Origin of the sequence: Bradyrhizobium sp. 26S5 (assembly GCF_036923295.1) — a bacterium.
Taxonomy (GTDB): domain Bacteria; phylum Pseudomonadota; class Alphaproteobacteria; order Rhizobiales; family Xanthobacteraceae; genus Bradyrhizobium; species Bradyrhizobium septentrionale.
The window spans coordinates 2,684,692-2,800,034 of sequence record NZ_CP145948.1; the positions used below are offsets into that span (position 1 = coordinate 2,684,692).

At 63.6% G+C, this 115,343-nt stretch carries 89 protein-coding genes and 5 pseudogenes (2 of these 94 only partly in view); 48 read left to right on the plus strand and 46 right to left on the minus strand.

From position 1 onward, the window contains the following. From V5279_RS12600 to serA, 6 genes are all read left to right on the plus strand, one after another. Window positions 1-1,034 carry the 3' portion of an aldehyde dehydrogenase family protein gene (locus V5279_RS12600; RefSeq protein ID WP_338697732.1) on the plus strand. The gene continues 352 nt to the left of window position 1, outside the view, so 1,034 of the gene's 1,386 nt are visible here — the last part of the coding sequence; its start codon lies off the left edge, out of view; it ends in the stop codon at window positions 1,032-1,034. A gap of 9 nt (window positions 1,035-1,043) precedes the next feature. Then, a complete protein-coding gene (locus V5279_RS12605; protein WP_338697734.1) occupies window positions 1,044-2,216 on the plus strand; it encodes an iron-containing alcohol dehydrogenase in 1,173 nt (390 codons plus the stop codon). Window positions 2,217-2,219: 3 nt separating this feature from the next. Further along, window positions 2,220-3,050 (plus strand): type 1 glutamine amidotransferase, encoded by an 831-nt coding sequence (locus V5279_RS12610; protein WP_338697735.1) that lies wholly within the window; start codon window positions 2,220-2,222, stop codon window positions 3,048-3,050. Further along, window positions 3,047-4,273 (plus strand): Zn-dependent hydrolase, encoded by a 1,227-nt coding sequence (locus V5279_RS12615; RefSeq protein WP_338697737.1) that lies wholly within the window; start codon window positions 3,047-3,049, stop codon window positions 4,271-4,273. The genes V5279_RS12610 and V5279_RS12615 overlap by 4 nt, the downstream gene beginning before the upstream one ends. 166 nt (window positions 4,274-4,439) lie before the next feature. Beyond that, a complete protein-coding gene (locus tag V5279_RS12620; protein WP_338697739.1) occupies window positions 4,440-4,739 on the plus strand; it encodes a hypothetical protein in 300 nt (99 codons plus the stop codon). A 325-nt stretch (window positions 4,740-5,064) separates the two neighbouring features. Next, window positions 5,065-6,315, plus strand: coding sequence for a phosphoglycerate dehydrogenase (gene serA, locus V5279_RS12625; RefSeq protein ID WP_338697741.1), 1,251 nt, complete (start codon window positions 5,065-5,067; stop codon window positions 6,313-6,315). 206 nt (window positions 6,316-6,521) lie between these two features. Here the strand turns inward: serA and V5279_RS12630 are convergent, their stop codons facing one another. The 4 genes from V5279_RS12630 to V5279_RS12645 all read right to left on the minus strand — a co-directional run bounded on the left by V5279_RS12630 (window position 6,522) and on the right by V5279_RS12645 (window position 11,099). Next, window positions 6,522-6,854 carry a hypothetical protein gene (locus V5279_RS12630; protein ID WP_338697743.1) on the minus strand — a complete coding sequence of 111 codons (333 nt, stop codon included), beginning with the start codon at window positions 6,852-6,854 and terminating at the stop codon, window positions 6,522-6,524. A gap of 171 nt (window positions 6,855-7,025) precedes the next feature. After that, window positions 7,026-7,331 (minus strand): hypothetical protein, encoded by a 306-nt coding sequence (locus tag V5279_RS12635; protein WP_338697745.1) that lies wholly within the window; start codon window positions 7,329-7,331, stop codon window positions 7,026-7,028. 213 nt (window positions 7,332-7,544) lie between these two features. Further along, window positions 7,545-9,701 (minus strand): TonB-dependent siderophore receptor, encoded by a 2,157-nt coding sequence (locus tag V5279_RS12640; RefSeq protein WP_338697747.1) that lies wholly within the window; start codon window positions 9,699-9,701, stop codon window positions 7,545-7,547. 447 nt (window positions 9,702-10,148) lie between these two features. Further along, entirely contained in the window at window positions 10,149-11,099 is a 951-nt protein-coding gene (locus V5279_RS12645; protein WP_338697749.1) for a hypothetical protein, read from the minus strand. A gap of 321 nt (window positions 11,100-11,420) precedes the next feature. On the opposite strand from V5279_RS12645, the gene V5279_RS12650 reads away from it, so the two are divergent. Beyond that, window positions 11,421-12,062 carry a hypothetical protein gene (locus tag V5279_RS12650; RefSeq protein WP_338697751.1) on the plus strand — a complete coding sequence of 214 codons (642 nt, stop codon included), beginning with the start codon at window positions 11,421-11,423 and terminating at the stop codon, window positions 12,060-12,062. 171 nt (window positions 12,063-12,233) lie between these two features. Next, window positions 12,234-17,357, plus strand: coding sequence for a choice-of-anchor tandem repeat GloVer-containing protein (locus V5279_RS12655; RefSeq protein WP_338697753.1), 5,124 nt, complete (start codon window positions 12,234-12,236; stop codon window positions 17,355-17,357). Between the two features lie 331 nt (window positions 17,358-17,688). On the opposite strand, the gene V5279_RS12660 is transcribed toward V5279_RS12655, so the two are convergent. Then, a complete protein-coding gene (locus V5279_RS12660) occupies window positions 17,689-18,453 on the minus strand; it encodes a response regulator (RefSeq protein WP_166307148.1) in 765 nt (254 codons plus the stop codon). Between the two features lie 29 nt (window positions 18,454-18,482). On the opposite strand from V5279_RS12660, the gene V5279_RS12665 reads away from it, so the two are divergent. The 16 genes and pseudogenes from V5279_RS12665 (at window position 18,483) to V5279_RS12740 (ending at window position 42,837) form a co-directional block, all read left to right on the plus strand. Next, window positions 18,483-19,466, plus strand: a complete 984-nt coding sequence (locus V5279_RS12665; protein WP_224741500.1) for a cytochrome-c peroxidase — start codon at window positions 18,483-18,485, stop codon at window positions 19,464-19,466. Further along, window positions 19,463-21,934 carry a two-component system VirA-like sensor kinase gene (locus V5279_RS12670; protein WP_338697756.1) on the plus strand — a complete coding sequence of 824 codons (2,472 nt, stop codon included), beginning with the start codon at window positions 19,463-19,465 and terminating at the stop codon, window positions 21,932-21,934. The genes V5279_RS12665 and V5279_RS12670 overlap by 4 nt, the downstream gene beginning before the upstream one ends. Window positions 21,935-22,124: 190 nt before the next feature. Next, the gene (locus tag V5279_RS12675; RefSeq protein ID WP_338697758.1) at window positions 22,125-24,956 is read left to right on the plus strand and encodes a calcium-binding protein; all 2,832 of its coding nucleotides are present in this window, start codon (window positions 22,125-22,127) and stop codon (window positions 24,954-24,956) included. A 25-nt stretch (window positions 24,957-24,981) separates the two neighbouring features. Further along, window positions 24,982-27,120 carry a type I secretion system permease/ATPase gene (locus V5279_RS12680; RefSeq protein ID WP_338697760.1) on the plus strand — a complete coding sequence of 713 codons (2,139 nt, stop codon included), beginning with the start codon at window positions 24,982-24,984 and terminating at the stop codon, window positions 27,118-27,120. After that, window positions 27,107-28,561 (plus strand): HlyD family type I secretion periplasmic adaptor subunit, encoded by a 1,455-nt coding sequence (locus V5279_RS12685; protein WP_338697762.1) that lies wholly within the window; start codon window positions 27,107-27,109, stop codon window positions 28,559-28,561. The genes V5279_RS12680 and V5279_RS12685 overlap by 14 nt, the downstream gene beginning before the upstream one ends. Before the next feature lie 75 nt (window positions 28,562-28,636). Continuing rightward, window positions 28,637-29,161: a DUF3455 domain-containing protein gene (locus V5279_RS12690; protein WP_029078295.1), complete on the plus strand. Its 525-nt coding sequence runs from the start codon at window positions 28,637-28,639 to the stop codon at window positions 29,159-29,161. Window positions 29,162-29,767: 606 nt separating this feature from the next. Next, the gene (locus tag V5279_RS12695) at window positions 29,768-32,872 is read left to right on the plus strand and encodes a helicase-related protein (RefSeq protein WP_338701140.1); all 3,105 of its coding nucleotides are present in this window, start codon (window positions 29,768-29,770) and stop codon (window positions 32,870-32,872) included. A 695-nt stretch (window positions 32,873-33,567) separates the two neighbouring features. Next, a complete protein-coding gene (locus tag V5279_RS12700) occupies window positions 33,568-35,139 on the plus strand; it encodes a porin (RefSeq protein WP_338697768.1) in 1,572 nt (523 codons plus the stop codon). Window positions 35,140-35,559: 420 nt separating this feature from the next. Next, entirely contained in the window at window positions 35,560-37,059 is a 1,500-nt protein-coding gene (istA, locus tag V5279_RS12705; RefSeq protein WP_166309211.1) for an IS21 family transposase, read from the plus strand. Further along, window positions 37,059-37,172: pseudogene (locus tag V5279_RS12710) on the plus strand (IS21-like element helper ATPase IstB); the annotation flags it as partial. The gene istA (V5279_RS12705) and the pseudogene V5279_RS12710, both read left to right, overlap by 1 nt. Window positions 37,173-37,364: 192 nt before the next feature. After that, on the plus strand, window positions 37,365-38,897 hold the full coding sequence (gene istA, locus V5279_RS12715; protein ID WP_422389058.1) for an IS21 family transposase: 1,533 nt from the start codon (window positions 37,365-37,367) through the stop codon (window positions 38,895-38,897). Further along, complete coding sequence (istB, locus tag V5279_RS12720; RefSeq protein ID WP_176535476.1) at window positions 38,894-39,736, plus strand: IS21-like element helper ATPase IstB; 843 nt, start codon at window positions 38,894-38,896, stop codon at window positions 39,734-39,736. Before istA (V5279_RS12715) ends, istB (V5279_RS12720) begins: the two co-directional genes overlap by 4 nt. 122 nt (window positions 39,737-39,858) lie before the next feature. Next, a pseudogene (locus V5279_RS12725) lies at window positions 39,859-40,998 on the plus strand (IS21 family transposase); the annotation flags it as partial. Then, window positions 40,995-41,837 carry an IS21-like element helper ATPase IstB gene (gene istB, locus V5279_RS12730; RefSeq protein ID WP_176535476.1) on the plus strand — a complete coding sequence of 281 codons (843 nt, stop codon included), beginning with the start codon at window positions 40,995-40,997 and terminating at the stop codon, window positions 41,835-41,837. The pseudogene V5279_RS12725 and the gene istB (V5279_RS12730), both read left to right, overlap by 4 nt. 122 nt (window positions 41,838-41,959) lie before the next feature. Further along, window positions 41,960-42,715: pseudogene (gene istB, locus V5279_RS12735) on the plus strand (IS21-like element helper ATPase IstB); the annotation flags it as partial. 17 nt (window positions 42,716-42,732) lie between these two features. Further along, a complete protein-coding gene (locus tag V5279_RS12740) occupies window positions 42,733-42,837 on the plus strand; it encodes a helix-turn-helix domain-containing protein (protein ID WP_414645919.1) in 105 nt (34 codons plus the stop codon). A 580-nt stretch (window positions 42,838-43,417) separates the two neighbouring features. Here the strand turns inward: V5279_RS12740 and V5279_RS12745 are convergent. The 3 genes from V5279_RS12745 to V5279_RS12755 all read right to left on the minus strand — a co-directional run bounded on the left by V5279_RS12745 (window position 43,418) and on the right by V5279_RS12755 (window position 46,627). Beyond that, window positions 43,418-43,852 (minus strand): hypothetical protein, encoded by a 435-nt coding sequence (locus V5279_RS12745; protein ID WP_338697770.1) that lies wholly within the window; start codon window positions 43,850-43,852, stop codon window positions 43,418-43,420. A 90-nt stretch (window positions 43,853-43,942) separates the two neighbouring features. Further along, window positions 43,943-45,294, minus strand: a protein-coding gene (locus V5279_RS12750) for an IS3 family transposase (protein WP_338692284.1) whose coding sequence is annotated in 2 segments (ribosomal slippage) — window positions 43,943-44,958 and window positions 44,958-45,294 — 1,353 coding nt in all. Because the reading frame shifts where the segments join, the coding sequence is not laid out codon by codon here. A gap of 52 nt (window positions 45,295-45,346) precedes the next feature. Then, window positions 45,347-46,627: a hypothetical protein gene (locus V5279_RS12755; RefSeq protein WP_338697772.1), complete on the minus strand. Its 1,281-nt coding sequence runs from the start codon at window positions 46,625-46,627 to the stop codon at window positions 45,347-45,349. Between the two features lie 251 nt (window positions 46,628-46,878). Between V5279_RS12755 and V5279_RS12760 the strand changes: the two genes are divergently transcribed. After that, window positions 46,879-48,450, plus strand: coding sequence for a porin (locus tag V5279_RS12760; RefSeq protein ID WP_338697774.1), 1,572 nt, complete (start codon window positions 46,879-46,881; stop codon window positions 48,448-48,450). 702 nt (window positions 48,451-49,152) lie between these two features. Here V5279_RS12760 and V5279_RS12765 read toward each other — a convergent pair. Then, entirely contained in the window at window positions 49,153-50,223 is a 1,071-nt protein-coding gene (locus V5279_RS12765; protein WP_414645920.1) for a SphA family protein, read from the minus strand. 517 nt (window positions 50,224-50,740) lie between these two features. Between V5279_RS12765 and V5279_RS12770 the strand changes: the two genes are divergently transcribed. Together V5279_RS12770 and V5279_RS12775 are read left to right on the plus strand one after the other, a co-directional pair. After that, complete coding sequence (locus V5279_RS12770; RefSeq protein ID WP_414645921.1) at window positions 50,741-51,664, plus strand: formylglycine-generating enzyme family protein; 924 nt, start codon at window positions 50,741-50,743, stop codon at window positions 51,662-51,664. Beyond that, entirely contained in the window at window positions 51,661-53,376 is a 1,716-nt protein-coding gene (locus tag V5279_RS12775; RefSeq protein WP_414645922.1) for an arylsulfatase, read from the plus strand. The genes V5279_RS12770 and V5279_RS12775 overlap by 4 nt, the downstream gene beginning before the upstream one ends. A gap of 154 nt (window positions 53,377-53,530) precedes the next feature. Here the strand turns inward: V5279_RS12775 and V5279_RS12780 are convergent, their stop codons facing one another. The 4 genes from V5279_RS12780 to V5279_RS12795 all read right to left on the minus strand — a co-directional run bounded on the left by V5279_RS12780 (window position 53,531) and on the right by V5279_RS12795 (window position 57,184). Further along, a complete protein-coding gene (locus V5279_RS12780) occupies window positions 53,531-54,565 on the minus strand; it encodes an LLM class flavin-dependent oxidoreductase (protein WP_338697778.1) in 1,035 nt (344 codons plus the stop codon). Between the two features lie 217 nt (window positions 54,566-54,782). Beyond that, window positions 54,783-55,706: a glutathione S-transferase family protein gene (locus tag V5279_RS12785; RefSeq protein WP_338697780.1), complete on the minus strand. Its 924-nt coding sequence runs from the start codon at window positions 55,704-55,706 to the stop codon at window positions 54,783-54,785. A 112-nt stretch (window positions 55,707-55,818) separates the two neighbouring features. Further along, window positions 55,819-56,577 carry an SDR family NAD(P)-dependent oxidoreductase gene (locus V5279_RS12790; protein WP_338697782.1) on the minus strand — a complete coding sequence of 253 codons (759 nt, stop codon included), beginning with the start codon at window positions 56,575-56,577 and terminating at the stop codon, window positions 55,819-55,821. Between the two features lie 37 nt (window positions 56,578-56,614). After that, the gene (locus tag V5279_RS12795) at window positions 56,615-57,184 is read right to left on the minus strand and encodes a TetR/AcrR family transcriptional regulator (RefSeq protein ID WP_166298021.1); all 570 of its coding nucleotides are present in this window, start codon (window positions 57,182-57,184) and stop codon (window positions 56,615-56,617) included. A gap of 102 nt (window positions 57,185-57,286) precedes the next feature. Between V5279_RS12795 and V5279_RS12800 the strand changes: the two genes are divergently transcribed. Both V5279_RS12800 and V5279_RS12805 read left to right on the plus strand, forming a co-directional pair. Further along, window positions 57,287-58,075 (plus strand): crotonase/enoyl-CoA hydratase family protein, encoded by a 789-nt coding sequence (locus V5279_RS12800; protein ID WP_338697785.1) that lies wholly within the window; start codon window positions 57,287-57,289, stop codon window positions 58,073-58,075. A gap of 213 nt (window positions 58,076-58,288) precedes the next feature. Continuing rightward, on the plus strand, window positions 58,289-59,140 hold the full coding sequence (locus V5279_RS12805) for a division plane positioning ATPase MipZ (RefSeq protein ID WP_035976103.1): 852 nt from the start codon (window positions 58,289-58,291) through the stop codon (window positions 59,138-59,140). A 14-nt stretch (window positions 59,141-59,154) separates the two neighbouring features. On the opposite strand, the gene V5279_RS12810 is transcribed toward V5279_RS12805, so the two are convergent. The 4 genes from V5279_RS12810 to V5279_RS12825 form a co-directional block, all read right to left on the minus strand. Next, window positions 59,155-60,666 carry a hypothetical protein gene (locus V5279_RS12810; RefSeq protein ID WP_338697789.1) on the minus strand — a complete coding sequence of 504 codons (1,512 nt, stop codon included), beginning with the start codon at window positions 60,664-60,666 and terminating at the stop codon, window positions 59,155-59,157. 58 nt (window positions 60,667-60,724) lie between these two features. Continuing rightward, window positions 60,725-61,585 (minus strand): sugar phosphate isomerase/epimerase, encoded by an 861-nt coding sequence (locus tag V5279_RS12815; RefSeq protein ID WP_338697791.1) that lies wholly within the window; start codon window positions 61,583-61,585, stop codon window positions 60,725-60,727. Beyond that, complete coding sequence (locus V5279_RS12820) at window positions 61,524-62,933, minus strand: MFS transporter (protein WP_338697793.1); 1,410 nt, start codon at window positions 62,931-62,933, stop codon at window positions 61,524-61,526. Before V5279_RS12820 ends, V5279_RS12815 begins: the two co-directional genes overlap by 62 nt. Before the next feature lie 120 nt (window positions 62,934-63,053). Then, on the minus strand, window positions 63,054-63,926 hold the full coding sequence (locus V5279_RS12825) for a phytanoyl-CoA dioxygenase family protein (protein ID WP_338697795.1): 873 nt from the start codon (window positions 63,924-63,926) through the stop codon (window positions 63,054-63,056). A 109-nt stretch (window positions 63,927-64,035) separates the two neighbouring features. On the opposite strand from V5279_RS12825, the gene V5279_RS12830 reads away from it, so the two are divergent. Continuing rightward, entirely contained in the window at window positions 64,036-65,034 is a 999-nt protein-coding gene (locus tag V5279_RS12830) for a LacI family DNA-binding transcriptional regulator (protein ID WP_338697798.1), read from the plus strand. A 157-nt stretch (window positions 65,035-65,191) separates the two neighbouring features. On the opposite strand, the pseudogene V5279_RS12835 reads toward V5279_RS12830, so the two are convergent. Beyond that, window positions 65,192-66,430, minus strand: a pseudogene (locus V5279_RS12835) (SulP family inorganic anion transporter); the annotation flags it as partial. Window positions 66,431-66,490: 60 nt separating this feature from the next. After that, a complete protein-coding gene (locus tag V5279_RS12840) occupies window positions 66,491-67,390 on the minus strand; it encodes a CHAD domain-containing protein (RefSeq protein WP_338697800.1) in 900 nt (299 codons plus the stop codon). Between the two features lie 267 nt (window positions 67,391-67,657). Here V5279_RS12840 and V5279_RS12845 point away from each other — a divergent pair, with 267 nt between their 5' ends. The 3 genes from V5279_RS12845 (at window position 67,658) to V5279_RS12855 (ending at window position 69,938) form a co-directional block, all read left to right on the plus strand. Then, entirely contained in the window at window positions 67,658-68,092 is a 435-nt protein-coding gene (locus V5279_RS12845) for a MarR family transcriptional regulator (protein ID WP_338697802.1), read from the plus strand. Between the two features lie 77 nt (window positions 68,093-68,169). Further along, window positions 68,170-68,937 (plus strand): enoyl-CoA hydratase-related protein, encoded by a 768-nt coding sequence (locus V5279_RS12850; RefSeq protein ID WP_338697805.1) that lies wholly within the window; start codon window positions 68,170-68,172, stop codon window positions 68,935-68,937. A 110-nt stretch (window positions 68,938-69,047) separates the two neighbouring features. After that, window positions 69,048-69,938, plus strand: a complete 891-nt coding sequence (locus V5279_RS12855; protein WP_338697807.1) for an aldose 1-epimerase family protein — start codon at window positions 69,048-69,050, stop codon at window positions 69,936-69,938. Window positions 69,939-69,959: 21 nt separating this feature from the next. On the opposite strand, the gene V5279_RS12860 is transcribed toward V5279_RS12855, so the two are convergent. The 3 genes from V5279_RS12860 to V5279_RS12870 form a co-directional block, all read right to left on the minus strand. Then, window positions 69,960-70,160: a hypothetical protein gene (locus tag V5279_RS12860; RefSeq protein WP_338697809.1), complete on the minus strand. Its 201-nt coding sequence runs from the start codon at window positions 70,158-70,160 to the stop codon at window positions 69,960-69,962. 83 nt (window positions 70,161-70,243) lie between these two features. Continuing rightward, window positions 70,244-71,260, minus strand: a complete 1,017-nt coding sequence (trpS, locus tag V5279_RS12865; protein ID WP_338697811.1) for a tryptophan--tRNA ligase — start codon at window positions 71,258-71,260, stop codon at window positions 70,244-70,246. Window positions 71,261-71,702: 442 nt separating this feature from the next. Beyond that, window positions 71,703-72,437 carry a 3-oxoacyl-ACP reductase family protein gene (locus V5279_RS12870; protein WP_338697814.1) on the minus strand — a complete coding sequence of 245 codons (735 nt, stop codon included), beginning with the start codon at window positions 72,435-72,437 and terminating at the stop codon, window positions 71,703-71,705. Between the two features lie 199 nt (window positions 72,438-72,636). Here V5279_RS12870 and V5279_RS12875 point away from each other — a divergent pair, with 199 nt between their 5' ends. Beyond that, complete coding sequence (locus tag V5279_RS12875) at window positions 72,637-73,053, plus strand: DUF3830 family protein (RefSeq protein ID WP_338697817.1); 417 nt, start codon at window positions 72,637-72,639, stop codon at window positions 73,051-73,053. Between the two features lies 1 nt (window position 73,054). After that, window positions 73,055-73,993 (plus strand): allantoinase PuuE, encoded by a 939-nt coding sequence (gene puuE, locus V5279_RS12880; protein WP_338697818.1) that lies wholly within the window; start codon window positions 73,055-73,057, stop codon window positions 73,991-73,993. A gap of 226 nt (window positions 73,994-74,219) precedes the next feature. Here the strand turns inward: puuE and V5279_RS12885 are convergent, their stop codons facing one another. From V5279_RS12885 to V5279_RS12905, 5 genes are read right to left on the minus strand one after another with little or no spacing between them, the layout of a single operon-like run. Next, window positions 74,220-75,752: an ABC transporter ATP-binding protein gene (locus V5279_RS12885; RefSeq protein ID WP_338697819.1), complete on the minus strand. Its 1,533-nt coding sequence runs from the start codon at window positions 75,750-75,752 to the stop codon at window positions 74,220-74,222. Beyond that, window positions 75,749-76,432 (minus strand): isochorismatase family cysteine hydrolase, encoded by a 684-nt coding sequence (locus V5279_RS12890; RefSeq protein WP_338697820.1) that lies wholly within the window; start codon window positions 76,430-76,432, stop codon window positions 75,749-75,751. Before V5279_RS12890 ends, V5279_RS12885 begins: the two co-directional genes overlap by 4 nt. A gap of 19 nt (window positions 76,433-76,451) precedes the next feature. Then, window positions 76,452-77,378: an ABC transporter permease gene (locus V5279_RS12895; RefSeq protein ID WP_338697821.1), complete on the minus strand. Its 927-nt coding sequence runs from the start codon at window positions 77,376-77,378 to the stop codon at window positions 76,452-76,454. A gap of 1 nt (window position 77,379) precedes the next feature. Then, window positions 77,380-78,492, minus strand: a complete 1,113-nt coding sequence (locus V5279_RS12900) for an ABC transporter permease (protein WP_338697822.1) — start codon at window positions 78,490-78,492, stop codon at window positions 77,380-77,382. Beyond that, entirely contained in the window at window positions 78,489-79,598 is a 1,110-nt protein-coding gene (locus tag V5279_RS12905; protein ID WP_166298006.1) for a BMP family ABC transporter substrate-binding protein, read from the minus strand. The genes V5279_RS12900 and V5279_RS12905 overlap by 4 nt, the downstream gene beginning before the upstream one ends. A gap of 372 nt (window positions 79,599-79,970) precedes the next feature. Here V5279_RS12905 and V5279_RS12910 point away from each other — a divergent pair, with 372 nt between their 5' ends. The 4 genes from V5279_RS12910 to V5279_RS12925 all read left to right on the plus strand — a co-directional run bounded on the left by V5279_RS12910 (window position 79,971) and on the right by V5279_RS12925 (window position 83,969). Beyond that, on the plus strand, window positions 79,971-81,242 hold the full coding sequence (locus tag V5279_RS12910; protein WP_338697823.1) for an allantoate amidohydrolase: 1,272 nt from the start codon (window positions 79,971-79,973) through the stop codon (window positions 81,240-81,242). 186 nt (window positions 81,243-81,428) lie between these two features. Next, on the plus strand, window positions 81,429-82,667 hold the full coding sequence (locus V5279_RS12915; protein WP_338697824.1) for an ATP-binding protein: 1,239 nt from the start codon (window positions 81,429-81,431) through the stop codon (window positions 82,665-82,667). Between the two features lie 148 nt (window positions 82,668-82,815). Next, window positions 82,816-83,037 (plus strand): hypothetical protein, encoded by a 222-nt coding sequence (locus V5279_RS12920; protein WP_029078260.1) that lies wholly within the window; start codon window positions 82,816-82,818, stop codon window positions 83,035-83,037. Between the two features lie 308 nt (window positions 83,038-83,345). Next, window positions 83,346-83,969: a hypothetical protein gene (locus tag V5279_RS12925; protein ID WP_338697828.1), complete on the plus strand. Its 624-nt coding sequence runs from the start codon at window positions 83,346-83,348 to the stop codon at window positions 83,967-83,969. A gap of 107 nt (window positions 83,970-84,076) precedes the next feature. Here the strand turns inward: V5279_RS12925 and V5279_RS12930 are convergent, their stop codons facing one another. Then, window positions 84,077-85,009: a LysR family transcriptional regulator gene (locus tag V5279_RS12930; RefSeq protein ID WP_338697830.1), complete on the minus strand. Its 933-nt coding sequence runs from the start codon at window positions 85,007-85,009 to the stop codon at window positions 84,077-84,079. An 86-nt stretch (window positions 85,010-85,095) separates the two neighbouring features. On the opposite strand from V5279_RS12930, the gene V5279_RS12935 reads away from it, so the two are divergent. Beyond that, the gene (locus tag V5279_RS12935; protein ID WP_166298001.1) at window positions 85,096-86,166 is read left to right on the plus strand and encodes a putative sulfate exporter family transporter; all 1,071 of its coding nucleotides are present in this window, start codon (window positions 85,096-85,098) and stop codon (window positions 86,164-86,166) included. Between the two features lie 74 nt (window positions 86,167-86,240). Here the strand turns inward: V5279_RS12935 and V5279_RS12940 are convergent, their stop codons facing one another. Continuing rightward, complete coding sequence (locus V5279_RS12940; RefSeq protein WP_338697832.1) at window positions 86,241-87,254, minus strand: formamidase; 1,014 nt, start codon at window positions 87,252-87,254, stop codon at window positions 86,241-86,243. A gap of 222 nt (window positions 87,255-87,476) precedes the next feature. On the opposite strand from V5279_RS12940, the gene V5279_RS12945 reads away from it, so the two are divergent. Further along, a complete protein-coding gene (locus tag V5279_RS12945; protein WP_166297999.1) occupies window positions 87,477-88,154 on the plus strand; it encodes a cysteine hydrolase family protein in 678 nt (225 codons plus the stop codon). Between the two features lie 110 nt (window positions 88,155-88,264). Here the strand turns inward: V5279_RS12945 and V5279_RS12950 are convergent, their stop codons facing one another. From V5279_RS12950 to V5279_RS12965, 4 genes are all read right to left on the minus strand, one after another. Then, window positions 88,265-88,792, minus strand: a complete 528-nt coding sequence (locus V5279_RS12950) for a hypothetical protein (protein WP_338697836.1) — start codon at window positions 88,790-88,792, stop codon at window positions 88,265-88,267. Window positions 88,793-88,902: 110 nt separating this feature from the next. After that, window positions 88,903-89,397, minus strand: a complete 495-nt coding sequence (locus V5279_RS12955) for a DUF302 domain-containing protein (protein ID WP_166297997.1) — start codon at window positions 89,395-89,397, stop codon at window positions 88,903-88,905. Between the two features lie 60 nt (window positions 89,398-89,457). Then, a complete protein-coding gene (locus V5279_RS12960) occupies window positions 89,458-90,333 on the minus strand; it encodes an alpha/beta hydrolase (RefSeq protein ID WP_338697839.1) in 876 nt (291 codons plus the stop codon). Between the two features lie 191 nt (window positions 90,334-90,524). Next, window positions 90,525-91,295, minus strand: a complete 771-nt coding sequence (locus tag V5279_RS12965) for an alpha/beta hydrolase (RefSeq protein ID WP_338697841.1) — start codon at window positions 91,293-91,295, stop codon at window positions 90,525-90,527. 215 nt (window positions 91,296-91,510) lie between these two features. On the opposite strand from V5279_RS12965, the pseudogene V5279_RS12970 reads away from it, so the two are divergent. Further along, window positions 91,511-92,472: pseudogene (locus V5279_RS12970) on the plus strand (cupin domain-containing protein). Window positions 92,473-92,690: 218 nt separating this feature from the next. Here V5279_RS12970 and V5279_RS12975 read toward each other — a convergent pair. The 6 genes from V5279_RS12975 to V5279_RS13000 all read right to left on the minus strand — a co-directional run bounded on the left by V5279_RS12975 (window position 92,691) and on the right by V5279_RS13000 (window position 100,561). After that, window positions 92,691-94,649: a serine hydrolase gene (locus V5279_RS12975; protein WP_338697843.1), complete on the minus strand. Its 1,959-nt coding sequence runs from the start codon at window positions 94,647-94,649 to the stop codon at window positions 92,691-92,693. Between the two features lie 104 nt (window positions 94,650-94,753). Next, window positions 94,754-95,911 carry an AraC family transcriptional regulator gene (locus V5279_RS12980; RefSeq protein ID WP_338697845.1) on the minus strand — a complete coding sequence of 386 codons (1,158 nt, stop codon included), beginning with the start codon at window positions 95,909-95,911 and terminating at the stop codon, window positions 94,754-94,756. 519 nt (window positions 95,912-96,430) lie between these two features. Further along, window positions 96,431-97,255 carry a carbohydrate ABC transporter permease gene (locus tag V5279_RS12985; protein ID WP_166297991.1) on the minus strand — a complete coding sequence of 275 codons (825 nt, stop codon included), beginning with the start codon at window positions 97,253-97,255 and terminating at the stop codon, window positions 96,431-96,433. Continuing rightward, entirely contained in the window at window positions 97,252-98,103 is an 852-nt protein-coding gene (locus V5279_RS12990; RefSeq protein WP_224741504.1) for a carbohydrate ABC transporter permease, read from the minus strand. The genes V5279_RS12985 and V5279_RS12990 overlap by 4 nt, the downstream gene beginning before the upstream one ends. 164 nt (window positions 98,104-98,267) lie before the next feature. Next, the gene (locus V5279_RS12995) at window positions 98,268-99,590 is read right to left on the minus strand and encodes a sugar ABC transporter substrate-binding protein (protein ID WP_338697849.1); all 1,323 of its coding nucleotides are present in this window, start codon (window positions 99,588-99,590) and stop codon (window positions 98,268-98,270) included. Between the two features lie 116 nt (window positions 99,591-99,706). Next, entirely contained in the window at window positions 99,707-100,561 is an 855-nt protein-coding gene (locus V5279_RS13000; protein ID WP_338697851.1) for a VOC family protein, read from the minus strand. A gap of 135 nt (window positions 100,562-100,696) precedes the next feature. Between V5279_RS13000 and V5279_RS13005 the strand changes: the two genes are divergently transcribed. The 3 genes from V5279_RS13005 (at window position 100,697) to V5279_RS13015 (ending at window position 104,835) form a co-directional block, all read left to right on the plus strand. Next, entirely contained in the window at window positions 100,697-102,064 is a 1,368-nt protein-coding gene (locus V5279_RS13005; protein WP_338701147.1) for an FAD-dependent oxidoreductase, read from the plus strand. A 222-nt stretch (window positions 102,065-102,286) separates the two neighbouring features. Continuing rightward, window positions 102,287-103,474 carry a 6-phosphofructokinase gene (locus V5279_RS13010; protein WP_338697853.1) on the plus strand — a complete coding sequence of 396 codons (1,188 nt, stop codon included), beginning with the start codon at window positions 102,287-102,289 and terminating at the stop codon, window positions 103,472-103,474. 215 nt (window positions 103,475-103,689) lie between these two features. Continuing rightward, window positions 103,690-104,835, plus strand: a complete 1,146-nt coding sequence (locus tag V5279_RS13015; protein ID WP_338697855.1) for a fructose-1,6-bisphosphatase — start codon at window positions 103,690-103,692, stop codon at window positions 104,833-104,835. Window positions 104,836-104,851: 16 nt separating this feature from the next. Here V5279_RS13015 and V5279_RS13020 read toward each other — a convergent pair whose 3' ends face one another. From V5279_RS13020 to V5279_RS13035, 4 genes are all read right to left on the minus strand, one after another. Further along, a complete protein-coding gene (locus V5279_RS13020) occupies window positions 104,852-106,477 on the minus strand; it encodes an ABC transporter ATP-binding protein (protein ID WP_338697857.1) in 1,626 nt (541 codons plus the stop codon). Beyond that, window positions 106,474-107,304 (minus strand): ABC transporter permease, encoded by an 831-nt coding sequence (locus V5279_RS13025; RefSeq protein WP_338697859.1) that lies wholly within the window; start codon window positions 107,302-107,304, stop codon window positions 106,474-106,476. The genes V5279_RS13020 and V5279_RS13025 overlap by 4 nt, the downstream gene beginning before the upstream one ends. 2 nt (window positions 107,305-107,306) lie before the next feature. Further along, on the minus strand, window positions 107,307-108,284 hold the full coding sequence (locus tag V5279_RS13030; RefSeq protein WP_166203220.1) for an ABC transporter permease: 978 nt from the start codon (window positions 108,282-108,284) through the stop codon (window positions 107,307-107,309). 246 nt (window positions 108,285-108,530) lie between these two features. Beyond that, window positions 108,531-110,144, minus strand: a complete 1,614-nt coding sequence (locus V5279_RS13035; RefSeq protein ID WP_338697863.1) for an ABC transporter substrate-binding protein — start codon at window positions 110,142-110,144, stop codon at window positions 108,531-108,533. 432 nt (window positions 110,145-110,576) lie between these two features. Between V5279_RS13035 and V5279_RS13040 the strand changes: the two genes are divergently transcribed. Next, complete coding sequence (locus V5279_RS13040; protein ID WP_021077434.1) at window positions 110,577-110,876, plus strand: HU family DNA-binding protein; 300 nt, start codon at window positions 110,577-110,579, stop codon at window positions 110,874-110,876. A 163-nt stretch (window positions 110,877-111,039) separates the two neighbouring features. Here V5279_RS13040 and V5279_RS13045 read toward each other — a convergent pair whose 3' ends face one another. The 3 genes from V5279_RS13045 to V5279_RS13055 all read right to left on the minus strand — a co-directional run bounded on the left by V5279_RS13045 (window position 111,040) and on the right by V5279_RS13055 (window position 113,334). Beyond that, window positions 111,040-111,819 carry an SDR family oxidoreductase gene (locus tag V5279_RS13045; protein WP_166297982.1) on the minus strand — a complete coding sequence of 260 codons (780 nt, stop codon included), beginning with the start codon at window positions 111,817-111,819 and terminating at the stop codon, window positions 111,040-111,042. 312 nt (window positions 111,820-112,131) lie between these two features. Continuing rightward, window positions 112,132-113,118 carry an ABC transporter substrate-binding protein gene (locus tag V5279_RS13050; RefSeq protein WP_338697877.1) on the minus strand — a complete coding sequence of 329 codons (987 nt, stop codon included), beginning with the start codon at window positions 113,116-113,118 and terminating at the stop codon, window positions 112,132-112,134. Window positions 113,119-113,136: 18 nt separating this feature from the next. Next, window positions 113,137-113,334, minus strand: coding sequence for a hypothetical protein (locus V5279_RS13055; RefSeq protein ID WP_338697879.1), 198 nt, complete (start codon window positions 113,332-113,334; stop codon window positions 113,137-113,139). A 260-nt stretch (window positions 113,335-113,594) separates the two neighbouring features. On the opposite strand from V5279_RS13055, the gene V5279_RS13060 reads away from it, so the two are divergent. Together V5279_RS13060 and V5279_RS13065 are read left to right on the plus strand one after the other, a co-directional pair. Beyond that, window positions 113,595-114,689 (plus strand): ABC transporter substrate-binding protein, encoded by a 1,095-nt coding sequence (locus V5279_RS13060; RefSeq protein ID WP_338697881.1) that lies wholly within the window; start codon window positions 113,595-113,597, stop codon window positions 114,687-114,689. Beyond that, window positions 114,667-115,343, plus strand: partial view of an ABC transporter permease gene (locus tag V5279_RS13065; protein WP_338697883.1) — the 5' portion only. It continues 340 nt past the right edge of the window; 677 of the gene's 1,017 nt are visible here — the first part of the coding sequence; its start codon is at window positions 114,667-114,669; its stop codon lies off the right edge, out of view. Before V5279_RS13060 ends, V5279_RS13065 begins: the two co-directional genes overlap by 23 nt.

A 115,343-nucleotide genomic window follows, 5' to 3' on the forward strand; every position in this document is an offset into this window, starting at 1 on the left:
AGCGCGTCCCCGCGGGCATCGTACTGGTGATCGCGCCCTGGAACTATCCCTATCTCACGGCGGCCAACACCATCGTGCCGGCGCTGCTGGCCGGCAACGCCGTGATCCTGAAGCATGCCGCGCAGACCCTGCTGGTCGGCGAGCGTTTCCAGGCGGCACTGGACCGGGTCGGCCTGCCCAAGGGATTGTTCAGGACGCTCACGCTCGACCATGCCGCGACCGGCGAGCTGATTTCATCGCGCTCGGTCGACCATGTGAACTTCACCGGCTCGGTCGCCGGCGGCCTGGCGGTCGAGCGGGCGGCGGCCGGGACATTCATAAGCCTTGGGCTGGAGCTCGGCGGCAAGGATCCGGCCTATGTGCGGCCGGACGCCGATTTCGATTTCGCGGTCGAGCAGCTCGTGGACGGCGCCTTCTACAATTCCGGCCAGTGCTGCTGCGGCATCGAGCGGATTTATGTGCATGAGCAGATCTATGACTCCTTTGTGGACGCCTTTGCGGGCCTGACCGCGCGCTACCAGCTCGGCAACCCGCTGTCGCAGGACACGACGCTCGGCCCCATGGCGGCGGCGCGCTTTGCCGATACCGTTCGCGCCCATATCGGCGAGGCCGTGGCAAAGGGCGCGCGGCCTCTGATCGATCCGGCCCGGTTCCCGGCGGACAAGATCGGTACGGCCTATCTGATGCCTCAGGTTCTGATCGGCGTCGATCACTCGATGCGGGTGATGATGGAGGAGAGCTTCGGGCCCGCGGTCGGCCTCATGAAGGTCTCCTCCGATCAGGAGGCGGTTGGCCTGATGAACGACAGCTCCTATGGTCTGACCGCATCGGTCTGGACCGAGGACGCCGCCGCAGCCGAACGCATCGGCGACGGCATCGCGACAGGCACCGTGTTCATGAACCGCTGCGATTATGTCGATCCGGCCCTGGCGTGGACCGGCGTCAAGGACACCGGACGTGGTGCCGGCATGTCGCGCCTCTGCTTCGAGGCGCTGACCCGCCCCAAATCATTCCACCTTCGCATCGAGCATTGAGAGCAGCACATGGATGTTCAGATCACCGGCGCCTGGAATTTCCCGACGCGCGTCGTCACCGGCGCGGGCCGCATTGCCGAGCTTCCGGAGGCGTGCCGGACCAACGGCCTCACCAGGCCGTTGCTGGTCACGGACCACGGGCTCGCCAAGACCGATCTCATCGTCGGCATTGTCAACCGCGTGCGCGAGGCGGGCATTCCGCTCGCCGTGTTTTCCGACGTGAAGGCCAATCCGACCGAAACGAACCTGAGGGCCGGCGTCGATGCCTTCAAGGCCGGCGGCCATGACGGCGTGATCGCGGTGGGCGGAGGTTCGGCGCTGGACGTCGGCAAATGCGTGGCGTTCATGGTGGCGCAGTCGCGGCCGGTCTGGGACTTCGAGGACATCGGCGACTGGTGGACGCGCGCCAACACCAAGGGCATCGCGCCGATCATTGCGGTGCCGACGACGGCAGGCACGGGGTCCGAGGTCGGCCGCGCCGGTGTGATCACCCGTGAAGATACTCATGAGAAGAAGATCATCTTCCATCCCATGATGATGCCGAGGATCGCAATCGAGGATCCCGAGCTCGCGGTCGGTCTCTCGCCGTTTCTCACCATGGCAACCGGCATGGATGCGCTCTCGCACTGCTTCGAGGCCTACTGCGTCAAGGCGTTTCACCCGCTCGCCGACGGCGTCGCGCTTGAGGGGATGAAGATCGTCGATACCTATCTGCCGCGCGCGGTCGAGAACGGTCGCGACCTCGAAGCTCGCGCCTACATGTTCGCCGCGGCCTCGATGGGAGCCACCGCGTTCCAGAAGGGGTTGGGAGCGATCCACTCCGTATCCCATCCGGTCGGCGCCCGATACGATACGCATCACGGGCTGACCAATGGTGTGGTCTTCCCTTACGTCCTTGTCTGCAACAAGGCTGCGATCGCCGACAAGATTCCGCACATTGCCCGCGCGCTCAACCTGCCGGGCCATGACTTCGACGCCGTGCTGTCCTGGCTGCTGGCCTTCCGCAAGAAGCTCGGCGTGCCGCATACGCTCGCCGAGCTCGGCGTGAAGGAGGTCGATGCCGGAACGATCGCGGCCGATGCCGTCAAGGATCCGACGGCGGGTGCCAATCCGCGGCTGTTGACCGAGATGGAGTTCAAGCAGCTGACGCTGGCCGCCATTCGAGGCGATCTTGGAAGCTGAACCGTGCTGAGCCTGCTCGTCCTCGAGGGCAACGCGGTGGCCGACCGGCGACGGATCGCCGAGACGGCGGGCGCGATGCCCGCGGAGAGCTATGCGGCGGTCCTGCGGTCGCTTGCACCTCGCGCCGCCGTTGATATCGCGACGCCGGCCGATGCGAGCCTCACTCTGCCGCAACCGCTGGACGCTTACGACGGCATCGCGATCACGGGATCGGCCCTGAATATCCACCAGCGGAAGGTCGAGGCGCTGCGGCAGATCGACCTCGTGCGCGAGATCTTCGTCCGCGGCCTGCCAATGTTCGGCTCGTGCTGGGGCCTGCAGCTCGCGACGGTCGCGGCGGGTGGCGAGGTCGGTCCCAACTCGGCGGGTCGCGAGGTCGGATTCGCGCGCAGGATCACGCTGACGCCTGAAGGCCGCGCTCATCCCATGCACGTTGGCCGTGCGGCGATGTTCGACGCGCCGGCCATCCACAGCGATACTGTCACCCGCCTTCCGCAGTCCGCAACCGTCACCGCTTGGAACGCCATGTGCGAGGTTCAGGCGGCGGAGATCCGTTTCGGTCTTGGGCTATTCTGGGGCGTGCAATATCATCCCGAATATCGCCTGCACGATGTCGCGACCGTCATCCGGCGCTACGGACAGATCCTGGTTGACGAGGGCTTCTTTGCCGATCTGGACGCGCTCGCGCGATATGCGGCCGACCTCTCGGCGCTCGACGCGGATGAGCGGCGTGGCGATCTCGCCTGGAAATTTGCACTTCACCGCGACATCCTGAGCCATGATTGTCGGCAGACCGAGCTGAGAAACTGGATCGCATCGCTGGAGCAGACATGACCGCATTGCATGACCTCATCGCGCGCTTTGCCAGGATCGGCGCGACCGACGACGGCGGCGTGTGCCGGCTGGCCGGAACGGCACTCGACAAGGAGGCGAGGGACCTCTTCCTGCGCGAGATCGTCGATCGCGGTCTTGTTCCCAGGATCGATGCGATCGGCAACTTGTTTGGCGTCGCGATGCTGGCGCCTGCGTCCGCCGATGTCGTCATGACCGGCTCGCACCTCGATTCCCAGCCGACAGGAGGACGATACGACGGGGCCTTCGGCGTCCTTGCCGGGATCCTCGCGGTCGAGGCAGTCAGGGAGCGTTGCCTTGCCAATCCCGGCGCCGCGCGACGCAACCTCGCCGTCATAAACTGGACCAATGAGGAGGGTGCCCGTTTCCAGCCCAGCCTGACGGGCAGCTCCGTCTTCGCCGGCGCCCTGAGCTTGAAGGATGCATACGCGTGCAGCGACGGAGAGGGCGTCACCCTGGGCGAGGCGCTGTCAGCGATTGGCTATTGCGGTACGACGCCGCTCGAACACAATCCGGTGCGCTATGTCGAGCTGCACGTGGAGCAGGGCGATCGCCTGGAGCAGGCGGCCGCCGACATTGCCGCGGTGTCCGGCGCGTGGATGACGCGCAAGATATCGGTGATGTTCGAAGGCGACTACTCGCACACCGGACCGATGCCGATGGCGCTCCGCCGCGACGCCCTTCGCGCAGCGGCCCGGGCGATCGAGGCGCTCTACCAGGAGGTCGCGAGCGAGAATGCGGGCGCCCATGCCTCCGCGGCGCGCATCAGCGTTTACCCCAACTCGCCGAATGTCGTGGCAGGCCGTGTTCGGGTCTGGTTCGAGATCCGGCATGAAGACGAAGCCGTGGTCTCGGCGATCAGCGACCGCTTTCTGAAGCGTATAGAGCGCGAGTCGGGCGAGATTGGCATCGGCCTCTCGATCGCTGCCGACGAGAAGCGAGCGGGGACCCTGCTCGACCCGGCCGGAGTGGCCCTGGTTCTTTCTGCCGCCGCCGATCTCGGTTTCAAGGCCATTACGTTCAAGACCATCACCGGCCACGACGCGCTGGCGATCCAGAAATGTGTCCCGTCCTCGCTGATCTTCGTCCCGAGCCAGGGCGGGCTCAGCCACAACCCGCGTGAGTTCACGGCGCCCGCGGCGCTCGACAAAGGCTACGCCGTGCTCACCGAGGTGTTGTGGGGCATGGTCACCGCGAAGGAGTGAGGCGTTTCGGGTGCGGTGCCTCATGGACGATGAAGGAGCACCACCCCGACAAGTGATCGATTTGCTGGTGGGCCCGACAGGACTCGAACCTGCAACCAGACCGTTATGAGCGGCTGACCTCGCATAAAATAGAGCGCGTCGCTTCGACTGAAGCTGCGACCTTCGCTTGTCGCAGGCCTATGACATCGTCAATACGGCCTTCTATGACGGCTTCGACCAGCAGCTCGCGCTTTCGATTAACGGGAAGAAGCCAAACCTTGACGATGTGATCAAGGAAACCCGCCGGTACGACGTGGCGCCGACTACGCCTGTCGATGTGCCCGCAAAGGGACGGACCGTGACCAAACACTGCGCTTGCACGGTGATTGGTGGAGCTTTTTCATTTGGAAACGGCTGCCAAGCTACTGATATCATTAGAGGCCGTTTTCGGCATTTTTTCCAAATGCACATTGAAATCATTGGATAATCAAACAGGTTTTGATTCCGCCATTCGGAGGTTCGATCCCTCCCGCCCAAGCCATATTCAGGCCATTGATTTTATTACTAAAATGTAAGCGGCCAGCTTGGCTGGCGGCCCGTTTGGAAATCGGCTCCGACCGCCTTGTTCCAGGCTCCGTCATTTGTTGGGTATTTTGATACCGTCCGGTTTCGCGTCCCGCAGATGGTGCCTGCGTTTCTGATGTGGACGATCACGTTGTGCTATTCACCCTGCCACCGGCGATGCAGTGATCGAAGTTGTGCATGGTAGCTCTTCCAGAGCGAGCCCGGAATGACGAAGGCGAATCTCGACGATGTTGTCTCTCCCTAAAACCAAGATACGCGTCCTGCTGCTGGAGGGCGTGAACGACTCGGCAGCACGCATGTTCGAAGGCAATGGCTATACCGAGCTGCAACGTCTGCCGAAGGCGCTGGGTGCTGGCGAGCTCAAGCAGGCACTTTCCGGCGTCCATATGTTGGGGATCCGCTCGCGGACACAGTTGACCGCGGAGATCCTTGAGGCTGCCGACCGGCTGATGGTGATTGGCTGCTTTTCGGTCGGTACCAACCAGGTCGATCTTGATGCCGCGCGACGCTTTGGGATTCCGGTATTCAACGCTCCATACTCCAACACCCGCAGCGTGGCTGAGCTGACCATCGCTGAGATCGTGATGCTGTTGCGCCGGATATTTCCACGGTCGATCTCCGCTCATTCTGGCGGCTGGGACAAGTCCGCCGAGGGTAGCCGCGAGGTGCGCGGCAAGACGCTGGGCATCGTTGGCTATGGCAACATCGGTTCGCAGTTATCGAATCTCGCGGAAGCCATGGGCATGCGCGTCATCTATTTCGATCACACCGACAGATTGCGTCACGGCAATACCGAGCCGGTCGAGACACTGGACGATCTGCTCGCGGCCAGCGACGTCGTTTCACTGCATGTGCCGGAGACGCCGGCCACCGCCAACATGATTGGCGCGGCCCAGCTTGGGCTGATGAAGCCGGGGGCCTATCTGATCAACAACTCGCGCGGCACCGTGGTCGATCTCGATGCGCTGGCAGGCGCCCTGCGTGAGGACAGGCTGGCAGGTGCTGCGGTCGACGTGTTTCCGGTCGAACCGGCGTCGAACAACGACCGCTTCGTCTCGCCATTGCAAGGCTTGTCCAACGTGATCCTCACGCCGCATGTCGGCGGTTCGACGGAGGAGGCGCAAGATCGTATTGGCGGGGAGGTTGCTCGCAAGCTGATTGATTATTCCGATGTCGGCTCGACCTTCGGCGCGGTCAATTTTCCGCAGGTGCAGTTGCCGGCGCGGCCGACCGGTACGCGCTTCATCCATGTCCACCGCAACGTTCCCGGCGTGATGCGTCAGGTCAACGACGCAGTGTCTCGGCACGGAATCAACATCCTGGCGCAATACCTGCAGACCGACCCGGAAGTCGGCTACGTCGTGCTCGAGACCGACGTTGTCGGCGGCGAAGGCGAGGAGCTGTTGGCCGAGCTGAAGGCTATTCACGGCACGATCCGCGTGCGGGTGCTGTACGACCAGAACCGGCCGCAGGGGTGATGAGATGGCGGTGCGTGGCGAAATGTTGTCCTGTTGGCGGTAAGTCGAAAGGGCTTCCATCCGCCTTTGGACGGGTTCGTGATTCGAAATTCGGATTTAGGAGCCAGGTGCGTGCACGAGCTTGACGTTGTGAACGGCACCCGATGCGACCAAGATGCCAGGAGGTGGTGCGTCGTTTGCCGCACCACCGGTCGTCTCAGGGTGAATTACTTGCGTTCAACGAAAATGCCCTGACAATCCGACTCGCTGGCATTTTCAGCGGTGTGCGAGGCTGTAATGGGTCCCGCAAAGGCCGTTCCGGCCTTGGTCTTGTTCTCGCGAACTGTGCCGTCCGGATTGTGAAGCCGCAGGACGCAATCGCTAAGCGCGTAGACCACGAAGGGGACGGGGTGGGAGTGTGGCTTGTCAGTGGTGCCCTTCTTCCAGGTGCCGGCGATCACGCGGAAGTTCTGATCCTCGAAGATGACTTTGTAGGTCGTCGGGTCTGCCTGGTAAGAGGGCGGGGACTCCTGTGCGGCGGCCGAAGCGATCCAGACCATTGCTGCACCCAAACCAAGCACTGTGCGTCGAATCATAACCAAATTCCTTCTTGAGGGGATCGAGAAAAGAAAACTGCACACCAGGCACAGACGAGGGCTCCTGCGCCTGACGATGGGTGAGTTGCGACACGCGAAGTAAAACGACGACGCTTGGTCTCGAACCGAGCGTTGCTAGAGAATGCCTTGAGCGGCCGCGTTATCACGGTCGACTTGCTTCTGGCGGATGATCGCCAGCTGTCTGCTGCACGCGGCGAAGGCGGCATTGTCCGAGCGCATTCCGAACATCTCACAGGATTGGCGTTCCTCATCGGCAATAGCGCGCTCACGCTGTTCCTGGGCGGCTATCCGCATGGCAGGGCCGGAGATGAAAACTGCGTACAGGCCGCAGGCTGCCAGTACGGCAAGGAGCAGCGGATATCCGAGAGCAGGGAGCGGCAAGCGTTCGGAATCGGGAGTATTGGTTTTGGCTTCGGCCATAAAAATCTCTCTTGAGCGATCAAAATGCCTTGGGGGATGCCGTTCGCGAGCAGGCAGCCTCCAGTGAGGGAGTAGGATTACCCTCGGAGAGCGACGAGCGTTCGGAAAACTTTGCGCGGATCTCGTCTCGCGCGAGACGCAGGTGGAATCAATCGGATCCGTCGCCAGCCGCCGTGGTTGACGCCGACATCAGGCTTTACGCGGACGATCCGCTCAATATCTCAGCTTCCCGAAAGCCAGCACGGTGCGTCCGTCGGCCGGCATGACGTATCCGGAGCCGCTCGCGTACGGCACGAAGTAGCGGTGATCGGCGAGATTTTTCCCGGTCACGCCCAGGCTCCAGTGATCCGTCTCGTAAGCGACCTTGCCGTCGAACGTGACATATCCCGGCGTGAAATAGAGGTTGTCGAGCGCGACCGCCTGCGCGGAAGCCGCGTAAAGGCCGGCACCGACCGCAACATTCCGCAGCCATCCATCCTGGAACTTGTAGTTCACCCAGAGCCGGCCGGAGTCGCGCGGGACGCGCTCGAGCACGGTGCCGGGCGCGAATAGCTGATCCTGAACCACAATGGTGTTCACATGCGCGTAGCTTGCAAGGATCGAAAGACCTGCGGACGGCTGCCAGGTCAGGTCCGCATCGAACCCCTCTGCGCGCTGTTCGCCGACCTGCGTGGCGAGGAAAAGGCTTCCCGGCAGCAGGTTCGTGACATTGCGCCGCGTGTTGGTGAACCATGCGATGGTGCCGGCAAAGCCGGACGGCAGCGCGAGCTTCAATCCGGCTTCGGTCTGTTCGGCCTCCTCGGGCTTGGGTGCGCCGGCGGCATTGAAGAATGGCACGCCGCGGTAGCCCTGCGAGTAGTCCGCGAAAGCCGATACGCCTTTGACGAGATCGACCACCGCGCCGAACCGCGGCAGCGGCTTCCACGCATCGGTAATGAAATCGCTGCCCGCCACCGCATCGGTGCCGTGGATATAGACATTGGCGAGACGCACGCCCGCGAGCAGGTGCAGCCGCTCAAAGATGTCCGACTGCCACTGCGTCGTCAGCCCGCTGTTGACGTAGAGGTTGTTCGAGTTGAACGCGCTCACGGTCGGCGGCGTGTATGCCGGAAACACCGGGTTGGCGAAGTCGACGAGGCCGGCGAAGCCGACATCGTCGCGGATCTTGTCGGCGACACGATCGCTGTCCGCCCCGAACAGAACCGTGTTCCTGGTCGGTCCGATCGCGAATTTGGCAACCAGGTTGGCGTTCGACGCGATCTCGCGCGTATCGACCGGCAAGTGGAAGCTGAGAAACGGAAACGTCGAACCGAACAGCGGGGTGTCAGTGCCGAGGAAATGCCCGAACTGCTCGAGCCGCATCTCGCTGACGCGGGCCGTGGTATTCGCCGACCAGACCGCATTGAACTCGTGATCGATGCGCGCCGTCACGCCGTTGTAGGTCGTCCAGCTGCGGCCGAGATCGGACCGGTCGGGAAACAGCGTCGGCGGAATCGTGAACAGCGACCGGTCGACCGTGCCGGCGCCGGGCAGCCCGGTGTAGTTCTGGAACGAGCGCGACGAGAAGCTGCCCTGGATGGTGAGGCGTGTGCCGTCATTGTCGTTGAAGAGGAGCGTCGGATTGAGCGCGTAGCGGCGGTGCTCGATCACATCGACGAAGTCGCCGGATGTCTCGACATCGCCGGTCATGCGGAACAGCGCCGTGCCCCCGCTCGCAATCGGCTGGTTCACGTCGAACCAGGTGTCCCACAGCCGGTAACCGCCCGCCGTGACGCCGATCTCGGCGAAACGATTCTCGGTCGGCAGCTTCGAGACCGTGTTGATGATGCCGCCGACCGGACCGATGCCGCCCTGGTAAAGGATGCCAGCGGGGCCGTTCAGCACCTCGATCCGCTCGGTGTTGACGAGCGAGGTGTTGTCGCCGCCGTCATAATAGTTCGGCAGGCCGTCGACATAGCGGTCGGCCGGAAAGCCGCGCACCTTGTAGGCATAGCCGATGAAGGTGTTGGCCGACATCGGCGTCACGGCCGAGATGTTGCGCAGCGCATCCATTAGCCCGAGCGGTTGCTGGTCATCGAGCACGGCGCGCGGTACGACGGCAACCGCCTGCGGAATGCGCTCGATCGGTGTCTCGGTCCTGGTCGCCGAGACCGACGTGAGGGCGCGATAGCCGCTCACCGGCCCGGCGGTGGTCTGCGTCACGGGCGGCCCGCCGTTCAGCACGACGCCGTCGGGCAGCGCCGGCGCGTTGGTGCGTCTCGTCGTGGGCGTGGCAGGTGTGACCGCAACCGCCGGCTTGGCGGGCCTCGGTTTGGGCTTGGGCTTGGGATTGGGATTGGCGATGCGCTTGCGGCTGGAGTAGACCGTCACGGGCGGCAGCCGCGCTGCCGGCTCAAGGCTGCCGGATGAACGTGTTGTGTGATCGGCAGGCACATCTTGCGCCCGGATCGCACCGAACTGCCCGACCGCAATGACGGCCGCGAGCGCCGCGCGTCGCGCCAAACGACGAGAAAAGCGCGCGTCACGCCGATCCGGGACGGCCTGACAAGCGCCCGAACTCAAGCCTTTCCCCATCAGGCTGCCCCAGCCATCTTCCGATCCAGTCAAGGATCGGCCCCCTTACGGGAACCTATGGGATCAAGGCGAACAGCGCAAATCCAAGTCGCTGATCTCCCGTAGTCTCACGGTGACGCGGCCGTTCTGACCGCGATCCTCACCGCACCGACCTTTGTGCGGTAGGTGGTCGCCGAAGCCCAACTCGGTGATCGATCTGATCGCCGCGCGCCGGCAGTGAGGGGCAAACTTAGCGTTTTGGCCCTAGGACGAATAACTGGCAGCCTCCGTACGATCAGACGGGGCAGTCGGGCCGCCATCCGTGGCGCCCTTCGTCCACTGGCGCATCGCGACGAGGTTGACCGCGTCGTGTAGATACATCCCTACAGTCAGGCCGCGATCGTAGCTGGCCCAAAAGCGCGGCAGGATCAATATGCTGTGGCCACCGTGCCCGGTGATCTTGACCAGTCCCGCCGATTCCGCACTGGCCATCAGGTTGCGGACATGGGTCCGGGAGACGCCGAAACGATCGGCGGCGTCGATGTAGGGTACCGCAGCGGCCGGATCGGCGGCATCCATTGCAGCCTTCAGCACCGCATTCTGGATCAGTGGTCCCGCGGCGTGCGTGAAAAACAGCAGGGTGTCCGGCAGCGTCATCATCAGGCGAGCAGCCACGGGATTGAATGGAAAGCCCGTGCCGCAGTGCAGGACGTGAAATGCGCGATTGCGCGACAGCACCGGGCTGTAATCATGATCGGGGTAAAGCGCCGCAAGCGGGATGAAGTGCGTTGCGAGCCATTCGGTGTGATGCGTGCGCAGCTTGTTCGTCGACGCAAGCAGCCGGAGACGCCCGTCGCCGGGAGCTCGATGCTGCTCGATAAATCCAACCTCGCGCAATCGCGCGACGAGATGATCCACTTGCCGGCCACTCGCATAGCCGAACATGGCGAGCTGCCGTTTCAGGGCGGCCACAGTGAACCAGGTCTCGCGTCTCGACGGATCCTGCGCTGCCTCGAGTACCGCAACGCAGTGAAAGACGAGGAATCGGCCCGCCTCAAGCAACAAACGAACCAGAAACGGATCGCCTTCGTACAGATGGACGAAGCTCTCGAGATAGGCGCGACGCGCTTCCGGCAGGCGGGGATGGTTCAATATCTCGTCGAATGTCAGCCGCAACGGGCCACCGACAAGGCGCTCAAGTTCGTCCTGCTCCACGGCTGCCCCTCAGCTTAACCCTTAGGAGCCTATTAGCCGGCTGCGATCCGCGCAATGTTTTCCGCCAGCCACGCCGCGATTGCACCTAGCGTGTCGTGATGGTCCGTTTCGGGCCTGGGCGGGTGAGATATACGGGCAATTTTTTCGCAGTGGCGCCACGCCAATCTGTGCCGTGCCCCCGGTTGATGGGGCAGCAATGGATCAGGCTCGGCCCTCAAACCTTGATCGCGCTAACAGCCCCGGCGAGGCCGCCGGCCGCTTCCGCTCGCTCATTTGAACGACAACGCATTGCCGCGCCGCATCAACGAATTGGAGCACGAAATGAGTTATTTCACCAACTTCACGGCGAACCCCGGATCGAACGTAAGCAACGGCACATTCCAGGACTTCGAGAACGACGTCACCGGCAACAACAGCTGGGTCCAAGTCCTGAGTTCAATGAATTACACGACGGCCACCGGATTTCTATCTGGTCCGGCAAGCGTGACCTCCTTTGACGCTCACCTGTCAACGCAGACCGGCTCCGACTATCTGACGATCATCAGCGGCTACTCCGCCACCTGGGACGGAGTCCAGGAGACCGTCACCACCTCCGGCAGCAATGTCTATGTCAACAATGTTTTGGTCGGCAGCTTTAGCTTTTCCGGCCAGGACCTGAATTTCAGCTTCACCTCCGCAAACTCGAACCCCGACATCCTCGGGGTCCTGTTGCAGTCCGTGGCCTATGCGGACACTTCGACAAATCGTCCGGCCTTCAACGAGCAGGTCTCGTTCACGTTCGGCACCTCGAACGGCACCGTGAGTGCGCCCACCGCCAACATCGCCGTCGGCAATGTTCCGGACGTTGTGATTCCCGCGCAAATCACATTCACCGCGCCGGCCGGCAACACGCTGACCGGATACGCCAACGTCCCGACCACCGTTATGCCAGGGGCGTACGTCCAGAGCCTCAATGGCTCGTAGACATCGAATGCCCCCGGCATCACCCACCCGTACTCCTACCAGGACGTGACGGCTGTCGACATTTCGATCGTAAATCCCCAAACGGGCGATCAACTGCCGATCAATCCTGCGCTCATCAGCAGCCCGACGAACGCTATCCAATTTGACAGTGCTCATGGGCGATATTCGATCTTGAGTGGAGCGGCCACTGCCCAGATCGGAAGCCAGGGCACCACCATCAACGCGCATCGGGCAGATGAGACCGTGTTAAGTACCGATTGGGTCACCGACATTCTGGATACGATCCAATACGAAAATACGTCGGGCTCTGCGCCGTCCTCGGTTCAGATTTCTGTTTCATTCACGACGGCGCCGGAGTCGGGCGATAATTACGGCGCGATCACGCCTCCGACGCAGTATTTCACGATCAACCTGACGCCGCTGCCCTCGGTCCAGGCGGGGACCGTGAGCGTCACCTCCGGTGGTTCCGTCGCGGGCACGGCCGGCACCGCCGGCAGCGGCGCGCTCGCAGGCGACAGCGACGCCAATGGTTACGATCTGAGCGTTTCCGCCGTCAGCGGTGGTTCGCTCGGTAGCGCGGTGCACGGCACCTATGGCGATCTTACGCTCAACGCCGACGGCTCGTTCGCCTATGTGTCGGGCGCCAATGCGACCGAGCTTGGCAACCTCGCCGGTGCCACAGGCCAGGTCACCGACAACTTCACCTTCACGGTGAGCGATGGCCACGGCGGCAGCGTGGCCGCAACCCTTTCCGTCAACGTCGACGACAGCAAGCCTGATGTCACCGGCATCGGATTCGTATTCCCAAGCACGCAGCTTGGCGCCGGCGAGAGCGGCACCATCGTGCTCGCCGTGAGCAATGTCGGCGCGATCGACACTACCAAGGGTATCCCGACCCTCACGCTCAATGATGGTGGGACCGCCACCTTCGATGCCGCCAAGTCGAGCTCGAGCGAGCTCGTGTTCGACTATACGGTCTCCGCAGGCGACACCGACGTGGGCTCGCTCGCCGTGTCGAGCGTCAACCTCAACGGCGCGGTCGCCAATGCGTCGGGCGTTGTCGCCACGAGCGCGGTGTCGATTGCCGGCCTCACCCAGCATGGTCCGCAGATCGGCAGCGGCGGCGGAGCGCCGGCGGACATGAGCACGCTCGTCACGTTCACCGGCGGCGCCAGCTCGCTGCCGCAGACAACGCTCGTCATCGACGCGGCCGGCAACCTGTATGGGGAGACGACGGGACCGCAAGGCAGCACCGGGACGATCTTCGAGATCGCGAAGACCGGCGGCCTCTACTCGGGCACGCCCGGCCCGATCAACACGGGTCTCATGGTGGTGGATCCGAACGATCACCTTGTCGGTAATGCTACCCAGACCTTGGGGGTTGTTCCCCAGTCAGCCCTGCTCATCGACGCGGCTGGAAGCGTGTTATTTTCGAACACGGTGCGCGCCGGCCTCTTCACCCCATCCCAGCAGGATGCAAGCGTTCAGACGGCCGGCGCGAACTTCGTCGCCCCGGACGTGTTGGCCGCCAAGGTCGGGCAATGGGCCCCGCAAATCGCCCTCGTCACCGGCAACGAGATGTTCGTCGAAGACGAGCTCACCGGTCGTCTGGACGTGTTCAAGGGCGTCAACGCCTCGGCTTTCGAGCAGGTGAACCTCGGCAATATAACCGACGTCATCCTGCCCGTCACCGGCGTGAAGGGCGCCATGGCGGTGGACGGCGCCGGGAATGTCTTCGGCACGACGGCTAATGGTGCGGGCTCGATATTCGAGCTGCCTAACAACGGCGGCACGATCGGTGCGCCCATCACGCTTGCGACCTTCAATGGGCTCAACGGCGCCGATCCGGAAGCCGGCCTCATCGCGGACAGTGCCGGCGACCTGTTCGGCACGACGTTCTCGGGCGGTGCGTTCAACAACGGCACCGTGTTCGAGCTTGTCAAGAGCGGCAGCTCCTACACGCTGGCGAGCTTTAACGGCACGAATGGCGCCAATCCGCTCGGCGCCCTCATCGAAGACGGCGCCGGCAACCTGTTCGGCACCACCGAGGCCGGCGGCGCCAACGGCGACGGCACGGTGTTCGAAATCGCCAATACGAGCACGGGTTACGCCTCAACGCCGACGACGCTCGTTAGTTTCAACGGCGCCAATGGCGCCATGCCGGAGACCGGCCTCACTTTCGATGCCGCCGGAAACCTGTTCGGCACCACAACGCTGGGCGGTGCGAACAACGCCGGTACCGTGTTCGAGCTGAGCAATGTCGGCTTCGACGCCACGATTGCGCCCTGGGTGACGACCGAGCACGCGGCGGTGACTTCAGGCAGAAGCGTGTCCGGCACCGCCGGCTCGTCGGGCACCGGCGCGGTTGCCGGCGACGTCGATTACGACGGCCTCGTCCACAGCGTCTCGGCCATTGCCGGCGGCACGCTCGGCACCGTGGTGCACGGCACCTATGGCGACCTCACGCTCAACGCCGACGGCTCGTTCAACTATGTCGACGCGGCCAACGCAACCGAGCTCGCCGCAATCCGGGCAGCGACCGGACCCTTGACCGACACCTTCGCCTATATGGTCACCGACGGGCACGGCCACTCCGGGGGCGCGACACTCGACATCAGCCTGGATCGGAATGAGCTGAACCTCGGACCGCAGCTGACCGGCGCGGTCACGACGCCGTCGAGCGGCGCGTTCAATGCCGGCAAGACCATCACGATCCTGCTGGAGATGAACGAGGCCGTCACGGTGACCGGAACCGACGTGACGCTCACGCTCAGCAACGGCGGTACCGCGACGCTCGACGCCGCGAGCACGGCATCGCTGCAGCATCTCGGCGTGGTGGCCTTCGACTACAAGGTGGCCTCGACCGACCAGGATGCGGCCGGACTTTCGATCGCCTCCATCAATCTGAACACGACGACGATCAGCGACAGCTCGGGCTTTCCGGGCGTCTTCCCGGCCACGCTGTCGAACTTCTCGAACGTCGACATCGAGACCACAGCGCCGACGATTGCGCTGACCGATCCGACCCAACCCGTCCAGGGGACGAGCGCTGCGGGCGCCGCGGTGACGTTTTCCGCGACCACGACGGATTTCCTCGACGGCACCAGCGATCCCGTGGTGTTCACGGAAGGCCAGAACGTCGTCCATTCGGGCGACACATTCAGTTTTGGCAACCACACCATCACGGCGAGCGCCACCGACACGGCCGGCAACACGACCTCGGAAACCTTCACCGTCACCGTGCAAGGCTCCACGCCACCGGTGCTGACGCCCGTCGCCAATCAGACCGACGAGGCCACCAGCGCAGCCGGGGCGACGGCAATATTCTCTGCGATCGCGACCGATCTGGTCGACGGCACCGATCCGGTGGTGTTCAAGGAGGGCAGCACGGTCGTCCACTCGGGTGACACCTTCGCGCTCGGGGCCCACACCATCACCGCCAGCGCAACGGATACGGCTGGCAACAGCTCCTCCGAGACTTTTACCGTCACCGTGCGTGACACCACGCCGCCGATGCTGACGCCGGTCGCCAATCAGACCGACGAGGCCACCGGCGCAGCCGGGGCGGCGGCAGTATTCTCCGCGACGGCGACCGATCTGGTCGACGGCACCGATCCGGTCGTGTTCAAGGAGGGCAGCACGGTCGTCCACTCGGGCGGCACCTTCGCAATCGGAACGCACACCATTACCGCCAGCGCCACCGATGCTGCCGGCAACAGCTCCTCCGAGACTTTTACCGTCACCGTGCGCGACACCACGGCGCCGGTGCTGACGCCGGTCGCCAATCAAACCGACGAGGCCACCGGCGCAGCCGGCGCTGTGGCAACATTCTCCGCGACCGCGACCGATCTGGTCGACGGCCCCGACACGGTGGTGTTCAAGGAGGGCAGCACGGTTGTCCATTCGGGCGGTACCTTCGCAATCGGAACGCACACCATCACCGCCAGCTCCACGGATGCAGCCGGCAACAGCTCCTCCGAGACTTTCACCGTCACCGTGCGTGACACCACGGCGCCTGACACGTCGATTGTGACCGGACCATCCTCGCTCTCCAACAGCAATCAGGCCGCCTTCACGGTGAAGGGGACCGACGCCGTCGGTGTGACCGGCTTCGCGTACAAGATCGACAACGGCAGCTGGGCATCCACGGCGTCGAGCTCAATAGCGTTGACCGGCCTGTCCGATGGCAGTCACGTCTTCCAGGTCGCGGCGTTTGATGCCGCCGGCAATTTGGACGCGACGCCTGCGAGCTTCAACTGGACAGTCGATACCAAGGCGCCCACGGTGAGCGAGCACCTGCTGACCGACACCGGTACCTCGTCGACGGACAAGATCACGTCCAACGACGCGCTGACGGGATCGGGCGATCCGAATGCGGTCGTGCATTTCACGGTTGATGGCGTCGCAATCGGCGCGACGGCCACGGCCAGCGGGACCGGTGCCTGGTCGTTTACTCCGACAGGTCTTTTGGATGGCGTCCACACCATCGTTGCCAGCGAAACGGATCTGGCCGGCAACACCGGAAGCAGTTCGCTGACCTTCACGCTGGATACGAAGGCGCCGCAATCCGAGGTCACCAGCATCGCTCAAAACGGCAATGCAGCGAAGGCGACGGTGACATTCGGCGGGCTCTCCGAAGCCGGCAGTACCATCCTCAAGATCGTCGAGAACCAGATCGGCGGCGGCGTCGTCGGCACCGACGGCAACGGTAGTTCGACGGTCCTTGCGACCGCATCTGCAAGCGGCGGCTGGAGCGTCACGACGGGTACCGGATTTTCCTATTCATCCAGCAATGACTATAAAATCGACGTCACGGCGAAAGACGTCGCGGGCAATGTTTCCACCATCAGCACGTTCATCGGCACCGCCAAGGCGGACACTCTCGTCGGGACGTCCGGCAACGATTTCCTGTACGGCGGCGCGAAGGGAGATGTTCTGACGGGCGGAGCCGGCAGCGATACGTTTGTTTACAAGGCCATTACAGATTCCCAACCTGGCATGGGCAACTTCGACACCATCAAGGATTTTACGCATGGGTCCGACCACTTCGATTTCTCGGGCATCGCTGGCCTGAACAGCAACAATCACAGCGTTGCGATCAACATCCTGACCGGCAATGCGCCCGCCAGCATTGCTGCGCATACGATCGATGTGGTGATCAACGGCGGCAATGCAGTCCTGTATGCGAACGCAAGCGGCTTCAGCGAATCGATCAGCACTGGACATGAAGACATGCAGATCAATCTGACGAGCGTGACCTCAATGAGCGCGTCGGACTTCCTTCTTCATTTCTGAACGCGGCGAAACCGATCTGGACCTGATTGAGTCCGATCATAGCAGAGCGGGCCTTCCGCAAACCCGCGATAGCCCAGCACGTTGAATCTTGCGTGCATTGGACTGGTGTTGGTTTGTCTCTTCGATCCGTTGTCGTGGTTGAAGAGTGCCGCGACGCACGATTTCCCGTTCGAGGCGCCGCTCGACGTGCCAAGTTATGTCTAACTGCTCGCCTCCGGGTAACCAGTGCACGTCCTCGGAGGCCTGCCCCATTTTGGCAGGAGCCCCCAACTGTGGCGGAAGTGGAGATGTTCCGCGAGTGAAGCTCCCGCGGTGGCCGCCAATTGCCTCGTCAAACCCGCTCTACCGGAACGGCGAATACATATCCGACACCGCGCTCGGTCTGGATCACGCGTGGCGCGCTTGGATCGCGCTCAAGCTTGCGCCGCAGGCGGAGAATCTGCACATCAATGCTGCGGTCGAAGACATCTTCGTGAACGCGGGTCGCCTGCAATAGGTGCTCGCGGCTAAGCGGACGTTGTGGCGCTTCGAGAAAGGCCAGCAGCATCGCGTACTCGCCCTTTGTCAATGCGACCGGGGCACCGGCCGGGTCGGTAAGCTGCCGGATCCTGCGGTCGAGCTGCCAGCCGGAAAATCGAAATCGGCCACGCTCTGGATCGCGCGCCGGCGTGGCCCTACCGGCATCGAACCGGCGCAAGATCGCGCGAACACGCGCGAGCAATTCGCGCAGGTTGAATGGCTTCGTCAGATAATCGTCGGCGCCAAGCTCGAGACCGACCACTCGATCGATGTCGTCGCGGCGGTGACCCGTGATGATGATCACGGGCACTTCGGAGTTCAAGCGGATCTCCCGAAGAAGATCCAGTCCGTCTTCTAATCCAAGCCGGAGATCAAGGATCACCAGATTGACCTCGGCACTGCCAAGCCGACCGACCATTTCCTGCCGATTGCTTGCTGCCAGGGTCCGGATGTTGTTCTCCGCGAAATAGTTTAGGATCATGCGCTGCAAGGCAGGATCATCTTCCACGACGAGGACGCACACTTGGCGATCAACGCTTCCGCGAGGACCCGGGTCATTCAGTGATGAGCCGCTCATTGCATCCAGTTCCTTCAACGGCACCGCCGGTGGCGACAGCGGCCGCGTACGGCTGCGGTTTCGCGTGTCTGCTGCTCGCGCTCGTTTGTCTCAGCGCGTTCTCGCCGGCAGACGCTCAATCGCCGGGCTTCGAGGCGCGCGCCGACCGCGAGCCTATCACGCCAATTCCCGCGCCGCGTGCCCAAGACCCACAGCGTGTCCTGCTCGGAGAACGATTGTTCGGCGACCGACGTCTGTCTCACGATAATACACACAGTTGTTCGTCGTGCCACGATATAGCAACCAATGGCGCCAGCGCCAGGATCCACGATACGCGTGAGGGCCAACCGATCGCCCTCAATACGCCGACGGTCTTCAATGCGAGTCTGAACTTCCGCCTGAATTGGGAAGGCAATTTCCGCTCGTTGGAAGACGGAATCGAGGGCAGTCTTCGCAATCCAGCGATTATGGCGTCGAGCGTTGACGAAGCCCTCGGCAAACTGCGTGCTGACCCCGAAATCGTGGGGCAGTTTCGTGATGCCTATGGAAGGGAGCCTGATGTCGCCGCCATGCTGGATGCGATCGCGACATACGAGCGGACGTTAGTTACGCCAGATAGCCGCTTCGACCGATGGCTTGCCGGGGAAACCAACGCCATGACGCCGGACGAGTTGTCGGGTTACCAGGTTTTCAGATCGCTCGGCTGCATCGCCTGCCATCAGGGTGTCAACGTGGGCGGCAATCTGTTTCAACGGCACGGCATCTTCCATCCATTGGGCTCGCCGGAGCCGGCATTGGTTCGCGTGCCCAGCTTGCGAAATGTGGCGACAACGGCGCCATACTTTCATGATGGCAGCGCGGCCACATTGCCGGACGCGGTCAAAGCGATGGGTGTCGCCCAACTCGACCGCGTCTTAACCGATCAGCAAACAGCCGCCATCGTCGCCTTCCTTAACACGCTGACCGGGACATATCGAGGTCAAGCCGTAAGGCCGGCCACCGCCACACCACGCACTGGCTCGCCGATGCCATGAGGAATCTGCCGTTTGTTCTCGGGGTTTCATTTCTGCTCGCGCTGCTGACCTGGCTGTTGTTGCGCGGCATAGATACCAACGCGTCCGCCTATGCGGTGACGCTCCAGACGCTCGACGAATATGCGCTTGCCGAGGCCTCGCTTCACCGCGACGTGCTTCAGGCGCGAGCTGGCCTGCTTCGTGACTACGATGCATTTGCTGTTGATGCGCGAGCGATGGCCGATGCGGTCAGTCGGCTCCGATCTCACGCACGGGCCGAAGGTCTCGATCCGAAGCCAATTGACCAGCTGGCAGCGGCGGTTGTCGAGCAGGAAGAGCTGCTGGAGCGTTTCAAGACCAGCAACGCCTTGCTGCAGAATTCACTCTCCTACGTAGGCCTGCTCAGCACGAGCCCGGCGTTCCTTGCCAACGACGTGCAACTCGCGCCGGCAACGGGCGCATTGGCGGCTGCGATCCTCTATTTGTCGCGAGACACCTCATCCGGCGCGATGCGAGCGCTCCAGGAAAAGATCGACCAGTTTGCTCAGCAAACGCCCACCACGGGACCGGACGCGGAACCGGCGCGCGCGATGCTGGCGCATGCACGGCTGCTCTATGAACAGCTCCCTGCGGTCGATGAAACGCTGAAGGCCTTCATCGCCGCGGCCAGCACGCATGCCCTGGAGGAGGTCCGCGAACTGTTTTCCCGCCATCGGTCCGTGGTCGAAGCCGGGGAGCAGCGCTATCGGCTGCTGCTCTACGTTGTCTCCCTGTTGTTGCTCGTCTTGCTCGTCATTCTCGGCCTTCGGCTACGAGCTCGGGCGGTGGCGTTGCGTCGGCGGGCAGCATTCGAACACGTCATTGCCGAGAATTCGACGCGTCTGATCAATTGCTCGCCGGCCGAGACCGGAATGCGATTGAAGCAGGTGCTGGGCGAATTCAGTCGGATCATCGACGCGGATCGCGCGTATGTGGTGTTGGACGAGCGGCCGATCCGGGTCCACGCATGGTCGAAGGACGGAGTGACGTTTCCGCCGGGTTGGCCTCGACGGGCGTTGGCGGTAGCCGAGCAGCTTGGCGCAGGGGACGGCGTCACCATTGCCGACGCGAGCGCATTGCCGCCCGGCGCTATCAGGGATGCATTGGCGGGTACTGGCGTGCGCGCGTGGGCCTGTTTGCCGCTGGTTCGGCCGGGTCGGGTCCAGGGCATCATGGGTTTTGACCGCTTCCGCCCGATACGGAACAAGATCTCTCCTATCCCGCTCGCGAGGCTTGCCAGTGACGCCGTGGCTAATGCGCTCGAGCGCGAATTTCTGGAACGCGAGAGGACCAAGCTTGCCATGCGGCTGGAGCGGGCACGTCGCATGCAGATGATAGGATCGCTGGCCAGCGGGATCGCGCATAACTTCAACAATATCATCGGCGCCATCCTTGGTTATTCGGAGATGGCGGAGCCGCAAATCGCCCGCGGTTCCAAACCGGCACAGCACATCGACGAGATACGCCGGGCCGCCGAGCGCGGTCGCGACCTCGTCGACAATATCCTCACCTTCGGCCGGCGGACCGACGGGCGTGCTCGTCCGGTTCAGGTGCGCACTTTGCTCAACGAGGCGGCCTCGTTGTTGCGTGCCTCGTTGCCGTCGGATGTAGAGCTTCTCTTCGAAGACGTTCCGGCCGACGTCGCCGTGTCAGGCGAACCGGCGCAGCTTCAGCAGGTCATCCTCAATCTCTGCACCAACGCTGCGCAAGCAACGAACGATGGCGGTTGTGTCCGCGTGGCCGTGAAACAGGAACAGATGGCCGCTTTCGTGGAGATGAGCGAGGGTGGGCTCTCCCCGGGTCGCTACGTATGCCTTTCCGTCAGCGACAACGGGAGCGGAATCGATGAACGCGTGGCGCGGCGGATGTTCGAGCCGTTCTTCACGACGCGCGTGGCAGGAACTGGCCTTGGTCTCGCAACGGTTCGCGAGATCGTCCGCGATCATGATGGAGCGATCAACGTTCAGAGCGAACCTGGCTGTGGAAGCCGGTTCGAAGTGTGGCTGCCTGCTGTGGCGGCGGACTCCATCGCGGCCGACGGATTGTCGGCGCTTCCGCTTGGACGCGGCGAGACGGTGCTGATCGTCGAAAGCGAGCGAGAACGCTTGCTGCGCGATGAAGAGAAGCTGGCGGCGCTGGGATACGAGCCGGTCGGGTTTGAGGTCGCGGCGGATGCCCTCGCTGCATGCCGTTCCGACTCTGCGCGATTCGATATCATCCTGGTCGGTCACGCCTCGCGGCCCCCGGGCGGGGTGGAATTGGCGCGAGCCCTGCACGAGGTGTCGCCGTTGCAGCCTGTGTTGCTTGCCGTCGCGACCGCCGCCGATGTCAGCGTCGATTTGCTGACGGACGCCGGTATCTCTGAAGTGCTGCACTGGCCACTGGATAACGCAGAACTTGCTGCGGCATTGGACCGCTGCCTGCGAACGCCGGCCAGGTTACAGCCGTAACACGATTACCCTTGCCTGAAATACTTCCGTAGCGCAGGGCCGCCATTTCTGGTGGCCCGCAGCCGTGCATGCGCGCGTCAAGATGACGGAGGTGACAACGGCGACCAGATCGAGCGTTAGCACCAACGAAACCACCACCCCAGGAATGAGCGTTCGCGCTGATTCATCAATCCTCGAAAGGACCGCTTCAATGGCAATCACAGCCAGTTTTTCGGCAGGCTCCGGCGTGCTGACGGTGTTCGACGACGCCCTCGACAACTCCATCGTCGCCAGCCGCGATGCGGCCGGCAACATTCTCATCAACGGCGGCGCGGTGACCATCCTCGGCGGCCGACCGACGGTTGCCAACACCGCGACGATTCAGGTGTTCGGTCAGGCCGGAAACGACACGATCTCGGTCGACGAAGCCAACGGTGCGATGCCGGCGGTGCAACTGTTTGGCGGCGCGGGTAATGACATCCTGATCGGGGGCTCGGGCACTGATCTGCTGTTCGGCGGCGCCGGCAACGATGTCCTGCAAGGCAAGGGTGGGGACGATCTCCTGTTTGGCGGAGACGGTAGCGACACCCTGACCGGTGGCACCGGCAGCGACCAGATGTTCGGCGGGGCCGGCAACGACCGCATGATCTGGAATCCGGGCGAGGGCACCGACCTGATGGAAGGCGGCGACGGCATCGATACCGCCGAGGTCAATGGCGGCAACGGCGCCGAAGTCTTTTCGATCACGGCCAACGGCACCCGCGTGCGCTTCGATCGGATTAACCCAGCGCCGTTCTCGCTTGATATCGGAACCACAGAGAACTTCGTGCTTAACATGAACGGCGGTGACGACGTTTTCACCGCCGGAAACGGCCTTGCCAACCTGATCCATCTCACCATCGACGGCGGCGATGGCAACGACACCATTACCGGCGGTGACGGCAGCGACACGCTGATCGGCGGAGCCGGTAACGACGTCATCATCGGCGGCCGCGGCAACGACAGCCTGCTCGGCGGCACCGGCGACGACACCTTCGTCTGGAATCCGGGCGACGGCAGCGACACCGTCGAAGGCCAGGACGGCACCGATACGCTCGTCTTCAACGGCGCCAACGTCAACGAGAACATCGATATCACCGCCAACCACGGCCGGGTGAAGTTCAGCCGCGACATCGCCAGTATCACGATGGATCTCAACGGCATCGAGCAGATCGATTTCAACGCGCTCGGCGGCGCCGACAACATCAATGTCGGCGACCTCACCGGAACCGGCGTCACCCAGGTCGCGATTGATCTCGAGTCGACACCTGGCAGTGGTGTCGGCGACGGCGCGGCCGATACCGTGACCGTCAACGGCACCAACGGCAGCGACAACATTCAGGTGGCGGGAGCGGGAGGCTCGGTCACGGTCGCCGGCCTGCCCGCAACGGTTACCCTTGCCGGATCAGAGGGGGCCAACGACCAGCTCATCGTCGAGGGCGGTGCTGGCAACGACGTCATCACCGCTGCCGGCCTTGCGGCCGGTGTCATCGGCCTCATCATCGATGGCGGTGCCGGCAACGACACCATCACCGGAAGCCAGGGCAACGACACGCTGATCGGCGGCGACGGCAACGACACCGTGATCGGTGGTCGCGGCAATGATGTCGCGTCGCTTGGCAATGGCAACGACACCTTCGTCTGGAATCCGGGCGACGGCAGCGACACGGTCGATGGCGGGGCAGGCACCGATACGCTGGTGTTCAACGGCGCCAATGTCGGCGAGAACATCGACATCTCGGCCAATGGCTCGCGGGTGAGGCTGTTCCGCGATGTCGGCAACGTGACCATGGATCTTGGCGGCATCGAGCACATCCAGCTCGCTACGCTCGGCGGCGCCGACACGGTCACAGTCAATGACCTCTCCGGAACCGACGCCAAGCAGATCGCAATCGACCTGTCGGCGACGCCGGGCAGCGGTCAGGGCGACGGCGTGGCGGACACCGTGAACGTCAATGGCACCGCCGGCGACGACCGCATCAGCGTCGTCGGCACGGGCTCGTCGGACGTCGTCAACGGATTGGCGGCACAAGTGATGGTCAGTGGTATGGACGCCGGGCTCGATCGGCTTGTCGTCAATGGCGGCGATGGCAACGACACCATCACCGGCAGCGCGGGCAACGACACCGTCATTGGCGGGCGCGGCAATGACGTGGCGAAAATGGGTGCCGGCGACGACACCTTCGTCTGGAACCCGGGCGATGGCAGCGACACCGTGGACGGAGGAGCCGGCAACGACACCCTGCTGTTCAACGGCGCCAACGTCAGCGAGAGCATGGATATCACGGCCAGTGGCAGCCATGCGATCTTCAGCCGCGACGTCGGCGTCGTCACCATGGATCTCGATCACATCGAGACCATCGATGTCAACGCGCTGGGTGGTACGGACACCATCACGGTGGGCGACCTGTCCAAGACCGACGTGAAGCATGTTGCGATCGACTTGTCCGCGCCTCTCGGTAGCGGACAGGGCGACGGTCAGGTCGACACGGTCGTGATCAACGCCACCAATGGCGACGACGCGATCTCGATCAACGACAACAACGGCGTGATCACGGTGTCGGGTCTGGCGACCGACGTCACGATCACCGGCTTCGAGGCCAACGATCGCATCGTGATCAACGGCCTCGGTGGCGATGACGTCATCAACGCGTTCGGACTCGGAGGGGCGATGCAGTTCATCGCCAATGGCGGCGACGGCAACGACATCCTGATCGGCAGCCGCGGCAGCGACACTCTGAGCGGTGGCGCAGGGGATGACACCCTGATTGGCAATGGCGGGACCGATGTTCTCGACGGTGGCACCGGCAACAACCTCCAATTCCAGGCGGTGATGAATCCCGGCAGTGCCATGAGTAACGCTTCGTCTGTGGCGAGCGCTGCCCTGCTGGGCCAGTTCATGGCCTCAAGCCTGGTCTCGACGGGGGCCGCACTCGGCGGCATGCCGCTTGCCGATCCTGCGCCTGACCAGCAGCCGCTGCTGACGCAGCCGCACGCGGCCTGACGCAACATCACCCTGGAGAGCATCCATGAGCAACGAAACCAACAGCACGGGACCGGTCGATCAAGGTCTCGAAGCCCTTGTGACGCTGCTGCATCTCCAGGGGGTTGCGGCCGATGCCGGACAGATCGCGCATCGGCTGGGCACGGAGAAGATCGGCACACCGGAGATGCTCCGGTGTGCCAAAGACCTCGGGCTCAAGGCGCGTGCCTGCCGGACCGACTGGTCCCGGCTCGGCAGCACGCCCTTGCCCGCCATCGCGGCCCTGCGCAACGGCGGATTCCTGGTGGTCGCCAAGGCCGCCGAAGGCAAGGTTCTGGTGCAAGCGCCGGCGTCCCGGCCCGCACTGATGACGCAGGACGAACTGGTGTCGGTCTGGGACGGTCAGCTGATCCTGATGACCCGTCGCGCCGGTCTGTCGGATATCACCCGTCGCTTCGGCATCGCCTGGTTTCTGGGCGCGATTCACAAATATCGTCATCTGCTCGGTGAGGTGCTGGTCGGATCGTTTTTCCTGCAACTGTTCGGCCTGGTTTCGCCGCTGTTCTTCCAGGTGGTGATCGACAAGGTGCTGGTGCACCGGTCGCTAGCCACCCTCGACGTCCTGGTTCTCGGACTGGTGTCGATTTCGCTGTTCGAGACCGTGCTGGGGATCCTGCGCACCTATCTGTTTTCCCACACCACCAACCGGATCGACGTCGAACTCGGCGCACGCCTGTTTCACCATTTGCTGGCTTTGCCGATGGCCTATTTCCAGGCGCGTCGTGTCGGGGATTCGGTGGCACGGGTGCGCGAACTGGAGAACATCCGCAATTTTCTCACCAGCTCGGCGTTGACCCTGCTGATCGACCTGTTCTTCACGTTCGTCTTCCTGGGCGTGATGTACTTCTATTCGCCGCTGCTGACGTGGATCGTGATCGGCTCGTTCCCCTTCTATATCGCGATATCGGCCGGGGCGACGCCGCTGTTCCGGCGGCGGCTCGACGAGAAATTCCGGCGTGGTGCCGAGAACCAGGCTTTTCTGGTCGAGAGCGTCAGCGGCATCGAAACACTCAAGGCGATGGCGGTCGAGCCGCAGATGCAGCGCCGCTGGGAAGAGCAACTGGCCGGCTACGTGGCGGCAAGCTTCCGGGTCCTCAGTCTCGGCAACAGCGCGAGCCAGACGGTACAGCTGGTCAGCAAGATCGTCACGGCCAGCATCCTGTATTGCGGTGCCAAGCTCGTCATCGGCGGCGATCTCTCGGTCGGCGAACTCGTCGCCTTCAACATCCTGGCCGGCAGGGTGAGTGCACCGGTGCTGCGCCTGGCGCAGATCTGGCAGGATTTCCACCAGGCACGGTTGTCGATCGCGCGGCTCGGCGACATCCTCAACACCACCGCCGAGCAGACCTATTCGGCCGGGCGGGCGCGGCTGCCGTCGATCCGCGGCGACATCAAATTCGAGCACGTCTCGTTTCGCTACCGCGTTGACGGACAGGAAGTGCTGCACGATGTCTCGTTCGAGGTGCCGGCCGGCCAGACCGTCGGCATCGTCGGACCCTCGGGCTCGGGCAAGAGCACGTTCGCCAAGCTGGTGCAGCGGCTCTATGTCCCGGAGCGTGGGCGGGTGCTGGTGGACGGCATGGACCTTGCCATGGCCGATCCAGCGTGGCTGCGCCGCCAGATCGGCATCGTGCTGCAGGAGAACGTGCTGTTCAACCGTTCGGTGCGCGACAATATCGCGCTTGCCGATCCGGCGATGCCGATGGAACGCATCGTTGCGGCGGCGCGGCTCGCCGGGGCGCACGACTTCATCCTCGAACTGGCCGAGGGCTACGACACCGTGGTCGGCGAACGCGGCTCGACGCTTTCGGGCGGTCAGCGGCAGCGCATCGCCATCGCGCGGGCGCTGGTGGGCGATCCGCGCATCCTGATCTTCGACGAGGCGACCAGCGCGCTGGACTACGAGAGCGAGCGCATCGTTCAGCAGAACATGAAGGACATCGCCAAGGGGCGGACGGTGCTGGTGATCGCACACCGGCTCTCGACCGTCCGCGCGGCGGACCGCATCGTCACGCTCGATCGCGGTCGCCTGGTCGAGGACGGCAGCCACGACACGCTGATCAAGACCGGCGGCCGCTACGCGTCGCTGCACCGGTTGCAAGGAGGATTCCATGAAGTCGTCTGAAGCGGCGGTTGCCGCCGGATCCGCGCCACGCGTGATCCCGTTCCGCCCTGCACAACGCAAAAGCAGCGAGGAGCTGGCGTTTCTGCCGGCGGCGCTCGAGATCGTAGAGACGCCACCGTCGCCGGTGGGGCGCGCGACCGCGGCCAGCATCGCCCTGATGTTTTGCGCGGCCTTGCTCTGGGCCTGGTGGGGCACCATCGACATCGTGGCTTCGGCGACCGGAAAAATCCTGCCGGGCGACGGCACCAAGGTGGTGCAGCCGTTCGAGACCGGCGTCGTGCGGTCGATCAGGGTACAGGACGGGCAGGCGGTCAAGGCCGGCGACGTGCTGATCGAACTCGACCCGACCGTGAACGCGGCGGAGCGCGATCATTTGCGCAATGATCTGCTGGCCGAGCGGCTCAACATCGCGCGCGTGCGCGCGGCGCTCGCCGGCAGCGACGATCCCGCTGCCGACTTCACGCCGCCCACCGGGGCCGACCCGGAACTGGTTGCGACCCAGCGTCAGTTGTTGCTCAACCAGGTGACCGAGCATCGCGCCAAGATCGCGGCACTCCTGCGCCAGCAGGCGCAGAAGGAGGCCGAGCAAGCCACCGCATCGGCGACAATCCACAAGCTCGAGACGATCATTCCGGTGATCCAGTCGCGCGTCGACATTCGTAAGACGCTGGTCGAGAAGGAACTGGGCTCGAAGCTCGGCTATTTCGAGGTGCTCCAGCTGCTGGTCGAGCAACAGGAGGAGTTCAACGTGCAGAACAGCCATCTGCATGAGACCGAGGCGGCGATCGCAGCGATCCGCGAGACCCGCGGGCAGGCGGTGGCGGAGTATCGGCATACGCTCTCCGACGAACTGGCCAAGTCCGAGCAGAAGGCGAACGGGCTCGCGCAGGACCTGATCAAGGCCGAGCAGAGGACCAGGCTTCAGCAGCTGACGGCTCCCGTCGACGGCGTGGTGCAGCAGCTCGCGATCCACACCGTCGGCGGCGTGGTCACGCCGGCGCAGTCGCTGCTGGTGGTCGTGCCGAGCGACAGCCGGCTGGAAATCGAAGCCATGGTGTCGAATCACGACATCGGCTTTGTCCATGCCGGGCAGCAGGCCGAGATCAAGATCGATACCTTCAATTTTACCCGCTACGGGCTCCTGCATGGTCAGGTGCTTTCGGTCTCGCAGGATGCTGTCGTCCGCGATCGCCAGCACGATCGCGCCAACGATCGCGCTCTGGTGACGCAGAGCGAAACCAGCGAGCCGAAGGGACAGGAACTGAACTACAGCGCGCGCATTTCACTCGATCGCACCGAAATGCAGATCGACGACAGGGTCGTTAATCTGTCGCCCGGCATGGCGGTGACCGTGGAGATCAAGACGGGATCGCGAACGGTCCTCAGCTATCTGCTTTCGCCGCTGCTGCGCTATCGCCAGGAAGTTTTGCGCGAGCGCTAGGCCGGCGAGCACTACGGCTTCGCCGCCGTCAGCCGACCCGTTACGATCAAACTGCAACCAAACCGGGAATAACCGATGAAGATTCCGACTGCTTTCCTTCGCGCCGTTTCGTTTGCCGCCCTCTGGCTCGTCAGCAGGGCGGCCGCGCAAGAGCCGTTGGCGATTGCGGTGCGCGACAGGACCGTCATCACCACCCTCCATGCCGAGGGCGCGCAGGTCTACGAATGCAAGCCCGACGCCGGGAAATCCCAATCGCGAGTTCGCGCGCTGACTTGGCAATTGCGCGAGCCGATTGCGACGCTCATGCTGGACGGAAAGTCGATTGGACGGCATTACGGCGGACCGAGTTGGGAGCTCACGGACGGTAGCGCCGTGAAGGGCAAGGTCGTCGCCAGCGCGCCCGGCGCAACCTCGAACGACATTCCGTCGCTCGAGCTCGAAGTGGTCGACCAGCGCGGCAACGGTGTGCTGTCGGCCGCGACCGTTGTCCAGCGCATCAACACCGAGGGCGGGGTCGCGCGGGGATCGTGCGAGAGAGCCGGGGATTACCGCAGCGCGCCCTATTCCGCGGACTACGTGTTCCTGCGCAAGAGCGGCTGATGGTACCGGTCCCACGGTACCTCATGGCGCAAAGCTGTCGTCCTTTGACGCACCTTAGTACCTTTGGATAGGTGATCGCCTGCGCGCGTCGACGTGAATATCGAAACCATCAAGGACAGTCTTACCTGAAATCAAGGTGACCTTGCGAAAGGCGCCGGCCATTATTTCATTTGAGTTGGCATTTCCTGCCATTTCTTTTTGAGAACTAAGCTATCGAAGTTATGAGAGCGCATTTTGGTGCTTTTTTCCAAACGCGCCTTGATTTCGTTGCATATTCCAACTGATTTTGATTCCGCTATTCGGAGGTTCGATCCCTCCCGCCCCGGCCAGCAAGCGAATCATTGATTTAACAAAGAAATTGAGACACCTCCCAGACTGGGGCGTCACCGGCATTTCGAGCGATTTGCCCCGCTATCTGGAAATCTGTGCCGGTTTCGTTTCCATGCCGGTAGGCGACAAGCGCCGAGTCGGCCCCCGACGTACTGACGAAATAGCGATGGATCCGACGTGGCGAAACCCAAGAAAGCCCGTGCCGCTGCTGGCGCGAAGAAGAAGAAAAGCAAGGGATTGGCGCGTTCCGGGATCTCGTCTTCCTCGCCTCTCGGCATGTTGGCCCTCCATCTCCTCGAGCAATGGAAGAAGTCCCGCCGTGACGGCATCGTTTTCCTTTCGGAAAGCGAGAACAGGGCCGAGCGGTTGGGCAGCGTGCTCCATTCGATCGACCCTTCGCTCGAGGTGCTCGTATTCCCGAGGCTGAATACCTTGCCATTTGACGGGCTGGAACCGTCTCCGGAGATCGCCGGCAGACGGAGTTCGGTGTTGAGGCGTCTCGCCAGGAGCAAGAAGCCGGTCTTCCTGGTGTCGACGGCGGAGGCGATCATGGAACGGCTGCCGTTACCCGCCAGCTGGGGCCGCCTCAGCATCAGCCTGAAGGTGGGGGCGAGCTATTCCGAGCCGGATCTCAAGGATCGTCTGGAAGCGTTGGGGTACGATCTCGACGAAGAGGCGGATTATCCCGGAAGCGTGCTGTTCCACGGAATGACGTTCGAAGTGTTTCCCGCCGGCGCCCTTGGGCCGTTCAGAATTGAGCATTCCGGTGGAGTGATCCGCAGAATCGCTGGCGTCGATCCGGTCGAACATGACGTCGTCTTCGACACGCAAGAACTGCTTATCGATCCGATGTCCGAACGGATCGCGTTGAGAGGCAAGCGGGCGCAGCGCGCGGCGCTGCCGGATTATTGCCCTCGCGCTCGCTGGATCGCGGACGCAGGAGTTTTGGGCCACGCCGACAGCTGGCTGAGTACGATCAAGGAGGCCGCCGGCCGCAGAGAGGCGGAGCGCGAGTACTTTGGGCCCGGTGACTGGAAGCGGCTGACCAAGCGCATGAGTGCGCTGCCTCGAAAGGCGGCGTTCACCCCCACGCCCGATTTCTCGACGGTCGCGTCGTTGCGCAAAACTCTCCGCGCATTCGTCGCCGACACGCAGCGCGCCGGATCGCGGCTGCTTTTTGTCGCGGCGGTGGAGGACGATTTGCGCGCGATGGAGCGAATGAGCGGGATCAAGACGGAGCGCTTCGCCGACTGGAACGAGGCCGCGAAGGGACGCGGTGGCGAAGCCGCATTGCTGGCTGACTTCGATACCGGCTTCATCGGCTCTGGCCGCAAGCCGCTCATCGTCGTGACGGCGACCGACGTGCTCGGCAGCAGGGCCCATCATCCGCAACCCATGGCAAGGGCCTGGAGTGCGGCTTTCGATCATCCTGATGTGCCGGAGCGAGGCGCGGTCGTCGTTCATCTGCACCGGGGGCTCGCCATGCTCGATGGCTTGCAGACCCTCGACATGGGGAAGGGGTCATCGCGCGAGATGGTCAGGCTGGCATTTGCGGGAGATGACGCCGTCCTCGTTCCGCCGGCCGATCTCGCCCTGATCTGGCCTTATGCGGCGGAGCGCGGCAAGCTGACATTGGACCGGGCCGATGGAAGTACCTGGTGGGCGCGGCGTACCGAGGCGGAGAAAGACATTCAGATTGCCGGCAGGGAGCTTGCCAAACATATCGCCCAACGGCGTCGCCGGCGTGCTCCCAGGCTGGTCGCTCCCGGTCCCGCATACGAGCGGTTTGTCGCGCGCTTTCCATATTTCACGACGGTCGACCAGGCGAAGGCAATTCGCGACGTGCTGGATGATCTCGCATCTGGTCACCCTATGGATCGGGTGGTCTGCGGCGACGTCGGGTTCGGAAAGACGGAGGTTGCGCTGCGCGCGGCGGCGAGCGTTGCGCTGTCGGGCAGACAAGTTGCTGTCGTTGTGCCGACGACCGTTCTGGCAAGGCAGCACGTCGCAACCTTCCGCAAACGGTTCGCCCCGCTCGGCATCGAAGTGGGAAGCTTGTCGCGCGCGACGTCGGCTCCGGAAACGAGGGAGACCAAGGAGGGCCTGCGAAGCGGTAAAATGAAGGTCGTGGTCGGCACACAGGCGATCGCATCCAGGGACGTGAAATTCGCCAAGCTCAGTCTGGTCATTGTCGACGAAGAGCAGCACTTCGGGGCGGCGGAGAAGGTAAAGCTCTCGGGCCTGGCGAAGGGCGTCCATACGCTCTGGATGAGTGCCACGCCGATCCCGCGCACGCTTGCGGCGGGTCTCGCGGGCTTCAGGGATCTCAGCGTGATCGCATCCCCGCCTGTGCATCGGCTGCCGATCGTGACCAAGATCGCGCCACTTTCGGACGCTGCCATTGCCGCTGCATTGCTGCGCGAGCAGCGCCGTCACGGGCAAAGCTTTTTGATCTGTCCGCGTATCCAGGATCTGGAGCCGCTATTGGCGCGCGTGCAGGCGGTCGCCCCGGAGCTCCGCATCGTTTGCCTGCACGGCAAGCTGCCCGCCGACGAGATTGACGACCGAATGATGAGTTTCGTCGAAGGCGAGGCGGACGTTCTCCTGGCGACCAATATCGTCGAAAGCGGTCTCGACATTCCGCGGGCGAATACCATCGTGGTCTGCTGGCCGGAAAAGTTCGGTCTGGCACAGCTCCATCAGCTCCGAGGACGGGTCGGGCGTGGCGGGACGCGCGCCTTCGCCTCCATGCTGACTGAATCCAGTTCGGAGCAATCCGGCAAGCGCTTGGCTGTTCTCGAGGAGTTCAGCAAACCGGGTGCCGGCTTCGCCATCAGCGAGCGCGATCTGGACCTCAGAGGTGCAGGCGATCTGCTCTCCGAGCGGCAATCCGGCCACGTGCAGGTTTTCGGCCCCGTGCTTTATAGCCACCTGCTGAAACAGGCCTCGGAGAAGACGAACGACCGGGCCGCCGATCTGTGGGTGCCCGACCTCAACCTTCCGCTCGCGGATCTGCTGCCCAAGAGCTACGTGCAATCGGAAACGATGCGCCTTGAAATCTATGGCCGCGCCGCCAGGTGCCGGAGCGAGGACGATCTGGAAGATCTGGAGGAAGAGACCTCGCGCCGCTTCGGCGGACTGCCATCGGCCGGCCGGGATTTCTTCGCGGCGGCGCGCCTCAGGATCGATTGCAAGCGGCGAGGTATCGTGAGGCTCGACGTCGGGCCGGAGGCTGTCGCGGCGACGTTCTTACCCGGCAGGCTGCCGAAATCCAGAGCGCGATCGCTCCAGCGCGACGGCGATCGCGTATTCTACTCAGACAAGACACACGAGCCGCCTTTCGAGCGGATCGAGCATCTGCTGGATATTCTGGACGAGTGAGTGCGATGTTACTTCAGTGCGTCTTGCCAGTGCATCGCGCAGTGGAGATTTTTCGCCGCGCGCCGGTTGCGGAGAACAAACCAATCGTCGCTTGCGCTGACGTCTCGCTGACATGGAAAACCGCTAGTGCGCATCTGTGGCGATCCGCCGGCTATTGTCGGCCTATCCCGCCGACCCGGATACCGCCTGTCCGAGCGAGAATCGGCGGTATCCAGACCCCGGCTATGTTGTTCAGATACCGTTGGTTTTAGGCGTGAGGGGCGGTCCGACCCGGGAATCAGCCCTCGCTGAAACGGGGCCCGCTTCCCACCATCTTCGTAGGATTACGCGTTTTGCACACCGTTCCGCCCCGTGTTGCCCAAAGTTACGGCGGCTAACGGTATTATAAATATTCGTCTTATATTTCAGAGGCTTGCGGAGGCATCGCAGTTCAAATGCCCGTGATATTTGTGCAACATTTGCCCGAAAACAGCCGCAACTCGCCCCAAACCGAGCGGTCTTTTGTTGCGTGATCGGGGGCCTTCTGTCTCATATGGAACTGCGACGGAGGGGGGCATCCCGAGGTCGTCCCGTTTTAGGTGGTTCGCTTAAGTCCACCATCGCAATGAGGATGCGTTGATCTTCAACGTTTTTTCGCGGGCAGCTCAATCGACTTTGTACGCCGTTTTGTACGAGGTCTCAACTTGGAGGTTAACATGAAGATGGTTAAGAGCCTTGTCCTCGGCTCGGCGGCGGCTCTGCTCGCTGTTGGAGGGGCACAGGCAGCTGACCTTCCCGTTAAGGCCAAAGCGGTCGAGTACGTGAAGATTTGCTCCCTGTATGGTCCGGGTTTCTACTACATCCCGGGCACCGATACTTGCATCAAGCTGGGCGGCTATCTGCGCGCAGACGTCATCATCAACTCGAACTCGGACTACACCGGCAACACCTCGGGGGCCGGTGGTGCTGCCAACCGCTTCACCAACGGCTACACCTGGCGTTCGCGTGAAGACCTGAACATCGATACGCGCACCGCGACCGAGTACGGCGTGGTCCGCACCTTCTTCGATGCGACCTTCTCGTGGACCTCGGACACCTACGCCGGGCAGGGTAACGGCTCGACCGTTTACTCGCCGATCGGCACGGTTTCGGCTCCGAACAACGCCAACTCCGGTGCTGTCGCTGCTGGTACGGTCGGCGTCTACTACGCCTTCATCCAGTTCGCCGGCTTCACCATGGGTAAGGCGGTCTCGCAGTTCTCGGCTCCGTGGGCCAACTATCCGGGCAATAACTACGACGGTCTCGTCGGCGGCGGCGGTACGATCACTGGTGTGAACCAGTTCACCTACACCGCGCAGTTCGGCAACGGCGTGTCGCTGTCTCTGTCGGCTCAGGATCAGTCGGCTTACTATCAGGCTGGTGTGTTCAATCTCGGCGCTCCGGTCACGATTGCACCTCCCGGCGCGCTTGGTATCGTCGGCGTCAGCGACTACGCTGGCACGATTGCTCCGGACCTCGTCGCGATGCTGCGCGTCGACCAGGCTTGGGGTCTGTTCCAGGCGTCGTTCGCGGCGCATGACAACCACGTGGCCTACTATGGCGGCAGCGAGTTGACCGGTCATCCGGACGACAAGTGGGGTTGGGCTGGTCAGTTGGCCTTGTCGATCAAGAACATCCCGACCGGACCTGGCGACACCATCAACTTGCAGGGTGTCTACACCAACGGTGCGACCCGCTACAACATCCAGGACCTCGCCGGTTCGGCTGGTGCGAACACCATCTACGGTGGCACCGGTATCCCGGGCGCCTATCAGAGCATCGGCTTCGGCTTTGCTCCGGACAGTGTGTTCGTGACCGGTGGCTCGCAGCAGCTGATCACGACCTACGGCTTCCGGGGTGCCTATGTGCACAACTGGAACCCGAACTGGAACACCAGCATCTACGGCGCTTGGGCCCAGGTTAACTACAACGGCACGTCCAAGAGCTACATCTGCGGTGCCGGCGGAACCGGCTTCGGTGGTACCTTCGCCCCGCTGCTTGGTGGTGCTGCGAACCTGACTTCCTGCAACCCCGACTACAGCATCGCGCAGATCGGCACGCAGACCCAGTGGACCCCGGTGAAGAACCTGACCTTCTCGGCAGACTACGTCTACACACACCTGGATCAGAGCTTCGCCGGCACGATCAACTTCCCCGGCTCGGCAGCGATCGGCAAGCCGGCTGCTGTGTACGAGCTGAAGGACCAGAACACCCACCAGCTGATGTTCCGCGCTCAGCGCAACTGGTAATACCGGTTGATCTGATTGCAAGCTAACAGAGCCCCCGGTGGAAACGCCGGGGGTTTTGCTTTGGAAGCCGCCAACATTGGCTTGGTCCATACCGGCGCGGGCGCGCCCGGAACGAGGCGACCGGCACAGAGCGTTCGCGTTGAAAAATAAGCACAAATCAGCGTAGCTGCGTGCCGGTTGTACTATCTTCCGTGACCACCACCAATGGCCCGGCTTGGATGAGCGGCCGGTTTAGCCGAAAAGGTCACCCTGCTTCATCTCGTCAAGACGGATGACCCCAAGCAGCTGCCACGTCTGCGGCCTTTTTGCTGTGTTTCGGCATGGAATAAGGACCCCGTTTCGGGGTGATCGGCATCCAATCGGGACCCCGGGATAAGGGTCCACAGTGGCTTCCATCGAGTCATGGAAGCCGAGGTTGGGATGCTGGTGGTGGAGACGATTGGTAAGATCCGTCGCGCCTACTTTGTTGATGGTCGTCCGATCAAGGCGATCTGCCGAGAACTTGGCGTATCGCGGAAGGTGGTTCGCAAGGTCATTCGTTCTCAAGCGACGGAGTTCCGGTACGAGCGCGAGACGCAGCCGCTCCCGAAGATGGGTGCCTGGAGTGCCGAGCTTGATCGGTTGCTGGCAGGGAATGAGAGCAAGGCGGCGCGGGAACGGCTGACGCTGATCCGGCTATTCGAGGAACTCCGCGGCCTGGGTTATGCCGGCGGCTATGATGCGGTTCGTCGATACGCCCGACGGTGGACCAAGGAACGCGGCACCTCGACAGCGTCGGCTTATGTGCCGCTGAGCTTTGCACCAGGCGAAGCCTACCAGTTCGACTGGAGCCACGAGGTGGTCCTGCTGAGCGGCACCACGGTGATGGTGAAGGCTGCTCATGTTCGGCTCTGTCACAGTCGCATGCTGTTCGTGCGGGCCTATCCGCGGGAGACGCAGGAGATGGTGTTCGACGCCCACGACCGGGCATTCGCCCTGTTCAAAGGCACCTGCACCCGCGGCATCTACGACAACATGAAGACCGCGGTGGAGACGATCTTTGTCGGTAAAGGCCGTCTCTACAATCGCCGCTTCCTGCAGATGTGCAGCCACTATCTGGTCGATCCGGTCGCCTGTACGCCAGCGTCGGGCTGGGAGAAGGGGCAGGTCGAGAACCAGGTCGGGCTGGTCCGGGAGCGCTTCTTCACGCCGCGGCTGCGGTTCAAAAACCTCGACGAGTTAAACGCCTGGCTGCTCGACAAGTGCATCGCCTACGCCAAGGCTCATCGCCATCCGGAGCTGGTCGATCAGACGATCTGGGACGTGTTCGAAGCCGAACGCCCCAAACTCGTTCCCTATGCCGGCCGCTTCGACGGCTTCCATGCGGTGACAGCATCGGTCTCGAAGACCTGCCTGGTGCGCTTCGACAACAACAAGTACTCGGTCGCAGCCAGTGCAGTCGGACGACCGGTCGAGGTTCAAGCCTATGCCGATCGCATCGTGATCCGTCAGGATGGACGTATCGTTGCCGAGCACCCGCGATCCTTTGGCCGCGGCGATACCGTCTACGACCCCTGGCATTATGTGCCGGTGCTCGCCCGCAAACCCGGCGCCTTGCGCAACGGTGCTCCCTTCAAAGACTGGGTGCTGCCGGCCGCGATCGAGCGGATCCGGCGCAAGCTGGCCAGCACCGACGATGGCAATCGGCAGATGGTCGACATCCTCACCGCGGTGCTGACTGACGGTCTGTCCGCGGTGGAAGCGGCTTGTGCCGAAGCGCTCAGTCACAGCGTCCATTCCGCCGATGTCGTTCTCAATATCCTGGCCCGTCAACGTGAACCCGCCCCACCGGCCAACATCATGACGCCGGCCGCACTGACGCTCCGTCATGCACCGATCGCCGATTGTGCCCGCTACGACAACCTCCGGAGGACCATCTGATGGAACGAACCCAAATCTTCGACCTCATGGGCGAACTTAAGCTCTACGGCATGAAGGCTGCCTTCGACGAGATCATGGCAACTGCCGTCAAGCGCCAGCACGAGCCTCAACGTGCGCGGCGGCGATCAGGGTGAGACTCCAGCGACAATCAAGGTGAGACTGCGCCGATGGGGACGGACCGAAGGGAGGGCGCAGCCCGACCGGAGGACCGTCCCCATCGGCGTCGCGCGTTTTTGGACCCGTCTGGCGGCCGGGTGCGGCTGGTGCAAGCTGTTGGTTCGTCTCGACAAGAGGGAATCGATGCCTTGCCTGGCCTCCACATCACCGACCACCAGATGAGGCTGTACATGACGTACCGACTGACACTGTCCCCCGAGGCCGCCGCGGCCAAGGCGGGGTTCTCGAAGGCAAGCGCGTATCGAATCGAGGGCGATTGTCGCCCGCCATCGCAGAAGAAGACGCCGAGGGGCCGGCGCCGGTCCGATCCGCTCGGGCAGTATTGGGACGCCGAGATCGTTCCGATCCTGAAGGCTGCGCCCGGCATCCGCGTGATCGGCGTGCTGGACGAGCTGCGCCGACGGCATCATGACTTGAACCCGAACATCCGCCGCACGCTGGAGCGGCGCATCAACGCCTGGCGGGCGCTCAACGGCCCCGAACAGGACGTGATCTTCCGCCAGCAGCACGAGCCCGGCCGCCTGGGTCTGTCCGACTTCACCGACGTGAGCGCGCTCGGTATTACCATCGCGGGTGAGCCGCTCGATCACCGGCTCTATCACTTCCGGTTGGCGTTCTCCGGCTTCGAGCATGTCCATGTCGTGCTCGGCGGCGAAAGCTTCGTCGCCCTGGCGGAGGGCTTGCAGAACGCGCTGTGGGCGCTTGGCGGCGTGCCGCGGGAGCATCGCAGCGACAGCCTGTCGGCAGCATTCCGCAATCTGGCCGCCGACGCACGGGGGGATCTGACGCAGCGCTACGCCGGGCTGATGGGCCACTATGGCATGGCGCCAACGCGCAACAATGCGGGCATCGCACATGAGAACGGCTCGATCGAGAGCGCGCACGGCCATCTCAAGCGGGCACTGGAAGATGCGCTGTTGCTGCGGGGGACGCGCGAGTTCGCCAGTCTCGATGCGTACCGGGCTTTTGTCGACGAGATTGTCGGCCGGCGCAACGCCAACCTCGCCAAGCCGATCGCGCTCGAGAAGGAGGCCTTGGCGCCGCTGCCAAAAGGCCGCACGACCGACTTCGAGGAGAAAGTGATCCCGGTGACGTCGTCAGGCGGCTTCATCCTGCGGCGCGTATTCTACACCGTGCCTTCAAGATTGATCGGCCATCGCCTGCGTGTGCGCATCTTCGACGACCGGCTCGAATGCTTCCTTGGCGTCACGCCGGTCGTGACGCTGCGGCGCGGTCGGCCTGTGTCCGAGAGCCAGGGCGGTCATGTTGTGGATTACCGGCACGTCATCCATGCCCTGCGGCGCAAGCCGATGGCGCTCCTCAATCTCGTTTATCGCGACCAACTCTTCCCGCGTGCAGCTTACAAACGTCTGTTCGAGACCTTGCGGGAGCATGGTGATGACCGGCGCGCCTGCAAGGTGACGGTCGAGCTTCTGGCGCTGGCTCACGAGCGCGCCTGCGAAGCAGAACTCGCCGAGGTGATCGCGATGGATCTGGACGCCGGACAGTTACCCGATCTTGCCGCGCTGCGCGACCGCTTCCGACCCGAGGCGGCCTCGATCCCGCGTGTCGCCGTCAAGCTGGCGCCGCTCGACGTCTACGATGAACTCGCCTCCGTCAGCGTCATGTCGGGCCGCTCGAACCTGGGAGAGGCAGCATGACCGGTATCGCTACCTCCGTCGATGCTGCCCGTGTCGAGCTGCTTCTCAATGAGCTCCGCCTGCCGGGCGTCAAGGCGATCTGGCCGAAGCTCGCCGCACAGTCGGACAAGGAAGGGTGGCCTGCCGCCCGCTTCCTCGCCGCCCTTGCCGAGCACGAGGCGGCCGATCGCACCCGCCGTCGGATCGAGCGACACATGGTGGAAGCGCGTTTGCCCGCCGGCAAGACGCTCGCCACCTTCGACTTCGAAAGCGTGCCGATGCTATCAAAGGCACAGGCGATGGCGCTCGCCGCTGGCGACGCCTGGTTGAAGGCCGGCGCCAATTTGCTCTTGTTCGGTCCACCGGGCGGCGGCAAGACCCATCTCGGCACGGCGATCGGCCTGGCTCTCGTCGAGAACGGTTGGCGCGTTCTCTTCGCGCGCACCACTGATCTGGTGCAACGGCTGCAGGTCGCGCGGCGCGAGCTGGCGCTGGAGTCCGCGATCGCCAAACTCGATCGCTATGACCTCCTGATCCTCGACGACATCACATATGTGAGCAAGGATCAGGCGGAAACCAGTGTGCTGTTCGAGTTGATCGCCGCCCGCTACGAACGACGCTCGCTGCTGATCACGGCCAATCAGCCATTTGGCGAATGGGGGCGTATCTTCCCGGACCAGGCAATGACGTTGGCTGCCATCGATCGTTTGGTCCACCACGCCACGATCCTCGAGATGAACGTCGAAAGTTACCGTCGAAAAGTTGCCCTCGATCGCAAGCGCGGTCCAGGCCGGCCACCTGTTCACACGACCCCCAACGAACTCGACAAGACTGTGATTGACGCTGGCAGCGCCGCTTGATTGTCGCGCAGCGTCAATCAACGCTTGCCAAGTAGGCGGCCAGCGTCAATTATCTCCTGACTCGGCCGCCTCGTCTCATCTTGATTGACGCGCCGCTCTCATCCTGATTGTCGCGCTATAGCCTGGGTCTGTCCGACTTCACCGACGTGAGCGCGCTCGGTATTACCATCGCGGGTGAGCCGCTCGATCACCGGCTCTATCACTTCCGGTTGGCGTTCTCCGGCTTCGAGCATGTCCATGTCGTGCTCGGCGGCGAAAGCTTCGTCGCCCTGGCGGAGGGCTTGCAGAACGCGCTGTGGGCGCTTGGCGGCGTGCCGCGGGAGCATCGCAGCGACAGCCTGTCGGCAGCATTCCGCAATCTGGCCGCCGACGCACGGGGGGATCTGACGCAGCGCTACGCCGGGCTGATGGGCCACTATGGCATGGCGCCAACGCGCAACAATGCGGGCATCGCACATGAGAACGGCTCGATCGAGAGCGCGCACGGCCATCTCAAGCGGGCACTGGAAGATGCGCTGTTGCTGCGGGGGACGCGCGAGTTCGCCAGTCTCGATGCGTACCGGGCTTTTGTCGACGAGATTGTCGGCCGGCGCAACGCCAACCTCGCCAAGCCGATCGCGCTCGAGAAGGAGGCCTTGGCGCCGCTGCCAAAAGGCCGCACGACCGACTTCGAGGAGAAAGTGATCCCGGTGACGTCGTCAGGCGGCTTCATCCTGCGGCGCGTATTCTACACCGTGCCTTCAAGATTGATCGGCCATCGCCTGCGTGTGCGCATCTTCGACGACCGGCTCGAATGCTTCCTTGGCGTCACGCCGGTCGTGACGCTGCGGCGCGGTCGGCCTGTGTCCGAGAGCCAGGGCGGTCATGTTGTGGATTACCGGCACGTCATCCATGCCCTGCGGCGCAAGCCGATGGCGCTCCTCAATCTCGTTTATCGCGACCAACTCTTCCCGCGTGCAGCTTACAAACGTCTGTTCGAGACCTTGCGGGAGCATGGTGATGACCGGCGCGCCTGCAAGGTGACGGTCGAGCTTCTGGCGCTGGCTCACGAGCGCGCCTGCGAAGCAGAACTCGCCGAGGTGATCGCGATGGATCTGGACGCCGGACAGTTACCCGATCTTGCCGCGCTGCGCGACCGCTTCCGACCCGAGGCGGCCTCGATCCCGCGTGTCGCCGTCAAGCTGGCGCCGCTCGACGTCTACGATGAACTCGCCTCCGTCAGCGTCATGTCGGGCCGCTCGAACCTGGGAGAGGCAGCATGACCGGTATCGCTACCTCCGTCGATGCTGCCCGTGTCGAGCTGCTTCTCAATGAGCTCCGCCTGCCGGGCGTCAAGGCGATCTGGCCGAAGCTCGCCGCACAGTCGGACAAGGAAGGGTGGCCTGCCGCCCGCTTCCTCGCCGCCCTTGCCGAGCACGAGGCGGCCGATCGCACCCGCCGTCGGATCGAGCGACACATGGTGGAAGCGCGTTTGCCCGCCGGCAAGACGCTCGCCACCTTCGACTTCGAAAGCGTGCCGATGCTATCAAAGGCACAGGCGATGGCGCTCGCCGCTGGCGACGCCTGGTTGAAGGCCGGCGCCAATTTGCTCTTGTTCGGTCCACCGGGCGGCGGCAAGACCCATCTCGGCACGGCGATCGGCCTGGCTCTCGTCGAGAACGGTTGGCGCGTTCTCTTCGCGCGCACCACTGATCTGGTGCAACGGCTGCAGGTCGCGCGGCGCGAGCTGGCGCTGGAGTCCGCGATCGCCAAACTCGATCGCTATGACCTCCTGATCCTCGACGACATCACATATGTGAGCAAGGATCAGGCGGAAACCAGTGTGCTGTTCGAGTTGATCGCCGCCCGCTACGAACGACGCTCGCTGCTGATCACGGCCAATCAGCCATTTGGCGAATGGGGGCGTATCTTCCCGGACCAGGCAATGACGTTGGCTGCCATCGATCGTTTGGTCCACCACGCCACGATCCTCGAGATGAACGTCGAAAGTTACCGTCGAAAAGTTGCCCTCGATCGCAAGCGCGGTCCAGGCCGGCCACCTGTTCACACGACCCCCAACGAACTCGACAAGACTGTGATTGACGCTGGCAGCGCCGCTTGATTGTCGCGCAGCGTCAATCAACGCTTGCCAAGTAGGCGGCCAGCGTCAATTATCTCCTGACTCGGCCGCCTCGTCTCATCTTGATTGACGCGCCGCTCTCATCCTGATTGTCGCGCTATACTCAACGCATTGTCGGCGACCTGCTCAACGCCGAGATCAACGAGAAGCAAGCCAGGTCGATCAAATACCAGCTCACCATTGCCAAGCTGCCGCTCGCCAAGGACATCGCCGACTTCCAGTTCGACGGCACGCCGATCAATCAGACTCTCGTCAATGATCTCGCTGGCGGCGGCTTCATCGCCCAACAACGCAACGTCGTGCTGGTTGGCGGCACCGGTACAGGCAAAACCCACTTGGCCATTGCCATCGCCAGAAGTTGCATCCGCGATGGCGCCAGAGGACGCTTCTACAACGTAGTCGACCTCGTCAACCGGCTCGAGACCGAGACCCGCAACGGTCGGCAGGGACGGCTCGCCGAGCATCTGACCCGCATGGACTTCATCGTTCTCGACGAGCTGGGCTATCTGCCGTTCGCGCAATCCGGCGGTCAGCTCCTGTTCCATCTCATCAGCCGGCTCTACGAGCGCACCTCCATCATTGTCACCACCAATCTTGCGTTCGGCGAATGGCCCAGTGTGTTCGGTGATGCCAAAATGACCACCGCGCTACTCGACCGATTGACCCATCACTGCGACATCGTCGAGACCGGCAACGACAGCTGGCGATTCAAAAGCCGCGACGATGTTCAAACAACCCGCGCTCGCGCCGTCTCCGCAACCCCGACCAGCTCCGACGACCCGAGCGCTACCAGCAGAGCACGCCGATCAAAGGGGTCCCTTTTGGATGCCGATAGGGGGTCCCAGTCGAACGCCGATTGACAGTGGATGTTGCGAAGGTGAAGGAGATGCACGCGGAAGGCAAAGGACCGTCAGCCATCGCGAAGGAGCTTGGTATAGGCCGTGCGTCGGTCTATCGCGCTCTGGAAGGCAAAGAGGGCTGAGCCCATGCGGAAGATCATCGGCTCCCCCAGCTAATCCGCAGCTAAGGGACTCCGGCTTCCGGTGGGGCCTCTTGGCCATCGTTGCCGGGGACCCGCCTTCGCAAAGCTCGGGCTAAAGTCCTCGGCCTCTGCTCGGCACAAGCGGGCGGTGTGCTTCGCCAGAAGTACCGTGGGGCCCAAAATGCCGGGCTTCAATATGAACACGACGCCCAAAAGGGGCACTATGGCGCCGATGCCCCAGGAGACTCAGCGGAGTCCTCTGGTGGGCGCTACAGCGAGCCGCCGGTCTCCCCGGGCATAGCGTCAAAGGCGCCCACGGCCTTCCTAGAGTCCCACAGGGGCATTGCAGGATGCCCCTGGTCCGCTCAAAGTTAGAACATCGGCCGTGTGCAGATATATGCGAAGCGGCCCTATTTTAATCCAACCTATTGTTCGGCCCGGGGGACGGATAACAGTCAAATTCGTTCTCCGTTATGGTACGGGTACAACTGCTCCTCCTTCCCTCCCTTTCCCTCCCTCCTCCTCTATCTCTCTCTCTGGTAGACTAGGGGGTATAGGCTCTAGTGGTACGGTAAGGGCATCACGGCACGAACCGGCGGCTTCCCTGCCTGCTGTTGATTTTGAGGCTAGGGCTGACGGGGATATGGCCCGCGCGGAAATACCCACTGAAAGCTCCCATCAACGCCATCGCCCCTCGGCGCTCGTGTTGTTCAGGCACAATCAGGCTGTCATGCACCGCTAAACTAGGGATGTCATCCCGCATCAACCCTTGGATCGCAGCGACGATAACGCGGCTCTCATCAAACATAAGATCAGCCCAAGTGCGCACACGGCCATCCTTTAGCGGCTGGCCCCATTGGCCGAGAAGCGGCTGGCGCTTGATTATCAGCTCGCCCAGCCGGCCCGCATGGTACTTCTTGCGGTCTAGAGGATGGCCGTGCTTTTCCTTGTAATCCTTCAGAATGACCGAAGGCCACTTGCGCAGCGGTTCTGTGCTCCCGAAGGTCGCGGCCACCCAGAGCTTAACGACCTGTCCGTCGTCAGATAATTTGAGACTAATCAGGCTTTTCGAGAAGGGAGGCTCTGGCTCATCTGTTGTTGGAGTTTAAGCGGCCTGCAGTTGGTGCTGCAAGCGGCGGTTTGCGATGGTCTCACGCTTGATGCGCTGTCGTTCGGTTAGGATGGTCTCGGCTCTGCCGAAGTAGACGTCAGCCGGGGTCAGGTTTTTGATGCTCTCATGATAGCGGACGTGGTTGTAATGCTCGACGAAGGCGCCGATCCGCCGTTCGAGGTGGTGAGGTAGATAATAGTTCTCGAGCAGAATGCGGTTCTTCAGGGTCTGATGCCAGCGCTCGATCTTTCCCTGGGTTTGGGGATGATACGGAGCGCCGCGCACGTGCTGCATGCCCTTGTATTCGAGCCACCTGGCCAGATCGTCCGCGACGTAACTCGAACCATTGTCGCTGAGAAGCCTCGGCCGGTGCGCGACGGTGATGTGGTCAAGGCCGGAGGCCGCGAGTGCCTGGTCGAGTGTGGCCGTGACGTCGGAGGCACACATCGTGGGACCAAGCCTCCAGGCGACGATGTAACGCGAGAAGTCATCGAGCACGGTCGACAGGTAGTACCAGCCCCAGCCGGTGATCTTGAGGTAGGTAAAGTCGGTCTGCCAGAGCTGGTTGATGGCGGTGGTCTTGTCCTTGAACTCGTTCGCCGCCTTGATCACCACATAGGCGGGGCTGGTGATGAGGTCATGCGCCTTCAGCAGCCGATAGACCGATGCCTCGGAGACAAAATACTTCCGTTCGTCGGTGAACCGCACGGCCAGCTCGCGCGGCGACAGCTCGGGCAGCTCCAGCGCCAGGTCGATGATCTGGCCCCGCACATCGTCGGGGATGCGATTCCATATCCGGTCAGGTCGAGACCGGTGGTCAGCCAGCGCCTCGACGCCGCCATCACGATAGCGATCATACCATCTATAAAACGTGGCGCGTGGGATCCCGAGCTTGTCCAGCGTGCGCTTGGCCGGCAGGTGCGACTGCTCGACCAACTGGATGATCTCGGCCTTCTCGGACGCAGGATATCTCATGCCTCGTCCTCCCCATCCCCGTTCATGCTTTTTTTGAGTAGGCGGTTCTCAAGGGTGAGGTCGGCCACGACTTCCTTCAATGCGGCCGTCTCACGACGGAGATCCGTCACCTCGCCGGAGGTCGCCGCACGCGCCGTATCGCCCGCCAGGCGGCGCTTACCGGCTTCGAGGAACTCCTTCGACCAGCCGTAATACATTGAGGCGGCAATGCCCTCACGCCGGCAGAGCTCGGAGATGTTCTCCTCGCCCCGCAGTCCTTCCAGCACGATGCGGATCTTCTCTTCCGCCGAATACTGCCGGCGGGTCTGGCGCCGAATGTCCCTTAGTACCTGTTCTGCCGGCGCTTTGCCCGGTCCGGATTTCTGCTTCATCTTCGCTCCTGGTGGCTACGATGAACCAGAAATCCTCCCTCCGCAAAATCCTTCAATTTGTCTCACACGGCCTGACGGCAAACAGTGCGATCAAGTGCTCATGGAGGGGAACGGTTCGCGCCTTTCTCGTTTTGATTTTGCCAGCAGATGGCGTGAGACGGGCGAAATAAAAGTCGCCCCGCTGCTGAATATCCGCCGCTCGCAACTGCGTAATTTCACCTGCACGCGCGCCGGTGTATGCACAAATCCACGGAACCCAACGGCAAGTGCGCTCGTGCCATGACTTAGAATCGTCGAGAAGGAGGGCGGCTCTCAGAATGGTCTTTGCTTCATCCTGTGTAAAAGCCTTCGTCTCCCGCTCCAAGTTCTTTCGCGGCACGCTGATGTGCACCTCAGCGAACGGGTTCTGCGTGACCAGTCTCTCTCTCAAGCCCCACGCGAACACCGTCTTCAAAGCAGTGCGCCATACGCTCGCCACGGTGTGTGCCGTGCGCTCCTCGCTGATCAATCCGTTCATCCAATTCTTTGCGTCGAGAAAACTGATTGCGACAGCATCGGGAAAACGCCGATCTGCGGCATTGAATACGGCCGACCACCGGTCAACGGTGCTCGACGCTGGCTGAACAGCCTTGATCCACAAGTCGAAGAGTGCCCGCGCCGATAGCCGCGATGCGCAGAGCTTTGCCTCCTCATACGCTGGGAACACAGCGGTGTGCTCATCCGGCGCGTAGTGACCACGGGCCAGGGCCTCCAATCGGTTGAAGGCTGGCAACAGGTTGTCGCTCACCGCATCTACGAATAGATTGGTGGCGTCAGGGCTAAGCGTAATGCCCTGCTCAATCAGGAATGTTGCTGTCTGCGATTCGGTGGCGATTGCCGGTCGCACAGCTGCGCGCACCTCGGGATCAGCCTTCCAATCCCACTCTGGATGATCGCCCGGATGCTCTTCGTACGTGTCCGGTGCATGCAAGCGGATCACGTCCCACACCAGTATATCCCCCAAAGCCTTCCAGTGTCCCGGGGTACGAATGTCCTTCTCGTGTCGAGCGATGAACCACGCATACCATCTGCCCGCCAATGCGTAGGCGTTCTGTCGAGTGAGCGGCTGAGGGGTAGCCCGCTTTGCAGCTCTAAGCTGACCGATCCGCGTTTCAATGTCGGCCAGCCATTCGCCAAACCGCGCTTTGGCTTCGTGTTCAGACACAGATGGCCCGAGGTAGAACTTTTCTTCCCAAGCCATTCCATAGCGGGCAGCGTAGTCGGATCGGATGTCCTTGGGGAGGACCTTGCGAGCAACGTACGCTCCTCTGGTCGCCCGGTTTAGCTTCGTCATTCGCAACGCCATTTTGTACGATGCCTTGTACCTATCGACATCCAAATAGCGATGGCAATCAGTAAGTTACTGATCTTCAAGAACTCAGCGCCCCGGTTCCTCGGATCGCTTAAGTCCCTCGCGTTCATGCGGGTGTGTCCGAAGGCGCGAAGCGACTGAGCGGGGATTTAAGGGACAAAGGGAACCAACCTAGGGTGTTTACCCGGCGGATCCGGAACCTTCCCTGAGATAGAGCAACTTGGAGGTTTAACATGAAGATGGTTAAGAGCCTTATCCTCGGCTCGGCGGCGGCTCTCGTCGCGGTCGGCGGAGCTCAGGCGGCCGATCTTCCCGTCAAGGCCAAAGCGGTCGAGTACGTGAAGATTTGCTCCCTGTATGGTCCCGGTTTCTATTACATCCCGGGCACCGACACTTGTATCAAGCTGGGCGGCTACCTGCGCGCAGACGTCGTCATCAACACGAACTCGGATCACACCGGCAACACCTCGGGTGCCGCTGGCGCACAGAACCGCTTCACCAACGGTTACACTTGGCGTTCGCGCGAAGACCTGAACATCGATACGCGCACCGCGACCGAATACGGCGTGGTCCGCACCTTCTTCGATGCGACGTTCTCGTGGACCTCGGACACCTACGCCGGTCAGGGCAACGGCGCGACCGTTTACTCGCCGATCGGCGCGGTTTCGGCTCCGAACAACGCCAACTCCGGTGCTGTCGCTGCTGGTACGGTCGGCGTCTACTACGCCTTCATCCAGTTCGCCGGCTTCACCATCGGTAAGGCGGTCTCGCAGTTCTCGGCTCCGTGGGCCAACTATCCGGGCAACAACTTCGACGGTCTCGTCGGCGGCGGCGGTACGATCACTGGTGTGAACCAGTTCACCTACACCGCGCAGTTCGGCAACGGCGTGTCGCTGTCCCTGTCGGCTCAGGATCAGTCGGCTTACTATCAGGCTGGCGTGGTCAACCTCGGTGCTCCCGTGACCTTCGGCGTTCCCGGCAACACCAACGTGTTCGGCATCAGCGACTACGCTGGAACGATCGCTCCGGACCTCGTCGCGATGCTGCGCGTCGACCAGGCTTGGGGTCTGTTCCAGGCGTCGTTCGCCGCGCATGACAACCACGTGGCCTACTACGGCGGCACTGAGTTGACCGGTCATCCTGACGACAAGTGGGGCTGGGCGGGTCAGTTGGCCTTGTCGATCAAGAACATCCCGACCGGACCTGGCGACACCATCAACTTGCAGGGCGTCTACACCAACGGTGCGACCCGCTATAACATCCAGGACCTCGCCGGTTCGGCTGGTGGCAACACCATCTTCGGCGGCACCAACATCCCCGGTGCATACCAGAGCATCGGCTTCGGCATCGCTCCGGACAGCATCTTCGTCACTGGTGGTTCGCAACAGCTGATCACGACCTACGGCTTCCGCGGTGCCTACGTGCACAACTGGAACCCGAACTGGAACACCAGCATCTACGGTGCCTGGGCCCAGGTTAACTACAACAGCACTTCCAAGGGCTACATCTGCGGCCCGGCCGGCAATGGTGTTGGTGGTTCGCTCAGCAACTTCTTTGGTGCTGGTTCCAACCTGACGTCCTGCAACCCCGATTACAGCATTGCGCAGATCGGCACGCAGACCCAGTGGACCCCGGTCAAGAACCTGACCTTCTCGGCCGACTTCACCTACACCCGTCTGGACCAGAGCTTTGCTGGTACGGTCGCTTTCCCCGGCAGCCCGACGATCGGCAAGCCGGGTGCGATCTACGAGCTGAAGGACCAGAACACCTACACCATGCTGCTCCGCGCTCAGCGCAACTGGTAAATACCGGTTGATCTGACTGCGATCTAACAGAGCCCCCGGCGCCAAAACGCCGGGGGTTTTGCTTTATTCGCCGATGCGGCAGCTCTCATAGACAGCCATTTTTTTTGTACGATGTCGATGTCTCGGTTCGGGCTCAGCGTTGTCATCCATGGGCAACGTGCAGGCGATTGGCCCTCAAGCGATCCCTCTCCGTTGGAGTACGACTGGTTGGAGCCTGTGGCGGTGCTATGGACCCTGTCGCGCGCCGACGTGCAAGCCGCGGTCGACAATCTCGGCATTGAGCTTTCTCACCACTACGGCAACTACCCGTCGTCCCTTGATGGTTCTGTCTGCCCGACCTCTCTCACCACCAAGAGACGCGCGTGGATGGCGCAGCGATACCCAAGGAGTCAGGGGTGGCCGAGGGACTCCATACGGAGGTCCGCAAAGCGGCCATCGCAGCGCTCGACGGAGACAACACAACGAATGCCTACACCGGTGACATAGGCGCACCGACGACCTACTGGGGCCTGTACTCATACACTCGGGATGTCCGCTTTCGACGGGTAAGGCGGACATTCGGCCGCGCCCCCGGAATGCCGCCTTGTGACCCAACTCGGAGATGTCCGCACGCCTGCGGAGTGTCTATTGGCTGATTGCGTTGCTGCCGCCGCGCCAGATTGATCCTTCAGCACGGCGCCGGTGGCAGCGTCACCGGCGCTGCTACTTTGTGAATCTGGGCCTTGTGGATGTCGGCGGCGTTGGCGCCGCGGGCTGAAGATTGAACGTCAGCCAGACGTTCCAGCCTGCCGGCCGATTTTCATTGGCGAATTCGCCGTAGCCCTTCAGGTTCAGATATCCCTGCATGTCGCCGACCGGGAAAATGTAGCCGACCTGCGGGCCGACGCCGACCACGCGCGACCGAAAGCAGCCGACGCGATCGCCGGAGCCGCTGTCGCATCCGAGCCCCTGATAGACGTAACCGACGAGGCCGACCTGCCACTGCTTGGTCAGGAATTGCGACGCGCCCCAGTCGAGGTGCATGTCGACGCCGCTTTGATAGTCAGTGGAGGGATTGACGAAGTTGTAGGTGAATCCCAGCACCGTCGAAAATTCATGCCCGGTCTTTGGATCGAAATAGGTGTAGCCGCCGCCCGCGTCGATTGCCCAGTGCCCAATCCCCATATTCGCCAGGCGGGTCGACTGGTAGGCGCCAGCCGGGAGGTCGGCGGTAACGTACGTCATGTAATTGTTTACGCCGGCATTCCAGCGCAGCGCGAACTGCGGGATCAGGTCGCCGAATGCAATGAGCGAGCTGTCGATGCTGTCAAACCGGGAGAAGGGGGACGTGGCGCCGCCCGGTCCCGTCAATGTCCCCACAAGCGATCCAGCGAGCGAGGTGGAGTTGGATCCGTAGGCCGCCAACAGGGTGGCAGAGGCCTGACCGCCAAGCACCGGTGTCGCAAAAGTATAAGTCCCGGCCAGAAAACCAACATTCACATTCGCATTGACGGTCGCGTTCACGTTGGCCGTCAGGTTGGCGGGAAAGCGACCAATCGTGATTTCGCGCGACCGCGCCACGTCGCCGCCGGCGGAAACAGAGGTGTGATAATAAATCGAGGTCATCGACCAGCCCGGCGCCTGCTGCGGAACAGCCGCGAGGCTGCCAAAAAATCCGGGTACCCAAAAGCTGATGCCATTTTCATCGGCGCGAGCCGCTTGGGTGGAAAGCACCAGCAGAGCGGCAAGCGCCCCAACACTGAAATGCCACTGCGAAAAAAATCTGCGTCCCAAACCAGGTCCAAGGTACCGCATCGCCGATCCCCCCGACTCTCGCGATCCCGCCATTACTCCGGCGGGGTAGAAACTCTCGGAAATAATAAGCTGACGCCGCCGTTGGTCCATGCGAAATCGGCATACTTGCGTTCAGCCGGCCTTTTATTGAAAGGCTGTGTCCATGACGCTACAGCCTTGGCAGTTTTTGCATAGTCGTCAGGGGCTCTCGATAATGAAGAGGCGACCAGGCTCGATTGATCCAGATCAATATGAGGATGCGTTGCTGGAAGCATCTTATCTTGTCTAGTTCGTAGACGCTGTGTAGTCGGCCTCGCACTTCAGATACTCGATCGTCTTTTGACTGACCAAGGCGTGAAACCGTCCCCCGAAGCAATCGGCGAGCTAGAAAGCTGCCGAGAGATTCTTGCTCGGGGCGGCGTTCGTAACTTTGAAACTCGTTCAGTGCGAGTAGCCTATGCACGACGTTGGCGTTGCGGCAGGCGTACCTTTGTCGGATGGGCCCAGCCAGAGGGGCATGATCTGGATTCCGGGCGGCACGTTCCGCATGGGCTCCGACAGGCACTATGCCGAAGAGGCGCCGGTCCATCGCGTCTCGGTGAGCGGCTTCTGGATGGACCGGACGCCGGTCACCAATCGCGATTTTCGCAAGTTCGTCAACGCAACAGGCTACGTGACATTCGCGGAGACGCGGCCTGACGAAAAGGATTATCCAGGCGCACTGCCGCACATGCTCAAGGCAGGCTCGCTGGTTTTCATGCCACCAAAGTGTCCGGTCGATTTGAGCGGCTGGTCGCAATGGTGGAGTTTCAAATTTGGCGCCAACTGGCGCCGGCCATACGGCCCCCGCAGTTCGATCAGCGGCCTCGACGATCATCCCGTGGTCCACATTGCCTATCGCGATACTGAGGCCTACGCGGCGTGGGCTGGAAAGGACTTGCCGACCGAAGCCGAATGGGAGTTTGCCGCGCGTGGCGGACTCGACGGCGCGGAATTCGCTTGGGGTGACGAGCAACTTCCCGGCGGCAGGCACATGGCGAATACCTGGCAGGGCAATTTCCCGCACCAGAATCTGGTGGCTGATGGCTTCGAACGCACCTCGCCCGTCACCGTATTCCCGGTCAATGGCTACGGCCTTCATGACATGATCGGCAATGTCTGGGAATGGACGGCCGATTGGTATTCACAGAAGCACGACGCAGACGCCCCGAAAGCCTGCTGCATCCCGCAAAATCCCCGCGGCGGGTCCGAGGGCGCGAGCTACGACTCTCGTCAGCCGAACCTCAGGATTCCACGCAAGGTGCTTAAAGGCGGCTCGCATCTTTGCGCCCCCAGCTACTGCCGCCGCTATCGTCCGGCCGCGCGTCATGCCGAGCCGATCGACACCTCAACAAGCCATGTCGGCTTCAGGTGCATCACCAGGAAGAGGATCAGGTCATGAGTAACGATACGATTCCGGAAAAGCCTGAGATGAGTACGGGACCCACCAGTGCAGGATTGAAACGCCGCGATCTCTTGTTGAGCGGTAGTTCGCTCGTCGCCGCTTCAGCACTCTCTGCCGTTGGTGCGACAAGCTTCGCGCAAGCGCAGCAACCAACGCCGGCCCCGGTGCCCGCACCGGCCGGACAGCGGCCCAATATCGTCGTCATCATGGGGGACGATATCGGCATCTGGAATATCGGTGCTTACCATCGTGGCATGATGGCAGGCCGGACGCCGAACCTCGACAAGATCGCCGCAGAAGGCATGCTGTTTACCGATTATTACGCCGAGGCGAGCTGCACCGCAGGCCGCGCCAACTTCATCACCGGCGAGCTACCGATCCGCACCGGCATGACAACGGTCGGTCAGGCCGGCGCCCCCACAGGCTTGCCGGCGGAGGCCGTGACCGTTGCCACCGCGCTAAAAGGCATGGGCTATGCCACCGGCCAATTCGGCAAGAACCACCTCGGCGACAAGAACGAGTTTCTGCCGACAGTGCACGGCTTCGACGAGTTCTTCGGCTACCTGTATCACCTCGACGCGATGGAAGATCCGGCCCACCCCGCTTATCCGCAGGAGCTGTTGAACAAAGTCGGTCCGCGCAACATGATCCATTCGTGGGCGACCAATGTGGATGATGCCACCGTGGATCCGCGCTGGGGCAAGGTCGGCAAGCAGAGGATTGAGGACGCCGGAACGCTCTATCCCAAGCGGATGGAAACCGTGGACGATGAAATCCGAGACCTGGCCTTGAGTTTCATTGAAAAGGCCAAGGCCGAGAACAAGCCGTTCTTCTTGTGGCTCAATCCAACCCGTATGCACATCGTCACGCATTTGTCGCCGAAGTACCAGGCGATGCGCAACTCCAAGAACGGCTGGTCGATTCATGAAGCCGGCATGGCGCAGCTCGACGACGATGTCGGCATAGTGATGCAAAAGCTCAAGGACATGGGCGTGGATGACAACACCATTGTCATCTTCACAACCGATAACGGCACCGAGGTCTTCACTTGGCCGGATGGCGGACAGACGCCTTTCGCGCAGAGCAAAGGTACTGTCATGGAAGGCGGCTTCCGCGCGCCGGCGATGATCCGCTGGCCGGGCAAGGTGCCGGCCGGCAAGGTCGAGAACGGCATCATCTCGGGGCTGGACTGGTTCCCGACCTTGCTGGCCGCTGCCGGCAACCCGAACATTGTCGAGGAACTGAAGAAGGGCAAGCAAATCGGGGACCGCACCTATAAGTGCTATCTCGACGGTTATAATCAGATGGACATGATCACCGGCAAGGGGCCGTCGAACCGACACGAAATCTGGTACTTCGGCGAGAGCGAGCTGGGGGCCGTGCGCATCGACGACTACAAGTATCGCTTCATCGACCAGCCCGGGGGGTGGCTGGGCGAAAAGAGCAAGGTTGACGTGCCCTACCTGACCAACCTTCGCCTGGACCCGTTCGAGCGAACGGGTTGGCCCGATAGCGGGACCAAATACGGCGCGCAACAATACTTCGACTGGTTCAAGTATGAATTCTGGCGCTTCGTCTTCGTCCAGCAGCAGGTCGAGCAACTGGCCATGACCGCGGTCGAGTTTCCGCCGATGCAGAAGGGCGCGAGCTTCAACCTCGATGCCGTGAAGGCGAAAATCGAGGCTGCCAGGACGGCGATCGCAAAATAGCATGTATTCACGATCAGCATGGTGGGGGCGGCCTCGAGGCCGCCCCGCTCTGCGCTCAGCGCAACTGGTAATACCGCTTGATCTGACTGCGATCTAACAGAGCCCCCGGCGCCAAAACGCCGGGGGTTTTGCTTTTCGGGCTAGCGATCGTGCGTCACGCCGCGAGCAGGTCGCGCACCATCGGCACCACCTTGCTGCCGTAGAGCTCGATGCTCTTCATCAGCTTCTCGTGCGGCAGCAGGCCGGCCGAGTATTTCAGCTGGAAGCGCGCAGCGCCGAGCGCCTTCACGGTCGCCGCGATCTTGCGGGCCACGGTTTCGGGGGCGCCGACATAGAGCGAGCCTTGCTCGGCTTCAGCCACGAACTCGTCGCGGCCCATTGGCGGCCAGCCGCGCTCCTTGCCGATCCGGTCGCGCATCACCTTGTAGTCCGGCCACAGCTCTTCCCTGGCCTGCGCGTCCGTCTCGGCGATGTAGCCCGGCGAATGGACGCCGATCGGCTGCGGCGCCCGGCCGAACTGCTGGTAGGCGCGCTGATGCAGGTCGACATAGGGTGCAAAGCGCCTGGGATCGCCGCCGATGATGGCGAGCATCAGCGGCAGGTCGTAATGCGCCGCGCGCACCACCGATTCGGGGCTGCCGCCGACGCCGATCCAGGTCTTCAGCCGGCCGTGCTCGACCGGCGGATAGACCGACTGGTTGCCGAGCGGTGGCCGCAGCTTGCCCTGCCAGGTCACCGGCTCCTGCTTCAAGAGCTCGGTGAACAGGTCGAGCTTTTCCTCGAACAGCTCGTTGTATTGCTTGAGGTCGAAGCCGAACAGCGGGAACCATTCGGTGAAGGAGCCGCGGCCGAGGATCACCTCGGCGCGGCCGTTCGAGAGCGCGTCGACGGTGGCGAAGCGCTGGAACACGCGGATCGGATCGTCCGAGCTCAGCACGGTCACCGCGGAGCCGAGGCGGATGTTCTGCGTGCGCGCGGCGATCGCCGCCAGCACGGTCTCGGGGGTGGAGATCGCAAAGTCGGCCCGGTGGTGCTCGCCGAGCCCGATGAAATCGATCCCGAGTTGATCGGCCAGCACCGCCTCGTCGACGACGTTGCGGATCACCTGGGCATGCGGCAGCGGTGCCCCGGCGGCGTCCTTGGTGACGTCGCCGAATGTATCGAGCCCGAATTCGAGGGAGGTGGTCATCAGTCAGTCCGGTTGTCGGCGCGGCGGAGCATCCGCCGCGGGCCACCCATCGCACGCAGGTTGGGAACGTTGCGGATGCGTCCGCAAACCCGCGCTGTGGAGCCTTCGGTTGGAGATACTCCGCACCTAATGCCTGTCCACGGCCCGACAAGGGTCACGCTGCGAAACGCAGCGTTTCCGCGCGCGGCCGTGCACTCGGCGGCTTCGCCAGCGGCGATCAGCCCGGGACAACCAGGAAGCCGGCCCGCGGGAAATGCACCACGACCTCGCCGACGCGTTCGTCGGACCGGCGGATCGCGATGTGCTGCGCCGACAGCGAAACGATCTCGCCGCGCACCGGGATTTTGCCGTAGTCATCCGGCGTCACGTCGACGACGTCGCCGGGCCTGCGACCGTTCGGATCCGCAGGGTCGCCGAAAACGGGCGACTCCGGCCGCGCCTTCGCCGCGATCTCGAGCGCATCGCCCGACGACATCTCTGTGCGCGTGCCGTGGCCGATGGCGCGGATGCGCGCCTCCCAGGCCGCAGCGCGCTGCAAGGGCTTCATGATCTCGTCCATCGTGGCGACACTCTGCCGCGCGTACCACACGTTCATGTAGGCGCTGACGTCAGCGAGGCTGAACTCGCCGAATAGCCACGGTCGGCCGTCACCGAGTTGCGCCTCGATCCAGTCGACATTGGCGCGGAACTGGTCGCGCATCTGCGGCAGCGCCGCGGTCATGGCGGCAACGTCGAACTTGGCGCCGCGCAGCTTCTCGCGATCCTCGATGAAATCCCGCGGCACCTTGTCGCCGATGAAGCCGAACACGAGGTTCACCGTGTTCTGGAAGAACGGCCGGTCGGTCCACATGCCGAGCGCCCATGGCATCCCGGTATTGCCTGCGGGAAACAGCGTCGGCGTTGGATAGCGCCGCTCCAGCTCGCGGATGATGATTTGGGTGTCGCAGTAGATGTCCGCACCGATCTGCATCGTCGGAGTGCGGCGATAGCCACCGGTCATCGGCATCAGATCCGGCCTCGGCATGATCCGGGAAATCCGCACCGAGTTCCAGGCAAGCTTCTTGAATCCGAAGATGACGCGAATCTTCTCGGAGAACGGCGATTGATCGAAATGATGCAGGATTGGCGTGGGTTGCGACATGGCCTCCTCCTGGGATATGGGTGCGATCTCCCCGGACCTTGTCGTATAGCCTGACAAGATTTCGGCGGATCGCAACCGATTTCCCTTGGAGAACGACGGTGGCGCTGGGCCGTCAGAACGACTCCGCCCACGGCCGCAGGTCGAGCTCCAGTGTCCAGGCGCTGCGATGCTGGTGGTGCAGCACCCAATAGGCCTCCGCGATGGCCGCGATGTTGAGCAGCCCATCCGGGCCGCGATCGTCCTTCAACTGCGGACGCATGCTCAGCAGCCGATCGCCCTCGATGCCGCCGTCGACCACGACATGGCCGACATGGATGCCCTGCGGCCCGAATTCGCGCGCCACGCTCTGCGCCATCGCGCGCAGCGCGGCCTTCGCCGAAGCGAACGGCGCGTAATTGGCCTTGCCGCGCAGCGAGCCGCTGGCGCCGGTGAAGACCAGCGTGCCGCCGCCGCGCGCCAGCAAAGCTGGGATCGCGGCCTGCGCCAGTTGGAAACCGCCGAGCGCATGTTCGCGCCAGTGCTCCTCGAAGCGCTGTTCGCTGACCTTGAGGAACGGTGCCGGCCGGTTCGAGCCGGCATTGTGCACGGCCATCGCAAGCGGCGCGAGCTTCCCGGCAGCCTCGACGAAGCGGGCCACATCCGCGGCAATCGAAGCATCGCCCACGACATGGGCGACCCTGGCGCCATCAGCTGCGAGTTCGGCGGCGGTCGCGGCGAGCTTCTCGGCATTGCGGCCGGCGATCGCGACGGGATAGCCGCCGGCGGCAAAGCGCCGCGCGATCGCGGCGCCGAGGCCGTGCGATGCGCCGACGCCGGCAATCAGCACGCTTCCCTGCACGGCGGTCGGCTCGAGCGCGGTTCGGTCGTTCATGGCTCTCTCCATCATGCTGCCCGCGGTGCGGGCGAAATCATTCGTCCGAGGCCATCGCGACGATGCGGTCGCGCACCGTGCGCAGGATGGCGTCGGACCGCTTTTGATCGGTGAGGACGCGCGAGACCGCGAGCGCACCGACCATTGCGCTCACCGCCACGATTGCGCGGGCATCGTCATCATCGCCGAACGCATCAGCGACCTTGGCGATGAAGGCTTCGATGTGCGGTTCCATCACCGCGCGGCATTGCTCGTCGGCGCGGCCGACATCCGAGATCAACGCGCCGATCGCGCAACCCGTCTCGCGGGAGTCGCGATGGGTGCGGCTGAGATAGCTTCGTGCCAGTGAATTGACGCTGACCGGCTTGTCGGGATCGCGCGACGCGCGCGCCGTCGCTTCGCCTGCATTCAGCGCCTGTTCCAGCGCCGCGGCGATCAGGTCCGACCGCGAGGCGAAGTGCCCGTAGAAGCCGCCATGGGTCAATTTCACCTGCTGCATCAGGCTGCCGATGCTGAGCGCGTCGAGCCCCGCGTCGCGGATCTGCGTCGCCGCCTCGTTCAGAATGCGCTCGCGGCTCCTGGCCTTGTCGGCCTGGGAATGGCCCATCTCGCAGCCCCCGTTTGACTCTCTTTCTGGATTATGGCCATCATACATCTGAATGACAAGTATCATCCAGAATTTTATCAGTCACAAAGCAGGGAGGAGCAGATGTCCGGCAGCGCGAGCGAAGGGCGGGTCCGTCACGAGCGGCATGACCGCATCCTGAAGATCATCATCGACAATCCCGCGAAGAAGAACGCCTTCAGCCCGGAGATGATGACTGAGCTGTCCGACTCGCTGACGCTGCTCGACAATGACGACGGCCTCTGGGTCGGCGTGCTCTGCGCCGCCGGCGGCAGTTTCACCGCGGGCCTCGACATGCCGAAATTCTTCGGTCCGAGCGCATCGCGCAAGCCGTTGCCGGAAGGCAATGTCGATCCGTTCGGCTTGTCGAAGCGGTGCCGGAAGCCGATCGTCACGGCGGTGCAGGGCATCGTGTTCACCGTCGGCATCGAGATGATGCTTGCCGGCGATATCGTCGTCGCCGCGGACGACAGCCGTTTCTGCCAGATGGAGGCGAAGCGCGGCATCGCGCCGCTGGCGGGCGCGCATTTCCGCTACATCAGCCGCGCCGGGTGGGGCGATGCGATGTATCATTTGCTGCTGTGCGACGAGTTCTCCGCTGCCGAGGCTCATCGGATCGGCCTCGTGCAGGAAGTCGTGCCGGCCGGTCAGCAGATCGAACGTGCGATGGAACTGGCAGCGATCATCGCGCGCAACGCGCCGCTCGGAATCCAGGTGACGAAGGAGGCGGGCCGCAAGTTCATCGAAGCCGGCGAGCAGGCCGCGATCGCAATCATCCCGCAGATCCGCGAGCGCGTGCTCAACACCGCCGATGCGGCCGAAGGCATCAAGTCGTTTGTCGAACGGCGCTCCGCGGTGTTTCAGGGACGTTAGCGGCAGGGATGCTATTCCCGGGCGCGTTCATTGCGTTCACGGTACGTGCTCTGACAAGGTTGTGGTTGTGACAATGATGTCGCAGCCGCATCAATTTCGATCACGACGATCGTGCGACGACTCTTGTCGAGATTCGTCGAATCAGTGAGATTCGATTCCATACTTAAATTCAATTGCGTCCTGCTTTGACTCCAGCGTCGGGTGAGGAATCTCATGACAAGCGCACGCGTCATCGTCGTCGGGAACAACAAGGGCGGCTCGGGCAAGTCGACAATTGCCATGCACGTCGCCATCGCGCTGATCAAGGCGGGTCAGCGTGTCGCCACCATCGATCTCGACAACAAGCAGAAGTCGCTGACGCACTATGTCGAGAACCGGCGCGACTGGGCGCGGGAGTCCTCGCTCGATCTCGGCATCCCGACGCATATGTGCTTCGAGACGGTCGGCGGCAGGAGCAGCGAGGTCGAGACGCTCGGCCGCAGCGCGCTTGCCGAGATCGTCGAGCGGCTCAGCCGGTCGCATGACTTCGTCGTCATCGACTGCCCCGGCCATGACACTTATCTGACGACGTTCACGCATTCGCTGGCGAATACGCTGATCACGCCGCTCAACGACAGCTTCCTCGATTTCGACGTGCTCGGCACCGTCGATCCGAACGACTTCAAGGTGACCGGCATCAGCCACTATTCGAAGATGGTGGAGGAAGCGCGGCGCGAGCGCAGCGCGCATGAGCTGCCGGCGTTCGAATGGGTGGTGCTACGCAACCGTCTCTCCACGCTCGGCTCGCGCAACAAGCGCCTGGTCGGCGAGGCCCTGAGCGAGCTGTCGAAGACGCTGAATTTCCGCCTGGTCGATGGATTGGCCGAACGGGTGATCTTCCGCGAATTCTATCCGCGCGGACTGACGGCGATCGACGACATCGATCAGTTCGCGCGTGGTGGCCGGCCGACCATGTCGCATGTCACCGCATGGCTTGAGATGGAGCGGCTGATGACCGCGATCATGCTCGGCCATCTTGTGGTACGCCCGCTCGAATCCGCCGACGCCGGCCGCGACGCCGCGTAAGACGGCGTCGGGGGCTACGGGCAATTGGTGTTGCCGGCATCGGCGACGGTCAGAAACGTGATCGTTCTGGGTGCGAAGACCATTGTCCCGGGAGCGGTCGCGTCGCCGTGCAGCGCGGGAATCCGGTCCGCGGTCCCAAGCAAAAGCGTCGCGCCGTTGAGCTGGACGTTGCCGTCTGCGGGCGTGGCGCTCGCCAGAGTGTAACGTTGCGAGGCGGCCGGCAGCGTCAGCTTGCGCCTTATCCGCCGATCATTGTTGATGACGAGCAGGGCAATTCCGCCCGGCATGTCGCGCGCGCAGTGCGCATAGACGTGGAAGCCGTGACGCTCGGCGATGCCGGCATCCAGCACGGTGGTTCCCATCAGCCGGCGCCATAGCAGCGCCGCCCAGTAGTTCGGCCGCGGCAGATGGGTTCGTTCGTCGAGCAGCCCATAGTCGCTCGCGGCAAGCGTGTTGTGCATCACCACCTGAACGCCGGCCTTGGCGAGGCGCCCGAGCTGATCGAGGTAGCGGAACGTATCGATGAACGTCGCGGCCCAGCGGTTGCCGCCGCACGCAGTCTCTGCGGTCTCGGTCAGCCAGATCGGCTTGCCCGGTGCAAGCTCATCGCGCAGCGCCTGGTAGAAGCCAAATGTCTTGCCGGAGCGTGCCAGCCATTCGTCCGACAATGCTCGCTTCGGCGTGCGATCGCCGGCGCATCGGGCCGAGAGCGCGCCATAGTGATGATAGGAGACCGTGTCGATGCCCACAGCCGTTGCCGCGAACAGCGCTTGAGCATCCGCACCTGTGCCGATCGTGCCCGGGCCGAGGATCGTCACGTCAGGCGCGGTGTCCTTCATGAAGGCGCGGAACGCGGCAAAATCCCGGCCGTAGGCCGCGGCGTCGTAACCCTCGGGGGCGCCGCCGATGGCCGGCAGATCGGGCTCGTTCATGAACTCGGCTGCGGCGATGTGGCCGCCGGCCGATCGTGTGACGTCGAGAAAGCGGCGGGCCTGCTCGGGAAGCCATTGTCCCGCAGCGTCGCGCGTGCCGGCGCTGATCGCAAAGGACGTGACGATGGGCGCGTCGACGGCGTGCGAGAAATCGATCGCGTCGCGCCATTGTTGCCCTGTCAGCACGCCGTTGAAGCCGGCCGGTGGCGCGGATGGCGGCGTCTCGGACTCCGCAACGAACGTGCTGTTGGCCCAGGTTCCGCTGATGCGGAGATAAGCCGGAGCGAGCGCCGCGGCGAGCTTTCGCAGCCTGGCATCATGCAGATCGATCGGCGTACGCGCCGCGAACCGCTCCGCGTCTGGACGCGAACGCGTCCTGGCGGCTGCATAGGGCTTCCAAAATCGTCCGCCGGTCACCTCCACCATCTCGATATTGTAGGAATGGAAGCGCGGGTCGATCGTCGCGACGCGCGGCATGGTCGCGACGTCGAGCCTCAGCTCCGCCGCGGTCGCCGTTGTGCAGACGAAGGCGGCCATGGCCGAGACGGCAACGGATGCGAGGCATCGAAGCGGGTAGGCGCAGTGGTCGCGCACGGGCCCTCGCGGCGTTCCGGATTGGGTCGGTTCAGAATGCCGCCGCGGCCCGTTCGAATCAACGCGGCAACGGGCCCTGCGGCTCGTTCGTGATGCGCTCCCACAGTGCGCGGATCATGTCCTTCATGACCAGCGCGTCCTGCCAGCGGTCGGACAATTCCCTGCCGTCGGGTCCGGTGATGGCGTAGGGCGGGGGACCGAGCTCGCACAGGAAGGTCAGGGTCGCATCGGGGCCGGCACGCTTGCGCCAGGAGCGGATGGCGTAGTCCCACCAGTCCATGAACAGCGACACCCAGCCCCGGTGCTGCGGAAAGCCGAGCGATATCTGGACCTGCTCGCGGCTCGCGATGCGGCCGTGGATGCCCCAGGCATTGTCGAGGATGCGGTGGATCATGCCGTGGTTGACGTCGTCGACCGGCCAGGCGAATTCACGCCCGACCAAATAGTGCGAGAGATCGGCGGTCAGCCGCAGATCGGGAAAGCAGTCGAGCAAATCGAGCGTAAAGAACAGGTCGGTCGTCATGCGGTCGCGGTGGGTCTCGACATGCACGGCAACGCCGGCTTCCGCGGCAAGCCGCCGCCAGCCTTCGAGCAGGGGAATGCAATCGGCGAGCCGGCGCAGACGAATGTCCGGCTGCAGGTTGACATGATCGGCGCCGAGCTGCGCCACCAGCTCGAGCACCCGTTTCAGGTCGTCGACGCCCTTCGGATAGCATTGCGCCTGCCAGATCATGCCGTGCGCGCGAAGGAAGCCCGTCACCTCGCGGGCGAAGGCGGGATCGATGAAGCGCACGCCGGCGCCGTCAAACCCGGCATCGCGGATCATCGCGAGCTGGGTTTGCAGCGGCCATTCGCCCTCATCGGCCAGCCGTCGCTCCATCGCCCAGAGCGACTGCAGGACACGCAGTTGCTGCGCCACCGATCAGGCTCGCGCGGGGAGCGCCGCGGGCAGCTCGGCTTGTTCGCTCGCGTCGGCGGCAATGTTCTCCTGATAGGTCTCGGGCCCGATCCAGATCGCAACCACCGTGCAGGCCGACAGGAACATCGCGTAGCAGGCGACCGGCCACCAGGTGCCGTAGGCAGCCACCAGCGCGGTGGCGACGAACGGTGCCGGGCCGCCCGACAGCAGCGAACCGAGCTCGCGCGCGAAGGCGAAGCCGGCGAAGCGGCGTTGCGGCGGGAACAGTTCGGCGAAATACGCCGCCTGCGGCCCGAACATCGCCGCCGTCACCACGGCGCGCCAGGATGAAGGCGAGCGCAATCATGATCCACTGCTTGGTGCCGACCATCCAGAAGAACGGGAAGGCGAGCGCGACGCCGGCCAGCGCGCCGAACATGTAGACCGGCCGCCGTCCGATCCGGTCCGACAAGGCCGCAAAGCCGAGGATCGCAAACAGCTCGACAGTGAAGGCCAGCATCAAGGCGCTGAGCGCATCGGCTTTCGGCACGCCCAGCGTGGTGATGACGTAGCTCAGCCCAAACACCGGGAAGAAATAGCCGAGCCCGTTCTCGGCCATGCGGGCGCCGAGCACGACGAAGAAGTTGCGCGGATGCCGGCGCAGCGCCTCCATCGCCGGATTGCTCTCGACCTTGCCGCGCGCGACCACCGCCTCGGTATAGACCGGCGTCTCGGTGATCCGCATGCGGACGAAGATGCCGACGACGATCAAGAGGAAGCTCGCCAGGAAGGGCAGGCGCCAGCCCCAGCTCATCAGGTCCTCGCGCGGCAGCATCGTCACCAGCGCGAAGGCGGCGGCGGCGAGCAGATTGCCGACGGAGACGCCGAGTGGCGCGAAGCCGCCCCAGAAGCCGCGATGCTTCGGCGGCGCGTTCTCGACCAGGTAGATCACCGCACCACCATACTCGGCGCCGGCGCCAAGACCCTGGATGACGCGCATCGCGACCAGCAGGATCGGCGCCCAGACGCCGATCTGCGCATAGGTCGGCAGGAGGCCGATCGCGGTGGTGCCGATGCCGATCATCAGGAGCGTCGCGACCAGCACCGGCTTGCGGCCATAGCGATCGCCGAGGATGCCGAACACCAGGCCGCCGAACGGCCGCACCACGAAGCCGACGCCGAAGGTCAGGAACGACAGCAGCGTACCGACGACCGGATCGCTCTTCGGAAAGAACAGCTCGCCAAACACCAGCGCGGCCGCGGTACCGTAGAGGAAGAAGTCGTACCATTCGAGCGCGGAGCCGATGCTTGCGGCCAGGATCACACGCAGGCGCGATGTGCTGGCACCCTCTCTTGCCATCTTGGTCATTCGTTTCCCCGTTATGTCTGTTTTTATGGTCGTTTTGATCGAGCGCGGTCGCGTGGTTCCGGATCATGCCCGTGAAAGCAGCAATGCCCGCGGCTTGGCCCGCGGGCATTGTCGTCGGTCTTAAGCGGCGCGCGTGAAGTAGGATTTCTTCGCCGCCGACTGGGTCTCGTAGATCGATCCCTGCCGTTTGGCCGGCGGCAGCGGCATCCGCACCGGCACGTCGGTGAGCCGCGGTGCGACCACCGGAGGACCGGCCAGCAGGCGGCTGTTGAACTCGTCAAAATCCTTCACGCCCATCAGCGGCCAAGCGTCGCTCGCGGCCACTTCATAGAGCAGGAGGTTGCGCGGCCGGTCCGATGTGTTGGTCGCCGAGCCGTGCAGCGCGCGCACATGGTGGAACGACATGCTGCCGGCCTTGCCCATGCAGGGCATCGCGCGCTTGATGTCGCCCTCGATCTGGTCCGGATCGATCAGGCCCGCGAAGTGGCCGTCCTCGCCGTGGTGATCCCACATCGTGCTGCCGGTGTGCGATCCCGGCGTCACCAGCATCGGGCCGTTCTCGATATCACAATCGTCGAGCAGCACGCCGATCGCAAGGATGTCGTCATTGGTGTGCGGATAGAACGCCCAGTCCTGATGCCACTCGACCGGCGAGCCGTATTGCGCCGACTTCATGTTGAGCTTTGAGCCGTGCAGGCGAAGTCCGGGGCCGATCAGTCTGGTCAGGATCGAGATCACGGCGGGGCTGCGGATGATCTCGTCGAAGATCGGGTGCACCTTGTGCGGCGCCTTGATGCGGCGGACGCGCGGGGTCTCCGGCGTATGGCCCGGCTCGAGGTCGTAGACGTCGGTATGCTCGCTCACATTTGCGGCGCCGGCCACCAGCTCTGCGAGCACCGTGCGCACTTTGGCGAGGGTCTCCTGGTTGAGCACCTCGGGGACCACGATCACCCCGTCGCGCTTGTAGGCTTCGGCCTGCTCGTCCGAAATCATGCTGTTTCTCCGATTTTGTTCCATGTTAGCGCTAACATGAGGTGATGCTAGCGCTAACATAATGGCTTGGCAATCCGGAATCGTGCAGGGTCGGTCCATGAGCTCCGATGTGACTGCCCCCCGGACTGGCCCAGCGGACGCCGCGCCCACCCTCTCGGAGGTGGCCAAGCGTGTCGGCGTCTCCTCGATCACGGTGAGCCGGGTGGTGCGGATGCCCGACCTGGTCGCCCCTGAGACCCGGGCGCGGGTCGAACTGGCGATGCGCGACCTCGGCTATGTCCCGAACCTGGTGGCGGGCGCGCTGGCGAGCGCGCGGACCAATTCGGTCGGCGTGCTGGTGCCGACCATCGCCAACTCGATCTTCGCCGACACGGTGCAGGGCCTCTCCGACAAGCTCGAGCCGCTCGGCTTCTCGGTGATCCTGGCGCAGTCGCGCTACGACGCGGTGCGCGAGGACCGCGTGCTGGCGGCGCTGCTGTCACGGCGGCCCGAGGCGATCATCATGGTCGGCTCACCCGCCACGGAGGAGGGCAGCCGCCTGCTGCGCAATGCGCGCATCCCGATCGTCGAGACCTGGGATCTGCCGGCAAACCCGATCGACGCGGTCGCGGGCTTCGACAATTACAAGGCTGGCGTTGCCGTCGCGAAACATCTGGTCGCGCAGGGACGCAAGCAGCTTGCCTTCATCGGCGGCGACGATCCGCGCGGCACCCGCCGCTGGCTTGGCTTCAGGGATGAGGCCCTGGCAAGCGGCCTTGCCGAGCCGCGCCGGCTGATCCTGGACCGCAAGGATTCGGGAAGCGTGGCGGCGCATGCCCGTCTGCCTGGTGTCGATGCGGTGTTTGCCGCCAACGATGCGCATGCGATCGGCTTCATGTCGGGGCTGCGCAAGGCCGGGGTGCTGCGCGAGGGGCCAGCATCGGCGCAGCCGGTCGCCGTGATCGGGCTCGGCGATCTCGAAATAGGTCAGCTGATCTCGCCGACGCTGAGCACGATCAGCGTGCATGGTGATGCGATCGGCCGCACCGCGGCGACGCTGACGCTGGAGCGTGGCGGCGAGCGCCGTATCGATCTCGGCTTCGAGCTGGTACTGCGCGACAGCGGCTAGGGCGTTTTCGAGCGAAGTGGACACGGGTTCGCGTGAAGAAAACGCGTCAAAACAAGAATCTAGAGCTTTGGTTCTGATTCAATCAGAACCGAAGCTCTAACGATGCTGGAGCGGCCTAGCCCTTCTTGTCTGCGGTCCAGCGGTCGATGCCGGCGAACATTGCCGCGACCAGGCACCCCGCGATGATGCCGAAGGTCAGATCCTTGAACACCGTCAGCGCGAAGGTCGTGAGCAGCACCGCGGCGCTGCGTCGATCCCTGATCAGGCGCAGGAATTCTTCCTTCTCTGCCATGTACCAGCACACCACGACCAGGACCGCGGCCAGCGCAGAGAGCGGAATGTAGCTGGCAAGCGGCGCGGCGAGCATCATGAACGACAGCAGAAAGGCCGAATGCATCATGCCGGACAGCGGGCTGCGTGCTCCGGCGCGGATATTGGTCGCGGTGCGCGCGATCGTGCCGGTGACGCTGATGCCGCCGAACAGGGCGGAGGCGATGTTGGCGATGCCCTGCGCCACCAGCTCCATGTTGGAGCGGTGCTTGCGGCCGGTCATGCTGTCGGCGACCTTTGCCGAGAGCAGGCTCTCGACGCCGCCGAGCAGCGTGAAGGAGAGCGACGCCGGCAGGATTTGCAGCAGCAGCGCCCACGAGAACTCCGGCATATGCGGCACCGGCAGGCCGCGCGGGATTTCACCGAACCGGCTGCCGATGGTTTCGACCGGCAGATGCAGCAGCAGGACCGCAATCGACGCGAGCACGATTGCGATCAGCATCGCCGGCCAGGTTGGCTTCACCGCGCGCAGCACGAAGATCACGGCCGCCGAGCCGGCGCCGATCGCGAGCGCGGACCAGCTCAAGGTCGGAAGCGCGTGGCTGAGCGCTGCGAGCTTCGGCAGAAGCGGCCCGGGCTCGGCACCGGCAAGCGTCAGCCCGCCCAGATCGCGCAGCTGGCTCGCCAGAATGGTGACCGCGATTCCGCAGGTGAAGCCGACCGTGACGGGGTGCGGGATGTAGCGGATCAGCGATCCAAGTCCCGAGGCGCCGATCAGGGTCAACATCAGGCCGGACACCAGCACGGTAAGCATGAGGCCCTCGACGCCGAACTGCGCGGCCGTTGCGGCGACGAGGACGATGAAGGCACCGGCCGGTCCGCCGATCTGAAAGCGGCTGCCGCCCAGCGCGGAGACCAAAAAGCCGCCGACGATGGCGGTGAACAGCCCGCGCTCCGGCGTCACGCCCGAAGCCACCGCGATCGCCATCGAGAGCGGCAATGCCACCACCGCCACCGTCAGTCCGGCCATCACATCATGCCGGAAGGCCGCAACGCCGTACCCTTCGGTCAGCGTGGTGACGAGCTTGGGACGATAGAGATGTGCCGTGGAGGAGCCGTCAGGCATGGGGATGACCGCAGGGAAGGGGATGAAGGAAATTGGCTGAGCGGGAGCGGGCAGTTGCGTTCATTCGGCAATCTTCCGGTAGATCGCCGCGGCGCGGCGCAGCAGCTGGCTCTTGCGTTTGCGTTCGTGCACGCGCTGGTGCCTGGCCTTGCGTTCGTCGGCGCCCTGATCCAGTGCATCGGCACTTTCGAACAGCTTGCGGCGCACCTCGTCATCGTTCAGTTCGCCGAGCAGCTGCTGTCCCTTGCGCAGATGCTTCAGCACGTTGCGCCACGATGCATAGACATCGGCAGGCAATCCGCCTTCCGAGAACTCGATGGCGTAACGCAGCCGCTTGCTGGCGAGCCGGACGCGGTGGCGCTTGTTCTTGCCCATGCCTTGCAGCCCGCGGCTCTTGTGACACAGCTTGCCATGCCATCGCGCCAGCCGTCGCGCGTGAAAGACCGAGACCGGCACGGCGCGCCGCTGCGCCGCGCGGGGATCCTGCCGCGTGGTCCAGGGGCCGCTGCCGACCCAGTCCCACATGCCGTCGAACCACTGCCAGTACCGGTCGCTTTGCAGCGCCTCCCTGAGGGCTTCGAACGCATCGGTTCGTGCCGTCATCAGCATGCGCTCTTCGGGCAAGCCCTTGCTGTTCTCGATCGCGACGTCGAGATCGCGCGTGGCGCCGAGATAGGCGCTGAGCCATTTCAGTTCGGATTTCAGTCGCGTCCATTCGCTGTCCGCCACCATCGGGCCGTAGAAGGCGATCGCGGCCTTCAGCCGCGTCAGCGCAATACGGGTCTGATGGAGGGCCGTGGGATCGCCGGAGCTCAAGGCCTCGTGGTTGGTCGCGACTTCCTCGAGGCATTCGGACAGGATCAGGCGAAACGCGGTCTCACAACGCATGGCTTCGCTGAGATGCCGCGGCCGCTTCGGGCGGACAACGCGCTCCCTGGCCGGACTTGCCGCTAACGTCATGACACTCTCGTGACCCCGCCGGAACCGCGAGGCAACGGGCGGCTCCCGGACGGAAAGATTTCCCGTTTGATCGATCGCGATCAAGGGTTTTCTGCTGAACCGCAGCGCAACGATCCGGCGACGCGATCAAAATGTCGCAATACGCCCGGTGGAAGGCGCCCGTTCCGGCCGGTATGCTGCGCGCGCTGTGCTGGAGGGCGAAAATTCGCCAGATATTTCGCGCACGAAGTATCTTGATATTTCGCATGCGAAATATATAACGACGGCATGAAAGCGGAACACCGGCTGATCTTTCTTCTGACCGTGGCCTATCGGCGGTTGCAGCGCGCCATCGACCAGGAGACGGCCGCGCACGATCTGACGTCGGCCCAGGCCGGCGTGCTGTTCTTTCTCGGGCGTAATGACGGCGCGCTGATCGGCGACGTTTCGCAGGCGCTCGACATCGTGCCGTCGGCGATGACTGGGCTCGCCGACCGGATGGAACGCGCCGGCTTCGTGAAGCGCCGGCGCGACGGCGAGGATGGGCGCAGCCAGCGGCTGTATCTGACCGTGGCGGGGCAGGAACTCGGCAAGCGCGCCGCGACCCGGACCAGGGTGATCAACAACCGCCTGATGGACGGATTTTCGGAAGCGGAAATCGACGTGGTGTCGCGCTGGCTAACCAGCCTGCAGGAGAAATTTCCGAAGGACAAAGACGGCTAGGGCGTTTTCAAGCGAAGTGGGTACCGGTTCGCGTGAAGAAAACGCGTCAAACAAGAAGCAAGCAACAGGAGTGAGGCATGAGTGAAGTGGTCGTAGCGCTGGACAATGGCGTTCTCACCGTGACGATGGCGCGTCCGGACAAGAAGAACGCGATCACCAACGCGATGTATGGCGCGATGGCGGACGCGCTCGAGCGCGCGGAAGGCGACTCCTCGATCCGCGCCGTGCTGTTGCAGGGCGACGGCGACAGCTTTACCGCGGGCAACGATCTCGCCGATTTCGCCGCGGTGTCGCGTGGCGTACAGGGCGAGCGTCACGTGACGCGCTTCCTTGCCGGCCTCGCCAGGGCGACGCGGCCGCTGGTTGCCGCCGTGCAGGGCAATGCGGTCGGCGTCGGTACCACCATGCTGCTGCATTGCGACCTCGTTTACCTCGCGCCGACCGCGCGGCTGATCACGCCGTTCGTCAACCTCGCGCTGGTGCCGGAGGCGGCGTCGACCTATCTGCTGCCTCAGCGGATCGGCTACGCACGGGCCTATGCGATGTTCGCGCTCGGCGAGCCGCTCGAGGCGGAGACGGCTGTTGCGATCGGCCTTGCCAATGCGGTCGTGCCGCTCGAAGATCTCCGCGCCAAGGCCCGCGCGGCGGCCGACGCACTGGCGAAGCGGCCGTTCGGCTCGCTCCAGCACACCAAGGCGCTGATGCGCGACCCCGCCAGGATCAGCGCGCAAATGGCGCGCGAGGGCGAGATCTTCCAGGAACGGCTGATGAGCGCGGAGGCGCGCGAGGCGTTTGCCGCCTTTGCCGAGCGCCGCCAGCCTGATTTCTCCAAGATCGCTGGCTAGCCCAGAGCTTGGGGCCGCCCCGCATGGACGGCCCCATCGCTTCGGGGTTGACGGCTTCGCCGCCATCGCACATCTCGTGTCACAGCACAGCGCAACCCGGCGAGGCGAGCATGAGCGACAGTCATACGTTGCGCGGCGACAAGATCGCCGCGACCATTTCGGCACAGGGCGCCGAACTGTCGTCGCTCAGCAATGCCGAAGGGACCGAACTACTGTGGCAGGCCGGCCCGCAATGGCCGCGCCACGCGCCGATCCTGTTCCCGATCGTCGGCCGATTGAAGAACGACACGCTGCGCCACAACGGCAAGACCTATCCGATGACGCAGCACGGCTTTGCGCGGGACCGCCGCTTTGCCTGGGTGGAACAGGGACCGCGATCCTGCAAGCTCGCGCTGACCGACGATGCCGACACACGTGCACGCTATCCCTTCGCCTTCAGGCTCGAGGTCACCTACACCGTTGATGGCGCCGATCTCGACGTCGCGTTCGACATCATCAACACCGGCGCCGAGATGCTGCCGGCCTCGCTCGGCGGTCATCCCGCTTTCAATTGGCCGCTGGTGCCGGGGCTGCCGAAGGAGGCTTACACGCTGACCTTCGGCAAGACTGAACCCGCGCCGATCCGGCGGTTGAAGGATGGATTGATGCGGCGGCAGCCTGAACCCAATCCGGTCAAGGGCAGAACGCTTGCGCTGTCGGAGGATCTGTTCGATGACGACGCGATGGTCTTCGATCAGGTCGCAAGTACATCGATCCTCTTCACAGCGACACTAGGCCCGGCAGCAGCCACGCAAGGCGCGGCGATCGAAATGTCCTGGCGCGGCTTTCGCGAACTCGGCATCTGGTCGAAGCCTGGCGGCGCGCCGTTCCTCTGCATCGAGCCGTGGCACGGCTTTGCCAGCCCCGCGGATTTCGACGGCGAGTTCGCGGACAAGCCGGGCCTGATGCAGATTGCTCCGGGCGCGCGTCAGTCGCTGAGCTGTCGCATTCGGGTCAGCTGACGGCCTGCTCTCGCGATCAGCTCAATGCGCGCGGGGGCCGAGCGCGCTCGTGAGCGCGCCGACCGACGGCGGATTTTCGTGAGCCCAAGCCTCGTGCGCGGCGAGATCGCGGTAATGCTCGGCCATGCGCAGCAACCGGTCGCGGATGCCGGTATCTTCCTCGCCCTTGGCCTGATCGGCCAGCTGCGCGGCGCGTTCGAGAAGCGCTTTCGGATCGATCACGACATGCTCCAAATCCGGTTTCGCCAAGCGGGCAACTGTTACAGCCAAGCACAGTTCCTGCCGTGGTTTGATGACAGCGGCGTTCAGAGCTGGAACAAGCCAAGTCCTTCCAAACCAAGCCCTTCCATGACATCGCGCTTGGTGCGCTCAGTGATCTCGCGCGCCCTCAGGGTTCCGCGCCTGATCACGTCAGCGACGTAGTCGCGATCGGTCGCCAGCTCGGCGCGTCGGGTTCGGATTGGTGCGATCAGGGCTTGCAGAATGTCCTCCAGCCGCCGCTTGATGGTTGCATCGCCGAGTCCGCCGCGTCGATAGCGCGCCTTCAGTTCCTCGACGGCATGATGATCGTCGTCGAATGCGTCGAGATAGGTGAAGACGACATTGCCCTCGACCTTGCCGGGGTCGGCGACGCGCAGGTGATCCGGATCGGTGAACATCGCGCGCACCGCGGACGAGATATCATCGGGCGCGGCCGAAAGCGGAATCGCATTGCCCGCGGATTTGCTCATCTTCGCGCGCCCGTCGACGCCGGGCAGCCGTCCCGCGCGCGGGATGATGGCTTCGGCTTCGGGCAGCAATGGCCCGCCGGCCAGCGCATTGACGCGCCTGACAATCTCGTTGGTCTGCTCGATCAGCGGCGCCTGGTCCTCCCCGACCGGCACGACCGTGGCCCGGAACGCCGTGATATCGGCGGCCTGCGCCACCGGATAGCACAGGAAGCCGGCCGGGATATCGCGTCCGAAGCCGCGGGCGCGAATCTCGTCCTTGATGGTGGGATTGCGTTCCAGCCGCGCCACGGTGACGAGGTTGAGATAGAGCATCGATAGTTCCGCCAACGCCGGTAGCTGCGATTGCAGGCAGATCGAGGTGCGCTCGGGATCGATCCCGACGGCAAGATAGTCCAGCGCGACCTCGATGACGTTGCGGCTGACCTTGCCGATGTCGTGCGCATTGTCGGTCAAAGCCTGCATGTCGGCGAGCAGCAGGAACTGCTGATGCGTGTCCTGAAATTTCAGGCGGCTGCGCAGCGAGCCGGCGTAATGGCCGAGATGCAGCGGCCCGGTGGTGCGGTCGCCGGTGAGGATGATCGGCTTGGTCATGGCTATCTCCATTCGGTTGAATGGGGACACCGCATGCGGGCTGGATGAGATGAAATGAAAAGGCCGCCCCATGCGGCGGCCCCGAAAATGCATGAACGCGTTTCGGCCCGCCTGTCAGTCGGCGAGCCACCAGAAATGGGCGATCAGGATCGAGCGGTTCATGCCACAAGCGGTAGGGCAAAGGCGCGATGCGGTCAAGATGGCGGGCGCCCTAGAGATGAGTTTGGGTTGAACCGTCGTCGCGATGGCGCTGCGCTCCCTCTCCCCGTCCTTACGGGGAGAGGGTTGGGGTGAGGGGCCGCCTCCGCGTATCCGGTGATAGCTGTATTCGCGGAGACTCCCCCTCACCCGGAGCGCATCTAACGATGCGCTCCGACCTCTCCCCGCACGCGGGGCGAGGTGATACCGAGTCCGCGGCTCGATTCAAAAAAGTCACCATGGGCTAGTTGAACGCCATGCCGCCGCTCATCGCAATGGTCTGTCCGGTCATGTAGGGATTGTTGACCAGCAGCATCACCGCCTGCGCGACCTCCTCGGCGGTGCCGAAGCGACCGATCGGGATCCGGCTGACGAGGCCGCTCTGTCCCTTCATCATGTCGGTCTCGATCAGCGACGGCGCGACGGCGTTGACGGTGATGCCTTCCTTGACGAGGCGCGCGGCATAGCCGCGGGTCAGGCCCTCCATCGCCGCCTTGGATGCGTTGTAATGCGGTCCGATGGAGCCTGCGCCGCGCGCAGCACCGGAGGAGATGTTGACGATGCGGCCCCATTGTCGGGTGCGCATCATCGGCAGCACGGCCTGCGTGCAGAGAAACGCCGATTTGAGATTGACCGTGATGGTGCGGTCGAAATCCTCTTCCGTGAGATCGTCGACGCCCCGCACGATGGCGATGCCGGCATTGTTGACGAGGATGTCGACCGGGCCGAGCTCGGATTTGGCGCGCTCGACCAGGCGGGTGACAGCGCCAGCTTCCGAGACGTCGGCGGCGATCGTGACGGCCCGGCCGCCGGCGGCAATGATGCCCTTCGCCAGCGTCTCCGCCTCGGCCGCGCGTTCGCGATAATTGATCGCGACGGCGGCGCCAGCTTCCGCCAGCTGCTTTACGATCGCCGCACCAATGCCGCGCGAGCCGCCGGTCACCAGCGCCACATGTCCGTGCAGACTGTTTGTTGACATCGCCTCACCCTGTTTGACGTGCCCCGGCAGGTTCGCAAACAGGGAGGCGGGGCGCAACGCAACCCTTCTCAAATCTGCGTTGCCGCGGGCCGCATGCGGCGTAAAACCGGCGTTCCCGGCCGGAATCGGCCTTGCGTCCGGCGCGGGGCGGCGGCAATGGTTGGGGCGTCACTCCTTCCAGCCCACCCACGAGAGATCGATGAGCAAACTGATTGTCCGCGCCGGCGAGTTCACCTTTGACGCCCGTTTCGAGGAGCAGCTGGCGCCGAAGACGGTCGCCGCCTTCCGCAAGGCGATGCCGTTCGAGAGCCAGGCGATCCACGTGCGCTGGAGCGGCGAGGGCGTCTGGATGCCGCTCGGCGATCTCGATTTCGGCGTCTCCTACGAGAACCACACCAGCTATCCGGCGCCGGGCCAGATCATCCTCTATCCCGGCGGCATCAGCGAGACCGAGATCCTGCTCGCCTATGGCGGCGTGCACTTCGCCAGCAAGATGGGCCAGCTCGCCGGCAATCATTTCATCACGCTGACCTCGGGGCTGGAAAACCTCACCACCACCTTCGGCAAGACGGTGTTGTGGAAGGGCGCGCAGCAGATCCGCATCGAGGAAATCTGATGTGACCGAGGCCCGCTACCCGCGCGATCTCCGCGGCTACGGCCGCAATCCGCCCGATCCGAAATGGCCCGACGCTGCGCGCGTCGCCGTGCAGTTCGTGGTCAATTTCGAGGAAGGCGGCGAGAACAACATCCTGCATGGTGATCGCGCCTCGGAAGCGTTCCTGTCCGACGTCTTGGGCGCGCAGCCCTGGGTCGGCCAGCGTCACGCCAATATCGAGACCATGTTCGAATATGGCTCGCGCGCTGGCTTCTGGCGGCTGTGGCGGATGTTCACCGAGCGCAAGCTGCCGGCCACGGTGTTCGGCGTCGCGATGGCGCTGAAGCGCAATCCGGATGTGGTTGCGGCGATGCAGGAGGCAGGCTGGGATATCGCCAGCCACAGCCTGCGCTGGGTCGAGCACAAGGACATGTCGGAGGACGAGGAGCGCGCGGAGATCGCGCGCGCCATCGCCGTGCACACCGAGGCGACCGGCGCACGCCCGCTCGGCTGGTACACCGGCCGCTCATCGATCAACACGCTGCGGCTTTTGATGGAGGCCGGCGGCCTGCGCTATCTCTGCGATTCCTATGCCGACGATCTGCCGTACTGGATCAAGTCTGCTGGCACCGAGCCGCATCTCGTGATCCCCTACACGCTCGATGCCAACGACATGCGCTTCATCAACGCGCAGGGCTTTGGCGGCGGCGACGAGTTCTACACCTATCTGAAGGACAGTTTTGACGTGCTCTATGCCGAGGGCGCGACGCGACCGAAGATGATGTCGATCGGCCTGCATTGCCGGGTCGTCGGCCGTCCCGGCCGTGCCGCCGCGCTGATGCGCTTCCTCGATTACATCCAGAGGCACGAGCGGGTCTGGGTGCCGACCCGGCTTGCGATCGCCGAGCACTGGCACGCCAATCTGAAGCATCTCGCCGCGCAGGCGTTCGAGATCGGCTAGCGCAAAATGAAGGCACGTTGAATCGGTCTTGCGGCAAACTGGCTGCACCTCTCCCGCTTGCGGGGGAGGTCGGATTGCATCGGAGATGCAATCCGGGTGGGGGCTCTCTCCACAATGTGACTCGCGGAGAGAGCCCCCACCCCAACCCTCCCCCGCAAGCGGGAGAGGGAGCGCACCGTCATTGTGGCCGGCAGCTCAACTTGACGTCATCATGCTTTAGCGCGCGTCAATGCCCGGCCATGTGGCGGCCGATCTCGGTGAGGTCGGCCTCGCTGGCACTGATATCGTGGACGAAGGCGCCGTGGAACATCACGACCAGCCGGTCCGACAATTCCAGCAGTTCGTCGAGATCTTCGCTGACCAGCAGCACCGCCGCGCCGCGGTTGCGGGCGGCCATGATCTCGGCGTGGATCTGCGCCACCGCCGCGAAGTCGAGCCCGAAGCACGGATTGGCGGCGATCAGCACCTCGACGTCGCCCGAGAGCTCGCGCGCCAGCACCGCGCGCTGCACATTGCCGCCCGACAACGCCGCGATCGGCGTATCAGGCGTGCGGGTCTTGATCTTGTAGCGGTTGATCTTGCGCTCGGCGTCGCTGCGGAACGCCGAGCGGTTCAGCCACCAGCCGCCGCGCGCGAACGGGGCGCGGTCGAATTCACGGAGCGCGATGTTGTCGGCGACGCTCATGCCGCCGACACAGGCGTTCTTCAGCGGCTCCTCCGGCAGCAGCGACATTTTGTGGCGGCGCATCTCCTCGCGGCTCGCCGCGTAACTCTCGCCCTGGACACGGATCACGCCGCTCTCGGCTTCGCGCTGGCCGGCCAGCACCTCGACCAGCTGGCGCTGGCCGTTGCCGGAGACGCCAGCGATGCCGACGATCTCGCCGCTCTTCACGGTCAGCGACACGCCGCGCACGGCGATCGCGCCGGCATCGTCGCGCGCGGTCAGCTTGTCGAGCTCGAGCCGCGGCGCGCCGGTCTCGCCGGTGCGCGGCGGCTGCACCGTCAGCTGCTCGGCGCCGATCATGGTGCGCGCCATCTCGTCGGGCGTCAGGTCGGCGACCCGGCCGGTGCCGGCGAGCTTGCCGCGGCGCAGGATCGTGACGTCGTCGGCAAACGCCATCACCTCGCGGAACTTGTGCGTGATCATCAGGATGGTCAGTTCGCCCGCGACCACCATCGCGCGCAGCATGCCGAGCACTTCGTCGGCTTCACCCGGCGTCAGCACCGAGGTCGGTTCGTCCAGGATCAGGAAGCGGCGCTTCAGATAGAGCTGCTTGAGGATCTCGCACTTCTGCCGCTCGCCGGCAGAGATGTCGGAAACCTTGGCGTCCAGCGGCACCTTGAACGGCATCCGCGCCAAGAAGGCCTCGAGCTCTTTCTTCTCCTTGCGCCAGTCGACGACGGCCGGCACGTCGTCGCGCGCCAGCACCAGGTTCTCCGCAACCGTCATCGCAGGCACCAGCGTGAAGTGCTGGTAGACCATGCCGAGCCCGAGCGCATGCGCATTCTTGGGATTGGCGATGCTCTGCTGGCGGCCACCGACAATGATGTCGCCTTCGGTGGCGTGGTAATAGCCCATGATGCATTTCACGAGCGTGCTTTTCCCGGCGCCGTTCTCGCCGAGCAAGGCGTGGAACGAGCCGGGACGCACCTTGAGCTCGACATTGTCGAGCGCTGTGAAATCGCCGAAGCGCATCGTCATGGCGATGGCGTCGACGCCGAATGCGCCTATAGGTGCGGGCGGCTCGCCGATGATCACGACAGCGCCCCAATCAGGTCGGCGGATTTCGCCACCGCGCCGAACACGCCGCCCTGCATCTTGATCATCTTCAGCGCGTGGTCGTGGTTGCTCCTGTCGGTCGCGCCGCAGCAATCCTCGACCAGTACGCATTCGAAGCCGCGGTCATTGGCCTCGCGCATCGTGGTGTGGACGCAGACGTCGGTGGTGATGCCGGTCAGCACGATGTTCTCGATGCCGCGCAGCCGCAGCATCAGCTCGAGATCGGTGGCGCAGAACGAGCCCTTGCCGGGCTTGTCGATGATCGGTTCGCCCGGCAGCGGCGCGAGATCTGGAATGATGTCCCAGCCGGGCTCGCCGCGCACCAGGATGCGGCCGCAGGGGCCGGGATCGCCGATGCCGGCGCCGATCTGCCGCGAGCGCCAGCGCTTGTTGGCGGGCAGGTCGGCCAGATCAGGCCGGTGGCCCTCGCGGGTGTGGATGATGTGAAAGCCCTGCGCGCGCATCACCGCGAGCAGCCTCTTGATCGGCTCGATCGGCGCCCGGGTCAGCGAAAGATCGTAGCCCATCTTGTCGACATAACCGCCGACGCCGCAGAAATCGGTCTGCATGTCGATGATGATGAGCGCGGTGTTCTGCGGGCGCAGGTCGCCATTGTAGGGCCAGGCGTAGGGCTCGGACTTGATGAAGCGCTCGGACATGGAATGATCTCGCGAGTTGCTATCGGGTGATGGACAATTCGGCCGGTGCGCCGGTCAGCGTGCGCTTCGGCGAGCAGGTGATGATCATGATCGCTAGGGTCAGGATGTAGGGCGCGGCGTTGAACAAATGATAGCCGGAGGTGATGCCGACCGATTGCAGCGCGGGCCCCAGCGCGGCGGCGCCACCGAAGGCGAGCGAGGCCCACAGGCACAGCATCGGGTCCCAGCGGGCGAAGATCACCAGCGCCACTGCCGTGATGCCCTGGCCCGAGGAGAGGCCTTCATTCCAGCTGCCCGGATAGAACAGCGACAGGAATGAGCCGCCGATGCCGGCGAGGAAGCCGCCGACCATGGTGGCGCGCAGCCGGATCAGCAGCACGGAATGGCCCATCGCGCGAGCCGCATCGGCGCTTTCGCCGGCGGTGCGGATCAACAAGCCCCAGCGCGTGGTCTTGAAGGCCCAATAGAGCAGCGGCGCGATCGCAACCCCGATCAGGAACAGCACGTTGATGCGCAGCGCGGCGCGCACTTGCGGCACGTCGCTCCACCAGCCGAAATCGATCGCCGGCAATCTTGGGGCAGTGGGCTCGATCAACGGCTTGCCGAGGAAGAAGGCGAGGCCGGTGCCGAGCAGCATCAGCGCGATGCCGACCGCGATGTCGTTGACCCGCGGCAGCGAGCAGATGCCGGCATGCAGCGCGCCGAACAGGGCGCCGGTGATTCCGGCGGCGAGCACGCCAAGCCATGGCGAGCCGGAGAGATAGGAGATGCCGTAGGCACTCATCGCGCCCATCACCAGCGTGCCCTCGAGGCCGAGATTGATGCGGCCAGATCGCTCGGTGATGCATTCGCCGAGGCTGACGAACAGGAACGGCGTCGAGACACGGATGGCGCCGCCGAACACGGCGAGCGGGACGGTCCAGAGCCCGAGCGATGCATCCGCCATGTCAGGACTTTCCCTTCAGGAAGCCGATGCGGCCGTAGAGCGCATCGCTTGCCAGCACGAACACGAAGATGATGCCCTGCAGCACCAGCACCGACGCATCGGGCAGGCCGAGCCGCCGCTGCAACAGGCCGCCGGAGGCCGAGATGCCACCGAGCAGGATCGCGACCGGAATGATCGCAAGTGGATTCTGCCGCGCCAGGAACGCGACGAGAATGCCGGTGAAGCCGTAGCCCGCGGCGAGGTTGGCATTGGTGCGGCCTTGCACGGCGGCGACCTCGATCATGCCGGCAAGCCCGGCGCTGCTGCCGGCCAGGAAGCAGACGGTCAGGATCAGCTTGCCGACGGAAAGGCCCACGATCTTGGCTGCGCGGATGTTGCCGCCGGCGACGCGCGCAGCGAAGCCGAAGGTGGTGTGATAGATCAGGATGTAGGCGGCGACGGCGGCGACCAGCCCAAACGCCAGGCCCCAATGCACGTCGGTGCCCGGAATGCTGCCGATCATGTTGGCGGCGCCGATCTCGCGCGTCGACGGCTTGTTGAGGCTCGCCGGATCGCGCATCGGTCCCTCGACCAGATGGTTCAGGACAGCGAGCGCGATATAGACCAGCAGCAGGCTCGAGATCGTCTCGTTGACCCCGCGATACTGCCGCAAGCCGCCTGATAGCGTGATCCAGAGCCCGCCGCCGATCATGCCCGCGATCACCATCGCGATCTGCACCACGATCGGCGCCGCGCCTTGCACGGCCAGGGCGGCTGCGGTCGCCGACAGCGCGCCGATCAGGAGCGCGCCTTCGCCGCCGATGATCACCATGCCGAGTTGCGCCGGCAACGCCGTGCACAGCGCGGTCAGGATCAGCGGTGCGGCGCGGGTCAGCGTGTTCTGCCACGAGAACCAGGTGCCGAACGCGCCGTAATACATGTAGAAATAGAGATCGAGCGGGTTCTTGCCGTAGAGTGCGACAAAGCCGCCGAACACCGCGAGCGCGCCGACCAGCGCCGGGCCCGGGATCAGGATGTATTCGATGCTCGCGCCGTAGCGCTGGAGGAATCCGGGATCGGCGGCCGGAGCAACGCCGCCGGCCGCCTCCACCGATTCCGCCGCCTCGGTCGTCACGCGGTGGCTCCGATCACGCCCTCGACCAGATAATCCATCTTCTCGAGTTCGGGGTCCTGCTGGCCGCGGTCGGTGCCACCGGCGATCACGGTCTTGCCCTTGTTGTCGGTGATCGGGCCTTTGAAGATGGTGAACTCGCCGGCCATGAACTTGGCCTTGACGTCGTCGGCATGCTTGCGCGCTTCCGCCGAGACCATCTCGCCATAGGGCGACACCTTGACGATCTCTTCCTTCAGGCCGCCGCGATAGAAGTTCGGGATCGCTTCGCCTGACGTGATCATCTTGACGAATTTCGGATAGAGCGCCTCCCAATTCCATTCGGCGCCGGTGAGATAGGCCTTCGGCGCCAGCGGCGACTGGTTGACGTGATAGCCGCAGACCATGGCGCCGCGGCGCGCGGCGTTCTCGACCATCGTCTTCGGTCCGTCGACATGGCAGGTCAGCACGTCGACGCCCTGGTCGATCAGGCTGTTGGTCGCCTCGGCTTCCTTGACCGGCATCGACCAGTCGCCGGTGAAGATCACCTGCGTGGTTGCCTTCGGGTTGGCGAGCCGGGCGCCGAGCGTGAATGCGTTGATGTTGCGCAGCACCTGCGGGATCGGCTTGGCCGCGACAAAGCCGAGCTTGCCGCTCTTGGTCGAGTAGCCGGCGACGATGCCGGAGATGTATTGGGCTTCGTCGATGTAGCCGAAATAGCTGCCGGCGCTTTTCGGGTCCTTGTCGGACCACAGGCCGCCGCAATGCTCGAAACGCAGCTTTGGAAACTTGGCCGCCATCTTGAGAACGTGCGGGTTGTAGTAGCCGAACGAGGTCGGAAACAGCAGCGTCGCGCCGTCGAGGTTGATCATGGACTCGATGGTCTTCTCGACCGCATCGGTCTCCGGCACCTTCTCTTCCTCGACCACCTTGATGCCGGGCAGCTTCTTCACCGCCGCCGCGCCCTGGGCGTGGGCCTGGTTGTAGCCGTAGTCGTCACGCGACCCGACATAGATGAAGCCGATCGTGGTTTCCGCTGCCGCCGCGCCGCGAATGCCGAGCGTGCTGCCGAGCGCCACCGCGGCGCTTCCCTGCAATAAATTCCGTCTTGAAATCCTGCCAAAATCCATCGCGTGCTCCCTCCGGCGGGTCCGGCCCGCCTGTCCTTGTCGCAGCCGCCATGACGGCCGCGCTCAGACGGAGTGTCGCAAGCTTCGTGCCAGAGCATGTTTGGCAATCATGATTCGGTAAGCGATTGAATATGAAAAGAAATGGCGATCAACGTGAGCGGCATCGGAAGCCGACCAGGGTCGGGGTGCCTATTTTATGAGCGATCAATCGCCGTTGTATGCAATGCCGTTAAGCAGTCGCTAACCGCCGGGCGGCCGCTCCGCCCCCGGTCGGGATCGGCTCGTGGCGCCGGATTTGCCGGCTGGTGAATCGGACCGGGCCTGCTACGAGTGAAGCGGCTGCGGTGCCGGGTTGGACTGATGGGAAACAGTATGAGCGAGAAGAAACCGTCCTCGAGACCGTCCTTCCTTGGCGACGAGATCGTGGCGCGGATCGACCGGCTCGCCGCGATCTCCGAGACGCCGGAGCATCTGGCGCGCGTCTTCCTCACCGACGAACACCGCAAGGCGGCCGATCTCATCCTGTCCTGGATGCGTCAGGCCGGCATGAGCGCGCATCTCGACGCCATCGGCAATGTCTGCGGCCGCTACGAGGGTGAGCGGCCGCACCTGCCGGCCCTGATGCTCGGCTCGCATTACGACACCGTGCGCGACGCCGGCCGATGGGACGGCCCGCTCGGCGTCATCACCGCGATCGCCTGCGTCGCCGATCTGAACCGGCGCGGCAAGCGGCTGCCGTTCGCGATCGAGATCGTGGGTTTTGCCGACGAGGAGGGCGTACGCTTCGCCTCGACCTTGCTGGGCAGCCGCGCGGTCGCCGGCACGTTCGACGAGAGCGTGCTCAACACGCGCGATCGCGCCGGAACGTCGATGCGCGACGCGCTGATCGCCTTTGGGCTCGATCCCGATCATATCGGCAAGGCGGCGCGCGCCCGCCGCGAACTGCTCGGCTATGTCGAGCTGCACATCGAGCAGGGCCCCGTGCTGGAGGAGAAGGCGCTGCCGGTCGGCGTCGTCACCGCGATATCAGGCGCGACCCGGCTCGCCGCCAATCTCACCGGCGTCGCCGGCCATGCCGGCACCGTGCCGATGCCGCTACGGCGCGACGCGCTGGCGGGCGCGGCCGAATGCATCGTCGCGATCGAGGCGTTTTGCCGGAGCGACGAAGCCGGCCTGGTCGGCACCGTCGGCTATATCAACGCGATGCCCGGCGCCACTAACGTGATATCAGGCAAGGTGTCCTTCACGATGGATATCCGCTCGCAGAGCGACATGCATCGCAAGCGCGCCGTCGCCGACATCGTGCGGCAGATCGAGGCGATTGCAAAGCGCCGCGAGCTCGCACTTCAGATCGACGTCACCCACGAGAACCGCAGCGTGCCCTGCGCGCCATGGCTGAAAAAGCAGATCGCCGAGGCCGTCGCGGCCGAGGGCCATGCCGTGTTCGAGCTGCCGAGCGGGGCAGGCCATGACGGCATGGCAATGGTCGATGTCGCCGATATCGGCATGATCTTCGTGCGCTGCCGCGGCGGTATCAGCCACAATCCGGCCGAGCACGTCGAGCTCGCCGATGCCGACACCGGCGCGCGCGTGCTGCTGCGTGTCATCGAGAATTTCCGGCCGCGCGACGCGGCGAACAGCTGAAGCTGGCGCGCTTGGCGGTCCCATATGCTGCCAGTGCCGCATCAGCATGCGCAGTACCCTGCCTTGATTTCGCCATTCTGAGGCCCGTGCCGAATTTGGACAGGTCTGACCGCCGCTCCCGGCCTGGTTGAGGCTCTTTGCGGGCTCGCCGTGAAGCGCTAGACTTGCGTCAACGGGGGAAAGGACATGAGGTCGTCCGTCGTCCAGGACGTTCAGTTCCCAAAACAACCGGCGTTGCAGCTGATCTATGACACTGCGCCGATCGGTCTTGCCTACCTCTCTCCCGATTGCCGTTACCTTCAGATCAACCAGCGGCTCACCGAGATTTGCGGCATCTCGGTCGAAGGTCATCTCGGACGTACGGTGCACGATTGCGTGCCCGCGCTGGCCACGGCGGTCGAGGGTATCGTCCGATCGATCATGGAGACCGGAGAACCCGTGACCGGCGTGGAGGTTTACGGCCAGCGCCCCGGCCACAATGACGAGCGATGCTGGATCACGCATTGGCACCCGCAGCGCGAACCGAACGGCAGCATCGTCGGTGTCAACGTCGCAGCCGAGGAGATCACCGATCGCAAGCGCAGTGAGCGCGAGATCCGTGCCGCCCGTGACGCGGCCGAGAAGGCCTTGCACCATCTGCAGGAGACCCAGGCGTCCCTGATCGAGGCGGAAAAGCTCGCGGCGCTGGGCCGGCTGGTGGCCGGCGTCGCGCACGAGATCAACAGCCCGGTCGGCACCAGCCTTACCGTCGCATCGGTCCTGGAGCAGAAATGCGCCGACTTCGCCGCCGAGGCTGCGCGCGGCAAGCTGAAGCGGTCCAGCCTGAGCGATTTCATCGAGGTCGTCGAAAGCGCGTCGTCGCTGCTGGTCGGCAATCTCAAGCGCGCGGCCGATCTGGTGCAATCATTCAAGCAGGTGGCGGTCGATCGAAGCTATTTCGACCGCAGCCGGTTCGATCTCGGCAAGGCGACCGAGCAGGTGCTTTCCAATCTTCGTCCGGCATTGCCGAAGAACAATCTGGCGCTCGAGGTCGATTGCCCGCCCGGTCTTGCGATGAACAGCTATCCCGGCCCTTACGGCCAGGTGCTGACCAATCTGTTCGTCAATTCGGTCGCGCACGCCTTTCCGGATGGCAAGGGCGGCACCATTGCGATCCGGCTGCGTGCGTCGGGCGCGGACCACGTGAAAATCCTGTTCGCCGACGATGGCTGCGGGATGGACTGCGACGTGCTGCGGCAGGCCTTCGATCCATTCTTCACCACGCGCCGCGACATCGGCCGTATCGGGCTCGGCCTCCACATCGTCCACAACATCGTCACCAACCGGTTGGGCGGAGAGCTGCATCTCGACAGCGCCCCGGGCAGGGGGACGAGCGTGCGGATCACGCTGCCACGCGTGGCGCCGCAGCGCGGGACCGACAATTGACGCCCAAAGGGGGCGTCGAGAAGGAAATGCTCCCCGGCCTCCGCACCGGAAAACGTCCTTCCAAGTAACCGCCGCAAAAGGCATTCCACTACCCTTGCTTCCGGCCCCGTCGTCGCGACATTCTCTTGATATTCCAATGGGTCACGACATGAGCCAATCCGCATTCGATCCCTTCGGCGAGCCGGTCCCCGCGGTCGATCCTTCGATCGCGAGCGAGGGCGTGTCGAAATGGCTGAAGACCGCTGGCACCAGCGTGTTCTGGGTGCTGGTGGCCGGCATCGTGCTTGCCCGCGCGGTGTATTTCGAGCCCGGCGTGTTCAGCTTCGAGCGTGCCGTTGCCTGGGCGCAGGGTCTGTTCGCCGCGCTCTGAGGCGGGATGAGTCTTGGTCTCGATTCACCTCTCGGGTGAGGGCTCTTGCTCTCCCGATAGACCGTAACCCCTCATCCGATTTGCTGCGCAAATCGACCTCTCCCAAGGGAGAGGTGAGCTTTCGACGCCGCTGCAGCTCAATCTACGGCGTGTATCCATAAATCTGTCCGCCGGACGCACGTCCGCATTGCCAACGGAAGCCGACAAAAATGGGCGCTTGGTCACCTCGGCTAAGGGCCAATTGCAGACGTCAGTTCAGAATGAGATACAATGGCATAGTTCTTTTATGGGACATTTGCGGATACTCGATGAACTCAGCCCTGTACGAGGATTATTTGGCGCGGCTGTCCGAGGGACGACGGAAGGACGCGGGGTTGATTCTCGTCGCATTTCTCCGATCGTTCAATTCTTCCGAGGAGCGAGAGGACTGGACCCGTACGTTCTTGGAGACCCATACCTATGGGGCGAGAGTTCGGCATGAAATCTACGCCGAACTCATATTCCCGGTTCTGTTGGCCGGAAACAAACGAAACGATGCTTGGAGTCTCTACTGGTTGGCTGGAACCTGCGAGAATTTGTACACAGCGCGCGGACTGCATGAGCAGATCAAGTTCAAAAACAAGATTGATCTGCTCAAAGACGCATATGCGATAGAGCGCAACTCAAGCGAGGTGTGTGAAGCATTGCTGAAAAGTCTGCTGGACTATTTTGATTATGCCAGCCATGAGTGGCCAGCCGGTATATTATGGGGCCATGACGGGGCTACACTGAAGCAGTGCAACGAAATCATGTCCGAGGTGACCTTAGCGCGAGAGCTTGACCGTGAATGTGCCCATGCGCTGTCGATCGACGAGTTTGAGAGCAAGGTCAACCAGTACAAAAAGCGACTGATGTCTAATTTGGGGGCGAGCAACAATTTCGAGACCCGCTGATCATGACCGGTATGGGTCACAAGACCATATAGCTTGGGTCGGATCGCGTGTCCGCTTCGCCCCCGAAAGCGGGTGTCCCAGATTAGTTATGAGTACGCACCCTGGTCTCATCGCGCCTTAGTCGCCGGCATCCGCGGCGCCGTCTTGGCCGCTTGCGTCTCCCGAATGATCCCCTCGAACGCGACCGCCGCCGGCACCTCCAGCCGGCCGGGCGATTTCAATTGCCAGAGCGTGCGCTCGATATGGACGCCCTTGATCGGGATCACCCGCAATTTCCCAAGCCTGACCTGATCGTCGATCGTCGCAACAGACACGATGGCGACGCCGACACCTGATGCCACCGCCTGCTTGATCGCCTCGGTGCTGCCGATCTCGAGCGTGCGCTGCGGCTCGACGCGGTGGGCGGCGAGCGCCTGCGCGACCACCTCGCGGGTGCCCGAGCCCGGCTCGCGCACGATCAGGATCTCATCGTTCAGCGAGCGGATGTCGATCGGCGCTTGAACCGCTGCGAAGCGATGATCGGGAGCCGCGATCAGCGCCATCACGTCGGTGCGCCAGGCTGCGCTGGTCAGGTTTTCGTCCTCCACCGGCCCCTCGACCAGGGCGATTTCGATCTCATGCCCCAGCATCAGCGCGGCGATATCGGAGGTGTTGGCGCTCACGACATGCAGGTCGATGCCGGGAAAGGCGCGGTGGAAGACGCCGAGATATTCCGGGATCATGTAGGTCGCGATCGTCGTGCTGGCGCCGATGCGCAGCGAGCCGCTGTCGAGGTTGCGCAGCGCCTGCAACTCGTCCTCGGCGGCGCGCTCGGCCGCGAACAGCGTCTCGGCATGCCGCGCCAGCGCCGCACCCTCCCGGGTCGGGCGCACCCCCTTCGGGGTGCGGTCGAGCAGGCGGCAGCCGACCTGCAGCTCGAAATCCCGCACGCCCTTGGAGATCGCCGGTTGACTGATGTGCAGGAGGTCGGCGGCGCGGGAGAAACTCCCCGTTTTCGCCACGGCCGCGAACAGGCGGAGCAGATGCAGGTTGAGGGACATAACTTCTCTCTATCGGGGCAGTCCGAAAATATATTAGCCAAGTGGCGGGCTCTGGCGCATAAAATCTTCTCCGAAAAGAGGATTCCGTGCCGGAACAAGAACGAGACCAGGGGCAGAAGCAGGGGGCGCTGAAGCGCATTTTCCGGCTCATTCCGGGCATTCTGCTCTGCGGGGTGGTTACGGTCATCTCGCTCGGCATCCAGGCCGCCGAGGAGCGCGTTTTCGACCATCCCTATATCGAGGCGCTGGTGGTCGCGATCCTGCTCGGCATGGCGGTGCGCACCGCCTGGGAGCCCTCGGAGCGATGGCGCTCGGGCATTGCCTTCAGCGCCAAGCAGCTGCTCGAGGTCGCCGTGATGCTGCTCGGCGCGTCGATCAGCTTCGCCGCGATCGTGGCGTCGGGTTATGTTCTGATCGGCGCCATCGCCGTGACCGTCGTGATCATGCTGGCGGTGAGCTATGGCCTCAGCCGCCTGCTCGGGCTCAAGACCAAACTTGCGATCCTGATCGCCTGCGGCAATTCGATCTGCGGCAACTCCGCGATCGCGGCGGTGGCGCCCGTGATCGGGGCCGATGGCGACGACATCGCCTCGTCGATCTCGTTCACCGCCATTCTCGGCGTGCTGATGGTGCTTGGCCTGCCGCTGCTGATCCCGCTGTTGAAGCTGACGGCCACGCAATACGGCATCCTCGCCGGGCTCACGGTCTATGCCGTGCCGCAGGTGCTGGCGGCGACCGTGCCGGCCGGCATCGTCTCGACCCAGATCGGCACGCTGGTGAAGCTGGTACGGGTGTTGATGCTGGGCCCGATCGTGGTCGGCCTCTCGCTGTTCGTGGCGCGGCGGCGCAAGGCCGGTACCGCCAAGGCCGGCAACACAAAGGCGGCGTCGATCAGCCCGTTCAAGCTGGTGCCCTGGTTCATCATCGGCTTCCTGGTGCTGGCCGCGCTGCGCTCGTTCCAGCTCGTGCCCGATATCGCGATTGTGCCGGTCACCAGGACGGCGGCGATCCTCACCGTCGTCTCGATGGCAGCGCTTGGGCTCGGCGTCGACGTGCGCGTGCTCTCGACCGTCGGCGGCCGGGTGACGGCGGCGGTGACGCTGTCGCTGCTGCTGCTGCTGGGCCTCAGCATCGGCCTCGTGCACTTCTTCAAGTAGAGCATGATCCGGAAAAGTGTGTAGCGGTTTTCCGAAAAGATCATGCTCAAATCAAAGAGGTGCCGCCCGGCCGGCTACTCAGCGGCCTTCGCGGTCTTGCCGAACATCCGTGTCGGCGCAGCAAAGCCGCAGGAGGTGCCGTCGGTGATCTTGACCTGATCTTCCCAGGGCAGGCGGAAGCGGCCGGACACCATGTCCTGCATGAATGTGTAGGGGCAATCCATCGCGCCGCCCTTCACCGCGACATAGCCGCGGTGCCAAAGCTGATAGATGTTGTTCTCGACGCCCCAGTTGATCCGCGCCTCGCGTACGAGGTCAGGCCGCACCTCGGCGGTGATGATCTCGTCGGCCCGTCCCGTGGTGCCGTGCGCGATGATGCTGCCGTCGAAATTGACGATCATGCCTTCGCCCATCGAATCGAACGATCCATCCGAGCCGCACATGCAGACATTGGCCGTCACCATCAGGTTCTGGAACGCGTTGGCCTGGTTGGTGAAGCGCCAGCTGTCGCGGATCGGCGCGGTGTAGCCCGCCGTGCGGATCATGATCTCCGCGCCCTTGTAGGCGCATTCGCGCGCCATTTCCGGGAACATGCCGTCATGACAGATGATCAGCGCGATCTTCGCGCCCTTCGGTCCGTCGATCACGGGAATCCCGAGGTCGCCCGGCTCCCACGGCTCGACCGGAATCCACGGATGGAATTTGCGGTAATAGAGCTTGATCTCGCCGTGATCGTCGATGATCAGCCCCGAATTGTAGGGATTGCCGTGCGGGTTGAACTCCATGATGGAGAAGCAGCCCCAGATCTTGTTGTCGATGCAGGCCTTCTTGAAGGCCGCGACTTCAGGCCCGTCGAGCCGGCACATGGTCTCCGGATTGGTATCCATCGAGAGCCCGTGCAGCGAATATTCGGGGAACACGACTAGATCCATGGTGCCGAGATTGCGTCGCGCCTTGCCGACCATCCAGACGATGCGCTCGGTCTGCCGTGCCAGATCGGCCTTGGTCGCCACCACGGGCAGTTGCAGCTGCACCAGTCCGATCACCACGCCGTTGGGTGATTTGTTGAGACCGCCAAGTCCATTCATGCCTGTCCTCCCGCTCATTTTGCCGCTTATTTGAAACGCGCTGTCATGTCGCGAACGATCGTCGTCCGGTCGGGCTCCCGCCTGGCAACGAACCAGCTAGCAACGATCATGCCAGCAAGGTCGAACGATGCGCAAATCAAGAAGGCGAGCGCGGCGTCATTGCGCAATGGCATGCGGTTTGCTTAATCAGGTGCGGATCTTCTCGCATTCGGGGCGTGCGTCATGGCGAATTCAAGCGGGACAATCGCGGCAGAGCCGGAGCCGATCACGATCGACTGGAGCAAGACCGCGCTCGTCATCATCGACATGCAGCGCGACTTCATGGAGCCCGGCGGCTTCGGCGAGACGCTCGGCAATGATGTCGGCCAGCTTGCCCGCGCGGTGAAGCCGATCGCCGCCGTCCTTGCGGCGGTGCGCGATGCCGGCTTGCTCGTGGTCCACACCCGCGAGGGTCATCTTCCCGATCTCTCCGACGCGCCGCCCGCGAAGCTCGAGCGCGGCGCGCCGTCGCTCCGGATCGGCGATCCCGGGCCGATGGGACGAATCCTGATCCGCGGCGAAGCGGGGCACGACATCATCCCTGAGCTCTATCCGCTCGACAGCGAGATCGTGATCGACAAGCCCGGCAAGGGCGCGTTCTACGCCACCGAGTTCGGCGACGTCCTGCAGAAATACGGCATCGAGAATCTGCTGGTGTGCGGCGTCACCACCGAAGTCTGCGTCAACACCACGGTGCGCGAGGCCAATGACCGCGGCTATCGCTGCGTCGTGGTCTCCGACGGCTGCGCGTCCTACTTCCCGGAATTCCACGAGATGGGCCTGAAGATGATCAAGGCCCAGGGCGGCATTTTCGGCTGGGTCGCCGATTCAGCCGCGGTGCTGGAGGCGCTCGCTGCCTAGAGCACGATGAGATGGGATGCGGACTCATTAATGCGTGAAGACAGTCCCGGGTCGTTGCGTTCAGTGCGGAAGAATGCGAGGCGTTGTGCCGAACAGTTGAGGCCTCGCGCCTAGCCCTTCGCGGCGGGTACGGGCGGCACAGGCAGAATGATTTCGGAAGCGACCTTCCAGTCCTTCCCGACGCGAAGCCAATTGATGATCATTAGAAACGGCCTGGCTGTTCCATCCTGCCCCGCATAAGAGACCGTGATGTTCATCGGCACGTAGGACTCGGCGACGTCGCGCGTCAGGCCGACAACCTTGAGCTTCGAATAATCCGGCTCGAGCACGACCGGACCGGAGCTACCGATATCATGCAGCTTTTGATCAACCGCCTCGTTGCCCCAAAAGCCGGCCCAGTTCCCCTCGGACTGGATCGCGCTCTTGGCCACCAACAGGGTCGAGGGCGATTGCCAGAACATTCCATGCAGAGCCTTGAAATCGTGGTTGTTGGCCAATTCCATCAGCCTGCCGAACTTCGATTTTATCGCGCTGAGGGTAGCAGCATCCAGCGGCTCTTTCCTGGTGGCGGGAGTAGACGCGACAGCCCCGGTGGCAAGGGCCGAGGCAGCGAGAGTGACAAGAAGTGTCTTGTACATGCAGGAATTTCCCTTCGAACGTCTGGCTCGCGTCATGACGACGCCCGCCGCGTTCCGCAGGTTGGTATGAGTTACCCACTTCCACCGGCCGAAAACGTCATCAGGACGTTTTAGCTTGCACATTCGCGTAGCAAGGCTGTGATTTTCGCATCGAGATTTCGGGCGACGGCAAGGGCTTCCGAGCTGCCATAACGCAGCAGATAACTCTCCATTTTGTCATAAGAGACGTGCACGCCATCGGGACGCTCATCAATGAGCACTGTGACTGGAGCGTAGGATCCAGCATCGGGCACGTGCTTGACCATTTCTTTCATGATGAGTGGATTGCCGATCACAAGCCGTATGATCTTGGGCGTCTTGGATCCGGTTTCGCGACGTAGAATGTCGCCCAGGTCAAATTCCATGAAGAGCATAAGGTCCGTTCGGCCGAGGCCGCTTTGTACAACGCGCTCCAAATCCGGGAAGGATTTTGTCGCCCTCGTCTCCTTGAAAAATTCGACCATATTGGGTTGCCCGACCGCCGACTTGAGCGCGGCCACAACAGCGTCGAATGGTTTTGAGCTCGTGAGGCTGAAACGCTCCACCTCGACTTTGGCGATTGTCATTTGTCCTCCGTAACAACGCTCATGGATAAAGTGCCTGATCGCGTCGGAACGCGCCGGGTGTCATGCAGCCGCGGGCTGTGCATCGAGGAAGGTCCGGACGTGGCTGACGAACATCTCGTGGTGCTGAAACAGGGCGCCGTGCCCTGAATCGGGATAGAGGACCAGCTGAGCGTTGCTGAGTTCCTTGAACATTTCGTAGGCGTTGTTCGCGGGCAGCATGGTGTCGTGGCTGCCGCTGACCACAAGAGCGGGCTGACGGATGGCGCGCAGAATGGCGTGCTCGGGATCGGGTGTGGCGCACCACGTGATCAGCGCCTTGGCCTGCGGATCGGTGACCGCGCTGCCGTTATCGGTGTCCCGATCGTCCTTACGCACCTTCGTCCGCTTCAGGAAGGCCAAGCCGGACGACCGGCTGGCGGACGAATTTGTGAAGAACAGCGGCAGACGGGGGTCCGGCGCATCGGTTTGCGAAAACGCTTCCCGCAGAACCGCCAGCAGGTGTTCCTCTCCGCCTTTCGGCGCGGTACCGACGAGGATGAGCTTGCGCACGAGCCGTCCGTGCTCGGCGGCGATCTGCTGGGCGATGCAGCCGCCGAGGGAAAAGCCCAGCAGGTCGACCTCAGAAAGACCGAGCAGATTGATGAAGGCGACTGCATCTCTTGCCATCGCTGCGATATTGTCGGGCGTTTGGCCGGTCGAGCGACCGACCCCGGCGTTGTCGAATGCGATTACAGGGCGATCGGTGGCGAGAGCGTTGACGACAGCGGGATCCCATGCATCGATGTTGCCCGAGAAGTGCTGCAGGAGAACAAGCGGCGTTCCGGTAGCGGGGCCGAGGCGGCGATAGGCGAAGCGGATTCCGTGGCCTTCGATGTAGAGGGTCGGCGCCGTTTCGAGCGTGGCGGCGTCCTGGCGCGCGATGTCGGGTTGAGTCATGTCATCCTCCGGATGCTTGGCATAAAATATTCGAGTGGGGGACCGGTGCGACGCAGCGACCGAGACCTTCCTTCGGGAGTCGCTGGCGCTTCCGCGGCCTTGGCTGGTTTTCGCCGTCGCGGTCCGATGAGTACTGAATTCTCTGAGCGAGCGTGCGCACTCCCGGCGCGACAGCGCCGGGAGCGGTACCGTCACTTCGAGAGCGCGGCCTTTTCGATGACCTCGGCAACTTGCTTCGCATGGACGACGAGCGAGGCATGGCTGCCGGCGACTTCCGTGGTCTGAGCCTTCATCCTGGCTGCGAACGACTTCTGGGCCTCGGGCGCGAGGACTTTGTCCTTCGTGCTGATGACATAGAACGTCGGCTTGTCGTGCCAGGCCGCAATGTCGACGGGGGCTTCGAACGCAACGTGATTCAACGGAAGCTGCGAGTTGGCCAGGTGCTCAGCGATTTCCGGAGGAAGGTCGGCCGCGACGGCTGACGGAAACACCTTGGGATCGATGTACAAATTGCCCTTCGCGTCGGGATGGATCGCATTGCCGCCTTCGGTCGGCGGGCCGGCCTTTGCCAGCGACGCCAGGGATTCGCCGACCTCCGGCGCGAAGGCGGAAACATAGACCAGCGCCGAGACCTTGGGATCGTTGCCGGCTTCCGTGATCACCACGCCGCCCCATGAATGGCCGACGAGAACGGTCCTGCCGTCCTGCTTCGCAAGCGCCTGTTTGGTGGCATCGACATCGGCGGCGAGCGAGGTGAGCGGATTTTCCACGAGCGTGACGCTGTAGCCCTTCTTCGTGAGAATATCGGCAACGGGCTGCCAGCTCGTCTGGTCCACGAAGGCGCCGTGCACGAGCACGATGTTGTGGGCTGTTCCCTTGGGCAGTTCGGCGGAATGGGCGGAGCCGACCAAGGTCGATCCGGCCAGGAGTGCGGTGGCGGCTGAGAGGAGGATATTTCGCATTGATTGTTCCTGTTGGCATGTCGGACGAACACTGTCCGGGGGACTGGACAGGCGTTTCCCAGCAAGGTCGCGGTTCTTCCATCTGCCGTTGGCTAAATGGTTGCCGTACGTGATGTCGGCCCGCCGCGACGTGACCTATTCCGCCGGCCGTTCGGACGATAGAGATCAATCGTCCGGATGTTGTGTCCTATCGTCCACCGTCTAATCTCGGCGACATGGATATCCTCGCCCAAGTGCTCGATCGCGTTCGTCTCAGCGGGACGCTGCTCTTTCACTTCGAGCTCGGCCATCCCTGGCATCTTGAGTTGCCGGCGCGCCCCTACGCCCTGTTTCACTATCTCAGCCAGGGCTCGGCGACCTTCGCGCTCGAACAGGGAGAGGAAATCCAGATGACCGAGGGCGATTTTGTCGTCATCACACGCGGAGAGCCCCACGTCTTTTATTCGGATCGCCGGGCCGAGCCGTTGCGGATTATGGATATCGATCGATCGTCGCCGCGTCTTGGCGTCGTTCGTCACGGCGGCCGTGCAAAGCCGCTCTCGACCATGATTTGCGGAAATTTCACGGTGTCGCGGCCATTGTTTGGTAGCGTGCTGGAGCTACTTCCGCCCGTGCTCCTGCTGAAGCCGACGGCGGACGGTGGTTGGCTTGAAGCAATCTTGCGCCGCATGGTCAGCGAGTCCGCACTCGAGCGTCCTGGCCAACGCGTCGCGCTTTCACGACTGACGGAAGTGCTCTTTGTCGAGGTGCTCCGAAACTGGATCGCGTCTCTCAGCCCCGGACAAGGCGGCTGGCTCGGGGCCATATCTGATCCGCATATCGGACCGGCGCTCAAGCTGATTCACGAAAACCCGGAGCGCCCCTGGACCTGAGCGACCTTGGCCACCGCGTGGGGCTCGGCCGCTCGGTATTTTCCGCGCGCTTCACCAGGCTCGTCGGCCAGTCCATGCACCGCTATGTGATCGAACGCCGGATGGCGGAAGCAGCGTTCCTGCTGGAAACCAGCGACGAGCCGATCGCACGAATTGCGGGCCGGGTCGGTTACGAGACAGCGGCGGCGTTTTCGAAGCTGTTCCACCGGCATCACGGCCTATCGCCTGGCCGGTACCGAGCGGCTCGACGATCTGACGGCGGAGGAAGGCAAGGGGACGTTCAGGAAGCAGAAGTTGCCGAATGACTTTGGCCCGGATGTCCGCTCATGGCCCCATAGATGACGGTCTGGATGACCTCTGAGAACGTCGGCTCTCCGAAGAGAACCGGAAGTCCCTAGGTTCGGTCGCTATCGGCGGCTTTTGACCCTGAGCGGAAGTCGGGACCGCCACCATCTCGGGCCGCCGGACACCTGATGTTCGAGCAACGCAAGCTCCCGCCAATTTCATCAGCTGTCAGTGTGCCTTATTGTGCGAGTACGCCGCGTTGCTCCCATGGTCCCGGATTGAGAACCGCGCCGTTGACTTTGCCGGCTGCGTCTCTGACGAAGGCGATCCGCGTGTGATCGCCACTCTCGACCTGGAGTTCATCCTTTGAGCGGACCGCCACGGGCGTCGGCTGACCCTTGTCGAAATCGAGGATTGACCATTGGCCTGTTGCCTCGACGACGAGCTTGCCGTCTACGACACTGACTTGAAGCGCGACACTCTGCGCAGGAACCGCCTCCCGGGCAAAGGCAACAACGAGCGGACCGCTCTGCGTCGCGCGGATGATCTCGAACTTGATCGCGGCGTTGACCGGACCTGAAATCCGACGAAAGGCCGCCTCCAAGGTCAGGCCCTTGATCGACTTGTTGTCGATCGCTGTGATGAGATCTCCCGCCATGACGCCTGCTTTCGCGGCAGGGCCGGTGTCGGCCAATTTGATCACCCTGAGGCCATCGGTGCCCGCGATAACGGACTCAAGACCGGTCCAACCATTGCCGTCGGCGACCGAGGTCTGCCTGTCCAGCGAACTTGCAGACCCGCCGAAAACGTAACGTCCGACATATTCGGCGAGCGCGCCGGCATTTCCTTGCCCGGAGGCAACCGGCGCCGGCGCTTCAGGCACATTCAGCGCCGCATAGGGTAGGCGACGGATGGCGTCGAAATAGAAGCCGTTCTCACTGTGCTCGCTCCGCTGCATCATCATGATCAGGATCAGCTTCTGTGCCGGATCGATCGAGAAGAACGTGCCCCAGCTTCCCTGCCAGTTGAAGCTTCCGACTGCGCCCGGAATGTAGCTGAAATCGGGGCTGGTGCGGACTGCGAAACCGAGCCCCCAGCCCGTACCGAAGGCCGGACCGACTTCATGCCCCGCAATGTACATTTTGGGTGGCAGCGAATTCGTCGTCATCAGCCTGACCGTTTCGGGCTTCAAGATACGCACGCCGTCAAGCTCGCCGCCGTTGAGCAGCATCTGGCAGAAGCGCAGAAAATCAGGAACCGTGGAGACGATGCCTCCGCCGCCCGAGAAGAACGTCTGCGGCTTGCCGACGTCGCTATTCGCGAAAGGGGGTTGGGGCTGCGGCCCCGGCACGGCGACGAGACGGGCAAGCTTGTCCTGCGGTACCGAGAAGCCGCTATCGACCATATGCAGCGGCGCGAAGAGGCGGCTTTGCAGAAACTGATCGAAGGGCTGTCCCGACACGACTTCAATGACGCGGCCGAGCACGTCGTAGCCGATGGCATATTCCCAGACTTCGCCCGGCTGGTGCAGAAGCGGCAGGGCGCCGAGGCTCGCGACGAAGTCCGCGATAGGCTTGTCGCGCCGGAACGGCGCCCTGGCGCCGTACAGTACGTGAATCGCGGCATTCTCAAATCCGGGATCGGCGTAGTCCGGCGAAGCATAAACGAGGCCGGACGTATTGCGCAGCAGGTCCCGGATCGTCATCGCACGCTTCGCCGGTTCAAAAATATTCCGCGCAACATCCGAGAGGATCGGATCCCCGGTGACCGGATCCTTTTTGACGACCTGCATATCCCTGAGCTCCGGCAGATACTGGGCCACGGGAGCATCAAGGTCGAGCTTGCCTTCATCGACCAGTATCATGGTGGCGACGCTGGTGATTTGCTTGGACATCGATCCGATGCGAAAGATCGAATCCGGCCGCATCGGCATTTTCTTGTCGTGGTCCTCGAAGCCGGTGGCTTGCAAATAGGCGAGCTTGCCGCCCCGAGCGATCCCCACGACAAAACCGGAAGGATCGCCTTTTTCGCTCTGCGCTTCGAACCAGGAGGTCATGCGCGCCAATCGCCGCGCCGAAAAGCCGAGCGCGCCCGGGTCGCCGACAGTCTGCAAATCGTCGGCAAGCGCCGCCCCTGCCGGACAGAGTGTAAGCGCCGCCAGCACGGCCAATAGAACGACAAACCGCTGATTTCGCATGGGGAGCCCCGTTGGCGCAACTACTGCGAGGAAGGATCGCCATCAGTCTGTCGAATGTTTTCGATTCCTTCTCGCCGAATCCCGCAAACCGGCTGGCCGATTCCTCAACTCGACTGGCCGATCTTCAATCGATCGTTTACCGGGGCCGCATTTCCCGCCATGGCGAGGCGGCGAAATTCAGTTGGGGTTAAATTTGTCGCGGCCTTGAAGGCGCGGTTGAACGGCCCGATCGACTGGAAACCTGTGTCCATGGCAATTGTCAGCACCGGGACTTCTACTTGTTCGGGGTCGACCAGCGCTGCCTTGGCTTCCCCGATCCGGTAATGATTGAGAAACGCATTGAAATTGCGGTAGCCGAGGCCCTCATTGATGAGCTGCCGCAACCGGTAGTCCGGCACGCCCAACTCGGCGGATAGCAATCCAATCGTCAATCGCTCACGCCGGTAGATACGCTCGACGGTCATCAGCTGTTCCAACCGGCGCAAGAGAGCCGGTTCAATCGTGGCAGGCTTGCTCTGATCGTCAGACGCCTTGGCTGGCGCGCCGAAGCGGACATTTGTCGCGGGCAGCAGGATCGAACCTCCTCGCGTCCCCGCTTCTAGCAGATTCCATGCGCTCAAGCCGACCAACACGAACAGAGCGAGAACGTTGGCGACGCTAGTCATGGAAAAAGTGGGATTCGAGGGCTGCTGCAAGAAGCTCAAGTAAGAGTTGAGAACGATTTGGGCCGACGCCCCTATCAATACGACCAGCCGGAGCCCACGCCGGCCCTGCATCAGGTCCGCCGGCCAGGTGACAAGCGCCTGCGCTACCGCCAACAACGTTAGGCCGAGAGAGGTGAACGACAGCGTGCGTTCGATCGCAAGCTCGAGCGCGGCCGATCGTGTGATGCCGCTGGCGTCCAGCCATTGCGCGACGACGACGGCTGCCCACAAGACGCCATGCCAGAACCGCGGGACGAAATCATCGTCGAAGGCAGCACGCGCCCATAGCCAGAACACAACACAGTTCGCGCTGGACAACGCCAGTAGCAATAGGCCCCACCACGCAAACGGCCGCGGGAATGTCGGCGTCGAGCAGATCATCGAAGCCGCGGCGCCGATCGCGAGCGCGGCTCCCAGCAGTGCGGCAGTGCTGTCACGGCGATCGCGCAGCGCCAGGGCTGCGATCAGCAGACACAGTGCGACGACGGCGCCCCGTAACCCTAGATCGACCGACATCAAACCGTTGGTGCCCACGATCGGAAATACTCCGAATGCCATTGTTGAGCCGCGTAGGCTCGCTCATACGCCCTGGGCGCAACTGATGTCGAGTCGTCAGATAATCTCGAAGCGGCTACGAACTGAAAGAGCCCCGATCCGGCTCAGAAGTTGATGTCCGAAAGCCAGCTCGCAATGGCCACTTCGGGTTTTGGCCCGGCTCGGACCTTCCGCGATGTGCGCCTTTGGGCAGCTGTTGGAGGATGAGCGGACATCACACTGCGCCTTTCTCGGCTTCCCATTTTATGAGTACACGACCTGGGCTGCGGCCGCGAATAAGGCGCGTTCCCTCTCCCGCCTGCGGCGTGGAAGCGTCAGTTGCAGAAGCCCCCAAATGCCATATGCGATAGCCTTGGGGCGACGGGACGTTTGCGCAATTTCGGAATATTAGAAGAATGCCCCTGAGTTGCCCGACCTGTCAAGTTGCTTGGTCGAACGCTGGCCGCCGCCGGCTACTTTGCATGGGGTTGTTTTCGATATTTTGCCAGCGCCCCCCGCGGCGGCCCCATAACTCATATTGCTCTAGCCGCCTTTCACCGCGCCCGCGGTGAGCCCGGCGACGATCTGCCGTTGCGCCAGCACGGTGAGCAGCAGCACCGGCGCGGTCACGATCAGCGCGGCGGCGGCGAGCGGGCCCCAGCTCAGCTGGTCGAACGAGATCATGTTGTAGACCGCGACCGGCAGCGTGCGGGTCTCGCGCCCGGCCAGCACGATGCCGAACACAAAATTGTTCCAGGAAAAGATCACAGCGAGGATGAAGGCGACCGCGAGCCCGGGCCTGGCGATCGGCAGCGCGACATGGCGGAACACCTGCCAGCGCGTGGCGCCGTCGATCAGCGCGGCTTCCTCCAGCTCCAGCGGCGTGGTCTCGAAATAGCCGATCATGATCCAGATCACGATCGGCACCGTGACCACGAGATGGATGATGATCTGCGGCACCAGCGTGCCGAGCAGGCCGAGCCACTGGAACAGCAGGAACAGCGGGATCAGGTAGGACAGGCCCGGCGTGATGCGCGCGATCAGGATCACGATCGCCGACTTATGTGCGGCCATCCGCGCAATGCCGTAGCCGGCGGGCACGCCGACCAGCATCGCAAGGCCCGTGGCGCAGCCGGTGACAACAAGGCTGTTGGTGAAATAGGTCAGGAAGCGGTTGGAGGCGAACACGTCGGCGTAGTTCTTCCAGGCGAAATGCTCCGGGATGAACACCGGCGGATAGGAGGCGTTGTCGATCTCGAATTTCAGCGACAGCGAGGCCATCCAGAGGAAGAACAGGATCGCCGGCGAGACGATGACGAACACCGACAGCCACAGCCCGATCCGGCCCAGAATCTGACGCGGGTTCATGCGCCGTCTCCGAGCTCTGATGTCCACAGCATGCGCTTGCGTAAGTAAAGCAGCAGCGCTGCCAGCGCGACGATCAGAAGGAAGAACACCACCGCAATCGCCGAGCCGTAGCCGAGGTCGTAATAGACGAAGGCGACGCTGTAGAGATAGACGTTGATGGTTTCCGACGCCGAGCCCGGGCCGCCCTGCGTGATCGCGAAGATGATGTCGAAGCTTTTCACCGCATCGATCATGCGGATCATGCCGGCGATGAACAGGAACGGCATGATCAAAGGCAGCGTGATGAAGCGGAACACCTGCCAGAAATTGGCGCCGTCGATCTGCGCGCTCTCATAGGGCTCGGTCGGGATCGCGGCGAGGCCGCCGAGCACGATCAGCATCACCAGCGGCGTCCATTGCCAGGTCTCGACCAGCACCAGCGACGGGATCACGGTCGCCGGGTTGAACACCCAGAGCTGCGGCGGCAGGCCGACCAGCGACAGCAGGTAGTTCAGCACGCCAAGCTGCGGGTGGAACATCATGGTCCACACCAGCGCGATCGCCACCGGTGTCGCCATCATCGGCATGATGAAGATGCCGCGCCAGAAGCCGCGCGCGGCGAATTTCTGGTGAAACACCACCGCCGCCAGCGTGCCGAACACCAGCGGCAGCAGCACCGACAGCGCCGTGTAGGACAGCGTGTGCCCGACCGCCTCGACGAAGCGCGGATCGGTCGGCAGCCGCAAATAATTGGCGAGACCGACGAAGATGGTAGGCGAACCGACCTTCCACTCCTGCATGCTCATCCAGATCGTGAACACCCATGGAAAGATGATCACCGCCAGCACCACGACGAGCGCCGGAATCACGAACGGCCAGTAGGACGGCGGACGCCATTCACGCGCCGGCGCGGCATCTCCAGAGCCTCCGGCTCTGGAGTCTTGCTTTGACGCGTTTTCTTCACGCGAACCGGTACCCACTTCGCTTGAAAACGCTTTGGCCTCCGCCGCCGACTCAGCCTGTGTCACCACGCTCACGCTTTTTCGCTGCGCTCCAGGATCGGGCGGAATTGCTCGTGCGCCTTCTTCAGCTCGGTGGCGGGATCGGCGCCCGACAGCGTCGCGGTCAGCGCCGCACCGACGATGTCGCGGAATTCGGCGACCGGGATGATGACGGGCAGGCCGAGCTTCGAGATCTTGGCGGAGTCGATCACCGATTGCAGCCATTCCTTGGTCTTCACGCCCTTGGCGACCTCTGCATCGTCGACGATGGAGTTGCGGAACGGCACGCCGCCGCCGGCTTGCAGCAGGCGGGCGCCTTGTCCCCGCGAGACCACCCATTGGCAGAGCAGATAGGCGGCTTCCTTGTTCTTGCTCGCCGCAGCGATGCCGATGCCGTCGCCATAGGTCGAGGAGAACTTGCCCTTGGGTCCGGCGGGCACCAGTGTGTAGCCGACCTTGCCGACGACGCGCGAGGCGGCGGGGTCTTCCAGCGGCGGCGCCCAGCCGTCCGCGTCGATCCACATCGCCGAGCGTCCCTGTGTGAACGAGGCCATCGATTCCATCCAGTTGAAGCCGGCGACGCCGGGAGGCGCGGATTTCGTCAGCAGCCGCTGATAGAGCTTTGTCGCCTCGATCGCCTCGGGGCCATCGGTCAAAATGTTGCCCTTGGCATCGAGGAATTCGCCGCCAAAGTTCAGGTAGAAGTTGGTCCACATCGCCATGTTGGCGTTGCGCAGGCCGCGGCCGACGAAGCCGTAGATGCCTTCCTTCGGATCGGTCAGCTTTTCGGCGGCGACCGCCATCTCCTCCAGCGTCTTCGGGACCTCGACGCCCTTCTTCTGGAACAACTCCTTGTTGTAGTAGAGGATGAAATAGTCGACCGACCACGGCAGCGAGAACATCTGGCCCTTGTCGTTGCGCGCATATTGCAGGCCGGCCGCGGAGAAATCGCTTTCGATGAGGTCAGGCGGCGTGAGGCTCGGGTCCTTGAGATAGCCGCTCATGTCGGCGAGCCAGCCGCCCTTCTCGAATTGCCGCTTCTGCACGTGGTAGCTCAGGTGAACGACATCGAAGCTCGGCTTGCCCGAGGACAGCTCGATGACGCATTTCTGGCGCTGCTGCTGCTCGGGAATCTGCTCCGACTCGACCTTGATGCCGGAAAGCTCGGTGAATTCCTTGATGTACTTCTGCAGATTGTCGCCGCGCGGCCCCTTGGCGAGGATCACCTCGAGCGTGGTGCCGGAATATTTCTTCCAGTTGACCTCGGCGCGGGCTGGAAATCCGGTCAATCCAACCGCGCCGGCGGCGGCGGTGCCGGCCAGCATCTGCCGGCGCGAGATCAGGTGATGCGACATGTTTCTCTCCCAGGACGGTTCTTGTTTGGGAGGGATACTAGCGTCTCGACTTGCTGTGCCTAGCCCCCACATGCGCGGCGCCGCTGCATAACGCTGCGCCGCGCATGGTATGGCAGCTATGCCTTGACGAAGGCGAGCAGGGTGCCGTTGCCGGCAGCCGGCGGCACGGTGATGCTGCTGCCGCTCTTCACGCCGGTTGCGGCCAGTGCTTTCTCGGTCGCCGCCAGGTCGGCCGCGATCACGAGGCCGGCGCCGCCGCGCTCAGGCAGCCCATCCAGCGATACGCCGGGGTAGCGCTTGCCGAGTTGATCCCTGGTCAGGAACACGAAGTCAGCGCGGTCGCCGCCGGATGGCACCGCAACGGCGCCGTCGGCATCGTGCCCGACTGCGATATCGATCATCTTGGAGAGATGCGCGGCATCGGTCGCGGGATCGGGCGAGACGATCAGCACCTGCTTGAGGCGTTTTGCCCCATTGGCGTGCGTCATCAATTCGGGAATCCACACCGTCTCGCGCGTCTTGTGCTGGCAGGCGAAGATGCGGACGCCGCCCGGCGCTTCCGCGGTCGGCCACTGGAAGGTGCGGAATTTCGCGGCGGAGACGGTGCCGTTCGGCAGCGTCACCGGCCGTTCGAAATCGGTCGGCCCGACCGGCACATAGCCGCGCGCGCGAATCTCCTCGGCACCGGCGGCGGAATCCACCGCGGTGAATGCGATGCGTTCGATGCCTTCGCCGCGCTTCTCGAGGAAGGCGCGCGCCGGAGCATTGTGTTCTGTCGGCGTCAGCACGCCGAGCAATTCCATGTAATCGGGATCGAACATGATGGTGTAATTTCCCGATCCCATATGCGCGCTGTGGGTGCCGCGCGGCGACACGGTGAAGCCGAGCCGCTTGTAATTCTCGGCGGCCTTGTCGAGGTCCTTGACCATGACCACGGCGTGATCGATTCCGATGACGTTCTTGAGTGCCACTTCTTGTCTTCCCGGCTGGAATGAGGGATTGGCTTTTGTTTTGACGCGTTTTCTTCACGCGAACCGGTATCCACTTCGCTCGAAAACGCTATAAATCTAACCAGAACGCGCAGGCCCCTGCAAGAAAGGATCATGATGAACAGCAATGCCGTGCGCTGGCCCAATTCGCTCTGGGCAGCGGTGACGCCGCCGGGCCCTGATTGTCCCGAACTGACCGGCGCGCAGCAGGCCGATGTCGTCATCATCGGCGGGGGCTTCACTGGTCTATCGACCGCGCTGCATCTGCGCGAGGCCAATGTCGACGTCGCGATCGTCGAGGCCGCCGAGCCGGGCTGGGGCGCCTCCGGCCGCAACAACGGCCAGGTGATCCCGACGCTGTCGCGCCCAGATCCCGATGACATCATTGCGAGGCACGGCGCGGCCGGCGAGCGCTTCGTCGCGATGCTGCGCGACAGTGCGTCCATGCTGTTCGACGTCGTCAGGCGCTACAGCATCGCGGCCGAGCAGGAGCAGGCCGGCTGGGTGCAGCCGGTGCATTCGCCCGGCCGCATCAAGATCGCGGAGCGGCGGGTGCAGCAATGGTCGAAATTCGGCGCGCCGGTCGAACTGCTGTCGCGCGATCAGACCAGGGACATGCTCGGCTCGGATTCGTGGTACGGCGGCTTCTGGAACAGGAGCGGCGGTCACATCAATCCGCTGGCGCTGGCGCGCGGCCTTGCGCGCACCGTGCTCGGCCTCGGTGCGCGTATCTACGCCCGTTCGCCGGCGCTCAGTTTCGAGCGCCGCGGCGATCGCTGGGTGGTGAAGACCGAGCAGGGCGAAATCTCCGGCCGCGCGCTGGTGGTCGCGACCAATGCCTATAGCGGCGAGTTCACGAAATCGCTGGTGCCGGAGATCGCAACCGAGGTGATGCCGGTGCTGTCCTGGCAGATGGCGACCCAGCCGCTGTCGGACAATGTTCGCAAGACCATCATCCCCGCCAGGCAGGCGATGTCGGACACCCATGGCGAACTGTATTTCGCGCGCTACGACGCCCGCAATCGCCTGGTCACCGGCGGCGCCGTGCTCGGCCCGGGAGACAAGACCGGGCGGCTCAAGGCGCGGGTGGCCGAGCGGTTGCAGCTGATATGGCCGCAGATCGGCGACGTCTCCTTCGACTATGTCTGGAACGGCTATGTCGGGATGACGGCGGATTTCCTGCCGCGCATGCACCGGCTGGGACCGAACGCCTATGGCTGGACCGGCTGCAACGGCCGCGCTGTCGCGCTGACGATTCCGCTCGGCCGCGAATTGGCGCGGGCGGTGCAGGGCGTGCCGGAAAGCGAGCTGGCGCTGCCGTTCACGGAGCCGGTGCAGTACATGGCGCACGGATTGCTGCGCAAGCTCGCGCCCTGGATGCTGGTGCTCTACCGGCTCCGCGATGCGCAGGAGCCGGTCAAGGGCGATCGCTTCGAATTGCTGCGCTGGGCGGAGTATTTCCTCGCCTCGCGCCGGTCGCGGTGACGCGGATCAACGCCGCGCCAAGCGCGCGAGATATAGAGCATGGAGGGGCCAGCCGCCCGAGGCGAGGACTGGTCAGGCAACACCGTGCTCCAAAGAATGGGAGCCCAAACTGGTCCGGTGGAACGCCGCGATCACGAGGATTCCGCCGTTGGCGGATAGCGTTGTGGAAACCCCGACGCGACGCAGGCATTATTGCCATATACCGATTCCTGGGAGGTGGGCATGGCGAGGAAGCGCATTGGTATTCTCACGGGCGGCGGAGACGTCCCCGGCCTTAACGCGGTGATCAAGAGCGTGACTTATCGCGGCAGCGAGGACGACATCGAGGTTGTCGGTCTCCGCCGCGGCTGGGAAGCCCTCACACACCTGAACCTCGACGACCCGGCCAGCAAGTCCCATTACATCATCCCGCTGAACCGCGAAAACACGCGCGTCATCGACCGGCGCGGCGGCACCGTGCTGCACTCGAGCCGCACCAATCCCTCCAAAATGAAGAAGTTGCCCGATCATCTCGCGGGCCACGACTTTCCGGTTTCCCGGAGCACCAAGGGTGGCATCGCAACCACGACGTGGGACCTCACCAGTGAGGTGCTGGCGAATCTCGCGGGGCTCGGTATCGAACATCTGATCGCCATCGGCGGCGACGATACTCTCAGCTACGCGGACAAGCTCAACGGGCGAGGCGTCAAGATCATTGCCATCCCGAAGACGATGGACAACGACGTTCGCAACACCGAATACTGCATCGGCTTCTCGACCGCGATCACCCGTGCCAGCGATGCCATCCAGCGCCAGCGCACCACCGTCGGCTCGCACGAGCGAATTGGCATTTTCCGCGTCTTTGGTCGCGATGCCGGCTTTACGGCACTCTATACCGCATACGCAACCTCGATCCGATGCGCCATACCGGAGTACAAGGTCAATCTCGACAAACTGATCCAGCTTCTCCTCGATGATAAGCACCGCAACCCAAGCAACTACGCGCTGATCGTGCTCAGCGAGGGCGCCGAGTGGGAGGGCTACAAGGTGCAGGAATTCGGCGAGCCTGACGCCTACGGTCACCGCAGGAAGGCGAGCGTGGCCGAAGCGTTCGCGGACGAGATCAAGCGGCGCACCGGCGAGGAGACCATCGTCTCTGACCTCACCTACGACCTGCGGTCAGGCGATCCGGACTTCATCGACAAGCTTGTGGCGCTGACGTTCGGCAACATGGCTTACGATGCAATCCTGGAAGGCAAGACCGGCCTCATGTCGGCGCTGGTCGAGGGCCGCTACGACCTCGTGCCGATCCCTGACGCCAAGCTCGGGCCGCGCAAATTGGACGTCGCAAGCGCGTACAACACGGAGCGCTACCGTCCTCTCTATTCCAACAAGCGGGGCTTGCCGATCTTTCTCAACCGCGCTTTCTAGCGCGGCAGGTGGTAACCCCATCGAGCATGGCTGGCCATTCCGAATGTGTCGTTGGCGCGCATCGACACAAGCCGGCAGCGGGGCCATAATCCCGCGTGGGATCCTGCACAGGGAACCTGTCGCACCACACAACGTTCTTTTTGCGAATGAGCGCGCCGTCGCCGGCGCAGCGAGCGCCGAGGCGAAGGCGCTGAGCTGCGGTCGGAGGGATGCTCATGAAACTCACAATTTCGGTCATCAAGGCTGACATTGGCTCCGTTGGGGGCCATACGAAACCATCTGCGCGCATGATGGCGGCTGTCGAAGGGGAGGTCGCGAAAGCGATCGACAACGGTCTCCTGATCGACGGTTTCGTCCGCCATACCGGCGACGATATTGCGATTATCATGACACACACGCGGGGCGAAGGGAGCTCCGAGGTCCATCAATTCGCCTGGAAGACGTTTCTCGCGGCCGCTGCGGTTGCGAAGACCTCCGGGCTCTACGGCGCCGGCCAGGATCTTCTCGTCGACGCCCCTTCCGGAAACGTTCGCGGCGCGGGTCCGGCCGTCGCCGAACTCAGCTTCGACCACAGCCTCTCGGGCGCGAGACCCGCGGAGTCCTTCATGGTGTTCGCCGCCGACAAATGCGGCCCTGGCGCCTACAACCTGCCGCTCTATCTGGCCTTTGCCGATCCCATGTATTGCGCCGGGCTAATGCTGCCCCCGATGATCAAGGGCTTCCGTTTCCATATCATCGATATGGACAACACGGCCGGCGACAGCGTGATCGAACTCGATGCGCCCGCGGACGGCTACCACATTGCGGCGCTGCTTCGCGACAACGAGCGCTTCGGCATTGATCGCATCGTCTCGAAAACCTATGGCGAGGTCGCCGTCGCCGTTTCGGCACAGCGCCTTCACTCCATCGCGGGCAAGTACACCGGCAAGGATGATCCGGTCGCGATCGTCAGGAACCAGGGCATTTTCGCGGCGCCCGAAGAAATCATCTCGCCATTCGCCAAGGCGCACTTCGTGGGCGGCGATGCGCGCGGCTCGCATGTGATGCCGCTCATGCCCGTGCCGCTCAACACCCCGGTGACGGGGATGTACTGCCTGCCGATCGTTTCCTGCGTCGGCTTCTCGGTCGACCGGGACGGGAAGTTTTCGGAGTCTTATACCGATTTCTTTGACAACCTTGCGTGGGACGAGGTCCGCCAGCGCGCCCAGCGCAAGGCGATCGAGATGCGCAGCCAGGGCTGGTCCGGTGCCGCGATGCTACCCTATTCCGAGTTGGAATATGGCGGCTTCCGCGACACGGTATCCGGATTGCTGAAGCGCTTCCGGCTGCGCGAGGAGTCCAAGCCACAAGCGGCGGAGTAGGGCCGCGCGTGCCCGGCTACACGGTTGCGGTGTCGTGCTCGCGCGCGAACGCGCCGCCGGGGATCGCCGCGAGCAGCGCCTGGGTATAGGGATGCTGCGGTTGGCCGAACACCTCGGCCGTCAGCCCTTGCTCGACCACGGCGCCGTCCTTCATCACGGCGACAAGATCGCAGATCTGCGCGGCAACCCGCAAATCGTGGGTGATGAAGATGATGGAGAGGCCAAGCTGCTGGCGCAGCCCGGCAAGCAGCTTCAGCACCTGTGCCTGCACCGAGACGTCGAGCGCCGAGACCGGCTCGTCGGCGACCAGCACGTCCGGCTTCAGCGCCAGCGCCCGCGCAAGCCCGATGCGCTGCCGCTGCCCGCCGGAGAATTCGTGCGGGAAGCGGTCGCCGGCGGATGGGTCGAGGCCGACCAGTTCGAACAGCTTTCGTGCTTCCGCGATCGCCGTGGTGCGGTCGGTGCCGTGCACGATCGGTCCTTGCGCCACCAGCTCGGCCGCCTTGCGGCGCGGGTTGAGCGAGGCGAAGGGATCCTGGAACACCATCTGGATGTGGCGGGTCTCGCGGCGTACTTCCTCGCGCGTCAGCTTCGCCCAATCCTTGCCGTCGAGCACGATCGATCCGGTGTCGGGATCGATCAGCCGCACGATGCAGCGGGCGAGCGTCGATTTGCCCGAGCCGGACTCACCGACGATGCCGAGCGTCGCGCCGCGCGGCAGATGCAGCGAGACGTTTTTCACAGCTTCCGTGACCCGCGCGCCGCGGCCGAGGAGGCCGCCGGTGCGGTAGGTTTTCGAGACGCTCTCAATGGTCAGGATGTCCTTGCCGGAGAGGATGCGCGGTGGCGGCGCCTTCAGCGGCGGGACCGCGGATATCAATTGCTTCGTGTAGGCATGCTGCGGATCGTTCAGCACCTCGTCGGCCGTGCCTTGCTCGACGATCGCGCCATGCTGCATCACCACGACGCGGTCGGCGATCTCGGCGACCACGCCGAAATCATGGGTGATGAACAGCACCGCGGTCTTCTTGCGCTGCTGCAGATCGCGGATCAGCTTCAGGATCTGCGCCTGCGTCGTGACGTCGAGCGCGGTGGTCGGCTCGTCGGCGATCAAAAGCTTGGGGTCGAGCGCCAGCGCCATCGCGATCATGGCGCGCTGGCGCTGGCCGCCGGAGAGCTCGTGCGGATAGGCCTTTGCGGCAGCCTTGGGGTCGGGGATGCGGACGTCCTCGAGCAGCGCTTGCACCCGCGCAGCGATCTCGGCCTTGGACAGGGCGGTGTGGATCGCAAACATCTCGCCGATCTGGTCGCCGATGGTGCGCAGCGGATTGAGCGCCGTCATCGGCTCCTGGAAGATCATCGCAATCCCGGCGCCGCGCACCTCGCGCATCTCTGCGGCATCGGCCGCGCAGAGGTCGCGGCCGTCGAACATCATCCGGCCCTGTTCGATGGTCACCTCATTCGGCAGCAGCCGCATGATGGCGTTCGCCATCATCGATTTGCCGGAGCCGGACTCGCCGACCACGCAGAGGATCTCATTCGATGCAATCGACAGGGAAACGTCGGACAGCGCCTGCGGCCGGTCGGCGCCTTTGGGCAGGCGCACCGTCAGTCCGTCGAGCGAAAGGACCGTCTCGCTCATCGGCTCTTCAGCCTCGGATTGAGCGCATCGTTGAGGCCCTGGCCGACCAGCGACACCGCCAGCACGGTGACGAGGATCGCGATGCCCGGGATGGCCGAGACGTACCATTGCACCCGGAGCACATCGCGGCCGAGCCCGATCAAATTGCCCCAGGACGCGACGTTGGGGTCGGACAGCCGCAGGAACGCCAGCGCGCTTTCCAAGAGGATCGCGACCGCCATCACCACGCTGGCATAGACGATCACAGGTGGCAGTGCGTTGGGCAGGATCTCGCCGAGGATCAGCTGGACGTCCTTCATGCCGAGCGTCTTGCCCGCCTGCACGAATTCGCGGTTGCGCAGTGACAGGAATTCGGCGCGGGTCAGCCGCGCCGGCGCCGGCCACGACACCACGCCGACCGCAATTGTCACCGTGGTCAGCGTCGAGCCGAACACCGCGACCAGCACCAGCAGCAGCACGAAGTTCGGCAGGGTCTGGAATGCCTCGGTGATCCGCATCAGCACATTGTCGACCCAGCCGCCGTAATAGCCGGCGAAGGCGCCGACCAGGATGCCGATCAGGATCGCGATCACGGTGGCGACCCCGCCGATCAGCAGCGAGATCCGCGCGCCGTAAAAGATTTGAGCTGCGATGTCGCGGCCGGAATTGTCGGTGCCGAGCAGGAAGCGTGGGTTGGAAAACGGCCAGACCAGCGGCCGGCCCGCCAAAGCGAGGGGATCCCGCGGATAGAGAATGCCCGCGCTAACAGCCATCGCGATCACGAGCAGCAGCAGGATCAGGCCGATCACCGCGGCCGGGCTGCGGAAGTAGCGTTTCATCGCGTCCATCGTCAGCCCTCCGCCGCGATGCGCGGATCGAGCCGCGCGTAGAGCAGGTCGACGACGAAGTTCACGACGATGACGAGCAGCGCGGACACGAAGACGATGCCGAGCAGGGTGTTCAGGTCGCGCTGCACCACCGATTCATAGGCAAGCCGGCCAAGGCCGGGCAAAGAGAACACGCTCTCCACCACGACCGAGCCGCCGAGCATGGTGCCGGCCTGCAGTCCGATCAGCGTCACCATCGGCAGCAGCGCGTTGCGCAGCACGTGGCGGGTGATGACATGTGTCTCGTCGAGCCCCTTGGCGCGGGCGGTGCGGACGAAATCGAGGTTCAGCACCTCCAGCATCGAGGCCCGCATGATGCGCAGATAGATCGCGAGGAAGATCAGCCCGAGCGTCAGCGTCGGCAGCACGAGGTGCGCCGCGATATCGAGCACGCCCCGGATTCCGGTCTGCACCGTGCCGATATCCTGGAAGCCGCCGGATGGCAGCCATTGCAGATAGACCGAGAACACCACGATCGCCATCAGCCCGAACCAGAACGAGGGGGTGGCGTAGAAGATCAGGCCGAGGGTGGAGATCATGGTATCCGGCCAGCGGTTGACGCCACGCGCGGCGATCACGCCGAACAGCAGGCCGAAGAAGAACGCGAACGACAGCGACGCAGTCATCAGCAGGATGGTCGGCGGCAGCCGTTCCAGGATCACGGTCGCCACCGGCTTGCCGTAGATCGAGGAGAAGCCGAGATCGAGCCGCACCAGCCGCCACAGATAGTTGGCGAGCTGCGCCGGCACCGAGAGGTCGAGCCCGTAGAACTTGCGCAATTCCTTTGCAGTCGCGGCATCGCCGCCGCCCATCTGCGCCATCAGCGCATCGACGGTGTCGCCCGGCGCGAGCTGCAACAGCAGGAACACGCCGATCAGGATCAGGAACAAGGTCGGGATCGAGGCGGCAAGCCGCCGCCCCGCAAGGCTCAGGATACGCATGCGTTATCTATAGCGCTTTCGAACGAAGTGGACACGGGGGCGCGTCGGATTGGGCTCTGCCTCTCGCTTACCTCGCCCCGCTTACGGGGAGAGGTCGGATCGCATGCAGCGAAGCGAAATGCGATCCGGGTGAGGGGGTACAGGTCTATCGTAGATTAATCCGGCGGAGAGAGCCCCTCACCCCAACCCTCTCCCCGCAAGAGCGGGGCGAGGGAGAAGGCAACACCGCCTTGGCCGGAAGCGGCCTCAGGCACTGAGCCAAAGATCGTGCCAGCTCGCCGAGCCCCAGCGCGGCGTGTTGGAGTGGTTGCGCGCCTTTGCCGTGATCACGGTGACGAAGATCTGCTCGATCGGCATCCAGACCGGCAGCTCGGTGTTCACCTCCTTGACGAAGTCGGCATAGAGCGCCTTGCGCTTGGCCGGATCGACTTCGGTCGCGGCATCGTCGATGGTCTTGTCGACGGTCTTGTCCTCCCAGCCCCATTGGTTGGTCCACGGCGCGCCCTTGGGCTGGCCGGAGCGGTACCACACCGTGGTGGAGACCGCGGGGTCGTTGCGGTACTGGTGCCAGCCGGTCGCGAGATCGAAGGCGTGCTCGTCATAGACTTGCTTGAGGAAACCGCCGCCGTCGTTGCGCACGATATCGACCTGGATGCCGACTTCTCCCAGCGACTGCTGGATGAAGGTCGACCACAGCGAGATGTCCTCGCCCCACGGCGCCGGCAGCAATTTGAGCGAGAAGCGGTTGCCGCCGGAGGCCTTGAAGCCGGCCTCGTCGAGCAGCGTGATCGCCTTGGCCTTGTCGTATGGATATTGCGGCGTGTTGGGGCCGGGATAGAAGTCGGTCGAGGTCGAGGGGATCGGGCCGGTGCCGAGCTTGGCGAAATCGCCGAGGAAATTGTCGATGAAGAACGGCACGTTGATCGCGTGCGCGATGGCGCGGCGGGCGCGGATGTCGGACAGTTCCTTGCGGCGGAAGTTGAACTCGATGGTGTTGGTGCGGGCGTTGCCCTCATTGCCCTTGGTCGCGACGATGAAGCGCTTGTCCTTGCCGAGCCGCGCCATGTCCGAGATCGTCAGCCCCGAGAACGGGCTGTAGTGCAACTCGCCGGCCTCCATCTGCGCGGCCGCGGCGGCGCGGTCGGTGATCACCTTCCAGACGATGCGGTCGAGATAGGGCGCGTTCGGCCGCCAATAGTCCGGGTTGCGGTCGGCGATGATGTATTGCCCGCGCTCATATTTGACGAATTTGAACGGGCCGGTGCCGACCGGCGCCAGATTGGTCGGGTTCTGCCTGATGTCGCCGCTCTCATAGAGATGTTTTGCGGAGACATAGCCGAGGTCGGGCAGGGCGCGCAGCAGGAGGTTCAGCGGCATCGGCCGCTCGTAGCGGAAGATCGCGGTCTGCGGATCGGGCGTATCGACCGCGGTGAGGAAGAGCTGCAGCGTCGATCCGTAGTTGAGGATCTTCTTCCACATGTTCATCGCGGTGAAGGCGACGTCTTCCGAGGTGAACGGCTTGCCGTCGTGCCAGGTGACGCCCTTGCGCAGCTTGAAGGTGACGGTCTTGCCGTCAGGTGCCGCCTCCCAGCTCTCGGCGAGCACGCCGACCGGCTGTCCCTGGGCGTCGAGGTCGACCAGATTCTCCTGAATCTTGCCGCCGATGATGTAGACGCCGGTCGAGGCCTGGATGCTCGGGTTGAGCTGGCGCTGCTCGGCGCCGTAATGGACGTTGAACACGCCGCCCTTGCGCGGTGTTTCCTGCGCGAATGCCCGCATCGGATTGATGACATTGGCCGCAATCGCGGCCGAGGTCAGCAGGGCCGTGCGGCGGTTGATCTCAAGGCGGGTCAAATCCATACGCGGGTCTCCAAGGCTTACATAAAGGCTTGCATCGGCCGGCCAGCTGGTCGGTCGTGGCGGCCTTTGACGATGTTACGATGGAATGGGAACCCGAGTCATTTTCTAATGCCTCGCCCTTTTGGAGGATCATTTCCGAAACCTGAAGTGGCGTGTCGCAGCGCGTCGCAACCCGAATTGCGCGCCGCATTGTCGCTCCCGGACGCTTCAAGATGTGTGCGGTGATTCTCTCGGGGGCCTGTTTCGGGAGCCCCGAAGCCGCGCAAACCCTGTAATTTTAGGGGTCGGAAGCGCCTTGACTTGAAAAAACACTGGAAAAATCCCTGATTCGGGGGCTGTCCACAGCGATATTGCTGTGGGGAGTGCAGAAAACACTGTTTTTCTCGGCGTTTTCCGCCATATCGTGCCCATTCCAGAATCAATGGAGCAACCATGGCTACCCAATTGTCGAAGTCGCAAGTGATCGAGAAGATCGCGACCACCACCGAACTCTCCAAGCGCGACGTCAAGAACGTCTTGGACTCGCTTGTCGATGTCGGCCACAAGGAGCTGAAGAAGGCCGGGGTATTCCTCGTCCCCGGCTTCGCGAAGTTCGTTGTCGTCAAGAAGCCTGCGACCAAGGCGCGCAAGGGCACCAACCCCTTCACCGGCGAAGAGATGATGTTCAAGGCCAAGCCGGCCCGGAAGATCGTCCGCGCACGGCCGGTCAAGGCCGCCAAGGACGCGGTTTAAGATGAAAGGCCTCCGGTGACGGAGGCCTTTTGCTTTTGAGCCGTCGCTTCCTGCCGTAGGTTGCCAGCCGCGTTTTCGAGCGAAGTGGACACCGGTTCGCGTGAAGAAAACGCGCCAAAGCAAAATCTGGAGCTTCGGTTCTGGTTGAACCTGAACCGGAGCTCTAGACCACCGGCGATCGGCCACCATCGACATTGATGGCGGTACCGGTGATGTAGGAGCCTTGCTCCGAGGCCAGGAAGCAGGCGAGGTTGGCGAACTCCTCCGCCGTGCCGATGCGGCCGAGCGGCGTGCCCTTGGCAAGGCCTTTGGCGAACTCCCCGAAATCCGTGTCCGGCGCCTGGGCAGCATGCCGCTTGACCCATTGATCGCTCATGATCAGGCCGACCAGCAGCGCATTCACCAGGATGTTGTGCTCGCCGCCTTCGTTGGCCATCACCTTGGTCAGCGCCATGCCGGCGGCGCGCGACACCGAGGTCGGCGCGGAATTGCCGGCCGGCGCCTTGGCGAAGGTGTTGAGCACGTTGATGATGCGGCCCCATTTGCGCTGCTTCATGCCGCCCCACACCAGCCGGCTGAATCGGATCGCGGCAAACAGTTTCAGGTCGAGGTCCTCCTGCCAGGCCTCGTCGCTGATGCTCTCGAAGGCCAGCGTGCGCGCCGTGCCGGCGTTGTTGACCAGCACGTCGATATTGCCGAGATCGGCGACGATCTGGTCATGGGCTTTGGTGATGTCGGCCGCCTTCGCGACGTCGCAGACGTAATCGCGTACCACGAGGCCGTCCTTGGCAAGAGCCTCGCGCGCCGCGGCGAGATCGGCGGCGCCGCGGGCGAGGATCGCGACCTTGGCGCCGGATTCCGCAAACCGCCGCGCCACCGCGATGCCGATGCCCTTGCTGCCGCCGGTGACCACGGCGACGCGGTGTTTCATTGATAGGTTCATTGTTGTTCTCCCTGGGCATGATCCCGGGGAGAACGCTATCAAACCGACAATGCGACCAACAAGGTCATGCAGAGCAGGTGTGCCGTGACGATTAGTGCGAGATGGAGCGGGCCGGACATCGGAGGTCTCCATTGTGGGGCGCGGTGGGGCACTCCGCGAGGTGAGCACCGCCGCCTAGACTCCCTCCCCCTGAAAGGGGGAGGGCGGCGTGGGGGTTGCTCGCCACGGACGCCGGCGTCTGCGGAGGCATGATCCCCACCCGGTTTGCTGCGCAAACCGACCTCCCCTTTTCAAGGGGAGGTGAAGAAGGCGCTAGTTCGAATTTGCGCCCGCCGTGAAGCTGCGGTCGACGGCCTTGCTGACGTCGAGCGTCTTGCCGATGATGCCGTAGCGTGTGGCGCGATCGGATGCGGCCTGCACTTCCTTCACCACGGCCTCGTCGATTGCGATCGGCGACGTCTTCTGCGCGGTGTAGGCGGCGAGCAGCACGTCCTCCGGCAATTTGGTCAGCTCGGCCGTGTTCTTTGCGTATTCCGCGACATGGTCGAGCGACCACAGCCGCGCCTTGTTGAGCCGCTGCACCAGATCCTGCACCGCCGCGCGCTTGGTCGCGATCGCGTTGTCGGAGGCGACGATGAAGGTGATGGTCGGCGTCAGTCCCTCGCCGTCGGCGACGACCCGCGCGTTGTCCTTCAGCGTCGCGTAGGAGATGTAGGGCTCCCACACCGCCCATGCATCGATCGAGCCGGCGAGCAGCGCGATCTTGGCGTCGACCGGCCCGAGCGGCGCGAAGGTCGCGTCCTCGATCCTGCTACCGGCCTTTTCCAATGTCGCATTGATCAGGAACTGGCCCCAGCCGCCCCGCGTGCCGGCGAGCCGCTTGCCCTTCAGATCGGCCGCCGTCTTGATCGGCGAATCCCCGCGCACCAGGATGGCCTGCGTCCGCGCGTCGGAGCGCGTGCCGCCGATCGCCTTGATCGGCGCACCCGACGCATAGACCGTGAGGAACGACAGGTCGCCGGTGTAGCCGACGTCGAGCGCGCCGGCATTGATCGCCTCCAGGATCGGGGCAGCTGCCGGAAATTCCGACCACTCGATCTTGTAGGGCAAATCCTTGGCGAGGCCGGAGATCTCGAGCAGCGAGCGGTTGCCACCCTTCTGGTCGCCGACCCGCACCACGATCGCGTCAGTCGCGAACGCCGCTGCCGATGTGGACAACGTGATCGCCGCCGCGAACAGCGCGGCCGCGGTGCGGCGGGTGAAGGTAGAAGGAGGGCCCGAGCGGGTCAGTTTGCGCATATGACTTTTCTTTCCGATTCATTCGCTGCGCGGCGGAACGCGCGGCAGCGTTTGATCGAGTCTATGAGCAAGCCGTTCGTCGTCAACGAAACGGAAATCTGAATTCGTCGCCCGCACGACAAGGATGATCTCGTCAAGCGTGCCGCGCGTAGAAGACATCGCGCATGCGCCCGCAAAACGCTCAAATTTGGTGCAGTCGCGGTGACGACGCCGCATGTCGCGCGTCGCGATAACGGCAAAATCCTTTCATCGTTGCGCGATGCGATCGTGGAGATATCAGCTGCCGCGCCGACAACATTCGAAATTCCATTTCATTGACGATGAACTTGTCGCGCCGCATCATTTGCGCGTTGCTTTGAGTGCAATAGCGCCGGAGAAATCCGCTTTTTCTAAAACCATGAGCTTCGAACGACGGGGCGCGCAGACGACGACGTTTTGCGCGCGGGGCGGAGCCTTGCCGAAATGCAGGAGTGAACATGTCTGTCGACAACAAGAAGACGGTGATGGATCGCCGCACATTGCTGCGTGCAGGTGCTGCCGCGGCCTTTGCCGCGCCGATCGGCGCCTATAGCGCGCAGGCCTTCGCGCCGCGACCAATTGCGTCGGCGATCGACTTCTCGGAATTCCCGATCTGCAAGACCGCCTCCGATGCGCCGCCGCTATCAGGCGCGCCACGCAAGCTAAAGCTGTCCTGGAACGCCGGCGCGGTCTGCCTCGCGCCGCTGCCGGTCGCGATCGACCATGGCTTCTTTCAGAGGCAGAATCTCGACGTCGAACTCGTCAACTATTCCGGCTCGACCGACCAGCTGCTGGAGGCGATCGCCACCGGCAAGAGCGACGCCGGCCTCGGCATGGCGCTGCGCTGGCTGAAGCCGCTCGAGCAGGGCTTTGACGTCAAGATCGCCGCCGGCACCCATGGCGGCTGCATGCGCGTCCTGACCCGCACCAGTTCCGGCGTCGACAAGCTCGCCGACCTCAAGGGCAAGATCGTCGCGGTCGGCGATCTCGCCGGGCCCGACAAGAACTTCTTCTCGATCCAGCTTTCCAAGCTCGGCATCGACCCGGTCAAGGATGTCGACTGGCGCGCCTATCCCGGCAACCTGCTCAATGTCGCGGTCGAGAAGGGCGAGGTACAGGCCTTCCTGTCGTCGGACCCGCTGGCCTATCTCTGGCTGAAGGATGCGCAGTACAAGGAGGTCGCCTCCAATCTCGACGGCGAATACCGTGACAAGAGCTGCTGCATCGTCGGCCTGCGCGGCAGTTTGGTACGGGAAGAGCCTCACGTCGCGCGCGCCATTACCCAGGCGCTGCTCGATGCCGCGATGTTCACCTCGCAGAATCCGGACAAGGCGGCGAAATCGTTCCAGCCTTACGCGCCGAAGGCGGCGAGCCTTGCCGATCTCGAGGCGATGGCGCGCTACCACACCCATCACCATCACCCGACCGGCGAGGTGCTGAAGCGCGAGCTCAAGGGCTACGCCGACGATTTGAAATCGGTGCAGGTGTTCAAGCAGAGCACCGACACCGCCAAATTCGCGGAGCGGATCTATGTCGACGTATTCAGTGTCTGACGCGACGGCCGCGGCCGCGCCGCGCGCCGCGGTCACGTTCTCGAACCTCTCCGGCAGCTATGGCGTCGGCCTTGCGGCGAGTCTCGTCTGGCTCGCCTTCGGCCTGTCGTGCCTGTATTGGCCGGATGTCGGCGACTGGTCGCGGACCTCGTCGCTCGGCATCGGCGCGATCGTCATCTCGGCCTTCATCCTGTTCGGCACATTTGCCGCCGATTATCTCGGCGGCGCCGGGCAGGCGCTGCGCAAGCGGGCGCCCTGGCTGGTGGCCTTCGGCGCGTTCGTGACGCTGTGGGAGGTCGCCACCGCGAAATTCGCCTGGCTGCCGCTGCCGTTCTTCCCGCCGCCGCAGTCGATCCTGGAAGTCTATACCGACGATCTGCCAAAACTGCTGGACAGCGTGTTCGCCTCGATCAAGCTGCAGCTCGGCGGCTACGTCATCGGCGCGACCGTCGGCTTCATCACCGGCGTCTCGATCGGTTGGTCCGAGAGGATCGGTTACTGGGTGCATCCGGTGCTGCGCTTCATCGGCCCGCTGCCGGCCACCGCCTGGCTGCCGATCGCCTTCTTCACCTTCCCGTCGAGCTGGAGCGCCTCGACCTTCCTGATCGCGCTTGCCACAGGCTTCCCGGTGACGGTGCTGACCTGGTCGGGCGT

Excerpts from the sequence above, each read along its gene's own strand:
- V5279_RS12605 (WP_338697734.1), top strand. The coding sequence starts at position 1,044 with ATGGATGTTCAGATCACCGGCGCCTGGAATTTCCCGACGCGCGTCGTC.
- V5279_RS12615 (WP_338697737.1), top strand. The coding sequence starts at position 3,047 with ATGACCGCATTGCATGACCTCATCGCGCGCTTTGCCAGGATCGGCGCG.
- serA (WP_338697741.1), top strand. The coding sequence starts at position 5,065 with ATGTTGTCTCTCCCTAAAACCAAGATACGCGTCCTGCTGCTGGAGGGC.
- V5279_RS12630 (WP_338697743.1), bottom strand. The coding sequence starts at position 6,854 with ATGGTCTGGATCGCTTCGGCCGCCGCACAGGAGTCCCCGCCCTCTTAC.
- V5279_RS12635 (WP_338697745.1), bottom strand. The coding sequence starts at position 7,331 with ATGGCCGAAGCCAAAACCAATACTCCCGATTCCGAACGCTTGCCGCTC.
- V5279_RS12650 (WP_338697751.1), top strand. The coding sequence starts at position 11,421 with ATGAGTTATTTCACCAACTTCACGGCGAACCCCGGATCGAACGTAAGC.
- V5279_RS12660 (WP_166307148.1), bottom strand. The coding sequence starts at position 18,453 with ATGAGCGGCTCATCACTGAATGACCCGGGTCCTCGCGGAAGCGTTGAT.
- V5279_RS12670 (WP_338697756.1), top strand. The coding sequence starts at position 19,463 with ATGAGGAATCTGCCGTTTGTTCTCGGGGTTTCATTTCTGCTCGCGCTG.
- V5279_RS12675 (WP_338697758.1), top strand. The coding sequence starts at position 22,125 with ATGGCAATCACAGCCAGTTTTTCGGCAGGCTCCGGCGTGCTGACGGTG.
- V5279_RS12680 (WP_338697760.1), top strand. The coding sequence starts at position 24,982 with ATGAGCAACGAAACCAACAGCACGGGACCGGTCGATCAAGGTCTCGAA.
- V5279_RS12685 (WP_338697762.1), top strand. The coding sequence starts at position 27,107 with ATGAAGTCGTCTGAAGCGGCGGTTGCCGCCGGATCCGCGCCACGCGTG.
- V5279_RS12690 (WP_029078295.1), top strand. The coding sequence starts at position 28,637 with ATGAAGATTCCGACTGCTTTCCTTCGCGCCGTTTCGTTTGCCGCCCTC.
- V5279_RS12695 (WP_338701140.1), top strand. The coding sequence starts at position 29,768 with ATGTTGGCCCTCCATCTCCTCGAGCAATGGAAGAAGTCCCGCCGTGAC.
- V5279_RS12700 (WP_338697768.1), top strand. The coding sequence starts at position 33,568 with ATGAAGATGGTTAAGAGCCTTGTCCTCGGCTCGGCGGCGGCTCTGCTC.
- istA (WP_166309211.1), top strand. The coding sequence starts at position 35,560 with ATGCTGGTGGTGGAGACGATTGGTAAGATCCGTCGCGCCTACTTTGTT.
- istB (WP_176535476.1), top strand. The coding sequence starts at position 38,894 with ATGACCGGTATCGCTACCTCCGTCGATGCTGCCCGTGTCGAGCTGCTT.
- istB (WP_176535476.1), top strand. The coding sequence starts at position 40,995 with ATGACCGGTATCGCTACCTCCGTCGATGCTGCCCGTGTCGAGCTGCTT.
- V5279_RS12755 (WP_338697772.1), bottom strand. The coding sequence starts at position 46,627 with ATGACGAAGCTAAACCGGGCGACCAGAGGAGCGTACGTTGCTCGCAAG.
- V5279_RS12760 (WP_338697774.1), top strand. The coding sequence starts at position 46,879 with ATGAAGATGGTTAAGAGCCTTATCCTCGGCTCGGCGGCGGCTCTCGTC.
- V5279_RS12770 (WP_414645921.1), top strand. The coding sequence starts at position 50,741 with ATGATCTGGATTCCGGGCGGCACGTTCCGCATGGGCTCCGACAGGCAC.
- V5279_RS12775 (WP_414645922.1), top strand. The coding sequence starts at position 51,661 with ATGAGTAACGATACGATTCCGGAAAAGCCTGAGATGAGTACGGGACCC.
- V5279_RS12780 (WP_338697778.1), bottom strand. The coding sequence starts at position 54,565 with ATGACCACCTCCCTCGAATTCGGGCTCGATACATTCGGCGACGTCACC.
- V5279_RS12785 (WP_338697780.1), bottom strand. The coding sequence starts at position 55,706 with ATGTCGCAACCCACGCCAATCCTGCATCATTTCGATCAATCGCCGTTC.
- V5279_RS12790 (WP_338697782.1), bottom strand. The coding sequence starts at position 56,577 with ATGAACGACCGAACCGCGCTCGAGCCGACCGCCGTGCAGGGAAGCGTG.
- V5279_RS12795 (WP_166298021.1), bottom strand. The coding sequence starts at position 57,184 with ATGGGCCATTCCCAGGCCGACAAGGCCAGGAGCCGCGAGCGCATTCTG.
- V5279_RS12800 (WP_338697785.1), top strand. The coding sequence starts at position 57,287 with ATGTCCGGCAGCGCGAGCGAAGGGCGGGTCCGTCACGAGCGGCATGAC.
- V5279_RS12805 (WP_035976103.1), top strand. The coding sequence starts at position 58,289 with ATGACAAGCGCACGCGTCATCGTCGTCGGGAACAACAAGGGCGGCTCG.
- V5279_RS12820 (WP_338697793.1), bottom strand. The coding sequence starts at position 62,933 with ATGACCAAGATGGCAAGAGAGGGTGCCAGCACATCGCGCCTGCGTGTG.
- V5279_RS12825 (WP_338697795.1), bottom strand. The coding sequence starts at position 63,926 with ATGATTTCGGACGAGCAGGCCGAAGCCTACAAGCGCGACGGGGTGATC.
- V5279_RS12840 (WP_338697800.1), bottom strand. The coding sequence starts at position 67,390 with ATGACGTTAGCGGCAAGTCCGGCCAGGGAGCGCGTTGTCCGCCCGAAG.
- V5279_RS12845 (WP_338697802.1), top strand. The coding sequence starts at position 67,658 with ATGAAAGCGGAACACCGGCTGATCTTTCTTCTGACCGTGGCCTATCGG.
- V5279_RS12850 (WP_338697805.1), top strand. The coding sequence starts at position 68,170 with ATGAGTGAAGTGGTCGTAGCGCTGGACAATGGCGTTCTCACCGTGACG.
- V5279_RS12855 (WP_338697807.1), top strand. The coding sequence starts at position 69,048 with ATGAGCGACAGTCATACGTTGCGCGGCGACAAGATCGCCGCGACCATT.
- trpS (WP_338697811.1), bottom strand. The coding sequence starts at position 71,260 with ATGACCAAGCCGATCATCCTCACCGGCGACCGCACCACCGGGCCGCTG.
- V5279_RS12870 (WP_338697814.1), bottom strand. The coding sequence starts at position 72,437 with ATGTCAACAAACAGTCTGCACGGACATGTGGCGCTGGTGACCGGCGGC.
- V5279_RS12875 (WP_338697817.1), top strand. The coding sequence starts at position 72,637 with ATGAGCAAACTGATTGTCCGCGCCGGCGAGTTCACCTTTGACGCCCGT.
- V5279_RS12890 (WP_338697820.1), bottom strand. The coding sequence starts at position 76,432 with ATGTCCGAGCGCTTCATCAAGTCCGAGCCCTACGCCTGGCCCTACAAT.
- V5279_RS12895 (WP_338697821.1), bottom strand. The coding sequence starts at position 77,378 with ATGGCGGATGCATCGCTCGGGCTCTGGACCGTCCCGCTCGCCGTGTTC.
- V5279_RS12905 (WP_166298006.1), bottom strand. The coding sequence starts at position 79,598 with ATGGATTTTGGCAGGATTTCAAGACGGAATTTATTGCAGGGAAGCGCC.
- V5279_RS12910 (WP_338697823.1), top strand. The coding sequence starts at position 79,971 with ATGAGCGAGAAGAAACCGTCCTCGAGACCGTCCTTCCTTGGCGACGAG.
- V5279_RS12915 (WP_338697824.1), top strand. The coding sequence starts at position 81,429 with ATGAGGTCGTCCGTCGTCCAGGACGTTCAGTTCCCAAAACAACCGGCG.
- V5279_RS12920 (WP_029078260.1), top strand. The coding sequence starts at position 82,816 with ATGAGCCAATCCGCATTCGATCCCTTCGGCGAGCCGGTCCCCGCGGTC.
- V5279_RS12925 (WP_338697828.1), top strand. The coding sequence starts at position 83,346 with ATGAACTCAGCCCTGTACGAGGATTATTTGGCGCGGCTGTCCGAGGGA.
- V5279_RS12930 (WP_338697830.1), bottom strand. The coding sequence starts at position 85,009 with ATGTCCCTCAACCTGCATCTGCTCCGCCTGTTCGCGGCCGTGGCGAAA.
- V5279_RS12940 (WP_338697832.1), bottom strand. The coding sequence starts at position 87,254 with ATGAATGGACTTGGCGGTCTCAACAAATCACCCAACGGCGTGGTGATC.
- V5279_RS12945 (WP_166297999.1), top strand. The coding sequence starts at position 87,477 with ATGGCGAATTCAAGCGGGACAATCGCGGCAGAGCCGGAGCCGATCACG.
- V5279_RS12950 (WP_338697836.1), bottom strand. The coding sequence starts at position 88,792 with ATGTACAAGACACTTCTTGTCACTCTCGCTGCCTCGGCCCTTGCCACC.
- V5279_RS12955 (WP_166297997.1), bottom strand. The coding sequence starts at position 89,397 with ATGACAATCGCCAAAGTCGAGGTGGAGCGTTTCAGCCTCACGAGCTCA.
- V5279_RS12960 (WP_338697839.1), bottom strand. The coding sequence starts at position 90,333 with ATGACTCAACCCGACATCGCGCGCCAGGACGCCGCCACGCTCGAAACG.
- V5279_RS12965 (WP_338697841.1), bottom strand. The coding sequence starts at position 91,295 with ATGCGAAATATCCTCCTCTCAGCCGCCACCGCACTCCTGGCCGGATCG.
- V5279_RS12975 (WP_338697843.1), bottom strand. The coding sequence starts at position 94,649 with ATGCGAAATCAGCGGTTTGTCGTTCTATTGGCCGTGCTGGCGGCGCTT.
- V5279_RS12980 (WP_338697845.1), bottom strand. The coding sequence starts at position 95,911 with ATGGCATTCGGAGTATTTCCGATCGTGGGCACCAACGGTTTGATGTCG.
- V5279_RS12985 (WP_166297991.1), bottom strand. The coding sequence starts at position 97,255 with ATGAACCCGCGTCAGATTCTGGGCCGGATCGGGCTGTGGCTGTCGGTG.
- V5279_RS12995 (WP_338697849.1), bottom strand. The coding sequence starts at position 99,590 with ATGTCGCATCACCTGATCTCGCGCCGGCAGATGCTGGCCGGCACCGCC.
- V5279_RS13005 (WP_338701147.1), top strand. The coding sequence starts at position 100,697 with ATGAACAGCAATGCCGTGCGCTGGCCCAATTCGCTCTGGGCAGCGGTG.
- V5279_RS13010 (WP_338697853.1), top strand. The coding sequence starts at position 102,287 with ATGGCGAGGAAGCGCATTGGTATTCTCACGGGCGGCGGAGACGTCCCC.
- V5279_RS13015 (WP_338697855.1), top strand. The coding sequence starts at position 103,690 with ATGAAACTCACAATTTCGGTCATCAAGGCTGACATTGGCTCCGTTGGG.
- V5279_RS13020 (WP_338697857.1), bottom strand. The coding sequence starts at position 106,477 with ATGAGCGAGACGGTCCTTTCGCTCGACGGACTGACGGTGCGCCTGCCC.
- V5279_RS13025 (WP_338697859.1), bottom strand. The coding sequence starts at position 107,304 with ATGGACGCGATGAAACGCTACTTCCGCAGCCCGGCCGCGGTGATCGGC.
- V5279_RS13030 (WP_166203220.1), bottom strand. The coding sequence starts at position 108,284 with ATGCGTATCCTGAGCCTTGCGGGGCGGCGGCTTGCCGCCTCGATCCCG.
- V5279_RS13035 (WP_338697863.1), bottom strand. The coding sequence starts at position 110,144 with ATGGATTTGACCCGCCTTGAGATCAACCGCCGCACGGCCCTGCTGACC.
- V5279_RS13040 (WP_021077434.1), top strand. The coding sequence starts at position 110,577 with ATGGCTACCCAATTGTCGAAGTCGCAAGTGATCGAGAAGATCGCGACC.
- V5279_RS13045 (WP_166297982.1), bottom strand. The coding sequence starts at position 111,819 with ATGAACCTATCAATGAAACACCGCGTCGCCGTGGTCACCGGCGGCAGC.
- V5279_RS13050 (WP_338697877.1), bottom strand. The coding sequence starts at position 113,118 with ATGCGCAAACTGACCCGCTCGGGCCCTCCTTCTACCTTCACCCGCCGC.
- V5279_RS13055 (WP_338697879.1), bottom strand. The coding sequence starts at position 113,334 with ATGCGGCGTCGTCACCGCGACTGCACCAAATTTGAGCGTTTTGCGGGC.
- V5279_RS13060 (WP_338697881.1), top strand. The coding sequence starts at position 113,595 with ATGTCTGTCGACAACAAGAAGACGGTGATGGATCGCCGCACATTGCTG.